This window comes from Paraglaciecola sp. 2405UD69-4 (assembly GCF_047525415.1).
Lineage (GTDB): Bacteria > Pseudomonadota > Gammaproteobacteria > Enterobacterales > Alteromonadaceae > Paraglaciecola.
Genome location: NZ_JBLIXM010000001.1, coordinates 1,391,420 through 1,473,144, shown reverse-complemented (window position 1 = coordinate 1,473,144; position 81,725 = coordinate 1,391,420). Strand labels below are relative to the sequence as shown.

The window sequence follows — 81,725 nt, the reverse complement described above, 5'->3', positions numbered from 1 at the left end:
CCCTCTTAAGCGGGAGGCGTATAATACGCCGTTAAATTTTGATGTCAACGTTTTAATTTAAATTATTTTCAAATTAAATCTCGCTACATCCCGCTTCAAATATACCTCTTAAGTATATGCAACTAACCAATCAAATTGACCCTGTTGCCGGTGACCTAAGTTGTTGTAACCGGTCTCCCTTGAAGCGAGGGCGCATTATAGAGATAACACATCCCTATGCAACACTTTATTTCATTTTTCATTTCAACCGCTTGTTTTTTATACACAACAATAAAAAACGTTGAATTTTTCAACATTTAGAACGAAAAAGGCATTCATCGAAGTGAATGCCTTTTAAATTAGGTATCTAAATAAGAGTGAATTACTCATTCATTCTTATTTGACTCATCAGATTCGCCGCTTTCTGAATCGGTTGTACTTGTATCTATTTCTTCGGCATCACCAACCACATCCTCTAACCTTACCTTATCAACCATTCTGAATGTGTTTATTGGCCCTGCTAGTGCGTACAGAAGGAAAACAATAAATAGAACCAAAGCGGGTTCGGTTGCGACCACTACAAAAACTAACAGTATTAGTAACAGCACCACAAAAGGGACCTTACCGTGCCAATTTAACTCTTTAAAGGAATTATATTTAAAGTTACTTACCATTAGTAAACCAGATATCCCTGTTACTAAGGCTACTACAACGCCATAGTCTTGGCCGTCGACTTTATATTCAACACCTACCCATATAAGCCCTGCAACTAAAGCTGCAGCAGCAGGGCTAGCTAGCCCTTGAAAAAAGCGGCTATCAGCGATGCCAATTTGCGTATTAAAACGGGCTAACCTTAGAGCCGCCCCTGCTACATATATAAACGCAGCTAACCAACCAATTTTCCCCAAGCCGGCTAGCCCCCAATTATATGCAACTAGAGCTGGCGCTACACCAAACGAAACCATATCAGCCATTGAATCATACTCTGCCCCGAATTCACTTTGAGTATTAGTGATTCTAGCCACTCGTCCATCTAGCCCATCAAAAATCATAGCAACAAATATTGCTACAGCCGCCGCTTCAAAACGACCGTTCATTGAGGATACTACAGCAAAGAAACCAGAAAATAGCCCAGCCGTTGTTAATAAATTAGGTAAAAGGTAAATCCCCCTACGCTTCTGTTCTGGCATTATATTGTCTCACACCTATTAAATTACAAATATAGTACTAAGCTTATCGCGTTTGTATGGTTAGAGTATATAAAGATTAACTTAGATTTTGAATCAATAGACATCAAAGTTAGAAAGCTAAGTTTTTAATTACTGTATGCAGCTCTTAATTGTCAGTTTTTTTTACAACAACATAAAAAAAGCCACCAAAAAACACCACAAGCAACTGATAAATAACAACAAAAAATAAATGGCCCAATATATGCTTATTGGCTGACATAGTAATTCTAGTATATATCTTGGTGAAAAAATGAACAAAGTGCGTAGTTTTTTAGTATCGACATTATCCGTGATTTCATTATCGCAAGCCCACGCCGGTGTAACAGTTATTGATTTTGACACTGACAGTAATGGCAATGCCATTACAAATGGTCAAATTGTTGATGATGAATACGCAAGTGCAGGTGTAAGTATCACCAGTGTTAATGTAAACAATACAACAAGCAAAACTAGTGATGATATTGAAGGTATACAAGTAGCCTTTGACACTAATTTATCTGGAACTGAAGACCCAGACCTAGAATACAATAGAAACCGTAACGATTATAACGGAACTGGACAGTATTCTTACACAGCGCTAAACATTGATGGTATTCAATTCGCTGATACACCTGACAACGTATTAATAATGCAAAATGCTGACTTTATTAACGATTCAGCAAACGGTAATACATGTGACGCATTTTCATGTACAACCCCAAATGACGAAAATGGAACTAACCCTGCAGGATATTTTGAGTTCACCTTCGATACCCTAGTTGACATCATTAGCTTAGATACATTTGACATTGAAGATAATGGCGAATTTGTCATTCAGTTTTTCGCTAATGACAACTTAGTTGCGACTCGCGTTGAAACAGATAAGGCTGTTGGTGATACTGTTTCGATATTCGATAGCGCTGATTATACAGTTCAAGCAGGTGATGACACGTTATTGACTATGGGCGATGGGCAGTTTGTAAGACAACTACTTAATATTACTGGTATAGACCGCTTAAGAGTTCAAATCCCAGGTTCAGGAGCGATTGATAACCTTGCATTTAGAACAGCTGAAGTTCCGGCTCCAGCAACGTTAAGCTTATTAGCATTTGCAATGTTGTTAATTGCCAGACGAGTTAGGAAATAACTCTTAACCCCACCTAAATTAACAAAAGCGGCTTTGGCCGCTTTTTTATTGTTTTATATTTTTTTCAGCGATTGTTACTATTCACCAGAAATCACTCACAGATAGACATTAACCTATGCAGAAGCAATTAATTTTATTTGTTTTTTTATCTATATATTGTTTGCAACCATCAGCACAAACTACTTCAAACTACGAAAAAGCGCTAACAGCGTATTCTAGCAATAAGTTTGATGAAGCCTATATACATATAAAGAACGCTTTACAAGAAAACCCGTCAGATTTAGCCGCCAAAATATTGATGGGTGAAATATTACTAATCAATGGCTATTTTGATAGTGCAATCACTGAGTTTGAAGAAGCTTTAAACTTCGGTGCAGATCCAAATTTGATATTAAAAGGATACGGAAAAGCTTTAATTCTAACGCAACAGTTTGACAAAATATTATTACTTGACCTAAGCAGTTTGAACAGCACAAACACTTTTGAACTACTCATGTTAAAAGCTACCGCATTTGCGAACTTAAATGACACCAATAATGCAGAAAGAACCTACTTGCAAGCTGTGCAATTACAACCCCAAAGCATACGGGCCCTCAATGCACTAGTACCTTTATATCTAAAGCTAGGTAAGATTGAACAAGCCGAAAAGTATTTAGAGAAATCGTTACTTTCGAATAACAAAGTAGCGAGCACCTGGAGGCTCAAAGGACTACTAGAAAAACAAAAACAACTCACTTCACAAGCACTTAATTCTTTTGAGACAGCATATAATTTAAACCCAAATGATCCCTTTGTACTTAGAGCTTACGCTGACGGACTGTGGGCAGCTAAAAAAGTAGAAGAAGCTAAGAAAATACTTAATATAATCTTGATTCAAACACCAGATGATCCATATGCCATTCTATTACAAAGCCAGATATTATCCGCTACAGGTAATACAGAAGAGGCACAAAACCTACTTAGTCAATTATCTCAAGAATTAAGCTTAGTTACTGGGCAAAGTGTTACTTCAAACCTGTCACTGCGTTTTGCAAGCGGCATGACCGCTTATTTAACAAGTAATTATGAGCGAGCACTATCAGATATTACTTATTACGTTAACAACTCTATTTTGGATGTTAATACGATAGCTATATTGACAGATACATACCTGAAATTGGGAAAGGAAAGAAATGCCCTAAAGCTTTTAACTGCTAATGAAAACTTAGTTGTTCAAAATCTAAATTTGTCATTACTATTATGCGATCTTTACTTAAAAGCAAACCGCGCGTTTAAATGTGAAAATTTAACTAGCCAACTTGCTGAGCAGTACCCGAACAACCCTAAGGTTGATTTTATAAAAGCCAAAACCTATGTCGCTAGAAATAAAATAGAAGATGCGTTAACTACTTTAAATAATATATCTGACCCAGCTTACCTTGACCAAAGAGAGCTAGCGAAAGCACACCTGTTGTTTCAACAGGAAGACTATTCAAACGCTCATAAAATAGCTAAATCACTATTAGAAGCGTTGCCAGAAAACATAGACATATTAAACCTTAACGTAGCGTTGCTAATAAAAAAGGGAAGCTTAACTGAAGCAGGTACGTTAATCGAAAAAACACTAGCACTCAGACCCAACTATGTACCAGCAAAATATAATAAAGCTAACTTACTAGGGGCTCTAAAACAATACAACGAAGCAATCGACATCATGATTGACCTAGAGGAGAGCGACGTCCTCCAAGCAGAGTCATACCTATTGTTTGCAGACTTGTTATCATCATTGGAGCGTTATGAACAAGCAATAGAAAAGTTACGCTATGCTTCAAAACTAAATGGCCAGTCTCTACCAATATCCGAAAAATTAATAGAGTTGTATATACAAACCAAGAAATATAAAGAAGCGCTTTGGGAAATAGAAACTTATAATAAAAACGCTTTATCCAGTGATAAATATCAATTGAGCAAGGCTGAGCTTCTATATAAAAGCGGGAAATCTGATGAATCAATTGAGTTGCAGGCCAATTTATTTGAAAAATGGAAAACACAACCGGATAACCTAATTGCACTTAGCAAAACTCAGTATAAAACCAAAAATTTTGATGGCGTTGAAAAAACATTATTAACCATTTTAGAGGAACGCGATAACAAATATCTACCTGCGTTACTGCAACTAAACAATCTATATAGCAATACTAACAGGTACCCCAAAGCCCAAAAATATCTAACCATTGCAAATAACCTGTACCCTAACCAAATAGAAGTCATGGTAGCTCAGGCCAAGCTTAGTATTAAACAAAATGATTTAGACTCAGCATACGAAATACTATGGAAGGCTCAGAAGTTGGACCCTACTTCGCTCTCAATCTATGGGCAGTTATATCAATTAGCTAACCTTGGAAAAGGTACAGAGAAATTCAAAGAGCATCTAGAAGGCTTACTAAAATCCACACCTAATAAACATGTGCTTCGTAACCTTTTGGCTGACACTTACTTACAGAGCAATGAAACAGCTCAGGCCTTAAGTCATTACAAAAAATTACAGAACCTAGAAAACTACACCAACAAGCCTGCAGTGTTAAATAATTTAGCGTTTATAGCCTTGGATAATGATTTAGCGCTTGCACTAGACTTAATAAATCAAGGACTAGAATTAGCACCTCAGTCAGCAGACCTTATTGACTCTAAAGGTTGGGTATTAGCAAAACTAGGGCAATACGACGAGGCATTAGTACTATTAAGACAAGCATACGCTATGAATTCCAATGCGCCTTCCACGCTATATCACTTAGGCTTCACTTTACAAAAGTTAGGCAGAAGTGACGAGGCAGAAAAAGAACTCAAATCAGCTTTTGAACTAGGCGTACCTTTTTTAGAGTCTTCGGAAGCACAACAACTATTAAACAGTATTTAGTCTAACAGATACGATTTAAAGCAAAATTTCACTATAAAACTAGAAGCAATGGAAGGCCCTCCATTACTTCTAGCTTCTTTTGAAATACCAGTTTAGTATCATGACAGATATAAGCCGGTCCACTGCATGGAATCGTAAGGGTTAACTAATAGTTAGCCCTTCTCCATCACTATCAATTTTTATCAAACCTGATCCAGCTAAATTCCCTGCAAGTATTTTCTGAGCTAACGGGTTCTCGATTTCAATTTGAATAGCGCGCTTTAAGGGCCGTGCACCAAAGACAGGATCGAACCCAGCTTCAGCCAATCTATCCAAAGCAGATAAGCTAAGTTCCAGCTTATACCCTTTATCAGCCAAACGATCCCTAAGAGCTCGTAACTGAATTTTTGCTATCGATTTAATTTGCTCTCTACCCAGAGGGTGGAACACAACTGTGTCATCGACTCTATTGATAAATTCTGGTCTAAAATGCTCTCCAACTACTCCCATGACTAGGTCTTTCATTTGTTGATAGTCTTTTTCAGCACTGACTTCTTGAATAATATCCGAACCTAAATTTGAGGTCATAATTATTACAGTATTTTTAAAGTCTACGGTTCTACCTTGCCCATCGGTCAAGCGGCCATCATCTAAGACTTGTAGTAAAATATTAAAAACATCTGGATGCGCTTTTTCTACTTCATCTAATAAAATCACCGAGTATGGCTTGCGCCTAACTGCTTCAGTTAAATATCCTCCTTCTTCATACCCCACATACCCTGGAGGGGCACCAACTAGACGAGACACTGAATGTTTTTCCATAAACTCAGACATATCAATACGCACCATGGCATCTTGGGTATCAAATAAGAAGTTAGCCAAGGTCTTACACAACTCTGTTTTACCTACACCTGTAGGCCCTAAAAACAAGAAAGAGCCAATTGGTTTATTTGGGTCTGACAAACCTGCTCTTGAACGCCTAATTGCATTTGAAACCGCTTCTACCGCCTCCTGTTGACCAACTACTCTATCCTTGAGGGCGTCTTCCATCGACAGTAATTTCGCTTTTTCACCTTCTAACATTTTAGATACTGGGATCCCAGTCCAGCGAGATAGTACATCTGCTATTTCAGTATCAGATACTTTATTTTTTAGTAACGTTGGCTCTTGTGTTTCAGACTCAGTAGCCAATTCTAGCTTCGCCTCTAGCTCTGGAATACGACCATACTGTAACTCAGACATACGGCTTAAATCAGAGGCTCTTCTGGCTATTTCTAAATCTAACTTAGCTTGTTCAAGTTCAGAGCGAATACTTTGAGTTCCTTGAACAGCTTGCTTCTCGGTAAGCCATACCTTTTCGAACTCAGAAAATTTATGTTCAGCCTGCTCTCGCTCTAACTCAATTAACTCCAAGCGCTTGTGACTCACTTCATCCTTTTCTTTAGCTAAAGCTTGTTCTTCCAACTTGAGCTGAATAATCCGCCGTTCTAGCTTGTCCATGTCCTCCGGTTTAGAGTCCATCTGCAGGCGAATACTAGAGGCTGCTTCATCAATTAAATCGATGGCTTTATCTGGCAATTGTCTGTCACTAATATATCGATGAGACAAAGTGGCAGCAGCCACAATTGCAGGATCGGTAATTTCTACCGAGTGATGCAGCTCATAACGCTCTTTCAGCCCTCGCAAAATAGCAATTGTGTCTTCAACACTGGGCTCATCAACTAAGACTTTTTGAAATCTACGTTCTAGGGCTGCATCTTTTTCTATGAACTGTCGGTATTCATTTAAGGTAGTGGCCCCAACACAGTGTAGTTCTCCTCTAGCAAGAGCAGGTTTGAGCATGTTGCCTGCATCCATTGCACCATCGCCTTTACCAGCTCCGACCATAGTATGCAATTCATCTATAAAGAGGATCACACGCCCTTCTTCTTTACTCAGTTCATTTAAAACAGCTTTTAAACGCTCTTCAAATTCACCTCGAAACTTAGCCCCAGCAATCAAAGCCCCCATGTCTAAAGACAGTACCCGTTTATTTTTTAAACCTTCTGGCACCTCGGCGTTAATAATACGCTGTGCAAGCCCTTCAGCGATTGCTGTTTTACCCACACCAGGCTCTCCGATTAACACTGGGTTATTTTTAGTACGGCGTTGTAATACTTGGATGGTACGGCGAATTTCATCATCACGACCAATAACAGGGTCAAGCTTTCCCTGTTCGGCTCGCTCTGTTAAATCAGTGGTAAACTTCTCTAATGCCTGACGGACATCTTCAGCATTTGGATCTGTCACTTTTTGCCCACCACGTATTTTCTCAATACTCTGCTCAATACTTTTTTCATCAGCCCCCGATTGCTTTAATATTTCTCCCAAGGCTCCCTTATCTTGTAAGGCCGCTAAAACAAATACTTCAGACGTTATATATTCATCTTTTCGTTTTTGAGAAATCTTATTACTCAGATTTAAAAGAATGACAGTATTTTTACTTAACTGAACATCACCACCTGAACCTTGTACTCGGGGCAATCTTTCAATTGCTTCAGCTAATGCAGAGCGAAGACTATTGACATTTATTCCTGCTTCATCGAGTAATGGACGCACTGAACCGCCCTGCTGATTTAGCAAAGACGTCATTAAATGAACAGGTTCAATATATTGATGATCACGACCGAGCGCTAAAGATTGAGCGTCAGAAAGTGCCGATTGAAATTTACTTGTAAAACTATCTAATTGCATAAAAGGTACTCCACCTCTAATTTCTATGAATCATTAATGGGTACAATTTATTGGCTAATCAAGTGTGTCTAACAATTAACCAATAGAGATTTTACGAAAATTGATTTAAGTCAAGCTATCGATAATAAACAACAAAATACTCAACTAATATAAATCGCACTCAACATTCTACCTGTTGTAGCGTGACTTGGCTTTCCCCCAGTGGCTATCATTTCATGGGTCGCTCTACGATGAGAAAAAAATAAATCTTTCTGCTCATATGTACAAAATTCGCCACCAAATATTTTACTAACTCCCAAAGATTGCAGCTTTAACCGTGCAATTAAATATAGGTCGGCCAAAAACTTATCGCTATCAGCTAAATTACTTGCAACAAATGCTTCAGGATAATTATCAAAAGCGTCTTTGACATCTCTACCTACTTCAAAGTTACTCTGACTTATAGCTGGGCCTAACCAAACCAACATTTCTGAAGGCTTAACGCCCATTGCTGTGAGTGTATTTTCAATTACTCCGGCAGCTAAGCCGCGCCAACCGGCGTGAATAGCACCTACCACAGTCCCTTTGGTATCACAAAGTAAAAGAGGCAGACAGTCTGCCGTCATAACAGCAGATACTTGATTTTTAATACAACTATAACTGGCATCAGCCTCTATTTTTGATGGCTGCTTTATATCCAAATTTATACAAGTGGTACTGTGGATTTGCGTCAACCAATTTATATTCTCATACATGGGCAACAAAGTGCGGTTTTTAGCAACCACAGCGGCATCATCATTTACATGTTGCGCCACATTCAAACTATCAAAGGGCGCTTGACTGAAACCTCCTCCCCTAGTGCTAACATAGGCTTTAATATGTTTAGGTGCAGGCCAATCAGGATAAATAAATGAAGGAAGAGTCAAGGCTATACCTCTCCACTTCCGTGTTCCTGCTTGTCTTCTCTTAATACATCTAAAAGCTCTACAAAATCATCAGGTAACGGAGCTTTCCATGACATCCATTCCCCAGTTATTGGATGAGCAAGCTCTAACTGAACGGCATGCAAGGCTTGACGCTTAAAGCTGCGTAACATATCTACCATTCTTTCATTACATGCTTTAGGTGGCTTAGGGCGACCGCCATATGCTTGGTCACCTACTAGTGGGTAGCGAAGGTGAGACATATGTACTCTAATCTGATGAGTACGACCTGATTCAAGCTTTAACCTCAAATACGTGTGTGCTCTAAATTTCTCTTTGACTCGGTAATGGGTCATAGCAGGTTTACCTGACTCGCGAACAGCCATATTTGTTCGCTTAGTAGGATGTCTCCCAATTGGCTCATCCACTGTGCCACCAGCCACCATAGTACCAATGACTACGGCTTCATACTCGCGACTTATTTCTCTAGCTTGAAGCTGCTCAACTAGATGGGTTTGTGCAGGAATAGTTTTCGCAACAACCATCAAACCAGTTGTATCTTTATCTAAACGGTGAACAATACCGGCTCGTGGCACATTCTCAATATTTGGCACATGGTTAAGCAGTGCATTTAAAATAGTACCATCCATATTACCTGCCCCTGGATGAACAACCAAGTTAGTGGGTTTGTTGATAACCAATATATCTTCATCTTCGTAAACAATATCTAAATCAATTGCTTGAGCATGATGTTGAACCTGTACTTCAAGCTCTACATCAATCTCAATTAGCTCTTCGCCAATCAGTTTTTCCCTTGGTTTATTAGATATTTCTCCATTAACAGTAACTTTATCACTCAAAATCCATTCTTTTATGCGAGATCTTGAATAATCAGGGAACATTTCGGCTAAAGCTTGATCTAAGCGTTTACCAAATAAATTGTCAGGCACGTGGGCCTGAAGTTGTATTTTTTCATGTGAGGTAGACATGCATTAAACATCCTGAAAGTGTTTCGTAACGATTTATGTGTGCATAGCCCAATTTGGTGGGGTAGAATGCGCTGCAGTTATCGATTAGGTAAACTACTATTCTAACGGATTTTTGTCCTTAATGAATCAAACATCACCAATCGAATAGTCAAATAAGAGCAAATAAGAGCGATATGATCAGTAAAGTCAATGTAAGAAATATACTCATAACCAGTACCTTAATGATGTTAGTGGCCTGTTCATCAGTGCCGGAAGACGAAGACATTGATTTGGTACTTAAAAATCGAAGTGCACAAAGTCTGTATCAAGAAGCAAAAGAAAAAATGATTTTGGGCAACTTTAATGCAGCCACCGAAACCCTAAAGGCATTAGATTCTCGCTTTCCATTCGGCCCGTTGTCACACCAAGTACAGTTGGACCTTATTTATGGGTACTACAAAACAGGACGAATTGACGAAGCGTTAGCTGCAATCGATCGCTTTACTCGGCTTAACCCAAATCATTCTGATGTAGAGTATGCTTATTACATGCGTGGCTTAGCTAACATGGAAGTAGATAATAACCTTTTCCAAGACCTAGCTGGAATCGACCGTTCTGACAGAGATCCAAGTAGCTCTCGTCAAGCCTTTAGCGACTTCAAACGACTAATAGAAAAATTCCCCAATAGTAAATATGCAGCAGATGCCCAAAAACGCATGTTACATATTAAAAGCCGTCTAGCTAAATATGAAATTGCGATTGCGCGATACTATATGCGTCGTGATGCATATATAGCAGCTGCAAACCGTGGTAAGTACGTCATAGAGCATTATCCTGATACTCAACATGTTCGCGAAGCACTAGAAATAATGGTTGAGTGTTATGACCAGCTAAAACTTGATAAGCTGAAAAACAACGTGATGAAAACCCTGAAGTTAAACTATCCTGACAGTAGCTTTATTAGTTAACTAATAAACTGACATTTTAAAACGCGCATTAAGCGCGTTTTTTTATGTGCAAAAATAAATCAGTATCTAGTTGCCAGCCTTCCACGCAATAAGCAAACTAACTTGTAGTAAGCCATTTCAAGCATAAAAATACTTTGATACTCCAATCACCCTGCAAGTTAAAAATTAGTAGCCAGTAAACTATTTCATAAGGTCAAACGTACTTAACCTACATTAGTTATTTTACTCTGAGCCTCAATGACCCATCTAAAATATAGAGTCAGCTATAAGCGTCACTTTGTGAGTTTTTATTGCTCACTTACTTTTCTGACATTGTTTTATTCACAACACACTTTCAGTAACCCTTTAACCAATTTAACTCAAGTTGGCGAAGCAAAACTGACAGTATTTTTCTGGGACATATATAACTCAAGCTTGTACAGTCAAAATGGAAAATATGCAGCGGATGAATTCCCTCAGGCATTAAAAATAACTTACCTACTTGATATAAGCGGGAAAGATTTAGTAAAACATACTAAGGAAGAATGGCTAAAATTACGCTTACCTGCAGAGCAAATTGAACAATGGCTTGGGGCGCTAAAAGATTTGTTTCCGGATATAAATAAAGGGGATACTCTGCTACTGATTGTTAATCAAGAAAAAAACAGTGAGTTTTTCTTAAACGATACCTCTATAGGAAAAATTTCTGATAAAAAGTTTGGAGAAAACTTTTTAAGAATATGGTTAGACGAAAACGCTAGTTATCCAAAAGTCCGTAATAAGCTTTTAGGAAAGTCAGATAACTAGGTAATCTTATAAAGGCAAATTATGATTGAATTAACGTATAGTAATCCTGAAAACCAACTAAAATATTAGTGGTAGCGATAGAGGAAAGTATTAACCCCATCACTCGGCTTATAACACTTGCCCCACTGCTACCAATCACTTTTGCAATAACTCCAGAAAGCAACATTAAAATATAAGTTAACAGTAAAACCGACAACATAACTAAGGCTGTTTGAGCTTGCTCCCAGACAGTATATACCGCATTTTTAGTCAACAGTATTGCAGCCAGCATGGCTCCAGGGCTAGCGATAGAAGGTACAGCCAGTGGGAAAATAGCCGTTTCTCTGTGGGAGCTTTCTAAAAGTTTCAACTCTTCTTCAGGTTTACTTTCACCAAAAATCATATTGAGTGCGAAAAGAAATAAAACGATACCACCAGATATTTGAAATGCAGGCAACGGAATAGATAAAGTATTCAAAATAACTTCCCCTACTCCCATAAAAAATAATAGTACGCATGCCGCCACAACAGTCGCTAACAATGCGACTCGACGTCTTGTTTTCGGCTCATACTGATCCGTAACAGCAATAAAAACAGGTAAGGTTCCAATAGGGTCAATAACAGCAAAAAAGACAATAAATACCGCCAAATAATCTATCATTAAACACTCCTCAATAAAGATTAAAAAAATATGGTTTTGGGGTTCAGCAAAGTATCTGAAGAAAAGTAATCTCATATAATAACATACGCATATCAAAGCTTATGAAGAGAAAAGTCTATATAGGGGATACTAAAGTAAAATTTTATATTAAAAACCAGTGTCCCAAAATAATGACTACTAGTAAGCAAGCTAAGCAATTAAAGTTGAAGATAAAATACTTACTTCCACTCCTAAAACTAGATACTCCTTTGAAACTCAATTTTTTTAACAACCATCTAACAGATATGATGCAATGACATTTAACCGTTAAGACTAAAGGTTAATTGTCAAAAATAGATTTGGTCTTTATAGTTCTTCACAACAAGGAGTGTATATGAAACTACCTAGTCAAAATCCAGATGCTACCGATGCTCTTCGCCGTAAGGCCATTAAAACGTTAGTTAAAACTGGGGTTACTGCAGGGGCAATAATTAAAGCCCCTTATGTTTTTGCCAAGAGTACTCCTACTCTCAGAGTGTTAGGTACCCATGTTACCTTGCAAGAAGAGTTGCGACAGCAGGCTATGCGTGACTTAGGCATTAATTTAGTGTTCGAAGCCAGAGGTAGTGCTTCTGTATTACAAAAAGCGTCCATATCCCCACAAAGTTTTGATTTATACGAACAATGGTCCAACAGTATTAATGTATTATGGCGCTCTCGTGCCATTCAAAGCATTGATAAAAAAAGAATAAAGTACTGGGATGAAATTAACCCACTTACCAAAACTGGGAAAGTCACTCCAAATGCAAATTATGGTGCAGGAGACGCACCATATAAAATACTTCATGTGCAGGCTGATGGTCAATTAGGGCAAGAGCATACCGAACATGTCAGCTTCTTACCTTACGTTCATAATGTTGACTCTTTTGGCTACAATACCGACATCATCACCAAGGGAACTCCCTATGAAACAGAAAGCTGGGGCTGGTTATTAGATGAGAGGTATTCTGGAAAAGTAGGCATAGTCAACGCCCCAACAATAGGATTATTTGATCTAGCCCTAGCAGCGCAAGCACAAGGTTTAGTCAGCTTTGCCAATATAGGCTCCATGACTAAATTAGAACTAGATGCCTTGTTCAAAATTTTAAATAACCTAAAAGCACAGGGCCACTTTAGCGGGTTCTGGACCTCTGTACCTGAATCCGTAGAGTTTATGCGTACAAAACGAGTAGTAATAGAAAGCATGTTCTCTCCAGCGGTAACACAGCTTAACGGGCAAAATATACCGGTAACCTTCGCAGCTCCTAAAGAAGGCTATCGAGGGTGGCACGGTGTGATGTGTTTATCATCGGCAACTTCAGGAAGGATCAAGGACGTTGCTTATGAATATATGAACTGGTGGCTTTCAGGTTGGCCAGGAGCATTTATTGCAAGACAAGGATATTATATTTCTAACCCTCAGCGTTCTAAACCTTTGCTAACAAAAGCTGAATGGGATTACTGGTATGATGGTAAACCAGCATCAACACCACTAATTGGTACGGATGGAAAAGTTTCTGTTTTACAGGGAGATATTCGCACCGGGGGTAGCTATGAAAAACGCTTTAGCAATGTAGCTGTATGGAATACCGTAATGCCGACTTACGAATATAGCTTGCAAAAATGGTACGAATTTATAAGTTCATAGATTCGAGTATTAAGGAATTCCATGTTTTCATCTCTTAAAGTTCAGGTCACAGCGGTTCTATCAATCTTAATTTTTCTATTAGTTTTACAAATTGTAACTACCCGAGGTAACCAAGCAACCTTAGTTAAAGGCTTAAACCTTTCACAGCAATCTTTACTGGATGTAAATACCGTCCGAGAACTAGAACGTGATGTGGCAAACCTACAACGTAATGTCTTAATCTATAAAGATACCGCCAGCCAGTCAGCCGCTTTACGTTTCAACCGCCTTATTAATGAGATTGAAGAGAAGTTAAAAGTTCTCGAGCATTCAGTTTTACCAGAAATACATGAAGAAAAAGGATTAAAACTACTAAGCAGAATGCGCCAACACTTAGCCGATTATTCAGATAACTTTAATGATGTTAAAGATGGTCGAACTCGGCGGGAAGCACTTTTTGAAAATGGTTTACTGATAGAGATTGACACTTTAGTTGAGCTACTTGAAAGCCGCTCTAGCGTCAATAAATTACAATCTTTCCCCGTTGCGCGAATTGAGTTTCATTTAGCGCGAGCTGAAAATGACGCATTCAACTATGTACTAAAACCTGATTTAGCCCATATTGAGCAATTTGAGTCTCAGATGGCTAAGATTAGAAGTCTATTTGAGCAATTCCCTACTATCTTGGAGCAAAACCCTGAAATAAGCCCCTCACTTAATAAAATTGAACAGAATTTCCTGCAATTAACTCAAATCACTAGAGGTTACCTTTACTTAGTCAATGTAGTCATGACTGGCTCGGCTAATGAGTTTTTATATTTAACCGGCCAATTAAGTGAAAATGTTGCCCATTTATCTGATCAAACAAATACGGTTGTAATGAAAAATGTTGCACAGTCTAAAACACGAAATGATATTACTTCACTTATAGGTATTATTTTTGCCTTAGCCACAGCTCTATTTTTGGGGTTACGAATAATAGTTCCTATTAACGCAATAACAGATGTATTTGAGCGATTGGTAAGTGGGAAAAAAATAGATTCGATCCCTGGGTTAGACCGAAAAGATGACATAGGAAAGCTATCAAAAGCTGCTGATGTTTTTCGCCTAAATAACCTGCGCACTACTGAGTTATTGAATGAGTCAAGAACTCTCATTGAGCGACAAGAACAACTCAATCAAGAGTTAAACAATGCTAAAGCTATTGCCGAAAAAGCCACCCAGTCAAAAAGTGTTTTCTTGGCTAATATGAGCCACGAAATTCGCACCCCAATGAACGGTATTATAGGCTTAGTTGAATTGGGCTTAAATGAAGACATGTCTGAAAAGCTCCGAGAGTACTTAATCAAAGTAAGTAACTCCAGCCAAGTATTGATGACCGTAATCAATGATATTTTAGACTTCTCTAAAATAGAAGCGGGTAAATTAGATATCGAACGAACTGATTTCTCATTAGATTCATTATTTGACAATATACTTGCTAGTACAGCTATGCGAGCAAGAGAAAAAAACTTAAATGTTCGCTTTTATGCCGATCCAATGTTACCCAAAAAGCTGGTTGGCGACCCACAGCGTATTAGTCAAATCATGCTAAACCTTTGTAGTAACGCTATAAAGTTTACTCGAAACGGCACAGTGTTTATTAGATTTTGGGGTAAAAGCACAGGTAGTGCAGGAAAATTCACCCTGTTTGCGGAAGTAAAAGACACTGGTATTGGTATGTCTGCCTCGCAGCTTAAAAGAATATTCAGTCCCTTCACACAAGCAGATGGAACGACAAGTAGAGAGTTTGGAGGGACGGGGCTTGGACTATCAATAGTAAAGCAACTTGTTAATCTAATGAATGGTGAAATTACCGTCACCTCTACTCAAAACAAGGGTAGTGTATTCAACTTAAAACTTGAGTTAAGAGCATTTAAAGGGCAAGCAGCCATTATTAGTAATACTAACCCTTCACCCAAAGCTATTTTTTATGTGCCTGAGTCTAATTTACTGTGCAATAACTATCTAAACGCCATCACTAACGATTGTCATATTGAAACCTTGAGTTCTATTCTTGAAACAAACATAGCTAACCCAGAATATCCAGCAATCGCAATTTTTGATGTTAAGTGCCAGGAGTATGTAAGTTTATTAAAGCCAGCGCTACAGTTTTGCGCAGATAATGCTATTAAGTTCGGTTTTATTACAGACACTCAGCCCCAGCAGTTAGCACCTGAGCTTATAAAAAGCTGGCATACTAAGGTGTTAACTCACCCATTTTCACCAAGAGAGTTTAATATGTTTATTGATGAACTCAATGGAATATCAACCAGTCCACTTACCCAATTAAGTAACCCAAAAGACTTGGTTGAGCCGAGCTTAAAAGGCCATGTTTTACTGGTGGAAGACAATAGCATCAACCAAGCCGTAGCTGGTGAAATGCTAACCTCACTGGGGGTTACCTATGATATTGCAGAAGATGGGCAACAAGCTGTGACTAAAATCACTAACTCTCCCTACTACGATGTGATTTTAATGGACATACAAATGCCTGTAATGGACGGTTACGCCGCTACAAAATTATTACGAGAAAGAGGGTTTACTAAACTACCAATATGCGGATTATCAGCAAATGCTATGCAACAAGACTACAACAAAGCCAGTGAATCAGGGATGAACAAATATATAACTAAGCCACTTAAAAGAGAGGTGTTAGCAAATACTCTAGCGCAATGGTTGGAACATAAAGCCACTTAACCAAGTTAATAAGTGAGCTAAATTAAAGCTAGGTCGTTATACTTTATCAGACATGAGCATCAGAAAAAATCATCTATATCTACTAAAAACTACACATCATTCAAAGTAATTTGAAAGTATTGATAGCTTTACTTTGACCATATTTGGTAGAAGTGATGTTATTTACTAAGTTCTAAATTGATATATCTATAGCAATCATGAAGAAAGACTTAAGTAATCCAAGTGGCCCTGTTCAACTAAATTTTATTAATAATGTAGCCACTGTCACCCTAAACCGGCCTAATGACCTGAACACGCTTACCGGTGATGTCATTGATAGTTTAACCGAGGCCTTTAGCGTGATAGCTACAGATGCAAATATTAAAGTTGCGGTGCTAACTGGCAATGGCCGAGCCTTTAGCGCAGGGTTAGACTTAAAAATGCTCAGTAATGAAAGCGATGTATTTCAAAAACATAATAAAGGGCAGCAAACCGAATTTATCGAGAAAATAGCCAAATGCCCAAAACCTGTTATTGGTGCAATAAATGGCGTGGCAGTAGCAGGAGGCTTAGAGCTAGCCTTATGTTGTGACTTTTTATATGCAAGTGATACTGCCAAATTTGCAGATACTCATGCCTTTGTTGGCGTATTGCCAGGCTGGGGCTTATCACAAAAACTTCCCCGTATAGTAGGAATAAATCGAGCAAAAGAGTTAAGCTTTTCAGGACGATTTTTTGATGCCTTTGAAGCTCAAAAGTGGGGCTTAGTTAATGAAGTATTTCCAAAAGAAACCTTAATGTCAGAAGTGCTAAATCTTGCAAAAAACATTGCCACAGCAGATATGCCAGCTTTGCTAAATATCAAATCTTTAATGGATCATGGGTGGAATATGAGCTTAGAAGATGGACTCAACTACGAGACTCAAATTGCAGTTCCGTACAGTAAATCCATAGATTTGAGCCAGATGACTAAACGGTTGGAGCAATTAAAAAATCGAAAAACTAATTAGGAGGCCGGAAAGTATCAAGCTCCTTAATTTTAAAACTTAAGTCTAAAAACATTTAAATAACCGTGCTGTGTTATAGCGCCACGTATTCTATATCAACAGCCCCTATTGTTAAGCCAACACCACCCAAACAGGTAACAAATTGCTTTTGGGATAATTGTGAAACTATCTATTACCCACTTTAGAAACATACGCTAGTTAACAGTATTTAAATATATCCTAATACTAAACGGCGTTAATATGACATTAAACCGGATCGTAGCCAGAATGGTTTATCTCTAAACCATAAAGTCATAATCCACTTTTCTCCGCTAGCCACTTCAGCACCGCGGTGAATACTATTTTTTATTGGCTTTCCTTGGCTAGCATTATCAAAAATTAGCATGTGATTTTTCTTTGGAGGTATAGACACATGAGGGGTTTTAAATTCTGTTTCTCCCCCAGTAAAGTCATCATTTAGGTAGTAAATGCCTGTTTTGATTCGCTGTCCAAACTGATTTATTTGCCTTTCGATATCCGCTGTATGAGGATATATATAATCATAATGCCAATGATAAAATTGGCCGGGTAAATACCTAAGAATAACAGGTGGTTCAGCATGTCTTATACTAATACCAGAGCTATTCGCTAACGCGCGCTCAACGAGCGCTAGCGATACATTATCGTTCGGAATCGAAGCAAAGTATTGGCTGTTATTTCGAATAGAAGAGTCTCGACTCCCCTGCCCTTGGCTACCAAATAGCGTTACTTTTTGAAGGTTTTGATCGAATTGCGTTTTGATATTTGTAAAAACATCAATATCAATCTGACTAGCTCCGAATCGAATGTCTTGGCTTAGGGCCTCTAAAACTGGACAGTAATGCACAAAAGCAAGTAGAGGTAAGGCGCTGCGTAACACCTTATCGCGATTTACACTAGGTAAATTCTTAACAACAAGATTCAGAGCTTCCTGATAAACATCTTCGGGCAGCGCCTCAAATGTTTGCCCAGAGAATATAAGATTCAACTGTTCCAGTATTGGCGAATTGTGTTTCAAACAATAAGCAACCGCCATAAAAAGTTCTTCAACACTGCTTTCACTTCTAAAAACGTGTATCAACCATTGCTGACAAAAGCTCTGGTTTGTTTCAGCTAAAGCAAAAATTTTTTCGTTCGTTAATCTATTAAAGTGTTTATCTTCAAGTAAACGCAAAAGGGACATAGTTTTTCGTAATCACTTTTTAGCAAGAGGTTAAAAACAGCAGCCATTTAAGGCCTAGCCAGTGATTGTATGCAACGGCAAACTTGATTACTAGTAAAGCGAGACAAACATTAGGAGTATTGTCAGTGAGCCTCTATATAAATGACTCACATCCATAGTAAAAAGGCAGTTTGCACAATTATTTTATGAAGTGTGTACAGCTGCGATTAGAAAACTCAAACCACAATCAAAGAAACCACTTACATTTACTTTTTTATGGTGTCGCTATTACTTTGAGCTTTGTTTATCTTATTATTTTTAACACTATGGCTAGCTAGTACATTTTTATAGCAAGCTTCATAGCTTGCCTTTGATTTAGCCCAGCAGTTTTCATTATCATCATTTAAACAATATTTTAATTTAGCGACAGCCAACTTTTTACAGGGTACGAATTCGTTAGAGGTTGGTGATGCACTAACCTGCCCTAAAAACATTCCTAAACTTAGAGCTAATAACTTAATTTTACTAATTGTCATGTTCCCTCTTACCGTCATGGTTATTTAGGCACAGTTGCAGGATTTAAAAACTGTTTGGTGTATGGCAAATATCACTGATTCATACCCCACTATTTTTTGAAAATCTTTTCAAACGCACTATACACAGCTAAATGCAGAGCATCTCCATGGTCTTGCTTTTTAAGATAATCAAAATAAAGCTCAGTGTTCTTGTTGTCTAAAGCCTGTAATTTGTCATATAGCTCTCTACCTGTTCTTTCAATATCCTCTGACTCTTTTCCAACAGCAATAAACACCGACTTTTTAGAAGAGAACAAAACTGGTGAGTATGTTAAAAGTGATTCATCATCCCACCATAAACTGGGACTAGTAATAATATAGTTATCAAATAAATCTGGCTTTTTAAATAAAATCTCAGTAGCCAAAAGACCACCAAGGGACTGCCCTATCAAGGTCTTAGTTGCAGCTGTTCTATATTTTTCATCTATAAAAGGCTGTAATTCAGTTTCTAGAAAACGAATAAAACTCTGGGACTGGCCCGTTGTGGGAAATTCCTTTTTATCATCCTCATTTTTAGTAGGAAAGGTAAAATCTCTTCGTCTATCCACATTAGCAATACCAACAACAATTGACTCAGGTATCATTTCAATCCAAGAAAACGATCCAAACTGCACCAATCCTGCTATATGAATAAAGTCTTCTTCAATAGAGCCGTCTAATAAATAAAGAACAGGGTATTTTTTTGATGAGCCTTTTGAATAACTAAGAGGCAGATAAACATTTAATACTCTATTTTCACCAAGCACATCAGACGGTAGGACAACCCTCTCACCTATTGACAGAGCAGTTACCTCTGCCTGCTTCTGCAAACCATCAGCCAAAACCTGATGGCAAAAAAGCACAGCTATGAATATAAAAATTGGTTTTATTATTCCCATGGGGGTCTTTTATTAAATTATGAATGGCTAGGTTATGACGTGTAATTTACTTAAGCAATAAAATACCAAGCTTTTATTGAGGTTGTGGTTAAAAAGGTATTACTGAAAACGCTCTTTTGCCGGTTACTACAGAGGTTTCTTACTGCAAGAGAGCAATCAAAAACGGAAGTTTGGAGAGAAAAACCGGCTTTCATATCCAATAATAGTTTATAAACCTTGAGCTTTTTACAAACCGCTAGGCTTTATTCTTACAACAGGTTCTCAGTCTCTGCGCCACATACGCCGGTCAATGCGAAATATGTGCGCGCAGCGAATATTTAAATAAGTAAAAATCTAAGAGCGCTTTTTATTTGCCTGCCTAACCCGGTGTTTCTTAACAGATCGTCGCATACGGCTTAACTTAACATGATCAAGTTTGTTATCTGCTTCTACTTTGATCAGGGTTTCCTTTTCTTCTGGTAGTTGCACGCTTTTACGTAAACCATTTAAATCCGATAAAGGTAATTCTACCCACCCACCTTGGGGTAAACGTTTTTTAAGCTCTAACTCACCATAACGTACGCGGATAAGGCGGCTAACTTGCAGTCCCTGTGACTCCCAAAGTCTGCGCACTTCACGATTACGCCCTTCAGATAGACTCACGTTATACCAGCTATTTTGACTTTCTTCATCGCCGGGCTTTTTAACTATTCGAGTAAACTTAGCTTCACCGTCTTCTAATTTTACTCCATCGGTGAGACGTTTAAGCATCATATCTTCCACTTCACCAAACACCCTCACTGAGTATTCACGTTCAACTTCGTGCTTAGGGTGCATTAAGCGGTTGGCTAGCTCACCGTCATTGGTAAACAACAGTAAACCACTGGTATTAATATCTAAACGGCCAACGGCTATCCAGCGACCATTTTTAATATTAGGTAGACGGTCAAACACAGTAGGACGCCCTTCGGGATCTTTACGACTACAAAGTTCACCCTCAGGTTTGTTGTACATTAGTACTCTACATATAGGCGATTCATTCACCGTGTTTACAGGGTTGCCATCCACGCGGATTTTGTCACTAGGCTCTACCCTATCACCTAAGGTAGCTAGCTTTCCGTTAACTGATGCTCGCCCTGCTTCAATCCAGCGTTCCATTTCTCGGCGTGAGCCTAGGCCAGCATTGGCTAGGACTTTCTGTAATTTTTCACTCATTAATGCAATTGCTCTGGTTGTTCTGAACCATCCAATAAATCGTTTGTTGGATCTTCAGTTGTTATTGATGGCAACTCTTGTACTTCAGACTCTTCGCTTAAAGTAAAAAGTTGATTGCGCTGTTCTTCGCTTTCAGGAGAAGTGATAAATTCATCACTACTAGGTAATTCACTTAAGCTTTTAAGTGAAAAATAATCCAAAAATTCTTTAGTGGTTGCATATAACGCTGGCCGGCCTGGTACTTCCTTACGGCCAACCACTTTAATCCATCCCCGTTCACTTAAGGTTTTCATAATTTGACTACTAACAGAAACCCCACGAACATCTTCAATTTCGCCTCTGGTAATGGGCTGACGATATGCAATTAGAGCCAAGGTTTCTAAACTAGCTCTAGAGTATCGTGGTGCTTGCTCTTGCCATAGCTTGCTTAACCATGGGCTTAAACTGTCCATGGACTGAAACCTATAACCAGAGGCAACTTCTACAAGCTGAATTCCCCTTGCTTGGTAATCTAGGGTTAGCTCAGCAAGTACATCTTTAAGCATTGTTTTAGTGACTTTCAGCCCTTCTAACACAGTTTGCTGGAGTCGCTCTTGCGTGAGCGGTTCATCAGCAACAAATATGGCAGACTCAACTAACTGTTTAAGTTGCTCTCGTGATATTTTAGCCATGTTCACCCTCTACAAATTGCGTTTTATTATCACTTACTTTTACATGGATATTGGCGTAAGGCTGGGCTTGTACTAAATCAATTAAACTTTCTTTGGCTAACTCCAATATAGCCAAAAATGTCACCACTACACCTGCTTTGCCTTCACTGGCATTAAATAACTCATCAAACCCTGTGTAATGTTCTGAAGACAATTTTTCTAAAATCATACTCATACGCTCCCGCGTCGAAAGGGTTTCTTTTTCTATTTGATGATGCTCAAATGCTTCTGAGCGTTGAATAGCGGTTTGAAAACCTAGTACCAACTCTTGCAAACTTACCTTAGGTAATATTTTCAAGGGTTTAACACTAGGTGCAGGCTGAGCTCCGGCTTTAAATAAGTCTCGCTCTTTACGGGGAATATTGTCTAATTCTTGTGCTGCTAGCTTTATTTTTTCGTATTCTTTTAGGCGTCGAATGAGCTCTGCCCTTGGATCGTCCTCATCCTCTTCAGCATCTGCTCTTTTAGGTAATAAAAGACGTGATTTCACCTCAGCCAAAATGGCTGCCATCAACAAATACTCTGCGGCCAGCTCTAACTTTAAGTCTTTCATCAGCTCAACATATTCCATGTATTGCTGAGTCACTTGATAGACAGGTAAATTAACGATATCGAATTTTTGTTTGCGTATTAAATACAACAACAAATCTAGTGGGCCTTCAAATGCTTCTAAAATAAGCTCTAGGGCATCTGGGGGTATGTATAAGTCTTCTGGCTTCTCAACTAAGGCCTCACCGTTAACAAAGGCAAGTGGCAGAGGCTGTTGGACAGGCTCGTTTGCGCCACTGTGCTTTGAAAATGATGAGTTATCAGCAGACATAAAATAAAAATCAACTTAAATAAAGGGTGTTAGATCGCCACTACCTTCACGGATAATAGTGGTTTCGTCTTCAGATAAGTCAATCACAGTGGTGGGTTGCTCCCCTAAAAAACCACCATGGATAATCAAACCAACTTGTTTTTCAAGCTCATCTCGAATGTCATCAGGGTTTGACTCTGCCACTAACCTATCAGGTAAAATCAAAGTGGTCGACATCATGGGCTCTCGTAATTCTTCTAACAAGGCCAAAGCAATTTTATTATCTGGCACCCTTATACCTATAGTGCGGCGTTTAGGATTTTGAAGTCTTTTGGGTACTTCTTTTGTGGCTTTCAAAATAAAAGTATAGGGCCCTGGAGTATTGTTTTTAATCATACGAAAGGCTGTATTATCCACCCTTGCGTATTCAGATAACTCAGACATATCTCGGCACATAAGTGTAAAGTTATGATCTTTTCCAATTTTACGAATTCGGCAAATTTGCTCAATGGCGGCTTTATCATTCATATGGCAACCAATGGAATACCCAGAATCCGTGGGGTACACCACCACAGCACCTTTGTGAATTAGCTCACAAGACTGCTTGATTAAGCGCGCTTGAGGGTTGTCGGGATGGATATAAAAAAACTGACTCATGGGTCTCTCCTATTCTACTATCACAGCAGTATTGCTTAACTGATTTACTCAGTAATTATTGTTTATTTAACGCCCAGTCATGCCATATTGGCACAAGTTGCTCTGGAAGCGAAAGGTTTTTACCTAACTCTGTCCAGCGGTTTGGATAATGAAAATCAGAACCACTGGATGCTTGTAGATTATGCTCTTGTGCAAGACTCGTTAACAGGGCTTTTTTATCTCGGGACAAATGGGAATGTGTCACTTCCATACCGTCACCACCTGCTAATGCAAACTCACTTACTAAACGCCTCAACCATTTAGATGTCATGTCGTAATGGCCAGGATGAGCAAGCACAGCTTTGCCTCCTGCATCTTGAATCCATTGTACTGCGTCTTCAATACTTATCCACTGGGGTTTTACATGGGCCTTTTTACCCTTTCCTAAATACTTTTTGAATACGGTATCAAAATCTTTAACCAACTTACGCTCAACCAATACACGAGCAAAGTGGGCCCGCGTGATTTGCCCAACCCCAGCTAATTTTTTTGCATCATCTATGACATTATCTATACCGACCTTAGCTAGCTTGTCGGACATTTTCTGAGCTCGCCTATCACGCTCTTGGCTTTGTAAGTCTAAACGCTCTAAAAATTGGGTATCAGTATGATCAACATTTAAGCCTAAAACATGAATATCAAAGTTATGCCAAGAGGTAGAAATCTCAACACCGGGTAAAATTTGCATGTCTCGTTTCTGTTGGGCTTGAAAATTTATAGCTTGGTTTATCCCATCAACAGTATCGTGATCGGTAATTGCCAAAACATTCACCTGCATAGTGTGAGCTCGCGTCACTAACTCTTCTGGTGAAAGGTGCCCATCAGAATAATGGGTATGGCTATGTAGATCGATTTTCATGTTGTAAGTTACTTTTTTTATATCAAAGAATCATTAGGGTGTTGACATAGAAGCCTTTTTGTTTTCTTCTATACCCGTCGAAAGATTATGATTATATTAACATTGATTCGACTTTGATTATCAGAAATAACGTTAAATATCGCAAAGAGAACTAAGATAAATGAAAAATATTCAAGCACAAATCATTTGGTGGTGGCACAACCTGAACTAACGGGCTGTGAGTGTTTGTATTTTTGCAAATAAATTTCTAAAAAAGCCCGTATAATATGCGGGCTTTTTACATCTGCTCGCCAAGAAAAATATCAATCGAGAATTAAAAAATGAGTTTAGCCCAATTAACAGAGCAGACAGGTAAAGTAGAAACCCTAGTCATTCAAGCAGATTATATTGCAGATCCTCTCCACGCTTATCAGTATTTATGTCAAGGTCAAACTAATAACCTGTTACTTGAATCAGCCGAAATTAACAGTAAAGACAACCTTAAAAGCCTACTTTTAGTAGATGCAGCGGTAAAACTTGAGTGTCATGGCTCCATAGTTACCTGTCGAGCATTAACAGATAACGGCCACGCTGTTCTACCTATGTTTGATGAGTATTGCCCTGAAGGTGTGAATCATCACTATGACCCAACAGCCGGCATAGTGACCCTAACCTTCCCCGAAGCTGACGCTGAATTAGATGAAGACAGCCGCCTCAAGGCCCCCGCTGTATTTGATGTACTTAGGCTCATCACCAACAAAATTACAGCTATTCGTAATCATCCTAATGCAGTATTTTTAGGGGGAGCTTTAGCCTATGATCTTTTAGCCAGTTTTGAAAAGTTACCCGATGTAAAAGATAGCGCCAATACTTGTCCAGATTTTGTATTTTACCTTGCCGAGAGTTTAGTAGTAATTGACCACCAAACTCAGCAAACAGATATCATTGGTAGCGTGTTTAGTGGAAAAAACATTGGTAATAACTTTTTTACTATCAGTCAAAGACTAGAACAAATTAAACATAAACTAAGTACTATTAAGCCCCTTGCAAGCGTCACCAAAACACCAATCGATAAATCAAGTTTACAAGTTAATAAATCAGACGAAGAATACAAGCAAGATGTAATACGTTTAAAAGAAGATATTTTAGCCGGTGACATTTTCCAAGTGGTTCCGTCTCGTACCTTTAGTTTACCCTGCCCTCATCCACATGACGCTTACCGAGAATTAAAAAAGCAGAATCCTAGTCCTTACATGTTCTTTTTACAGGATGATGACTTTAGTATTTTTGGTGCATCGCCTGAGTCAGCGTTGAAGTACACCAAGCAAACCAACCAAGTAGAAATTTATCCTATAGCAGGCACGCGCCCAAGGGGCAAACGTGCCGATGGAAGTATCGATTTAGATTTAGATTGCCGCTTGGAATTAAACCTACAAGAAGATCAAAAAGAGCGAGCCGAACATATTATGTTGGTGGACTTAGCCCGTAATGATGTGGCTAAGGTCTCAAAGCCTGGCACTCGGTACGTGACTGATTTACTTAAAGTTGACCGTTATTCACATGTCATGCATCTAGTTTCCCGAGTGGTTGGCCAATTACGGGACGATTTAGATGCCCTTAACGCTTATCAAGCTTGTATGAATATGGGTACCTTAGTGGGTGCGCCTAAAGTAAGTGCTGCAAGCTTAATACGAGAAGTCGAGCAAGAGCGCCGAGGTAGTTACGGCGGTGCTGTGGGATACTTAAATAACAATGGTGATATGGATACCTGTATTGTTATACGTTCCGCCTTTGTTAAAAATAACACTGCATATATTCAAGCAGGTGCAGGAGTGGTGTTTGATTCAGATCCCCAATCTGAAGCAGATGAAACCAGAGGCAAAGCACAAGCCGTTATTAGCGCTATTATCTCTAGCTCACAGACTCAAGGAGATGCGTAATGAATACAGCAACTTCACAAAAACCAATTTGCGTATTTTTATTAGATAACTTTGATTCATTTACCTACAACCTAGTGGATGAACTAAGAACCTTAGGCTTGGAATTGATCGTTTACCGTAACTCAGTGCCAGCACAACTTATCTTGCAAAAAATGCAACAAAAGGCTCTTGAAAAAGATCAACAGGGCAACACCAAACAAGTTATGTTAATGCTTTCTCCTGGGCCTGGTAATCCAGCCCAAGCCGGTTCAATGCTGACCTTACTTAATTTAGTAAAAGGTCAATTTCCAGTGCTAGGGATTTGCCTAGGGCATCAAGCAATTGTTGAAGCTTATGGCGGTAAAATTATTCGTGCCAATAAAGTTATGCACGGCAAGTCTTCTTTTATAGAACACTGCGGTGATAAAATGTTTGCAGATATGCCGCAACCATTGCCTGTAGCTCGTTATCATTCATTAATGGCCAGCGAAATGCCAGCAGAGCTTACCCTATTAGCAAATTATGAAGAGATCCCTATGGCAGTGGCGCACTTACAAGATAGAATGCTTGGGTTTCAGTTTCACCCTGAATCAATTCTGACCTCCCATGGCAGTCAACTACTTATGCAAAGTATACAATTTTTAACTCAAGAAAAGGCTTAAAACAGATGATCCACACTATTCTTGAACAACTATATAAAGGCCAAGATATAAAGCAAGATGACGTTACCCAAGTGTTTTCAGAGGTAGTCACAGGCCAAGTGGACGATATTGTTTTATCTTCTTTGCTTACCGCCCTAAAAATAAAGGGTGAACAACCTTGCGAAATCGCTGGTGCTGCTAATGCCTTAATCGCAAATGCTGGAGCTTTTCCTCGTCCAGATTATGACTTTGCCGACATAGTTGGCACAGGCGGTGATGGTCATAACACCATTAATATTTCGTCAGCCTCTGCAATTGTTGCTGCAAGTTGTGGCTTACCTGTAGCAAAGCATGGTAATCGTAGTGTATCGAGCAAATCTGGCTCTGCCGATTTATTCAAAGCCTTTAATGTAGAACTCACCATGTCAGCAGATACTGCACGCAAATGCCTTGATGAATCAAACTTGTGCTTTTTGTTTGCACCCAATTATCACTCTGGTATTCGTCATGCCATGCCTGTTCGCACCTCACTTAAAACTCGCACCTTATTTAACTTACTAGGGCCTTTAGTAAACCCAGCTAGGCCAAGCCATATAATAATTGGGGTTTACGCTCCGGAATTATTGAAGCCCTTTGCGCAAACCCTACAATTACTGGGTTACCAAAAAGCCCTTGTTGTCCATGGTAGCGGTTTAGATGAATTTGCTTTGCATGGCGATACTCAGGTGGTAGAAGTAAACGGAGTAGAATTATCTGAATATTCATTATCACCAGCAGATTTTGGTCTTGAAAACTACCCACTTGAAGCCATTAAAGGTGGAGACCCAGAAGAAAACAAAACCTTAATCGAAAACGTTTTAATCGGTAAAGGGCAGCCAGCACATCAAGCCGCCGTAGCTATGAATACCGGTGCGCTACTTAAACTTTGCGGTAAAGCAGACTCCTTTGCCCTAGGTGCACAAATGGCCATAACTGCCATGGAGCAAAAGTTACCATTGGCCACCATTAAACAATCTGCTGATATCAGCCAAAATTTGTAAGGGGATACTTAAGTAGATGGCAAACGTATTAGAAAAAATCGTTTTAGACAAACAACAAGAAATTGCACAACGTAAACTAGATTTACCTCTAGAAACCTTTATTGATGATTTAACCCCATCAGATAGAAGCTTTTATGATGCCCTAGCCCAGCCCAATGCTGGTTTTATATTAGAGTGTAAAAAAGCATCTCCTTCAAAGGGATTAATCCGCAAAGACTTTAATTTAGATGAAATTATCCAGGCTTACAGTCCTTATGCGGCCTGTATCTCAGTACTAACAGATGAGAAATATTTTCAAGGTAAGTTTAAGTACTTAGAATATGTCCGTGCTAACGTCACTCAACCTGTTATTAACAAAGATTTTTTCATTGAGCCCTATCAAATTTATTTAGCTCGTCATCATAATGCCGATGCAGTTTTATTGATGTTATCCGTGTTAAGCGATGAAGATTACACCAGCCTAGCAACCCTAGCTGAGCGTTACCAACTAGACGTGTTAACAGAGGTCAGTAACGAAGAGGAAGTACTAAGAGCCTGCCAACTAAAAGCCAAAATCATCGGTATTAATAACCGTGACTTACGAGATTTAAGTACAGATTTAGCAACCACAGAACGCTTAGTTCCACTTATCAAAGAACATGCAAAGCATGATCATGTGATCATTTCAGAGTCTGGAATTTACACTCATCAAGACGTATTGAGACTTGCTCCTATCGCTGATGGCTTTTTAGTGGGTAGCTCATTAATGGCAGAAGCCGATGTAAAGCTGGCTACTAAACAGTTGATTTATGGCAAAGTAAAAATTTGCGGTACCACCAGCTTGTCGGGTGCAAAAATGGTAAAAGACAGCCCAGCAAGCTATGCCGGTTTAATATTTGCTGAAAAATCTAAGCGCTACGTCACCTTAGAGCAGGCCAGACAAATCACTTACGCAGTGCCGTTTAATTACGTAGGTGTGTTTGTAGATGCACCAATAGAAAAAGTAGTGCGTTATTCCAAGGAATTTAACTTAGCAGCCGTGCAGTTACACGGTAAAGAAGACCAAAAGTATATTGATCAATTAGGCGTTCAATTAAATCCTAATTGCCAAATATGGCTAGCTAAAGGTGTAAAAGATAGCTTGCCAGACATGCATGAAAAAAGCGTCGACTATTTCTTGTTAGATTGTCAGGTTGGGGAGCAGTCTGGCGGCACTGGCGAAGCATTTAGTTGGCAATTGTTAGATGGGATCACCGACAAAACAAAATTAATCTTAGCCGGTGGCATCAATCCAAACAACATAAAACAAGCAGTCAAACACGGGCTTGCCATACTGGATGTAAACTCTGGTGTAGAAAGCGCCCCCGGTATTAAAGAGCAAAGCAAAATCAACCAAGCTTTTAGCGAACTAAGAGCATATTAAGCATATCTTGGCCCCGTTAGCTGTAAGCAAAGGTCTTAAGAATTACAAAATTTGAAGTGAGTAATAAATGAATCATTTAGACAGTAAATTTGGGGAATACGGTGGTATGTATGTGCCCGAGTTGCTTATTCCTGCATTGGACCAACTTGAACAAGCATTTATTGATGCGCAAAAAGATCCTGAATTTCAAGAAGAATTTATGGGATTATTAAAAGACTATGCAGGCCGCCCAACTGCTATGACGCTTACCCGTAACCTAGTCAGTAACCCTAAAGTAAAACTTTATCTTAAACGAGAAGACTTACTCCATGGTGGAGCCCACAAAACCAATCAGGTATTGGGCCAAGCCTTATTAACAAAGCGTATGGGGAAAACCGAAGTAATTGCTGAAACCGGGGCTGGGCAACACGGTGTAGCCACTGCTTTAGCCTGTGCCTTAATGGGCCTAAAAGCTCGAATTTACATGGGTGCGAAAGATGTTGAACGTCAAGCCCCTAATGTATTTAGAATGCGCTTAATGGGTGCTGAAGTTATTCCCGTCACTGCGGGTTCTGGCACATTAAAAGATGCTGTAAATGAAGCAATGCGAGATTGGTCAGCTAATTATGACAAAGCTCATTACCTATTAGGTACTGCTGCCGGTCCACACCCGTTCCCCACTATAGTCCGCGAATTTCACCGCATGATAGGTGAAGAAACCCGTGCGCAAATTTTAGAAAAAGAAGGTCGCCTACCTGATGCAGTAGTGGCATGCGTAGGGGGAGGCTCAAACGCTATTGGTATGTTTGCTGATTTTATAGACGAGCCAAGTGTAAAGTTAATTGGCGTAGAGCCTGCAGGTAAAGGTATACATACCAAAGAGCATGGTGCAGCCTTAGGCAAAGGTACAACCGGAATTTTACATGGTGCTTATAGCTATATTATGCAAGACGAAGACGGCCAAATTGAAGAGTCTTATTCAGTATCTGCGGGCTTAGATTACCCAGCAGTAGGTCCTCAGCACGCTTATTTGTCTGATATCGGCCGCTCTGAATATGTATCAGTAACCGACGATGAAGCCCTCAACGCCTTTCAAATTTTATCCCGTAAAGAAGGTATTATCCCAGCCCTTGAGTCTTCGCACGCCTTAGCCCATGGCTTAAACATGGCAGATGAAGCAGAAGACGACACCATAATAGTGGTCAACTTATCAGGAAGAGGCGACAAAGATTTAGCCCATGTTCACAGTATCTTGGGCGATGCTTTTACGGGAGGAGCAGATAATGACTAATACAATCGATCGCTACAGCAATGTGTTTAAAAAGTTAGACCAAGATAAGCAAGGTGCCTTTGTTCCTTTCGTAATGGTAGGTGATCCTGATGCAGATACCTCAGTCGATATTATTAACGCCTTAATCGAAGGTGGAGCAGATGCCTTAGAGCTAGGTTTCCCCTACTCAGATCCCATTGCAGATGGCCCAACCATTCAAAATGCTGCTATCCGTGCCTTGAGTCACAAAATCAAAACCACAGAATGTTTTGAGGTGATTAAAAAAGTGCGAGAAGCCAATAACGAGATCCCAATTGGTTTGCTTTTATACAGTAACCTAGTACTCAAGCGTGGCATCGAGAAGTTCTATCAAGATGCTGCTGATGCGGGTGTTGACTCCATTTTAATTGCCGATGTACCGCTAAGAGAAGCTGACCGTTTTATTGCCGTTGCAGAACAAACTGGTATTAAACAAATATTAATTGCACCGCCTAATGCCAGCGATGAAACCCTAGCTGAAATTGGTAAAAAATCACAAGGTTACACCTATTTACTAGGACGAGCTGGGGTGACAGGCGCTGAAACCGCAGTGAGTATTCCTGCCAGTGACCTCATCAATAAGCTAGCCCAGTACAAGGTTGCCCCCCCATTACTTGGGTTTGGTATTTCAACACCAGAGCAAGTAGCAGATGCCATAAAATCTGGCGCAGCAGGTGCAATTTCTGGCTCAGCAACGGTAAATATTATTGCAGAAAACTTAGGGCAACCTGAAGTGATGTTAGAAAAGCTCAAAACCTTTGTTTCAAATATGAAAGCAGCAACAAATAAATAATCAATCTCGCCCTTAAGGATATAAAACCTTCAAGGGCATACACTAAGGAAATATTATGTGGTACGTCATATATTCTGAAGATGTAGAAAACAGTCTACCTCTACGTAAAAAAACACGAGCTGCCCACCTAGAGCGTATTCAAGTATTAGCGGACCAGGGAAGAGTTCTTGTGGCTGGTCCATGTCCAGCAATAGATAGCGAAGATCCCGGCGAAGCTGGTTTTACAGGCTCTGTAGTTATAGTCGACTTCCCAAGTTTAGAAGAAGCTAAAGCATGGGCTGACACTGACCCTTATGCCCTAGCTGGTGTCTATGAAAAAGTCGTAGTTAAGCCTTATAAAGTAGTTTTACCCTAAGGAAATCAGATCTCACTTGAAAGATACAGTAGCCATGGCTAACAACAATTGCGCCTCTAATACATTTTTATGGTTAGAGTTAGCCTGGTTATTTGTTTGTTTACCAGCCTCATTATTATTACCAATATCCCCTTGGTTAAAACTAAGCTTAGTACTCAGTGGCATTTTTTATTGTATTTATCAAAGTAAAAATATGGGGTTATTAAAAGGGCAACATTTGTTGCACTTTGAGCATTACTCAGGCTCCTTGATGATTTGGTTACGTTTTTTAATATTCGTCATCGTTTCATTGATTTTAGTCACGATAACTATGCCTGAGTCTTTATTTTCTGTGGTAATAGGAAATCCTTTACTATGGCTTGGGATCTGTATTTTTTACGCTGTATTTTCTGTTTACCCACAAGAGTTTTTATACCGAGTATTCTTTTTCAAGCGTTATAACGGCTTAGTAGCAAATAACCGAATATTCATCACATTAAATGCAATACTATTTTGCATGGCTCACTTAGTTTTCTTAAACAGCTTGGTCTTTTTACTAACATTTATTGGCGGAGTATTATTCGCATTAACCTATCAAAAAAGCCGCTCTTTGCTATTAACCAGCTTAGAACATTCAGCTTACGGCTTATGGTTGTTTACTTTAGGTTTAGGTGAAATGCTCGCCTTTCCAGGAGCCTAACTATGTATATTCCCAACCTAGAGCATCTATCCGCTGCTATTGACCTAAATGCCATGCGGGCACAAGGGGCAGGAGGTCAGAATGTAAATAAGGTGTCTAGTGCCATTCATCTAAGGTTTGATATCAAACAGGCCCCAATTCCAGAATACGTAAAACAAAAACTTTTATCTGGTAATGATAAACGTATTACTCAAGATGGCATATTGATAGTCAAAGCTCAAAACCATCGCACTCAGGAAATGAATAAACAAGATGCCCTAGATAGACTTTCAGAAATACTAATTGAAGCAGGAAAACTACAAAAAGCTCGCAGGCCCACCAAGCCCACCAAAAGCTCTCAAAGAAAACGCGTCGACAGCAAAGTGAAATCAGGTAAAACCAAAGCCTTACGACGTAAAGTTGATTACTAATTTACTAAAGACCAAAAAATATAAAGTTAAGAAAGACCTTTAACTTACTTCTATAAATGTCAGCTATTTTTACACTTCAATATCAAATCCAACTAGTGTTTCAATAAAAGCTATAAGAAACAAAAATTTACCAATTGGGTATAATTATTGCTTATGGTTTCCCATAACAATGTCATGGATTTTCCTAGGGATATTTTAATGAAGCGTAATATTTTACTCGCCACTTTGACGTTAATGGGTCTACTTTCCAGTCAAGTACACGCAACTAACATTAATGTAGGGACTTACAACCTTATATTAAAAGACGACCTAAGTACCTCAAGTGATATTGAAGGCCGACTATTAGTAGGTGGAAACATCAATATGAGCGGTAAATCTCTAGATGTGGGTAGTCATTTAGCCACAGACTCTTCGGTAGATGCTGTTGTAGTTGTTGGTGATATAACGGCCAATGATGTAAAAGCTCAAACAGGTAACATAGTTTATGGAGGCTCTGCAGGCTCAACTAACCTAATTACTAATAGCGCTACAGGTATTGTCGAACAAAAAGATCAAGCTGTACTTCAAGCAGAGTTTGATAATATTTGGAATTCAGTAGAAGCTGATAGCGCTTATTTTGCAAGTCTAGAAGCAAATGCAAATTTTGATTCATCAGGTATGAACCAAAAATATCTAGAAGCAAGTTCAGCAACTGAGTTAACAGTTTACAATGTTAGTACTGATGAGATTTTATCAGGAGATGTTTACTTTAGTGAATCCCCTAGCGTACCTGTAGTTATAAATGTTGATATAACAGGATTAACAGAATTGACCCTGAACTCAAAGGCACAATTTACCAACGAAACAGACAGAACTATGGTGCTTTGGAATTTCTTCAGCACAGATCAAACAGTAACTGATATTAGTTTCAATGGCGACGGCTGGCGTGGTTCGGTATTAGCTCCTTACGCTAATATTAGTAGCTCAACTGGTGCTCTTGAAGGTGGCGTTGCGGCACTTTCTTATTCAGGCTCAGTTGAATTACACAACGACTTATATAGTTATACTCCTCCAACATCTACAACTACACCGGCTACTGAGGTACCAGCACCTGCTGGCTTAGCACTTATGGGATTAGGGTTACTATTTATTACCCGTCGTAAGTTAAAAAAGTGATGTTTGATTTCAGTTAGATTTACATAACTGATATGATGAAAAAGACGGATTTATCCGTCTTTTTTATTTTCTAAGGTCAAATAAATGCACATCACAAAAAGAAAATTCCTGTCTCCAACTTGGCAACGAACAATATTTTTATTTATCTGCTTGTTCACATCTTCATTAGTATTTTCTGACTCTCAATTGCATTATGAAAGTGCACTTTCGGCCTATAAAGCTGAACGATTTGATGAGTCTATGATCCATCTGAAAAATGCCCTGCACGAAAGTCCCAACAATCTACCCTCTAAAGTATTAATGGGTCAGCTATTGACTAAACAGGGGCAATATAAAACCGCAGAGATAGAGTTTTCAGAGGCAATACGTCAAGGTGCTGACGTTAGTTTGTTTTCAACCTCTTGGGGGTTAGCTTTAATAAAACTCAAAGAATTTGAAAAAGTTATCGAATACACAGGTTTTAAGTCATTTCCAAGCATACAACTAAAAGACTGGCTAAGGTTGAGAGCTGATGCATGTATGCAAGCAAAAAACTACGAGTGTGCCACAGAAAGTTATGCTTACTTAGGGCGTATTTCTAAAGATAGAGCTGAAGAATTAAACGGCTTAGCTAATGTCGCTCTGACTTTAAAAAATTACCCAGAAGCTTTGAGTTTTTTAACTCAAGCAGGTGAAATAGATCCAAAAAACTCAGTAACCTGGCAGTTAAAAGGCTTAGTAGCAAGACAACAGAATGATCTTACAAATGCCCTTACTTATTTGGAAAAAGCTTTTCAACTAAACCCAGATGATCCCTATATTTTAAGACATCTAGCAGATGTTTACTTAGCATCGAGTAATCAAGAGGCTGCCAAAAAAACAGTTAATACTATACTCACAGCCTCTCCAAATGATCCATTTGCTATTTTAGTGAACAGTTGGTTACAACAAGGTACATCTTTGGCCCCTGATGCTGAAGAAAAGTTTAACGAGTTGGCAGCGAAAATCAAAAACTACCCCAGCCAATTAGTCGAGCAAGACCAACCTCTACTATTTTTGCGGGCCTTAATTCAATTTAGAGAAAAAAATTACGATTTTGCAATCCGAGACTTTACAGCCCTAAGAAGATTTGATCGAAGTGATTTATCCCCCATCATCTATTTAGCTAAAAGTTACATCGCCCTAAACAAAGAAAAAAAAGCGATGGCACTACTTGAAGAAAACCAAGCTATGCTAGAGGCTCTTCCAGATACCTTAATTATGCTAGGTGACTTATACATAAATAATGACAAAAACTTTAAAGCATTATCACTAATAGAAACCCTAAAAGAGAAATACGCAGATAACATTCAGGTACAACTCCTAGAAACTAAATTGCTTATTGCTCGAGGAAAAACTCAAGAAGGTCTAGAGAGTCTAGATAACCTAACTGCCCAAGCGCCAGACAATCAAGCTATTTTACTGGTTCATAGTATCTTAAACTTACAAGCAAACCGCTTTGCCAAAGCTAATGCTAGCATCAGCCAGCTATTATCATTTAAGCCAAATGATCCTGTTTCTTTAAATATCAAAGGTGCAATTTTAATCAAGTTAAACCAAGTAACTGAAGCGCAGAGTTACTTGAATAAAGCCCTTACTATTAACCCCAACTTTACGTCAGCAAACTACAATCTTGCAACTACTTGGTATTTGCTTGGCGACCTCACTAAAGCAGAACAACTCGTTGCGAATATATTAGCTAAATCCCCTAACTACCCTGCCGCCCTGTTGTTACTGGCTAAAATGCAACTGAAACAAAATGATGCAGACCAAGCTTTACAAAATTATCGCAAAGTACTGCTGAGTGACAAAAATAATGTAGCTGCACTAGAAGGCTTAACCACTATTTATGTATCCAGAAAGGAATATAAAAGTGCACTACTACAATTAAATCGATTAACTAGTAGAGACCAAGAAAACCCTAAATATGTCATTCAAAAAGCACAAATTTATATCGCTCAAAACGATACCCTAAGCAGCAAAAGGACCCTGCAAGAATTGCAAAGACTTGCTAGTAATAACGCAGCCCTAATGATTGCCCTACACAAGTTACAAATGTTAGTAGGCGATGTAGAAGCTGCAACGCATTCTCTTGTTAGCGCTCAAAAATTACAACCAGACAGCCTAAAGCTAGCGCTGCAATTATCGGAGTTTTTACTCAATGAACATAAGACAGATGCGGCTGAAAGCCAGCTAAATCAGCTTAGCAGCAAATATCCTCAACAAGCTGAAGTGTCTTTTTTACTAGGTAGGTTAGCTGAGCAACAAGGCAAGCTAACCAAAGCGAATCAACTTTACCTTACAACCTTAGATTTAGATGATAGCTATGAGTTGGCACTAGCCAAGCTTTACGCATTAACGACGAAAGGCATAGCTTCTGCCCCCTTTAAAGATAAACTAGACCAGATAGTTGCTAATAACCCAGAGCGCTTTTTCCCTCGTAACCTACTCGCACAATACCTTTTTTACCAAAAAAATTACGAACAAGCGGCACAGGAATATGAGCAACTACTACAACATGCAGAATTAAATGAGCCTCAAGGAATTCTAAATCGATTAGCTTATATATACATGACCTCGGATTTGGATAAAAGTCTTGAGTATGCATTACAATCCTATGCTCTGGACGATAAAAACCCTAAAACACTAACCATATACGGATGGCTACTGACTCAAAAAAGCCAGCCTAAAGAAGGGCTAGAGTTGCTAAGAAGAGCTTACTCTCGAGATCAGCAAAACCCAGCATTACATTACTACATAGCAGTAAGTTTAAATATGCTAGGTTTGGTGAATGAAGCTAAGTCAGAATTAGCAGCGCTTTTTGATAAAAATCAAAACTTTGAAGAAAAAGCCGCAGCAGAAGCTCTGTACGCAAAATTGATTAAGCAATAACTCTGGTTCAAAATCAGTTCAGCTAAAATTCAGGCACAGAATATTAGTATGGTAATCACTTTCAAAACGGAGTGATAACATGAAAATTTTATTAAGCACCACACTATTATTATTGGCTCTTTCACCTTTAGCTAATGCCAAGAACCACCAAGCGGTTAAGGTAGTTAAAACCTCACCAGCTCACAAATACCAGGTTGTAAAGCAACCTAAATATGTGAAAACAAAAACAGTTATTGTTTCTAAAACCAAGCCTAAAACAGGGGTTATAATTGGCGGCCTAGTAGGAGGTATAATTGGGCATAATGCTAGTTCTGATTCTAATAAAGTACTAGGCACTGTTACTGGAGTCATCATTGGCAGTACTATAGGTAATCAAGTTGATTACCTAACAAATTCACATAATACTAATGTGTATAAAAAAAGAGCTCACAATAGGTACCGTCATTAATGAGCTTTGTAACTTATTGACAGCCTACAGATACCCTAAATTATCGTTTACATTTAATCATGAATTGACCAGAGCAATAGCTTTTACCTTGATTCATGATTAAGGTAAACTGACTTTATAAATATTTTGAGAGTAACATTTTGAAGTTAAAAACCAACTCTATATTACTAGCCGGTTGCTTTATCCTCTTGGTGTTAAGTGGCACACCTGCCCTTGCAGATGACGATAAAAACTCGGCAAAAAGTAAATCTGAGGCTGCTCAAAAAGCTCAGAAGCGAGTTAGTGGACGTGTCCTTAAAGTCGATCAAAATAAAAATAAGTATCGCGTTAAAGTACTACAAAAATCAGGCAGAGTTGTGTCAGTGGATATCAATAAAAAGTCCACAAAATCCAGTAATAAGAAAGTAAATAATTAGGGATCTGTAAGCCAACCATGCGTATTTTAATTGTTGAAGATGATAGCCGCTTGCTTACACAACTAGATGTGTTGCTCCAAAATAATGGTTACAGTGTTGACTTAGCTGATGACGGAGCGAAAGCTTTGTTTCTGCTGCAAGAGCACTCCTATGATTTAGCCATTATCGATATTGGCTTACCGGTTGTTGATGGGTTTGAAGTAATTCAAAAAGCCCGCAAGAATGACGTTTCCTGTCCAATTTTAATCTTAACTGCTAGAGATAGATGGCAAGAGAAAGTAGAAGGACTAGATGCCGGAGCGGATGATTACTTAACTAAACCTTTTCATGATGAAGAGCTACTGGCGCGAATTAATGCATTAATTCGCCGCGCCGCGGGTAAAGCCCACCCCGTTATTGAAAAAGGACCTATTAGCCTTGATACCTTAAGTGAAGAAGTCACGGTAAATGGTGAGTATGTAGAACTTACCGCATACGAATTTAAAGTGCTTGAATATCTATTATTAAACCCACAGAAAATCATCTCAAAAACAGAACTAACTGAGCATATCTATGACCAAGACTTTGATCTAGATAGCAATGTGATTGAAGTTTTTGTAGGCAGGTTACGTAAAAAAATAGACCCAAAAGGCGAGCTCAATCCAATAGATACCCTTCGTGGCAGAGGGTATAGGATTAGCCGTGATCTATAACCCCACCTTTTATTGATGCGTAACCTTTCTTTACGATTAAGAAGTTTTGCTGCTGCAGTTCTAGCATTACTGATTTTCATCCCTTTAACCGCTGTCACCCTCGAAAAAGCTTTTAACAGTAGCCTAAGTCAGTCTATGTTAGAGCAACTTCGAGTACAAAGCTTAACGTTAATTTCTGAATTTGAATTAGACGAAAGCAGCAGTTATGCGCTGATGCCAGAGCAACTATATAACGATGAGTTTAATATGCCTGGTTCGGGTTTGTACGCATTTATCCAGTCTAACAATGCAACACTTTGGCAATCCTTATCGACTTTAAATTGGCAATTAGAACCTAGTTTTTCAGCCCCTAAAATTGGCGCAGAAGCTTTCATTGAAGACTTCTCCATGCAAAACAGCTACTTCTTGTATGCATATACCGCTGAATTTGAAACATCTTTAGGTTACCAACCTATAAGCTTTTATATTCTCAGAGATAAACAAACCTTTAATACAGAAAAACAAAAGTTTGCGACAACCTTATGGAATTGGCTTGGGTTAATCGCGCTTCTGCTACTCATACTGTTATTGGTGAGCCTTAATGCAGCATTACTCCCTATCAGCCGACTAAACAAGCAAATACGCCAAGCAGAGAGCGGACAATTAAAGCGCATAGACCAGAATTATCCCCCAGAGCTAGAAAAGCTAAAAAGTAGCATTAACAATCTATTAGATACCGAGCAACAGCAACGTAGTCGCTACAAAAACAGCCTAAGTGATTTAGCCCATAGCCTTAAAACACCACTGGCCGTGCTATCAGGTACAGAAGGCCTCCCCCACCAAGCGAAAGAACCAATCAACCAAATTAACCTGCAAATACAAAGGCAGTTAAAAAGAGCAGTTGCAGGCACCACCAGTTCCTTTGAGCAAGCTACCCCTATAAAGCCAGTTGTTGAAAAACTGCTCAACGCTATGGCCAAAGTTTATGCTGATAAGCAATTATCATTTAGTACAAGCATCGACCCTCAAGATATTGGCTTTCATGGGGACGTAACCGATCTGATGGAGATACTTGGAAACGTACTAGATAACGGCTGTAAAGCAGCCACAAGTCAAGTGAAGCTAACCGCCATAGCAAGCCAAAAAGGTTTAACGTTAAGCGTTGAAGATGATGGACCTGGTATCCCTGCAGACAAACGAGAACACCTATTACAAAGAGGTACGCGTTTAGACAGTTACAAAGAGGGTCAAGGAATAGGTATGGCAGTAGTAGCCGACTTAGTCGCAGCCTATCAGGGTAGCCTTGAAATAAATAAGGGCGAGTTGGGCGGCGCAAAACTTATATTTACCTTCCCATTAAAGAGTGAAAACCACTAATTATTGGTTAATTTTTCATATCTATGAGTTGCTACAAAACCCAAACTATTGATTTCAATTAAGTTTTAGTCTGGCATGGTATCTGCTTTTTAATTACATATCTAAACAAACATCAATAAGGAAAAAGCATGGCTGTAAAATTAGAAGATAGACCTATCGAACAGGTAAGAGAAGAGGTCATTGATAAGCTTATTTTTAACTACAGTCATGGCGTGATTTCCAATGAAGCCTTTGAAAGAAGGTTAGATGCGGCAATGGCAAGTAAAAATCATCAAGAATTAGTTGATTTGGTTGCAGATTTGCAGCACAACACTAGCGAAGAGTTTACCTCTCAAAAAGAGCAAAGATTCAACATTAATTATTCTGCCGAGAACAGTGTTGAAACAGAAAGCATTGTCAATATTTTTGGGGGCTCTAACCGCAGTGGACAATGGTCAGTACCTAAAGAGATAAGAATTTTAACCCTATTTGGAGGGGCTGACATCGACTTTACCGATGCAATATTTTCAAGCCCAGATGTCACTGTAAAAGTACTATGTATATTTGGTGGTGATAATATCTACATACCAGAGAACATAAACGTCATCTCAAAAGCCTTCTGTATTTTTGGCGGAGTAGATAATAAAGCGCCATCAATAGCCTCTCGCCAAGCCCCAACCTTAACCATAGAAGGCTTAGTTTTATTTGGCGGATTAGACATAAAAATAAAACGTACAATAAAAGAAAAGTTTGTGGCCTTTGCTAATCAAATGAAAACTCTTTTCAATAACAAAGTCTGAACTAGGCAGAATTTTTAAATATGTCCTATTAGCCCTTTTTAAATTAATTAAAAAGGGCAATGTAAGATTTATTCGTTAGCCTGCTTCACATCTTCACTTGCTAGTAATAATGCAAACCAGTGTGTATCAGGGTTCGACTCTAAGGCTATCTTGACTATCATAGTCAACGGAACCGACAACAACATACCAACAGTACCCAGTAACCATCCCCAAAAAATTAACGATAGAAACACCACCAAGGTAGACAAACCAAGTCCACGGCCCATGTACTTTGGCTCTACCACATTTCCCATCACCATATTTGAAACCACAAACCCTAATGCAGTTAACCCAGCGGTCGTTGGACCTAACTGCACAAAAGCCAGTAACACAGCGGGAATAGCCGCAATAATGGAGCCAATATTGGGTACATAATTTAATAAAAACGCAAGTACAGACCAAAGTAAAAAATGATCAACACCTAATACATACAACCAAACACCAATTATCAAACCTGTACCTAAACTCACTAGAGTTTTAATGACTAGGTAGTTTTTGACTGACGTTAAAAACTTATCAATTTGCTGCATTTTCATATCGGGATCTGACAAAGCAATATGTATTTTTTTAGGAAATGACTCTGCTTCAAACAGCATAAACACCACAATTAACAATATCAGTAAAAAATTCGTTAGCACGCCCCCTAGGCTCGACAATAGGTTAGTGGCCATATTCATAGCTGCGCCTGGGTCAAGATAAGAAATAAGGGTATCTTTATTAATTGAAATGTTAACTTTATCTAGCTGCCCTATTACCCAACCAAACTCCTGTACCAACTGCTCCCGATATTTTGGAACGTTCTGACTAAACTCATTCATAGACTGCCCTACTAGACCAGCCAAAACTAATCCAAAAATAACAATCAAGAGTATGACTATAATGACTGCCAGTGCTCTAGGTAATTTATATTGGTTTGCCCATGTAATAATGGGGCTGCAAGCCATCGCAATAAAAATAGACAATAAAAAAGGTACGACAATGGCACTAGCTGCTTTTACGCCCGCTAAAATAACCACAATACTTGCCAGTACTATTAAAATTTTAACGGGTCTTTGGTGATTGATTTGCATAAAATGATTCTTGATAAATACCTTGAGAGCAAACTAGCAGATCTATGTGGTATTTTGTAGCAAAGTAATAAAAGAAATAACTTAACCTTTGGAATACTATGAAGTTAAATCCAGCAACAATAAGAATTAAGAACTTAAGATTACGTACCTACATAGGCATTAACGATGATGAAATAGCCAATATGCAAGATGTAGTCATCAACATTAAAATTAATTACCACGCTGACCAGGCAACAGATTCAGATAAAATGGACGATGCCCTCAATTACAAAATAGTCACAAAGCGCATTATCAACCTAGTAGAAAACAACCGTTTTTCACTTCTTGAGAAATTGACAGCTGATGTTCTAGCTATTGCAGCAGAACATGCTTGGGTCACCTATGCAGAGGTAGAAGTTGATAAACCCCACGCCTTACGTTTTTCTGATTCAGTGTCTCTTTGCTTATCATGCAATAAAAACTAAGGCTCCAAACATACATTTGAGGTAGTAATGAAGATATTAATTACAGGCGGTACTGGATTAATTGGCTCCAACCTAGTGCCAATTTTATCCCCAAATGAAATCACTGTACTTACACGAAATGTGGCCATGGCTGAACAAGTACTTGGTCATAAAATCCAATTTCTATCTAGTTTAGAGCACCTAAAAAACCTCGATGAATTTGATGTAGTAATAAACCTAGCCGGTGAGCCCATAGTTGCTAAAAAATGGACGCCTAAGCAAAAGCAGGTTATAGAACAAAGTCGTTGGAGCATTACTGAAAGGCTCGTCAGTCTAATAAAAAATAGTAACCAGCCACCAAAGTTATTCATTAGTGGCTCAGCTATTGGCTATTACGGAAAACAAAACGATAAGATTATTGATGAAGATTTCAGCCAGCCTAATGACGAATTTAGTCATCGCCTATGCGCTCGCTGGGAGTCTCTGGCTTTGGAAGCTAGCTCAGATGAAACCAGGGTATGTATTATTCGAACAGGTATAGTCTTGAGCATTAGAGGAGGAGCCCTGACAAAAATGTTACTGCCTTTCAAATTAGGGCTAGGAGGGCCGATAGGTGACGGCAATCAATATATGTCGTGGATCCACCTAGAAGACATGTTACAGGGTATTGCGCACCTCATAAAACACGAAAGCTGCCAAGGAATTTATAACTTTACCGCTCCAACCCCTGTGACCAATCTAGAATTTAGCCGCACCCTCGCAAAGTCTTTACATCGGCCTTGTGTGTTTAAAGTGCCTGCCTTTGTTTTAAGAGGGTTAATGGGAGAAATGGCAGACCTTGTGATCTATGGGCAAAGGGTAAATCCTACTCGCCTACTAGAAAGTGGATATCAATTTGCCTACCCCGAATTAACGACAGCTTTTGAATGCTTAAAGTAGCTATTTTAAGCAGAGCTTAAAAAGCTCTGCTTAATTAAATATTAATTTACACCATTTTACGCAGTAAGTGGCTGGTGTTTAACGACAGTAAACGCCAACACCCTAGAGCACCTAGACATCCTACAACCAAAGCTCCAGCAAGAGGTGCTATGGCCCAATATTCTATGTGTAAACCAGCAGGCATTTGAAACACTTGAGTTTGCAGTAAATACAAACTGAATTCATTTGATGCCGCCGCCATTACACCCGCCACCAAGCCAATAATCACAAACTCATAAATTACACTCAAACGAATTAGCCACCCTTTAGCGCCTAAGGTTCGTAAAATCGCTAACTCCTCTTGACGCTCATCCATACTTGCCTGAACTTGAGCAATAAGTACTAAGGCCCCTGCTGCAAGCACTAGAACTAAAATAAACTCAACAGCCACAGATACCTGATCAACAATATTACGCAATTGGTTAATTCTGGCATCTACATCAATCAAGGTTACGTTAGCAAAAGGTTTCATTAAGGCAGTAATATCTGATTTACGGTCACTAGGTAAGTTAAAACTAGAGATATAAGTAGGAATATAATTTTGAAGTGCTCTAGGCTCAATGACAAAGAAAAAGTTTGGTTGCATAGACTGCCAGTTCACATCTCGAACACTGGTTACTTTAACATTGACTATTTCACTACCAATATTAAAGGTAAGCATATCCCCTAACTCAAGACGCAAACGCTCTGCTATACCTTGCTCAATCGAAACCTCATAGGGGCGCTCCTGTTCGCTTAACTGCAAACCTTCTTCAAACCAGCGTCCTTCTACTATTTTTGAGCCTGTTTGTAATTCATTACTCCAGGTTAGATTCGCCTCTCTACCTAACCCATTGCGACCGCTGTCTCTTTCATCAGGATCTTCTTTAGAAATAGCGGTACGCACTTTTTCGTCATTTACAGCTACAAAGCGCCCTCTAACCACAGGGTAAAATTTCTCTATATTGACATTTCCTTCCAAAAAGTGAGCTTGCAAATTTGGTTGCTGACTATGACTGATATTAACTAGGAAGTAATTTGGCGTCCCTTCGGGAAGCTGATCTTGCCATTGTTGCACCATATCATTACGCATCACTAGTACCACTAGCAGCAACATAATGGTCACAGCAAAACTTATTAACTGCACACTATTGTCCATAGCCCGGCGACTTATTCTAGCCCAAGCTAATTGCCAAGGTCCCATTTTCCCTTGAGCAAACTTACGACCAGCTCTGATTAAACCAAAGGTAACTATCATCAAACTAGTGACCAGAGCTATGCCTGATACAAACAAAATGGCACTAATTTTTAAATTTTGGCTATAGGCCCACATCAATAAGAAAATCGCACCGCCAGAGGCCACAAATTGCAGCAGTCTTGAGCTTAAACTTGCTCCTAAATCTCTGCGTAAAACCCTAAGTGGTGATACTGAAAATAACTTCATTAAGGGATACAGAGAAAACAAGATGGCACAAACTGAACCGGTGAATATAGCAATAATCAGAGGCTTCCAATGCCAAGCATCAATCGACACATCGACTCTATCGGCAACAGCCATGACGACAACTTGCTGAATTGCATACCCTATTGCCGTACCAATTAAAATCCCCAACCCTGCGATAAACACAATTTGCAGCAGATAGATTTTTTGCACCATTGACTTAGGGGCGCCTAAGGTTTTCATAATAGCCACGGGGTCGTAATGTCTTTGGCTATAACGCTGTGCAGCCACTGCAATGGACACCGCAGCAAGCACTATGGCAAGTAAACTAGCTAACAGAAAATATTGCCCAGCTCTACCCACAGAGCGCCCAATTGCTGACTCGTCATCTTCAATCGAATCCCAGTCGTGAATTTCTCTGTCTAATTGTGGCTCTAACCAATCGTAATAGCGCTCTAGGTCATCTCTATCCCCAGTAAAAAAATAACTGTATTCAATGCGGCTTCCTGGTCCTTCTACATTTGTTGCTGCAAGGTCAGCTTTACCAATTAAAACTTTCGGGTCACCACCAAACACGCTAAAGCCAGCGTCAGGCACTTCAGTTAATACCTTAGTCACTGCAAAGTTTTCATCGCCAACTTCAATGGTATCGCCTATAGCAACTCCCAAAGTTTGAAACAGTTGGGACTCAATCCAAGCTTCGCCCTTTTTTGGCAAACCGTCGGTAGGCTCACCATTTTCGAAAGGTTTATCAGCTGTTTTAACTGTACCTTTTAGTGGATATCCTTGGTCAGCAGCACGTAAAGACACCAAATCCATGTTTTCATTAGCGAATACCATAGATCTAGCATAAGTTTGATGAGCCGTATTGAGCCCCATTTCCTGTGCTTTTTCAATCCAAGCTAAATCAATTGGTTTATCAGATTCAAGTACCCTATCTGCTGCAATAAACTCAGCACTTTTTTCAGTTAAAGCCGACTCTAAACGCTCACTGAATAATGAAAGAGATAACACAGATGCGACTGATAAAATAATAGCCAGCAATATAATCGTTAATTCACCACGCTTGGTTTCATGACGAAATAAACGCCAGGCTAAGCTAAACGCTTGCTTATTCATCTACCCTACCTTTTCCGAACTTGCCTGAGAAAATACTTCAGTTAACTCCCCTGCCTGCATGTGGAGCTGACGCTGACATTGATCTGCTAATCCCTGATCATGGGTCACTAATACAAGGGTTGTATTGGAATTTTGGTTAAGTTCAAACAAAAGCTTTTCTATTTTTTCACTGTTAGCGGCGTCTAAATTTCCAGTTGGCTCATCAGCAAATAAAATTTTAGGCTCGCTAATAAAAGCTCTAGCAATCGCCACACGTTGTTGCTCACCACCCGACAACTGATTAGGGTAATGGGTAGCTCTGTGCTGCAGGCCTACCTGCTCTAGAATTTTTTCAGCTCTTTGCCTTGCGTCTGAATGGCCTGCGATTTCAGCAGGTAACATAATATTCTCGATGGCAGTTAAACTCTGAACCAGCATAAAACTTTGAAAAATAAACCCAACTTTAGCCCCTCTTAATTGGGCTCGCTGCTCTTCGTCCATCACTTCCATAGCTTCGCCATCAAGTGAGATTTCCCCCTCGCTTACTTCATCTAACCCAGCGAGTAAGCTAAGCAGAGTAGACTTACCGGAGCCGGACGCACCAATAATAGCAACCGACTCACCGGCCTTGACTTCGAAACTAATAGGCTTGAGGATCTGTAAATCACCTTGAGACGTATTAACTGTTTTACTGATTTTATTTGTCTTAATCATTACTTTAGGAGTCATAGTGGTTTTTCTTAATACCAAATCGTTGCGAAATAAAATTTATAAAATACTAATTCTTATACCTTTGCTACTGATTTCGGATCAGCTACTAGCAAAAGAAGCTAAGTTACTTATTCTTGGAGATAGCCTAAGCGCAGCTTATGGCCTAAAGCAAGAAGAAGGATGGGTTAGTTTGTTACAAGATGCGTGGCAAGACAAACCTATCACCATTGTTAATGCTGCAATAAGTGGTGAAACCACAGATGGTGGCTTAGCAAGACTACCTCGCCTACTGACGTCACATCAGCCAACACATGTATTTATTGAATTGGGTGGAAATGATGGATTACAAGGGCACCCTATTCCAAAAATGCGAGATAATTTACAAGAGATTATCGATTTGAGCCTAGCGAGTGGTAGTAAAGTATTCTTGCAACAAATGCAGATACCTACCAACTATGGTAGGCGCTACACTGATATGTTCATTAATAGTTACGTGAGCTTAGCTGAGAAAAACAATATTCCGCTTCTGCCATTTTTCCTAGAGGACATAGCACTTAACGATAACCTAATGCAAAGAGATGGTATTCATCCAACGGCTGAAGCACAGGTGTTGATTGCAAAAGGTATGCAACAAACACTTGAGGTATTAATCTTCCCCTAGCAGAATCGTAAGTAAGCCACTACACTAGTATGTATACGATAATATTTAATTAGAGGAGCAAATAATGGATGTAGGATCAGCTGGAGCGGGCTCAATATCTCAAAATATTCCCACACAAACAGGCTCTCAGCAGCAAGTTGTTAGGGCTGAACAGCAAGAAACCGCTGACATCAATGCAGTGCAAGCCACAGAAAGTGCACCACCTCAAAGTAACGAACGTGTGGGTAGCATTATAAATACCACAGCCTAATCCCAAAAGACGAGTCGACTGACTCGTTTTTTATTGCGTCTTGATAAAGTTTTCTAGTGCAATACCTAAGTAGCTAGTTCTAAAAAACTTAAAAATACTGATATAACAAAACGCTTTATCCCTGATCCACACTACTCTTTAATGTGTTTTAAAATATCTTCAGAGTGTTGCAGTGCTCTAATTTTCGTAAATAAAGTGTCAGCTTGAGTATATTGGCGTTTTAGATATCCTAACCACTGCTTTACGCGGTTAGGATAATATTTACCTTTATCACCATATAATTCGTAACCTGAGTATTGGATCAACAAGTTACGAACCTGCTCCCAAGGCATCTCTTGATGCTTATTTTTAATCACTTGGGCCAAGTTGGGCATAGCTAAAGCTCCGCGGCCTAACATAATATTTTCACAATCAGATTGCTGCTGACAGGCCACTGCATCCTGGCCGTTCCAAATCTCGCCATTTGCAATTAGAGGAATATCAACTTGTTGCTTTATCTTTGCAATCCAATCCCAATACGCTGGGGGCTTATAGCCATCGACCTTGGTACGAGCATGCACTACTAAGGAATCTGCACCTGCACTGGCAATAGCCTGAGCATTTTCAATGGCCAGCGAACTGTCTTCAAAACCTAAGCGCATTTTAGCAGAAACTACATGCTCAGCAGGAACTGCATTACGCACAGCAGACACTATTTGATAGAGGGTTTCTGGCTCTTTCAAAAGTACAGCGCCGCCTTTACTTTTATTCACGGTTTTTGCGGGACAGCCAAAATTAAGATCTACCCCATGGGAGCCTAGCTCAACGGCCCTAACTGCATTTTCAGCTAACCACTGTGGATGTTGCCCTAATAACTGGACTTTAACAGGCACTCCACTTGGTGTGAAACCTCCATGTTTCAACTCAGGACTTAGGCGATAAAACACCTTTTTAGGTAAGAGTAACTCAACCACTCGTACGAACTCAGTGACACATAAATCAAAGCCTCCCACTTGGGTCAGCATGTCACGCATAAGGTGATCAACCACCCCTTCCATCGGGGCCAAAGTAATTTGCATTTAATAAAGCACTATAGGTTATAGGTAAGAAACGCGCGCATTGTAATAGTAATTAGTTTTCAGCACTAGGGCCGTTTACTATTCATAATAAGGGTAAGGTTAGAATTTTAAGGGGTTAAGTGCTTTCTTTTTTCACACAAGTGCAAAATATCTGTCTTTTGTTGGTTACTTGCCTGGCCCCAAATAAGTATTTCATCTATTAGCCTAAAACACCCAACACACATATCTTGCTTATCTAGACAGCAATTTCTGACACAGGGAGAAGCCACACTCCCTTCTGTTTTATCTTTCATCAATCTATACAGCTCTCTTTGGCAAACACAATAATAGCTAATTATAACCAAGGCCGTTCTTAAAAACGGAGCACCGAAGGTGCCCCATCTTGAGACTTTATTGTTATTAATACAAATCTTAGTAAAAATTGGAATTGATTTAGTAACTAAGTTTGGCGCCCTATGAACTTGGAAATTCAAAAACGTTATCTTGAATTTCGTCACCAATATTAGTATTTGCGCGAATAACGTCTGCTAACGTTGCTCCTTCTACTCGCTCTAACTCATCTTCTGTTAAATCATTTTCATACCAAAAGCGATCTCCGTCTCTGAAGGCTGAAAACTGCACAATATTCATTAAACGAAACAGTTCTCCCATTTGAGAGCCTACTTCTGATAGCGCATCTTCTGCCAAACCACCTACCCACAGATCTATTTCATCAACATCACCATAGGTTGTTTCTAACGCCTGCTGCAGCGCAGTATCTGATGTAATTTCTGAAAATGAAGTTTTACGCTCCAAACCAAATACCTCTCGCATATCATTATAAGAAGGTATTCCATGATCTCGTCCCCTCTGAATGTTAAGGGAAACCAAATCAAGACCGCCTGCTCCGGGCTCTCCAAATAAAAAATTACGAATATCAGCCACAACTTTAGTATCTAATTTTTGACTCAACTGGTGTGCAAAACCCCGTAAAATAGGATCAAGGCTATCTTCTTCTGTTAATATTTGAGGACCAGTAAAAAACGCTCCTCTAAGTGGCACATGTCCTTCATCTATTTCATTTAAGTCTACATCTAGGCGGGTAATAAACTCATTCAATAACGAATGGCCATAACGATATGCCGCCACACTAAACTCATTGTATAGTCCTGGATGTACTGTAGCATCGTACCCTTCGTATTCTGGTATGGCATTTTCACCAAGCAATGCTGGCAGATATTCTTCATAGGTAATAATTTGGATCTTTGCGATCACTAATCTTCTAGCAGCTTGAAAGATTTCTTCACCCGTTGAGTTGGGTGACTCTTCCTCCAAAATAGCAGCAATCCTGTTGTGCTCTCGAACCCACAAAGTGTGCATAGTGGTAAGACCGAGTTGCTCATTAGCACGGATGTCTCCACCTAAAAATAAGGCTTCAGCTGGCACACCAAAAGCATTCGCATTGGTTTGACCGCTAGTGTTAAAGGGTAATAGATTTCCATCACTTGTAGCTAAATAAGGGCTGTTTTCACTAACACGTAAAGCCGCAGCTCTAATGTCGTCCGAGCCATAAATCATGCTGCCATCAAGCCAAACGGTTAATTCGTTTTCTTGCTCCCTAGGGTTTGAAATACTTGTTCCCGTTTCATGGTCAAATAAAGCACGGCTAAACAGAATAGTTGCATTACCTGTATTGTTTGGGTCGAAATATATATCTCCCTTAGGAACAATAATATCTGCAGTCTCTTCGGCACCATCAGTAACACCGATATCATGATCGATAAACTGACCCCATTGCCACAAATAATCAGTGGTATTAAAGGTATTAGGAATAACCACGCCCACATCTTGGTTGGCTACATTGTTAGACACCAGCCTAGCACTTGGCCGTGACGCCCCAGCCATAGAAGAAATACCGTCCTCGTAAGCTACATCGGCCCACCTTTGAAGATGGCTAAAGGATGTTCCCCATAGCGGGTTTTCAATGTTGTTATTCGAGCCATCAAAAGTTCTGACCTCACGGTTATCCACTGTAGGCCCATCACCATCATCATCCCTATTTGCATTTGCACGATTACGCCTTTCACCAGCATTATCATTGATACCTTGAGAAGAAGCGGTACGGTCGGTAACTAACACTTCCACATCATCAGAAACAGACTCACCAGCTTCATCAGTAACTGTGAGGCGAAACACTAGGGTCTCATTCTGCCGTGTTGACGGTGTTCTAAATTGAGGCGTTAACGTATCTGCCTCTTCTATATCAACAGATGTACCGGATACCTGAGTCCAAATAGCGGTAACTTCGCCCTCTGCATCCTGAGCTGTGCCAGAAAGTCCAACATTTGAACGTTCATCAACACGTTGATTCTCCCCAGCACTTACAACAGGTAGGGTATTTTCATCTTGTGATTCGCTATTATTGCAAGCGGCTATCATCATCACCGAAGAAAACAATATTGATTTTTTAAAGTACTTCATCTTAATTTTTTCCAAAGCATTAATTATTTAAGGATTCAATGCCTAAGATGTAAAGTTTCGTAACAAGTTCTCAGAAAATGTTAAATAAATGTTTAATTTAATTTGAACTTTTCAGAAAAAGCTTGCTACAGAGCAAATATAGAACGAGGGATTAATAGACACTTTGTATAAATATGCAGCAATAAAAACACAAATTGAACAAAATACATCCTTGTATTTGTTGGGTAAAAAGAGGAGTTACTCTAGTACCGATATAGGCTCGGATATTTTAGGTTTGCCTTGGTTAATTGCTATTTCAACACGGCGATTACTACGTCTACTTTGGGCATCGTCAGTCTCTGAAAGTGGCGCAGTATCAGCTTTACCCACAACAGACATGCGACTCTCATCGAATCCTTGGGCACGCCTTAGCTCCTCTGCTACGGCAACAGCTCGTTGCGAAGAAAGATCCCAATTCGAACGATACAACTCATTTGAAATCTGCTGACTGTCACTATGACCCGAAACTTCAACATCTCCCGGCATATCAGCTAATAATGTGCCTATCTTTCGCAATATTGGTACAAACTGTGGTTGTAAAAATGCTGAGCCAGCTGAAAACGATCCATTCTCTCTTATCCGAATTGTAATTTGTTGACCTAAAGACTCCACTTCAATGGCCCCATCTACAATTTCTTTTTCAAGCCTTTCAGCCACTTTGCGCATACGTTCTGCCACTTCCTGATCGCTCGCAGCGGTGCTAGAGGTACTTTGCTCTGAAGCTGTTTGTTGTGCTGCCCCACCTTTTTGCTCTCCCCTTTGCTTTTGGCGCCCACCAGCTGAGTCTTCGTTCCCTGCTTGGAACTCCAGCATTTCTTGGGTCATATCGGTAGTTTGTTGCTGTATGGTGTCGATAGGAGTGGGCTCGGGCTTACCGGGTCGAAACTCCATAGCAATGACACTAGTACCCTTGGGAATGTCTTTTACTTCAATTTTGTTTTGCACACCAAAGGCAAACTTCATTGAGCCTGCAATTTGTTTAAACTTCAATACATCCATTTCAGAGAAGGACAGCAGCAACACGAAAAAGCACATCAACAAAGACATCAAATCTGCGAATGTTCCCATCCAAGCGGGTAGCCCTTCAGGAGGGCACTTAGGGCATTGGTCTTCCATCGCTATTCCGCGTCTTCAGATGAGCCACGTTTACTGGCGGCTAAATAATTTTTCAAAATCCCCTCGATAACTCTTGGGTTTTGACCATCTGCGATACCAATAATACCGTCCAGTACTAAGCTTTGGTTTAGCTTTTCTTCTTCACAGCGGTTACCTAATTTAACAGCAATAGGTAAACATAATAAGTTTGCTAGCATGGCCCCATATAGTGTAGTCAAAAGTGCAACCGCCATTGCAGGTCCGATAGATTTTGGATCATCCATGTTAGATAACATGGCTACCAAGCCAACTAGGGTTCCAATCATTCCCATTGCAGGAGCAACATCACCTAAACCTTTAAAAATAGTGGCACCAAACTCATGACGCTCAGCACTCATAGCTATATCTTTACCTAAGGTTGCTCTAACAACATCCACATCGTGGCCATCCACTAACATGTCCACACCTTTTTGCATAAAAGGATTATCAATCTCAGCTTCTTCTAAAGCTAAAAATCCACCTTTACGGGCAGCATCGGCCATTTCTACTATTTTTTCTATTTGCGACTCAGGTGAATCCAGTTTGAACATAAAGGCCTTTCCAGCCACTTTACCTGCACCAAAAAATTGTCCGAGAGTGTATTGGGATAACACTACGAATAAACTACCGCAAAATACTATCAAAATAGAAGGTACGTTAATGAACATGGCGATATCGCCACCTTGGATCATCGCCATGACAACAAAACCTATGGCACCAAGAATCCCGATTATGGTTGCTAAATCCACACTGTGCTCCAAAAAATAGTGGTTAAACCTTTATAACTAAGCGTTTAGATTAATGTCTGTAATACCGACATACAACATAATTTAATCGCCTACTATCCAATAATATCGACTATATCCATTTTTTCTAAAGTCAGCATCAAGTATAAATTTCATATAAAAATTAATCAGAAAATTTAGCAACTATATACTTGTGCCACTTGGTATCTATAAAAGTGTTTGACCCTATTTTTTTGCTCAGGTATGGTGCGTGGCTCCCAGCATTCGCCATGGTTGATATAAAGAATATTATGACAACTCGTAAAAAAGCAGACACTCAAACGTTTGAACAATCAATGCAAGAGTTAGAGAACCTTGTTAGCCAGATGGAACAGGGGGATTTACCCTTAGAAGAAGCCCTTAAAAGTTTTGAAAGAGGCATTGAGTTGGTCAGAAATAGTCAACAAAAATTAAAAGATGCTGAACAGAAAATACAGATACTTACCACTCAAAATGGGCAACAAACCCTTGATGTATTTGAAACAAACAATTAAGTTCGCTAAATGAGTTTACATTCCTACAGACAAGCGGTTAGTGAAAGAACCAACAATGCCTTGAGTCAAACTATACAAGCATTGCCAGACCACGCACAAACCTTGAAACAAGCAATGGAATACGCCTTGTTGATTGGCGGTAAACGAATGCGCCCTTTCTTACTTCATGCTACTGGCGAAATGCTCGGCGTCACAGCAACTGATTTAGATTGTCCTGCCATTGCCATTGAAGCAGTGCATGCTTATTCGTTAATCCATGATGATTTACCTGCAATGGACGATGATGACCTTCGCCGCGGCCACGCAACCTGTCATATAAAATTTGATGAGGCCACTGCCATTTTAGCTGGTGATGCGCTGCAAACCTTAGCGTTTGAAATATTATGTCAACATCCACTAAGCGCTTCTAATGATCTTAAAAGAATTAAGCTAGTAAATATTTTAAGTAAAGCATCTGGCTATTTAGGTATGTGCGGTGGCCAGGCTATGGACTTAGCCGCAACTGATACACTTATTAACCAAGCTCAACTGGAAGCATTGCATCATAAGAAAACAGGGGCCTTATTGTCTGCATGTGTAGAAATGGCAATTGTTCTTGCAGACGATGTAACCCAAGATAGCTGCAATACTCTGAGAGAATACGCCAAAATTATTGGTTTGGCGTTTCAAGTACAAGACGATATTTTAGATGTTGTTGGGGACTCAGAAGTACTGGGTAAGCCCCAAGGTTCAGACCAAGCGCAAAACAAAAGTACCTATCCGGCCATGATGGGATTAGAGCAAGCACAAGCTTATCTTGAAAATCTACACAAACAAGCACTTCAAGCTTTGCAGACTTTGCCTTACAATACCCAGATCTTGGCCGAATTTACCAATTTTGTTATTCATCGCGCCTATTAAAGAGTTGATACCCACTTAATGACTTTAGATATAACCCACTACCCTACTCTTGCTGAAGCTAACACGCCTGAGCAATTGAGAGACTTACCAAAAGAAAAACTAAAACAGCTATCCAAAGAGTTACGAGAGTACTTATTGTCTAGTGTAAGCAAAAGTAGTGGGCATTTTGCCTCAGGGCTAGGCACAGTAGAATTAACCGTAGCCTTGCACTATGTCTACAACACCCCCTTTGACCGTTTATTATGGGATGTAGGCCATCAAGCTTATCCCCATAAAATTCTTACGGGCCGCCGCTCACGGATGCAAACTATTCGTAAAAAAGATGGATTACATCCTTTTCCTTGGCCTCCCGAAAGCGAATACGATACCTTTGCAGTTGGCCACTCATCCACCTCTATAAGTGCAGCCTTAGGTATGGCCGTTGCTGCAGAAAAGGAAGCCTTAGGCCGCAAAGTGGTAGCAGTTATTGGTGATGGTGCTATGACAGCAGGTATGGCATTCGAAGCATTAAATCACGGTGGCGATATCAATAAAGATCTTGTTGTCATTTTAAATGACAACGAAATGTCTATTTCTGAAAACGTCGGCGCCCTTAATAGCCACCTTGCAAGGCTTTTAACAGGTAACGTTTTCAACTCCATAAGAGATGGCGGTAAAAAGTTACTGAGTAACGTACCTCCAATCAAGGAATTTGCCAGCCGTGCAGAAGAGCACATCAAAGGCATGGTTGTACCTGGTACTATTTTTGAAGAGCTTGGTTTTAAATACATTGGCCCAATTGATGGTCATGATGTAAACGGCGTAGTAGATACACTTCGAAATATGCGTGGTATTAAAGGCCCGCAAATTTTGCACGTGGTAACCAAAAAAGGAAAGGGGTTCGAACTCGCCGAACAAGATCCGATAAAGTTTCATGCAGTTCCAAAATTTAACCCTAAGGATCAAGGCTTACCTAAAGCACCGCCTAGCGACCCTACCTTTTCGGCCATATTTGGGGATTGGCTTTGTGACATGGCAGCACAAGATCCTAACTTAATGGCTGTGACTCCAGCCATGCGAGAAGGTTCTGGTATGGTGAAATTTTCCCAGCAGTATCCATCTCAATATTTTGATGTTGCTATCGCCGAACAACACTCTGTAACCTTTGCTGCTGGCCTTGCAAAAGAAGGCTTAAACGCAGTAGTTGCGATTTACTCTACATTTTTACAAAGAGCTTACGATCAACTCATTCACGATGTAGCTTTGCAGAATTTACCTGTATTGTTTGCCATAGACCGAGCAGGAATAGTGGGAGCCGATGGCCCAACCCATCAAGGTGCATTCGACATTCCATTTTTACGTTGTATCCCCAACATGGTGATCATGACTCCTTCTGATGAAAACGAATGTCGCCAGATGTTATATACAGGCCATAAGTTACAAAAGCCTGCATCTGTCAGATACCCAAGAGGGTCTGCTACTGGGGTAAAACCTGAGCCTACCATGCAAGCGTTAACAATAGGCAAAAGCCGTGTTATCCGTGAAGGGCAAAAGATTGCAATTCTTAATTTTGGTGTATTACTCGCCCACGCCCAACAAGCTGCAGAACAAATTAACGCTACTGTGATTGATATGCGTTTTGTTAAACCTCTGGATACTCAAGTTATTGAAACCTTAGTAGCTGACCATGAGTTATTTGTCACCTTGGAAGATGGCGCAATAGTCGGTGGTGCTGGCAGCGCAGTCGCAGAATACCTGATGGCGAGTCAGCATAGTGTTAAGCTACTACAACTTGGCCTACCCGATGAGTTTATTATGCAAGGTACTCAGCAAGAAATGTATGCGGAGCTTCAGCTAGATAGCCAAGGCATATTAGCAAAAATCGAAAATTTTTACGGTTAGAAAAACCTTGTTCAACAGCTATTGGTTTGACTTAACCATATACAAGCAATTTTCTAGTGGCATTTGCTCTGGGTAACTAGCCAGCGCAAATCCAAACTTTTGATAGGCTTTAATGCCACTAGTATTGTGAGCCAGCACAAATAACGACAACTCAGTGGTACCGATTTCTCCCAGACCTTTGCTACACAGTGCCTTTATTAGCACAGCTGCCATCCCCGTACCGCGTTTGTCTGGGCTTATGACTAAACGCCCCAAGTGACATCTATTTAATCTTTTATAGTACTGACCAAACCCCAGCAAGTCATTGTCATCCGACAGCAACACATATGAACTCAGCGTTTCAAGCTGCAAATCAGCTGTAAATGAAGCTAAATCATAGGGAAACCTGACACCTGGCCCTGCCCAATCAGACACTTGCTGAGCATCTGCAAACCAATCCATCATGGTCAATAAATGACTTTGTAGTGGTGGCGTTAATCTCATAGGTACAAGTTACACTCTCTTGTTTGGTAAGGTTAAGAAGATAAAGCGGTGATTATCTACTCTATCATAGCTGCCATCCCTTGAGGATAGATTAAGGTTCACGTAGAGTGTCGCGCAGTTGGTTACCACACCAATTAATTTTTAATCTAATTTATAGGAAGTCCTTATGCCTACAGCTAGTGCTCGTCATATTTTGGTAGAAACAGAAGAAAAGTGTTTAGCATTGAAACAAGAAATAGAAAATGGAGCAAAGTTCGAAGAGCTTGCTAGTCAATCTTCGTGCCCTTCTGGTGCGCAAGGTGGTAATTTAGGCCGATTTAGTCAAGGCCAAATGGTACCCGAGTTTGATAAAGTAGTATTTAATGACGAATTGAATGTTGTCCATGGCCCAATTAAAACCCAATTTGGCTACCACTTACTAGAAATTACAGAGCGTTCTGACTAAGTAAGAATACTTTTGGGATTAGGCTTTCAGTACCAGCGCCCCAAAAAATACACATGCCACTGAGGTAGTTACTTACTTTGTTAAGTCACTTTAGTGTCATGTTTCCACTGACGTTTCTACCTTCCCTTAAATCAAATGGCCTCATAATGCATCGCTTTGAATATTGTAATGGTAAAACCTGCGCTGAAGAAATGCTCGCGTTAGGCCAGATAAATATGAAAATGTGGTATTTGTTTTCATGGCTATCAAAGCACGAAAAATTACAACATGGCACTCAAGCCGAAGTGATCAAACTCTATGTCAACCAAGAGCTAGTTGCCTATAGTGTTTTAGAAAACTACCAAGGGCGAACCGATAAAGAAACCTTGTTTCAAGGTAGGCTATATCAGGATTTAGGCGTAGTTCACTTTGTTACCCTGCCCCAATATCGCAACAAAGGTTATGCTAGTTTACTTGCCAATAAAATGTACCAAGATGTCATTCAGCCTTTACTATCTCGCCACAACAGCTCTTCTAAATATGTTTACGTTACTGCCACCAAACGTGCAGTGCCTCTCATGGAGCGCACCGGTATTTCTGATTTAAACCTAGTCACTGAGTTTTATTCTGATACTAGTTTTGAAAAAGTTGTGGCAAGTAAAATAACACCTAGCAAACACTAAACACATATAGGCTTTAATCACTTAATGGGATTAAAGCGTAGTCGTATAGAACTCAGAAATATAACTGCCACCTTTAATATTAAGTACCAACCTCATTTTATAGCTTTGCCCAGGGCTACCGGCTAATGCTCTTAAATTAGTTTCTGTGTGCCAGTAATAAGGGCTTTGTATCATGCCCAATGGATAAGGGGTTGCTTGATCGTTTTCATCAACCAAAAAAAGTGTCGCACTGTCTAATGGAAAGGTTGAGTTAACCGTTGTTAGTTTGTTTTTATCAAACACATTTACTTCAAAATCTCCTGATTTCAAAATACATGTTTGGTTAATTACGTCACAGCTTTCATAGGGCAGCAACTCCACCACTTTTGCTTCTTCGGCTTGGTCTTCAACATAATAATCAGCGGCTATATAGCCAATCACAGCTAAAATTGGAGCCACCATAAATGCGATTTTTGTATGTTTATTCATTATTTACTCTTTTTAAAAACTCGCGTTAATTAGGTTAGGTAAAACGTTTTACAAACCTAGAATACACCTAAAATATGTAGCTAATGCTAACCCATATTTCATAAAGCCTTATAGAAAAATAAAGGCTAAAGAGGTTATCTTTAGCCTTTAATGTTAACCACATAATTAAAGCTTCATCATGTGGGCAAACTTTCTATTGGCTGTTAGCCTTTAGTGATCGCTAATTGCACCTTCGCCACCTGGGCTACGCATGTTTTCAACGAGATCTTGAATTTCATCAGGAGCAGGCCCTGTAAACCTCAAGACGATAAAGGCAACGGCAAAGTTCACAACCGCACCGACAACACCAAATGCATTAGGTGAAATACCAAAGAACCAGTTTGGTGCCATGTCCCCTAAGAATGATGTACCTGGGATAAACATAATGCCTTTATGTTGGAATACATAAAGCATGGTAATGCCAATACCTGAACACATTCCTGCAACCGCTGCTGTACCACTCATTTTCTTAGAGAAGATCCCCATCATTAGTGCTGGGAAAATGGATGAAGCAGCTAAACCAAAGGCTAGTGCCACCGTACCTGCGGCGAACCCAGGCGGATGCAGCCCCAAGTAACCGGAGACTAAAATAGCAAGTGTCATGACTATCCTACCGGCCAACAGCTCGTTCTTCTCTGACAAGTCAGGGGTCAGTACTCCTTTCATTAAATCATGGGATATGGAGGAAGATATGGCTAATAATAATCCAGCAGCCGTTGACAATGCCGCAGCTAAACCACCCGCAGCCACTAATGCAATTACCCAGTTAGGTAAATTCGCAATAGCTGGGTTCGCTAGCACCATAATGTCGTTGTCTACTTTAACCATTTCGTTAGTTTCAGCATCTGCAGAGTATTGAATTTTGCCGTCACCGTTTTTATCTTCAAACTCTAATAAACCTGTTTGTTCCCAGTCTTTAAACCACTGCGGACGCTTTTCATACTCTAAGTGCTGACCTGCCGTAGGCTCAATGGTATTCATCAAGTTAAGACGAGCCATGGCACCAACAGCTGGGGCTACCGTATAAAGCAATGCAATGAATACCAAAGCGTAACCTGCAGAAGAACGCGCAGCTTGTGCTGTAGGTACAGTAAAGAAGCGCATAATTACATGAGGTAGCCCTGCAGTACCTATCATCAATGACATAGTGTATGCGAACATATCTAAGGAACCATTCATATTACTTGTGGTGTACTCTTTAAAGCCCAACTCAGTTACCACCAAATCAAGTTTATCTAGTAAATATACACCGCTACCATCAGCAAGAGTTGAACCTAACCCAAGCTGTGGAATTGGGTTACCGGTAAGTTGGAAAGAGATGAAAATGGCAGGAATGGTATACGCAAAAATCAATACACAGTATTGGGCGATTTGAGTGTATGTGATGCCCTTCATGCCGCCTAAAACAGCATAAAACCACACAACAGCCATACCTATGCCTAAACCTAAGCCGTAATCCACTTCTAAGAAGCGCGAAAACGCCACCCCTACCCCTTTCATTTGACCAATGATATAGGTAAGCGAAGCAAGTATTAAACAGACAACTGCTACAATACGCGCCGTCTTAGAATAATAACGGTCGGATATAAATTCAGGAACGGTAAACTTGCCATGCTTACGCATGTAAGGGGCGAGTAACATAGCCAGTAATACATAACCGCCTGTCCACCCCATTAAGAATACAGAGCCTCCATATCCTAAAAAGGCAATTAACCCTGCCATAGAGATAAAAGAAGCGGCACTCATCCAGTCGGCACCAATGGCCATACCATTTTGCATTGGCGTTACACCACCACTGGCAACGTAAAAGTCGCTAGTAGAAGCAGCGCGCGCCCACCAGGCAATAGCAAAATATAAAGTAAAAGAGCCAAAGACTGCTATGTAGGTATAAAGTTTTAACTCATCCATTATGATTTATCCTCAGCTTGATATTTTTTGTCAAGTTTGTTCATTTTGAAGCCATACCAAAAAATCAAACCAACAAAAACATAGATAGAACCCTGTTGAGCAAACCAGAATCCAAGTTTATAACCACCGAGACGAAACTCGTTAAGTGGTTCTACTAATAACAAGCCAAAGCCAAATGATACGACGAACCAAATGACTAGACATATTGTTATCAAGCGCAGGTTTTCCTGCCAATATGTTGTCTTCTTTTCCACATTATTCTCCTAGCACTGATGCCATTTTATTTATTACATTTTGTATTTTTGTAATAAGGGTATGTTTTGAGAAAAAGTCTGAGTAGTGAAATGTTGCCAAGACATCAGGTAACTGGCTTGTTAATTAATTAACATTTCATAAACAACTTTAACTATCGGCAACACTACCAAGCTTTGTTTTTCTCAGATATACCACCTTGGTCTTATACCCTCATTTAACCGTTGACTTAATGTCTGAGCGGTCTCAAATTAACGCATCAAATGTTACCTAAGGTGTTGGAATGGATAATGAACTAGCCGAAATCAGCGTGTTTGTAGGAGGGATACCTCCCTTTGATTTATTGCCTGATAACCTTGTAGATAGGCTAGTCAAAGAAATTAGCATCAGTTATTTACGTGAGCAGGAACGCCTAATACCCGACAATGTGGCAGAGCCTCAATTGTATATTTTACGCAAAGGTGCACTACGCCACGAAGGCACAAACAAGGAGCTGCTAGGGAAATATGCTGAGGGCGATATATGTGCTGTTTTTTGTCAGGAGAAGCCTAATTTACATGCTAGTCTCATTGTAGAAGAAGACACCTTAATCTACAGCTTAGACTACCCCAACTTAAAAACCTTACTTGCAGATACTCCCGAAGTACTCGAATTTTTAGAACTCTCGTCAGAGCAAAGACTTCATAATCAACAGAACAAACTCAACGATGACGCCATTTTAGCTTCATCTATTAGTAATACTTCGGTGGAAGACTTTTACCATCATTCTGTTGCGACAGTTTCTCCCGAAGTGTCGATACAAGACGCAGCGATAAAAATGACAGAGCTTGGGTTTTCTTGTTTAGTGGTAGTAGATGAAAAGCATCCCAATAAAAACATCACCGACCTAAAATTGGGCATAATAACCGACAAAGACATCAGGCGACGATGCGTAGCCGTTGGCCTACCCACATCTAACCCAGTTAGCGATATCATGACAAAAGATGTTGCCACCATAGACATAAAACGCAATGCCTATGATGCGCTAATCGCCATGACCAGCAAACATATTCATCACCTCCCAGTTACTAAACTAGGTAAGTTGATTGGTATGGTCAGCGTGACAGATTTAGTTAATAACGAAGAACACAATGCAGTCAACATCACCAGCATAATTCACAAAGCAAGTTCGATTGCAGAATTAGTTACCACCAGCAAACTAATACATAAACTACAAATTAAGCTCACCAAACTTGGCTCTAATGCCGACCACATAGGCAAAAATATTAGTGCGATTACTATGGCTTTTACCATTCGCCTAATAGAAATGGCGGAGCAAACCTTAGGGCCAGCTCCAGTGCCCTATGCATGGTTAGCGGCAGGCTCTCAAGCCAGACAAGAGCAACTTGCCCACTCAGATCAAGACAACGCACTAATCATTAGTAATGCAATGAAACCAGAGGATGAACAATGGTTTAAAGCGCTCGCACATTTTGTGTGTGATGGGCTGGCCGAATGTGGATTTATGTACTGCCCCGGAAACATAATGGCAACAAACGAAAAATGGCGACAACCCCAAAACGTTTGGCAGCAGTATTTTGATAAATGGGTAGATACCCCAAGCCCTAAGGCCCTATTAAACAGCAGTGTATTTTTTGATTTAAGTACAATTCATGGTGATGTCACCTTACTTGAAACCGTACGTCAAAACATGCTCCAAAAAACCAAAGCCAACACCCTATTTATTGCGCATATGTCTGCCAACGCATTAAGATCTAAACCTCCAATTGGTTTTTTCAGAGGCTTTGTACTGATCCAAGACGGTGAACATACTTCCACCCTTGATTTAAAGCACAGTGGCATTGCGCTAATTGTTGACCTAGCTAGAATTTACGCCCTAAGTGAAGGTGTTGCAGCGGTCAATACAATAGAACGACTAAAGCTGTGCTCGGGTACCCAATCACTAACCAAACCATCGGCAGAAAACCTAATTGATGCCTATGAGTTTTTAACCTCGGTACGCCTTGAACATCAAGGAAAGCTTTTATGTAAACACCTCCCTGTAAACAACTACATAGACCCTAAAACCATTTCTAAGCTAGAAAGAGAACATTTAAAAGATGCCTTTAAAGTTATTAAATCGATGCAAGATTACAGACAATCGGCTGTTATCTAGGAGCGGCTATGCTATTTAATTGTTTATTTGGCTACGAGGCACAAAGAAAAAGACTCTTAAAAAAAGTCCCGAAAGGTGCCTTGCACGATTTTTTATCTGTGCCCTTTCCTGACGAGCATACCCGTCTATCAGAATTACCTATTTTGTCAGTAGATTTTGAAACCACAGGGTTAAATGCCTTAACCGACAAACTACTCAGCGTTGGCTTTGTAAGCATAGATAAGCAAAAGATAAAGTTAGGCAGTAGCTATCACCAAATCATTAATACAAAACAAAATCTTGAAGCCGACAATGTGGTTATTCATCAAATAACCGACCAGCAAAAATCCGCCGGTAAACCATTACAAGAAGTCATTGAGGCTTTGTTGCAAGCGCTTGCCGGAAGGGTAATGTTGGTACATTTTGCTCGTATAGAAAAACAATTTTTAAAGCAAGCCTGTATAGAGTTATACGGAGTATCGCCACCTTTTATGATGCTAGATACCCTAGCCTTGGCCAAGCGTAAACTTGATCAACGGGATATAGCTTACGATCCCCAAGAATTGCGCTTATCTGCCCTCAGAAAAAAACACGGTTTACCTAACCATTTTGCCCACAACGCCTTAAACGACGCCATAGCCACGGCCGAACTCCTGTTAGCGCAGCAAAAATACGGAGAGAAAAAACTTAAAGAACTAATGTGAATTTGACTTAATTTTTTGGCCCACAAAAACTAAACAGCCGCTAGATTTACTATACAAGTAGGTAGTAAGTCACCAGCTAACAAGCTGATGACATTACCTTAGACTCTACTAGAAACGATATTCAACACCTATGCTGGCTTGCTTAAAATCAGTGTCAAAGTTTTCATCATCTACATCATCAAATTCTAGGCTAGTATCATAAACACTGTAGGTAGCATTCAGAGCAAAATTTGGAGAAAGATTAACTGTTACACCACCACCTAAAAATACACTGGTGTCATCAACTTCTCGGGTAAGATCAAGGGCGTTATAATCAGTTTCAGACCAAAGCTGCCCCGCTTTAACAAACAAAGCGACCCTATTAGTAATGGGTAAACTACCTTTTATAGCAGCAGTGTAACCATCAACGTCTGCCCTAGCGAACTCGGTACCATAATTACCGAAATCAATATAACTCCCCTCTAGGGCAATATATTGATTAAACCGATAACCAATTATCCCTTCATAAACATCTTTATCATCATCAAAGTCATCGTCACCTTCAACCCGCAGATAACCATAATTACCACCTACGTAAAATCCACTGCCGTTGAGATCCTCGCTTGAATTACTTTGTGCATGCAGATTAAAAGACGCAGCAAACGCAATGGCAGTAAGGCTAGTTAGAATTTTAGTTTTGTGTTTCATTTAGATTACCTCTTAGTAAATTAAAGTGAAGTGAATACTGAGTTAACAGCATTGAATTCAAATAACTAAGAGCAAACCCCATGCCCACACCCGAGATGAACAAAAACCAACCAAAAACAGCATTGGAGCCCAACTTTTGGCTATTTAACAAGCAAACATAGTAAAAATCAGGGTTTGAGGAGTGAAAAACCAAAGAGGCTGTGCAGACAGTTTTTCACTCAATATGTAATTTTTACATAGGTGAGTTGCATTTAAATTGACAGAAATAAACAACATTGTCAGCAATAACTAAAGCAGACTATAAACATACAAAAACTGCATAAAAAGGCAAAACTTGAGCACATAGTGAATTCCCAATAGTGACAAGCAAAAAAGCCTCGATTTTTCATTATGCTTGATGAAACACCTCACCTTATAAAAAAGAACACACTCCCCATACCTAAGCCAAAGCTAAGCAGCGAACTTAAGGTCACTATCAAGTAGAGGTTTCTAATTTTTTCGGGGCTATCTTGTTTTAGGTGATTAGTGTCATCTAATTTAATTAATTCACCCTGGCGAACCTCAAAAACCGCACTTAAGCTCATGGTTGTCTCTTTAGACGCCACTCCTTCCTTTTCAACTCTTTGGATTGTACGCAAACTCACATCGCATGCGTCAGCTAGGTGTTGCTGTGTCCAGTTATGTTTTTGTCTCAGCGCTTTTATCGCATTAGGATTTAGTTGCATATGCTTAACCTCCTAATTTTGCGATTGCCGCTACAATAGTAAAGATGCCATAACCACTCAAGGCCCCAAATAAAAAACAACCACCTATAAATAACACGGCATTTTTGGGAGAACTGACTAAAGGATAAGGATAGTGCTTTTGCTCTTCTATCAATTTACTATTTTTTGATAGAGAACATACTAGAGTCCCTATTAGAATATTCTGCACATTAAAAACAACTTGATAAGTACTGCCTTCAAACTCAAATTTATGGCTACTGCTAATGCCTAAACTACGTTTACTACTTACCAATTCGTCATTTACATAAACCTCTTCCTTCCCTGTAAAGTAACTACCAAAACATGCTATTTGATTATCACCATCTCGAAAATAAATTTTATAGCCCAATTTTTTACTATTCAATATGTCGCTTTTCATCATCGTTATCCTTATTAAGTTGATGATGCTAATGTAGTATTTATTCGCAAGTATTACGCCGCCAGTAATATGCCAGCTTGCATTTTGTCATACGACAGCTTAGCTGTCACATTATGTTACCGACTGATTTATAACGATTTATTAACTCTCCATAAAAGTAAAGCATTTGGGTTAACTGTCATATCAATCAGGCGTTCATTAAAGTGGCTTTATCAAAACTTAACAGATTCACTATGTAAAAAAGACAGCGTATTTGAAGGAGAGAACAGCAGCCCCTCTTTTCTATTAAGACACCCAAGATAAAATACTTACATAAATGCGTCCATATAAGTGCCAATAAATGGGTTGATTCTTTGGCTCTGTATTGAGCCCTTACCTAGATATTCTGAACACCTATGTTTAGTTGATAAAATTGGTCTATTTACCTGAATTGCAGCCGAGCGAAGACTTAATGGTAGATTTGTTTGAACGGTGTTTGTTTAAGTATTAAAGCTATGCGCGTTTGAGTAAGGTCTTAGCCTTACCTATCCCTCGTATGCGTGTGTGACGGGTGTGCCTCGCAAATACTCGCATCATATGCTCACTGCCTGCAGCATAGTAAAAGTGCTGTTCGAACTCTGTGGTAAGGGTTATCCATTGTTCGCTGTCTAGTCCTAATCTTCGCAAAATAGGGCTATGATGATGGTCTATGTACCCTGCTTTGTCTTTTCTGATAATTCGCCCTGTTGTATCCACTAATTCACAGTAATCTTTTAACGAAAAAGCGATGCCCTTGGGCATGTTTTCTCTGGGGTGGCCAACAAAAGGCATCAGTTGGTGGGGTTGGCTATTATCTTCTTTAATGGCTTGGGTGCGCTTTTTAATACTGGTGTGGTGAGATGTTTCAGGTGTGTTTGCCATCCTAGCTCTAATGGGGTTTAAGTCGACATAAGCCATACAAGCCAGTACCGCTGATTCATCTAAAAGGGCTTGTGATTTAAAACGTCCTTCCCAAAAGCGGCCAGTACAATCATCTTCTTTGTTCGCCTCTCTGGCTATAAACTCATTAAGGTTGCGCATAAACCAACTTATATCATGCAAGCGCTCTCGATACCTTGCAATAGTTTCGCTCAAGGTTATCCATTCGCCTTGTGTAAATGCCTCATCTTGCATGAACTTTTGAGTGAGTAAGGTGCCTCTATAAAGACTATGCCACAGGGTGACCACGTCTTTATCACTCCAACAAAGAGCCTTATCTAAATCAACGTGTAACACCACATGCACATGATTACTCATCACGGCATAAGCACACACATCTATGGCAAAGACAGAGCTTAAAAACAACAACCTATCTTCAACCCACCCTCTTCTATGCTCATAACTTTGGCCTGAATAATTATCCACGCCACACAAAAACGAACGACGTACACAACGACTCACACAATGATAATAAGGGGTATCTGACAAACTAACTTGAGATTTACGAGACTGGGGCATCATTGAATCCTTTCAAATAATTAACCCTAAAAGCCTAGTTCAACTATCAAAAACACCCAAATTTATCTTGGGTGTCCATTTTAGATTTTTAGATTTTTAGATTTTTGGGCAAGGATAATTTGGGTAGTCATGGCTAAAGAAGTTGAATTCGACGTTAAAAAAGCGTGTGCATAATAGGCACAAGATTGTTTAAACACAGCACCACCAAACGGTAACGAGCATTGATGATTTAAACGGTTATGTCTTATTTGGAACCTCAGCTGGACAGCTGCCTTCGAGGCAATATGGGTGCATAGGCTTATAAGACTTCAATTGAAACTCATGAGGGCACGGCGAACAGAAAGTCGCCATAAAAGATGCCGGATATATGTCACAAGACCGTATTTTATCGTATGCCAACACTGTTTGTGTGAGGAAGAGACTTGATATGACAACGTAACCTTAGAACGTATGAAAAGAAAAAACCTGTTGATCAAACGGGATTGACCATATATGTCCATTCTAGATTATCGTTAAATGACTAAAGGGTTTTAACTCGATACGCAAAAGTATTAACCTAGCATCAAGTTCTAGTATTTCATCTTCTATCAACACATTATGCCCGTTTTGCTTTAACGCTATCATCTTAAAGTACTTTAAAAGAGATGAATCAGAATAATCTATTTCATGATGTTTTAGATATCTTAATTCTAAATCAATAATAGGATTAAACAGCTTATCAATATTTTCTTTAAGCTTGACTTTATCTATCTGGTCTATGTTGGATGAGCATTCTAAATGACACACTTTTTGAATGCACGTATACAACCTAACATGTAAGTCTGGGTGAGTATTCTTGTCAAGACTACCTATGTACTCATTATTTTCTGTTAAAAGTCTGATTGGCCAAAAAAGTCCAATTAATATGAGTTCTTTAAGTTGATACTCATCTAAAACACTTCCAAATCTCTGTTTAGCAAAATAGTAAACAGCCATAACGCTAAGGTTATCAGCATCATATTCTAGAGGTTCAAATTCAGGCTCAACCCCATTAGATCTTTTATCTTTTATATACTTCAAATGCCCAGCCAAAGCATGGAAGAGTTCGTGTCCATAAATAAAGCATACAAATATTATTGCAATAGTTTCGAAACTAAATACTGTATCGCCTACTCTTATAGGATGCTCTACATCATAATATTCATCTATAATAGACAATCCCAAATTAACAATCCCCCTATTAATTTGAATATTGTAGACTCCATCATTCGATAATTTGCAACTAGCATTAGCCGTTTCTAACCATGAAAAGTTGAAGCATATATTGACATCTTTAATATTGTATAAATTGAAAATTGAGTTGTGAAGATTTAATAAAATCGCTTCTAAGTCTCTATAAAATTTTTTTTCATAATCAGATTCAAGATCAATTTCAAAATCTAAGATTGTATTATTCATTGAAAGAGGACAACTCCATTTTTAGACTTATTATAAGAGTGTAAGAAATATAAAATTTTATTGTTCTATACAGTAATTCAGGATGCTTTTATTAAGGAATTTTAATCATACTTCACAGGCTACAGGTCACCATTAGCAGTACGAAACCTAGCTAAGTTATAATAGCGCATATACGTTGTAACATCATTTTCCATTTGTTCACAAGTTGGTAGTGGTATTTTCAATAGACAGGTGGATTTTACCATTAAACAACTGCATTAGCCGAATAAGCATGTTAATTCATTACTAAACAACCGAAAAACTTCTGTCGCGTAACGATGCTTTTGATTTTCCGCGACTACAAATTCCCCATAGAATGATTGGCCTGTCTAGTGGCCGAGCAAGGACGCTCGGACAAGGCAATCTTTTATAGCGGGATGAAGGCTGACTCTATAGGAGCGGCAGCTCCGCCAGCCTGAACAGCTCAACAAGCGACCAACATGGATGTAGGAAGCTAGAATAAAGCAGGAGCACTTATCGAGATGTTTAGATTGGGTAAGTTTGCGCAGCGAGACTTAATAAGCATCGCTACGCTAAAAGTAATCCCACTAGCTAGGCTTGCAACTTAATGACTGGCTCTACCCATTTACGGTTTACGCCACTAATTAGTGCTTTAACCGCACTATGCATTATGTTGCTGTCTTGGGCCACGCCAAAGCTTGCTGCTTGCCCTGCGACCTTCATCTCGATATAACAAACTGCTGCTACACCTGAGCCACTGCCTATAGAGTGTTCGTGATAATCTACCACTTCTAATGGTTGGTAAGTTAAGCTTCGAATGGCTTCTACCGCCGCATCTATTGGGCCATTACCTGTGCCATGAATATGCTGTTTAACTCCCTTATACTTGACTTCAATGTCGATTCTTTGCTGTCCATCGGCTGCACTAGACATAGTAGAGTTCACCAACTCTAGCGGTGCACTTTGTTGCAAGTATTCTTGCGTAAACAAGTCTACAATTGCCTCAGAGTCTGACTCTTTACCTGTTTTGTCATTCATTTGTTGCACAATACGTGAGAACTCTATTTGTAACTTACGAGGTAGTTGAAGCCCTGCCGCCCTTTCCAATAAAAAGCTGACGCCGCCTTTGCCTGATTGACTATTTACCCTAACCACTTCATCGTAGTTACGGCCTAAATCAGCGGGATCAATAGGTAAGTAAGGGACTTTCCACAATTCATCTTTTTTCTGTACCGCTAGGCCTTTTTTAATGGCATCTTGATGGGAGCCAGAAAACGCCGTAAATACTAATTCGCCTACGTAAGGGTGCCTAGGATGCACAGGTAACTGATTACACTCTTCAACCAACTTACGGGTTTGATCAATATTAGAAAAATCCAAGTTAGGGTGAATACCTTGGGTGTACATATTCAAGGCTAGTGTCACTAAGTCGACATTACCAGTACGCTCTCCATTGCCAAACAAACAGCCTTCAACACGGTCAGCGCCGGCCATTAAAGCAAGCTCTGCAGCAGCGACAGCTGTGCCTCTGTCGTTATGGGGGTGCACACTTAAAATAATATGTTGGCGCTGTTTTAGATGGGTATGCATCCACTCAATTTGATCTGCGTAGGTATTGGGAGTATTCATCTCTATGGTGGCAGGCAAATTGATAATCATTTTGTTATCTGCACTTGGATCCCAAATTTTAACAACGGCATCGCATACTTCTTTGGCAAAGCGTAACTCTGTACTTGAAAATACCTCAGGAGAATATTGATATGTCCAATTAACCTCAGGGGCAGTCGCTGTTAACTCTTTCACCCATTGAGTACCTTGAGTCGCAATATTCTTAACCCCTGCTTTATCGGTTTTGTAGACAATTTCGCGAAATGCCGGAGCCAAAGGGTTGTACATATGTAAAATGGCTTGCTTGGCGCCTCTCAAGCTCTCAACTGTTTTTTCAATTAAGTCATAACGGGCCTGTACCAAGACTTCTATGGTTACATCATCCGGTATATGGTTACCTTCTATCAATAAGCGAACAAAATTAAAATCAGTCTCTGAGGCAGAAGGAAAGCCTACTTCAATTTCTTTAAAGCCTGTGGCTACTAAGGCTTTAAAAAACCGTAACTTGGTTTCTATAGACATAGGATCAATCAAGGCTTGATTACCATCACGTAGGTCGGTACTCATCCATATTGGCGCTTTTTCAATTCGCTTACTTGGCCATTGTCGATTTTTTAAATCAATGCCATAAAAAGGCTGATATTTTGTGTTTGGATGGTTAATCATTTTTAAGTCCGAATATCTATGAATGAGTCTGTCACTATAATAGCTAACTTACTATCGAATAAGATTGCGAAAAACACCCAAAAAACACTACCCAAGCAACTTTATTGCTATAAAATAAATATTTATAAAATAAATTGCCACCATTACGGATTTACATGAAATTTGACAAGTACGATCGTTTAATCCTTGAAATAATTCAGCAGCAAGGCCGCATCTCTAATCAAGAGTTAGCAGAAGCCATTAACTTGTCGCCTTCGCCCTGCTTGCGGCGAGTCAAGCAGTTAGAAGAAGCTGGATTTATAGACGGTTATGTGGCCTTACTTGATGCCAAAAAATTAGGCTTGTCTTTAGTGTCATTCATGCAAGTGAGTATGGATAAACACACGCCAGAGCGCTTTAATCATTTTGAGGCAGAAATTGCCAAATGTAATGAGGTATTAGAGTGCCATTTAGTGACAGGGCAAACCGCTGATTATCTACTTAAAGTCATTATAAAAGACATGGATGGATTTCAGCACTTTTTATTAAACAAGCTTACCCCAATAGATGGCGTAAGCGGCGTGCAGTCGTCTTTTGTGTTGAAGTCTCCTGTGAACACAAGAGCCTTGCCTATATTATAAACCCGTAGCCAAGGCGGACACTTTTCAAACGCTTTATAACTGTTAATTGCTCTCTTCTGCGACTTTTTTATCTTTAATCGATTGAGCGATAGCACGGAATTCGTAAGTGGGATAGATATCCGTTTCAAAAATCCCCCAAGCAGATTTTTCAATGGCTAAGTTCAAAGTACGTAGGTCTTTAGGGTGTATCTTTACAGTAATAACCTGCCCTAGCCCCATCATCACATACCATGAATCTATTTCTACCCCTTTGGGCGGGAAGGATTGCCAAAAACGGTTTTCATCCATCTTTTGCTGAAGCTCAGTTAAGCTTTTATCTTGTTGATGTTTAAGCACTACTGACACCAAGATTTTATCGCTATCAATGCTGGTGTCTTCTTGTGCAGTTGCCCCTTGCATGAAACCCAAAAGCACTAGAAATGGGATAAGTGTAAGCCTGATAATATGAACCATAAATATAACCCTTATTTGATGTTTTAAAGAAAACCGCACAATGAATATACACTCAAATGATTAGGACCTAAAACCGTCTTTAAGGAATAATTTAAGGCTAATATCTAGCTCATCTTGAGGATTATGAGCTTTGGTGGGATTGAATAGATCACAAAACATAGATGCTTCGCAATCTACTCCTTTAATTTGATTTATTGACCGTAAATAGCCACTGTAACTTTACCCTTGGTATCAATACTGGCGCGGTACATTCCCTCAGAATTAAAGGGCATGGCTATCTTGCCTTTGCTATCCATAATGATCACCCCACCAGAGCCTGCTTCTGGTGATAACACCCCATGGATCACATCATCACCCGCTTCTTGAATGGTTTTACCTGCATATTTAACTCGGCTACAAATATCTGCTGCCACATGATTACGAATAAAGTACTCACCGTGTCCAGTGGCAGAAACCGCACAACTTTCATTGTCGGCCCATGTCCCTGCGCCAATAATGGGTGAGTCTCCAATTCTGCCCCAGCGCTTTGCTGTCATACCACCGGTAGAAGTCGCTGCAGCTAGATTTCCGTGTTTATCTAAAGCAACCGCTCCCACAGTTCCAAATTTGTAATCCACCACTTCGGGGTCAATATTCATGGCGTGATCATTTTTTAAAATGTTTTGCTTCACTTTTTCAAGGGCTTTTTGGCGCCTTTCGGTATCAAAGCTAGTGTTAGTGGTCATCTCAAGGCCATTAGCCTCTGCAAACTGGTCAGCACCTTCACCACTTAACATAACGTGTACTGATTTGTTCATTACCAACTGGGCTGCAGCAATTGGGCTTTTTGTTCTTTTTACACCTGCTACAGCGCCTGCTTGTTTGTCTTGGCCGCGCATAATAGATGCGTCTAGTTCATGCTCGCCATCCCATGTAAATACCGCGCCAATACCTGCGTTGAATAACGGAGATGCTTCCATCACTTGTATAGCTTTAATCACCGCATCTTCGCTTGTACCACCTTTGACTAGAACGGCATACCCCGCCTTTACCGACTCGGCAAGCTTAGCCCTGTACTGTGCCTCTCTCTCATCAGAGAGGTTAGCTTTGGTAATCGTCCCTGCGCCGCCATGTATTGCTAAAGCTATGGGAGGATCTGTTTTGGCATAAGAATTAATAGTAAATATGGTAAGTGCAAAAAGAAGGTAATGTTTCATTGAGGGTTCCAGTTATTTTTCACTACAGCTAATCAAAAGAGTACCGCTATTGTCAATAAAACAACGACCATCAGTAAACTTTTGCGATAAGTAGTGACTAGCTGCACATCACACTTTCACTTTAAAAACTTATGAATACCAATGTGCGAAGTACATAAATGAAGGAAGTTATAAGCCCTGATGCGACCGACATGAATGTCGAAAGATAAACTAACGCAGTTACCGAGATTGTATTGAAGGCTGTGAATAATCTTAGTGAGCTAAGTACATACTTAAGCCTAAGTGTTAACCTAACCACCCTAAATACAGCACAAACTGCATACAAGCTAAAGCGAATACCCCAGCCAATATATCGTCTACCATAATGCCAAAACCACCATGGACGTGTTTATCTAAGTAGCTAATAGGCCAAGGTTTGAGTATGTCGAATATTCTAAACAACACAAAACCCAGTAATAGGGTTTGCCAACTCAGGGGGACAGCTATCATAGTAATGAGCATACCTGCCACCTCATCCCATACTATGGAAGAGTCATCATGAACCTGCATATCATTAGCTGTAATACCGCAAATCCATATACCCGCTAGGCTAGCAACTAGACTAACAGCAATATAAACAGGTAGTGAGGTGTATAGGGTCAGCACAATAACCAGAGGTAAGGCCGCTAAGGTACCAAAGGTACCTGGTGCTTTGGGGGCTAAGCCACTACCAAACCCCAAGGCCAAAAAGTGCACTGGATTTAGCATGCTAACGCGCTGGCGAATTTGTTTGTCCAAAGCTAAGCGTTCCTTATCAGGCGGTTGGGCTTAAAAGTGTTCGTAGCCTAAGTGGGTGAACTCATAAGCTTGATCATTTTGACGTAGTTCTAGTTTCTCTGCGACACCAGTTAACTGTCCTATGCACGTAGCTTTAATGTTAGCACTGGCTAGGTTGGTCTCAAGTAGTCCCTTTTGCTCTTCACTTACCGTAAATAGCAGCTCGTAATCATCACCAGCACTTAATGCAAAACCTATGGCTTCATCTGCCGTAACTGATTCTATCATTGCCTGTGACAAGGGTAATTTATCAACATGGATAACGGCGCCACATTGAGAAGCTCTAAGGATATGCTGAATATCAGACACCAAGCCATCAGACAAATCGATACAACTGTTAGCAATTCGCCTTAAACTTGTGCCTACCAATAGTCTTGGTGTGGGGTAATCCAATCGATTAACCAAAAAGTTGTGATGCTCTGGATTATCGATTTTACGCTTAAGCTGCGCCAATTGTAGCCCAACCCCTGCATCACCTAAGGTACCTGTGGCATAGATGAAATCACCGGGCTTGGCTTGGCTGCGGGTTAAAGCTTGATCAAAGGGAACAAAACCTTGTGCAGTAATAGTGACAGCTAGAGGGCCATGTACGGTATCACCGCCAATTAGTTGCACAGAATAGTAGTCAGCATGCTCTCTTATACCTCTAGAGAACTCTTCTAACCAAACTTGGTCAACTTCTGGCAAGCTAAGGGACAAGCTGATCCAAGCAGGCTCAGCCCCCATGGCAGCTAGATCACTTAGATTAACGGCAATCGCCTTTTGAGCAATAGCATGAGGGTTAGTAGAAGGTAAAAAGTGCACACCACTTAACAAGGTGTCTGTGGTTGTCACAAGTGCTTGGCCTTCTGGAATGTGAGTAACCGCTCCATCATCCCCAATACCAATCACTACGTCTTTACGTTGTACACTTTGCTGCTTAAAAAAATCTTCAATAACTTTAAATTCTTTCACAATCACACTACTTCTAGTTGAACTGCATTTAGTGACAAGTCTTGTATCGCTGTTATTTAACTAAGAGCGCTCGTCTTTACGCAGAGTCTTGATGGCTTTATCAAGCACACCATTAATAAATTTATGGCTATCTTCTGCACCAAATGATTTTGCAAGCTCAATCGCTTCATTGATTACCACCTTGTAAGGTACATCAATTCGCGCAACTAGTTCGTAGGTTGCGATTCGCAAAATGGCAAACTCTACTGGGTCTAGCTCTTCAGGTAATCGACCTAAATAAGGCTTCATTTTTTTATCTAGCTCAGCACAATCTTTAACTACATTGCGCAATAACTCTAAAAAGTACTCAGTATCTACTTTTTGCATGTTATTGCTAGTGACTGTGCTCAGCTCAATTTGTTCTACTGGGTTCTTGGTCATTTGCCACGAATAAATAGCTTGTAACGCTAATTCACGGGAAAGACGACGTGCTTGAGGTTTCACCTATTTTGCCTCTTCAATATTGGCCAATACATTAACCATTTCAAGGGCACCAACAGCGGCTTCTGCACCTTTATTACCTGCCTTAGTACCAGAACGCTCAATAGCTTGCTCAATACTGTCAGTGGTAATCACACCAAAAGAAACCGGAACGCCATATTCTAAAGAAACCTGTGCAAGTCCTTTATTACATTCACCTGCAACAAATTCAAAGTGTGGTGTACCACCACGAATAACGGCACCAAGGGCGATAATTGCATCGTACTTATTTTGTTCAGCAAGTTTTTTAGCTGCAATCGGCAGCTCATATGCGCCAGGCACACGCACTAGCGTAATGTCTTGATCGTTAACTTCACCTTGTCTTTCAAGGGCATCAAGCGCACCATCAACTAAACTTTCAACGACAAAGCTGTTAAAACGCGAAACAACCAGAGCAAATTTTTTGCCTGTCGCACGCATGTTACCTTCAATAATGTTCATCTAAAAAACCTTACTAGAAAAATCGGCGCGCAGTTTAGCACACCTAACATGGGAAATATTGATAAATTTTGTACGATTTTTGTTTCTTAAACAGAAACGTACTCCACCACCTCAAGACCATAGCCAGACAAGGCATGATACTTTTTAGGCTTACTCAGCAAACGCATTTTTTTAACACCTAAGCTGGCTAAAATTTGACTGCCCACACCAACAGTTCTAGATGAGCCTGTCCAAGGCGCAGTTTCTGGCACTTCACCATTATCTTCAGCTTGAAATTGTTTTACTTGGGTTAACAAATCTTCATCTTTACCCAGTAGCACTAACACTCCGCCGTTTTCGGCAATGGTTTTAATGGCTTCGGGCAAGCCCATACTACGATTTATCGCCCGCTCAGATCCTAATAAATCGCTTAGGCTATTTAGCAGATGCACTCGGACCAGAGTTGGCGTATCACCATTAATGTCCCCTTTGCACATGGCAAAGTGAACTTGGTTATCAATTACATCTTTGTAGGTCACTAAATCAAACTCACCGAATTCTGTAGGCAACTTACACTTAGCCACTTGTTCAATTGTGGTTTCGTTTAAATTGCGGTACTCAATTAGGTCGGCAATGGTACCAATTTTCAAATCGTGCTTTTTAGCGAAAACTTCTAGCTCTGGACGTCTTGCCATGGAGCCATCTTCGTTTAATATTTCTACAATCACAGACGCTGGCTCACACCCTGCTAAACGTGCTAAATCAACACCAGCTTCAGTATGTCCAGCTCGATTCAATACTCCGCCTTCTTTACTGATAAGAGGAAAAATATGACCTGGTTGCACTATATCTTGCGCAACGGCATCTTTAGCAACCGCTGCAAGTATGGTTCTGGCACGGTCTGCTGCCGAAATGCCAGTAGTCACCCCTTTTGCCGCTTCTATCGACACTGTGAAATTAGTGGAAAACTGCGCTTCGTTATTATCTACCATTAGAGGTAAGTTAAGGGTTTTACAGCGCTCAGCTGTCATTGGCAGGCACACTAAACCTCTAGCGTGGGTAACCATAAAATTAATGGCTTCAGGAGTAACGTGCTGCGCCGCCATAATTAGGTCGCCTTCGTTCTCTCTGTCTTCATCATCCATCAAGATAACCATTTTACCTTGACGAATATCTTCAATAATCTCTTCACTGCTGTTAAATGACATATGTTTACTATCTTCTTTCATGGTGCAGAGCCAAGGCCCATACACTTAAATTACTTCAAGTAGCCGTTTTCTGCTAAAAACGCCATGCTTATATCTTTTTTACTCGTGTCCGAACTCGACTGCGCAGCCTTGTCCCCTAGCATAAGGCGCTCTAAATACCGAGCAATGACGTCTACTTCTAAATTTACCTTGGTACCAACTTGATACAAACCTATTATGGTTTCTTGTAGGCTATGGGGAATAAGGGTCAGTAAAAATTTAGCACCATCTACTTGATTGACAGTTAAACTTACGCCATCAACAGTTATCGAGCCTTTTTCAGCTAAATATTTAGCTAGTTCATCAGGTGCTTGCACCCATATTTCTACGTATCGGCCAACCTTAGAAATTGACAATACTTCACCTAAGCCATCTACATGACCACTGACAATGTGGCCACCTAAACGACCATTGGCCTGCATGGCTTTTTCTAAGTTGACTTTGCTGCCAGCCTGATAGGATGCAAAACCTGTACGCTTTATGGTTTCGTGAGATACATCAGCACTAAAGCCATGTTTTGATAACGCAACCACAGTTAAGCACACACCGTTGTTGGCTATACTGTCGCCAAGCTTAACGTCACTCATATCGAGCTTTTGTACTTTTATCGACAAACGAATGTCTTCACCGCTTGGGGTTAGGCTTTCGATAACTCCCACATCTTCAATAATTCCTGTAAACATAATCTCTCAGTTACTCTTTTTGGGATAACCGGTTATTCATTTACGAATAAAATGTGCGGTCATCTTTAGGTCTTTACCCACTTGCCTAACATCAGTTAGACACAAGTCGTGTACTTCATCCATAGATTCAATGGGCAAAGTATCAAACAAGTTCTGCCCGCTGCCCCCTATAAGTTTGGGCGCTTGGTATAAAATCAATTCATCTATCAAGTTATTTTGCAATAAGGCTCCTGCTAGCTTAGCCCCTGCTTCAACCCATATATCATTTATTTGCCGATTTGCCAGCTCTTCCATCACAGCTTTAAGATCTAACTTGTTTCCATTAAACGGCCCTTGCCATTGATTTACATGGCCTGCAAACCTGTGAGCGCTTTTTTTGCCATTAATAAGTAATACTTCACCGGCCTGTTGCGAACTGCCTTGCTGCAAAAGGTTTAAATTAGGTGGCAACTGGTTGCGGCCATCTAAAATAACCCTAAGTGGTTGTCGCAAATTTTCTAGCGCTAACTCATCAGAGCTCAGGCCCAGCTCCGCATAGCGCACATTTAGTGATGGGTTATCAGCTATGACTGTACCGGAGCCACTTAAAATCGCGCAACTTTTTGCCCTGTAGCGCTGCACATCTTGGCGTGCCTCTGCACCTGTAATCCACTGACTCAGACCGTTTTTAAGGGCGGTTTTACCATCTAAACTTGCTGCGAGTTTCACAGTAACTCTAGGCAAACCTTCAGACATGCGCTTAATAAACCCTAGGTTTAACTGCTCAGCAGCACTTTGTAATAACCCAGTATCAACGACTATGCCTGCTTGCTTTAGTATCTTTATGCCATTACCTGACACCACAGGATTTGGGTCTTGCATGGCTATAACGACTCGGCGCACCCCAGCTTTAACTAATGCCTCTGCACAAGGTGGTGTACGTCCAAAATGGCTACATGGTTCTAAAGTGACATATGCGGTAGCACCTAGTGCTAATTTCCCAGCTTGATTTAATGCATGGACCTCAGCATGGGGAGTACCGGCTTTTTGATGCCAGCCTTGACCAATAATTTCGCCAGATGGGTGCGTAATAACGCACCCCACATTAGGATTGGGAGAAGTCGTATATTGACCACGTTTTGCCAGCTGAATAGCTAACGCCATCATTTGATGATCGAGTACGGAAAATTCAGACACTATCTGTAACACCTAAGAGTCAAAAGGTAATATGTGGAGGGTAAGGCTAGTCGCCAAGTCGAGCGATTTCTTCACCAAACTCACGAATATCTTCAAACGAACGGTAAACAGACGCAAACCTTACATAAGCTACTTTGTCTAGCTCTTTTAAGGATGTCATAATGAGATTACCTAAAAATTCACTGCTCACTTCTCGTTCACCTGTAGCCCTTAATGAAGACTTAAGGCGACTGATACACTGCTCAACTTCTTCAGTACTAACAGGGCGTTTTTCTAACGCTCGCTGCAATCCTGCTCGCAACTTGTCTTCATTGAAAGGTTCGCGAGACCCATCTCGCTTTACAATACGGGGCATCACTAGCTCTGCCATTTCAAAGGTGGTAAAGCGCTCTTTACACACAGTACATTCTCGACGACGTCGTACATGGCTGCCATCCGACACCAAGCGAGAGTCGATAACTTTAGTTTCTTGTACAGAACAAAATGGGCAATGCATGTTGATTTCTATGTGGACAATTTCAATCTGAGTAAACTAACAAAATTCCACCCTTAGGCATATATCTTGGATACAAAAAAGCCAACTTTCGTTGGCTTTTTATTGTTAATTGTTTGTTTTTAACCCATTAACCATAAACAGGGAACTGCTCACATAGGGTAACCACTTCACTTTTCACTTTCGCAATTACTGCTTGGTCATCAATGTTGTCTAGTACATCACAGATCCAATTAGCAACTTGCTTAGCTTGCTCTTCTTTAAATCCACGGCGAGTAATTGCTGGTGAACCAATACGTAGACCACTGGTTACAAACGGAGAGCGTGGGTCATTAGGTACTGAGTTTTTATTAACAGTGATGTTAGCGTTACCAAGGGCTGCGTCTGCGTCTTTACCTGTGTATTCTTTACCGATTAGGTCTAATAAGAACAAATGGTTATCAGTACCGCCTGATACAACTTTATGACCACGCTCTTGGATAACCGCAACCATAGCTTTAGCGTTAGCCACTACTTGCTCTTGGTAGGCTTTGAATTCTGGTTGTAATGCTTCTTTAAAAGCAACCGCTTTAGCTGCAATCACGTGGCACAAAGGACCACCTTGACCACCCGGGAAAACCGCACTATTTAGCTTTTTGTAGATAGCTTCGTCACCACAAGAAGATAAAATTAACCCGCCACGAGGGCCTGCTAGTGTTTTGTGAGTTGTTGTTGTTACAACGTGAGCATGAGCCATTGGGCTAGGATATACGCCTGCTGCAACTAAACCTGCAACGTGAGCCATGTCTACTAACAAGTAAGCACCAACTTTATCTGCGATTTCACGGAATTTTTGCCAATCAACAATACCCGAATAAGCAGAGAATCCACCTATGATCATTTTAGGTTTGTGCTCTAGCGCTAATGCTTCAACTTGAGCCATGTCGATTTCACCTGTTTCAGGGTGTAATCCGTATTGAACCGCATTGTATGTTTTACCAGAAAAGCTCACTGACGCACCATGAGTTAAGTGACCGCCGTGTGCCAAACTCATACCTAAAACCGTATCGCCTGCTTCTAGCAAGGCCATAAATACAGCAGAGTTAGCTTGTGAACCAGCATGTGGTTGCACGTTAGCGTAATCACAACCAAATAATTGCTTAGCTCTTTCTATGGCTAAGTCTTCTGCAATATCAACATACTCACAGCCACCGTAGTAACGCTTGTGAGGGTAACCTTCTGCATATTTATTTGTAAGCTGTGATCCCTGTGCTTCTAGTACACGTGGGCTGCAATAGTTTTCAGAAGCGATCAGTTCGATATGATGCTCCTGACGTTGGTTTTCATCTTGAATCGCTTGGTACAATTCTGGGTCGAAATCAGCAATATTCATATCACGTGTTAGCATCACATATCCTCAACATAAACGGGGTTTAATACGGTAAACAATTTTGCGCATAGTTTAGTGATTTTAAACGATTTGTATAGTGGCTTTGTGGCATGAGAAACAACCAAAAGTTGTAACGATTTATGCAGACTTCAATTTCATCTAGCCTGAGTGATAGATTCTGGGTATTGCACACCTAATTGAGCGCGGATTTCATCCATGATTTTGAGCACACCGATACTATCTTGGTGAGACATTAGGTCACTGCACAATTTACCTTGCTCAATACAATCCATCACTTCTGCAATTTCGTATTCAAAGCCATTGGCTGCGTGAGGGATCTCTATAGCTTGTATACATTCATCATGCTTGTAAAAATACGCTGCGTCTGCATCCCAAAAGCAATGAGGCAAAACTAAGTAGCCTTGGCTACCCACTATATGCATGCTATTGCTGGCGTGTGCTGCCATCGAACTTGAAAACTGGGCATAGACTCCTGATGCATAGCTAAGTGTAACCATCTCCTGCTCATCTACCCCTTGCTCTGTTAGCTTGCCGGCACTTTGAATAGTTCTTGGATGCTCACCTAAAAAATACTGACTTAGGCTAATACTGTAAATCCCCAAGTCAAGTAAGGCGCCACCAGCAAGTTCAGGTTTAGCTAAGCGCTCTTTAGGTTGCTCTCTATTTTGAAACGCGAATCCAATATTTGACTGAATATATTGAATATCGCCAATAATACCTTGTTCAATACTTTTTTTAGCTTGGCTTAGCACAGGCATAAACCTGCTCCACACACCTTCTTGCAGTAACACTTTATTTGCTTTGGCCAAATCCACTAAGTACTGCATTTGCGCAGCGGTTACTGTGCATGGTTTCTCTACCAGCACATGCTTGCCAGCCTGAAGACACTGTTTTGCTTGTTCAAAATGAAAACTATGGGGCGTGGCAATGTAAATAACATCAATGCTAGGGTCATTTAAAAGCGCTTCATAATTTGTGTAGATGTTATCAATGTCATATTGTTTGGCAAAAGCCTCGGCTCGCTCTTGGCTGCGACTTGCCACTGCAGTTATTTTCCCCTTAGGAGAGACTTTCATAGCGGTAGCAAATGTGTTGGCTATAGAGCCAGGACCTAATACGCCCCAGTTGATCATTCTCATTTTGAACCTCGTTGTCGGCTTTTAAAGTGAAAATTCTACGCCAGCAATATTTAAAGCGCACGATTTATTCACTATCCCTTTTACCCTAGCCTCTTGGTGAATTAGAATATTGCTCATACATAGCAACAAAAGTAACTTAATATTATGGCGCAGTACGTTTACAGCATGTTGCGGGTTGGAAAAGTCGTTCCTCCTAGCAAACATATTTTAAAAAATATTTCTCTTAGTTTCTTTCCTGGAGCCAAAATTGGCGTGTTAGGTTTGAACGGTTCGGGTAAATCCACCTTATTAAAAATTATGGCTGGTCTTGATAAAGACATTGAGGGAGAAGCTATTCCTCAAGCAGGACTGAAAATT

79 protein-coding genes (1 of these 79 cut by a window edge) are annotated in these 81,725 nt (G+C 40.0%); 36 read left to right on the top strand and 43 right to left on the bottom strand.

From position 1 onward, the window contains the following. Positions 1–365: 365 nt before the first annotated feature. Entirely contained in the window at positions 366–1,169 is an 804-nt protein-coding gene (pssA, locus tag ACMUMK_RS06525; RefSeq protein WP_414700302.1) for a CDP-diacylglycerol--serine O-phosphatidyltransferase, read from the bottom strand. A 289-nt stretch (positions 1,170–1,458) separates the two neighbouring features. Here pssA and ACMUMK_RS06520 point away from each other — a divergent pair, with 289 nt between their 5' ends. After that, positions 1,459–2,334 carry a hypothetical protein gene (locus tag ACMUMK_RS06520; protein ID WP_414700301.1) on the top strand — a complete coding sequence of 292 codons (876 nt, stop codon included), beginning with the start codon at positions 1,459–1,461 and terminating at the stop codon, positions 2,332–2,334. 115 nt (positions 2,335–2,449) lie between these two features. Then, positions 2,450–5,230, top strand: coding sequence for an XrtA/PEP-CTERM system TPR-repeat protein PrsT (gene prsT, locus ACMUMK_RS06515; protein ID WP_414700300.1), 2,781 nt, complete (start codon positions 2,450–2,452; stop codon positions 5,228–5,230). A gap of 141 nt (positions 5,231–5,371) precedes the next feature. On the opposite strand, the gene clpB is transcribed toward prsT (ACMUMK_RS06515), so the two are convergent. The 3 genes from clpB to rluD all read right to left on the bottom strand — a co-directional run bounded on the left by clpB (position 5,372) and on the right by rluD (position 9,833). After that, positions 5,372–7,942 carry an ATP-dependent chaperone ClpB gene (gene clpB, locus ACMUMK_RS06510; protein ID WP_414700299.1) on the bottom strand — a complete coding sequence of 857 codons (2,571 nt, stop codon included), beginning with the start codon at positions 7,940–7,942 and terminating at the stop codon, positions 5,372–5,374. 140 nt (positions 7,943–8,082) lie between these two features. Beyond that, a complete protein-coding gene (gene pgeF, locus ACMUMK_RS06505; protein WP_414700298.1) occupies positions 8,083–8,847 on the bottom strand; it encodes a peptidoglycan editing factor PgeF in 765 nt (254 codons plus the stop codon). A 2-nt stretch (positions 8,848–8,849) separates the two neighbouring features. Next, on the bottom strand, positions 8,850–9,833 hold the full coding sequence (gene rluD, locus ACMUMK_RS06500) for a 23S rRNA pseudouridine(1911/1915/1917) synthase RluD (RefSeq protein WP_414700297.1): 984 nt from the start codon (positions 9,831–9,833) through the stop codon (positions 8,850–8,852). Positions 9,834–10,006: 173 nt separating this feature from the next. Between rluD and ACMUMK_RS06495 the strand changes: the two genes are divergently transcribed. Next, a complete protein-coding gene (locus ACMUMK_RS06495; protein WP_414700296.1) occupies positions 10,007–10,780 on the top strand; it encodes an outer membrane protein assembly factor BamD in 774 nt (257 codons plus the stop codon). Positions 10,781–11,017: 237 nt separating this feature from the next. Then, positions 11,018–11,566, top strand: a complete 549-nt coding sequence (locus ACMUMK_RS06490; RefSeq protein WP_414700295.1) for a chalcone isomerase family protein — start codon at positions 11,018–11,020, stop codon at positions 11,564–11,566. 19 nt (positions 11,567–11,585) lie between these two features. Here ACMUMK_RS06490 and ACMUMK_RS06485 read toward each other — a convergent pair whose 3' ends face one another. Further along, positions 11,586–12,206: a MarC family protein gene (locus ACMUMK_RS06485; protein ID WP_414700294.1), complete on the bottom strand. Its 621-nt coding sequence runs from the start codon at positions 12,204–12,206 to the stop codon at positions 11,586–11,588. Positions 12,207–12,579: 373 nt separating this feature from the next. Between ACMUMK_RS06485 and ACMUMK_RS06480 the strand changes: the two genes are divergently transcribed. The 3 genes from ACMUMK_RS06480 to ACMUMK_RS06470 all read left to right on the top strand — a co-directional run bounded on the left by ACMUMK_RS06480 (position 12,580) and on the right by ACMUMK_RS06470 (position 17,579). Beyond that, positions 12,580–13,872: an ABC transporter substrate-binding protein gene (locus tag ACMUMK_RS06480; protein WP_414700293.1), complete on the top strand. Its 1,293-nt coding sequence runs from the start codon at positions 12,580–12,582 to the stop codon at positions 13,870–13,872. 21 nt (positions 13,873–13,893) lie between these two features. Further along, complete coding sequence (locus tag ACMUMK_RS06475; RefSeq protein WP_414700292.1) at positions 13,894–16,590, top strand: ATP-binding protein; 2,697 nt, start codon at positions 13,894–13,896, stop codon at positions 16,588–16,590. A gap of 197 nt (positions 16,591–16,787) precedes the next feature. After that, positions 16,788–17,579, top strand: a complete 792-nt coding sequence (locus tag ACMUMK_RS06470; protein ID WP_414700291.1) for an enoyl-CoA hydratase — start codon at positions 16,788–16,790, stop codon at positions 17,577–17,579. Positions 17,580–17,811: 232 nt separating this feature from the next. Here ACMUMK_RS06470 and ACMUMK_RS06465 read toward each other — a convergent pair whose 3' ends face one another. The 8 genes from ACMUMK_RS06465 to ACMUMK_RS06430 form a co-directional block, all read right to left on the bottom strand. Beyond that, complete coding sequence (locus ACMUMK_RS06465) at positions 17,812–18,777, bottom strand: prolyl hydroxylase family protein (RefSeq protein WP_414700290.1); 966 nt, start codon at positions 18,775–18,777, stop codon at positions 17,812–17,814. Between the two features lie 245 nt (positions 18,778–19,022). After that, the gene (locus ACMUMK_RS06460; RefSeq protein ID WP_414700289.1) at positions 19,023–19,292 is read right to left on the bottom strand and encodes a hypothetical protein; all 270 of its coding nucleotides are present in this window, start codon (positions 19,290–19,292) and stop codon (positions 19,023–19,025) included. 89 nt (positions 19,293–19,381) lie between these two features. Further along, the gene (locus tag ACMUMK_RS06455) at positions 19,382–20,209 is read right to left on the bottom strand and encodes an alpha/beta hydrolase (RefSeq protein ID WP_414700288.1); all 828 of its coding nucleotides are present in this window, start codon (positions 20,207–20,209) and stop codon (positions 19,382–19,384) included. A gap of 333 nt (positions 20,210–20,542) precedes the next feature. Next, positions 20,543–21,403, bottom strand: coding sequence for a 23S rRNA pseudouridine(2605) synthase RluB (gene rluB / locus ACMUMK_RS06450; RefSeq protein ID WP_414700287.1), 861 nt, complete (start codon positions 21,401–21,403; stop codon positions 20,543–20,545). Next, positions 21,403–22,074 (bottom strand): SMC-Scp complex subunit ScpB, encoded by a 672-nt coding sequence (scpB, locus tag ACMUMK_RS06445; protein WP_414700286.1) that lies wholly within the window; start codon positions 22,072–22,074, stop codon positions 21,403–21,405. The genes rluB and scpB overlap by 1 nt, the downstream gene beginning before the upstream one ends. Next, a complete protein-coding gene (locus ACMUMK_RS06440; protein ID WP_414700285.1) occupies positions 22,067–22,933 on the bottom strand; it encodes a segregation and condensation protein A in 867 nt (288 codons plus the stop codon). Before ACMUMK_RS06440 ends, scpB begins: the two co-directional genes overlap by 8 nt. Positions 22,934–22,948: 15 nt before the next feature. After that, entirely contained in the window at positions 22,949–23,569 is a 621-nt protein-coding gene (locus tag ACMUMK_RS06435) for an L-threonylcarbamoyladenylate synthase (RefSeq protein WP_414700284.1), read from the bottom strand. Positions 23,570–23,624: 55 nt separating this feature from the next. Beyond that, complete coding sequence (locus tag ACMUMK_RS06430; protein ID WP_414700283.1) at positions 23,625–24,467, bottom strand: PHP domain-containing protein; 843 nt, start codon at positions 24,465–24,467, stop codon at positions 23,625–23,627. Between the two features lie 320 nt (positions 24,468–24,787). On the opposite strand from ACMUMK_RS06430, the gene ACMUMK_RS06425 reads away from it, so the two are divergent. The 16 genes from ACMUMK_RS06425 to ACMUMK_RS06350 all read left to right on the top strand — a co-directional run bounded on the left by ACMUMK_RS06425 (position 24,788) and on the right by ACMUMK_RS06350 (position 40,729). Further along, positions 24,788–26,386 (top strand): anthranilate synthase component 1, encoded by a 1,599-nt coding sequence (locus tag ACMUMK_RS06425; protein ID WP_414700282.1) that lies wholly within the window; start codon positions 24,788–24,790, stop codon positions 26,384–26,386. After that, positions 26,386–27,027 carry an aminodeoxychorismate/anthranilate synthase component II gene (locus ACMUMK_RS06420; RefSeq protein ID WP_414700281.1) on the top strand — a complete coding sequence of 214 codons (642 nt, stop codon included), beginning with the start codon at positions 26,386–26,388 and terminating at the stop codon, positions 27,025–27,027. The genes ACMUMK_RS06425 and ACMUMK_RS06420 overlap by 1 nt, the downstream gene beginning before the upstream one ends. Before the next feature lie 5 nt (positions 27,028–27,032). Further along, positions 27,033–28,046 carry an anthranilate phosphoribosyltransferase gene (gene trpD / locus ACMUMK_RS06415; protein WP_414700280.1) on the top strand — a complete coding sequence of 338 codons (1,014 nt, stop codon included), beginning with the start codon at positions 27,033–27,035 and terminating at the stop codon, positions 28,044–28,046. A 16-nt stretch (positions 28,047–28,062) separates the two neighbouring features. Then, on the top strand, positions 28,063–29,448 hold the full coding sequence (gene trpCF / locus ACMUMK_RS06410) for a bifunctional indole-3-glycerol-phosphate synthase TrpC/phosphoribosylanthranilate isomerase TrpF (protein WP_414700279.1): 1,386 nt from the start codon (positions 28,063–28,065) through the stop codon (positions 29,446–29,448). Positions 29,449–29,515: 67 nt separating this feature from the next. Next, a complete protein-coding gene (gene trpB / locus ACMUMK_RS06405) occupies positions 29,516–30,718 on the top strand; it encodes a tryptophan synthase subunit beta (protein ID WP_414700278.1) in 1,203 nt (400 codons plus the stop codon). Further along, entirely contained in the window at positions 30,711–31,529 is an 819-nt protein-coding gene (trpA, locus tag ACMUMK_RS06400) for a tryptophan synthase subunit alpha (RefSeq protein WP_414700277.1), read from the top strand. The genes trpB and trpA overlap by 8 nt, the downstream gene beginning before the upstream one ends. Before the next feature lie 55 nt (positions 31,530–31,584). Further along, positions 31,585–31,884: a YciI family protein gene (locus ACMUMK_RS06395; RefSeq protein WP_414700276.1), complete on the top strand. Its 300-nt coding sequence runs from the start codon at positions 31,585–31,587 to the stop codon at positions 31,882–31,884. 16 nt (positions 31,885–31,900) lie between these two features. After that, on the top strand, positions 31,901–32,563 hold the full coding sequence (locus ACMUMK_RS06390; protein ID WP_414700275.1) for a CPBP family intramembrane glutamic endopeptidase: 663 nt from the start codon (positions 31,901–31,903) through the stop codon (positions 32,561–32,563). A 2-nt stretch (positions 32,564–32,565) separates the two neighbouring features. Continuing rightward, the gene (arfB, locus tag ACMUMK_RS06385) at positions 32,566–32,973 is read left to right on the top strand and encodes an alternative ribosome rescue aminoacyl-tRNA hydrolase ArfB (RefSeq protein ID WP_414700274.1); all 408 of its coding nucleotides are present in this window, start codon (positions 32,566–32,568) and stop codon (positions 32,971–32,973) included. Between the two features lie 198 nt (positions 32,974–33,171). Then, a complete protein-coding gene (locus ACMUMK_RS06380) occupies positions 33,172–34,128 on the top strand; it encodes a choice-of-anchor A family protein (protein WP_414700273.1) in 957 nt (318 codons plus the stop codon). 84 nt (positions 34,129–34,212) lie between these two features. After that, on the top strand, positions 34,213–37,038 hold the full coding sequence (gene prsT, locus ACMUMK_RS06375; protein WP_414700272.1) for an XrtA/PEP-CTERM system TPR-repeat protein PrsT: 2,826 nt from the start codon (positions 34,213–34,215) through the stop codon (positions 37,036–37,038). A 79-nt stretch (positions 37,039–37,117) separates the two neighbouring features. Then, positions 37,118–37,486 carry a glycine zipper 2TM domain-containing protein gene (locus ACMUMK_RS06370; protein WP_414700271.1) on the top strand — a complete coding sequence of 123 codons (369 nt, stop codon included), beginning with the start codon at positions 37,118–37,120 and terminating at the stop codon, positions 37,484–37,486. A 182-nt stretch (positions 37,487–37,668) separates the two neighbouring features. After that, on the top strand, positions 37,669–37,902 hold the full coding sequence (locus ACMUMK_RS06365) for a PepSY domain-containing protein (RefSeq protein WP_414700337.1): 234 nt from the start codon (positions 37,669–37,671) through the stop codon (positions 37,900–37,902). Between the two features lie 17 nt (positions 37,903–37,919). Beyond that, the gene (locus ACMUMK_RS06360) at positions 37,920–38,594 is read left to right on the top strand and encodes a response regulator transcription factor (protein WP_414700270.1); all 675 of its coding nucleotides are present in this window, start codon (positions 37,920–37,922) and stop codon (positions 38,592–38,594) included. 15 nt (positions 38,595–38,609) lie between these two features. Beyond that, positions 38,610–39,950 carry an ATP-binding protein gene (locus ACMUMK_RS06355; protein WP_414700269.1) on the top strand — a complete coding sequence of 447 codons (1,341 nt, stop codon included), beginning with the start codon at positions 38,610–38,612 and terminating at the stop codon, positions 39,948–39,950. Positions 39,951–40,078: 128 nt separating this feature from the next. Continuing rightward, the gene (locus ACMUMK_RS06350) at positions 40,079–40,729 is read left to right on the top strand and encodes a DUF1707 SHOCT-like domain-containing protein (protein ID WP_414700268.1); all 651 of its coding nucleotides are present in this window, start codon (positions 40,079–40,081) and stop codon (positions 40,727–40,729) included. Between the two features lie 68 nt (positions 40,730–40,797). On the opposite strand, the gene ACMUMK_RS06345 is transcribed toward ACMUMK_RS06350, so the two are convergent. After that, positions 40,798–41,838 carry an AI-2E family transporter gene (locus ACMUMK_RS06345; protein ID WP_414700267.1) on the bottom strand — a complete coding sequence of 347 codons (1,041 nt, stop codon included), beginning with the start codon at positions 41,836–41,838 and terminating at the stop codon, positions 40,798–40,800. A 98-nt stretch (positions 41,839–41,936) separates the two neighbouring features. Between ACMUMK_RS06345 and folX the strand changes: the two genes are divergently transcribed. Further along, positions 41,937–42,302, top strand: coding sequence for a dihydroneopterin triphosphate 2'-epimerase (gene folX / locus ACMUMK_RS06340; RefSeq protein ID WP_414700266.1), 366 nt, complete (start codon positions 41,937–41,939; stop codon positions 42,300–42,302). A 27-nt stretch (positions 42,303–42,329) separates the two neighbouring features. Further along, positions 42,330–43,220 carry a TIGR01777 family oxidoreductase gene (locus ACMUMK_RS06335; protein ID WP_414700265.1) on the top strand — a complete coding sequence of 297 codons (891 nt, stop codon included), beginning with the start codon at positions 42,330–42,332 and terminating at the stop codon, positions 43,218–43,220. Positions 43,221–43,266: 46 nt separating this feature from the next. Here ACMUMK_RS06335 and ACMUMK_RS06330 read toward each other — a convergent pair whose 3' ends face one another. After that, entirely contained in the window at positions 43,267–45,798 is a 2,532-nt protein-coding gene (locus tag ACMUMK_RS06330) for an ABC transporter permease (protein ID WP_414700264.1), read from the bottom strand. Continuing rightward, complete coding sequence (locus ACMUMK_RS06325; protein ID WP_414700336.1) at positions 45,799–46,491, bottom strand: ABC transporter ATP-binding protein; 693 nt, start codon at positions 46,489–46,491, stop codon at positions 45,799–45,801. 16 nt (positions 46,492–46,507) lie between these two features. On the opposite strand from ACMUMK_RS06325, the gene ACMUMK_RS06320 reads away from it, so the two are divergent. Then, entirely contained in the window at positions 46,508–47,149 is a 642-nt protein-coding gene (locus ACMUMK_RS06320) for an arylesterase (protein WP_414700263.1), read from the top strand. Between the two features lie 64 nt (positions 47,150–47,213). Then, entirely contained in the window at positions 47,214–47,399 is a 186-nt protein-coding gene (locus ACMUMK_RS06315) for a hypothetical protein (protein WP_414700262.1), read from the top strand. Between the two features lie 131 nt (positions 47,400–47,530). On the opposite strand, the gene dusC is transcribed toward ACMUMK_RS06315, so the two are convergent. The 5 genes from dusC to pomA form a co-directional block, all read right to left on the bottom strand. Next, positions 47,531–48,457 carry a tRNA dihydrouridine(16) synthase DusC gene (dusC, locus tag ACMUMK_RS06310; protein ID WP_414700261.1) on the bottom strand — a complete coding sequence of 309 codons (927 nt, stop codon included), beginning with the start codon at positions 48,455–48,457 and terminating at the stop codon, positions 47,531–47,533. 107 nt (positions 48,458–48,564) lie between these two features. Continuing rightward, positions 48,565–48,750, bottom strand: a complete 186-nt coding sequence (locus tag ACMUMK_RS06305) for a DUF1289 domain-containing protein (RefSeq protein ID WP_414700260.1) — start codon at positions 48,748–48,750, stop codon at positions 48,565–48,567. A gap of 160 nt (positions 48,751–48,910) precedes the next feature. Continuing rightward, positions 48,911–50,917 (bottom strand): peroxidase family protein, encoded by a 2,007-nt coding sequence (locus ACMUMK_RS06300; RefSeq protein ID WP_414700259.1) that lies wholly within the window; start codon positions 50,915–50,917, stop codon positions 48,911–48,913. A gap of 237 nt (positions 50,918–51,154) precedes the next feature. After that, entirely contained in the window at positions 51,155–52,072 is a 918-nt protein-coding gene (locus tag ACMUMK_RS06295; RefSeq protein ID WP_414700258.1) for a flagellar motor protein MotB, read from the bottom strand. Positions 52,073–52,074: 2 nt separating this feature from the next. Beyond that, the gene (pomA, locus tag ACMUMK_RS06290) at positions 52,075–52,839 is read right to left on the bottom strand and encodes a flagellar motor protein PomA (RefSeq protein WP_414700257.1); all 765 of its coding nucleotides are present in this window, start codon (positions 52,837–52,839) and stop codon (positions 52,075–52,077) included. A gap of 287 nt (positions 52,840–53,126) precedes the next feature. Here pomA and xseB point away from each other — a divergent pair, with 287 nt between their 5' ends. Genes xseB through dxs form a run of 3 tightly spaced genes read left to right on the top strand, consistent with a single transcriptional unit; the run spans position 53,127 to position 56,150 of the window. After that, positions 53,127–53,369: an exodeoxyribonuclease VII small subunit gene (gene xseB, locus ACMUMK_RS06285; protein ID WP_414700256.1), complete on the top strand. Its 243-nt coding sequence runs from the start codon at positions 53,127–53,129 to the stop codon at positions 53,367–53,369. 9 nt (positions 53,370–53,378) lie between these two features. Continuing rightward, complete coding sequence (ispA, locus tag ACMUMK_RS06280) at positions 53,379–54,269, top strand: (2E,6E)-farnesyl diphosphate synthase (protein ID WP_414700255.1); 891 nt, start codon at positions 53,379–53,381, stop codon at positions 54,267–54,269. A gap of 18 nt (positions 54,270–54,287) precedes the next feature. Then, positions 54,288–56,150: a 1-deoxy-D-xylulose-5-phosphate synthase gene (dxs, locus tag ACMUMK_RS06275; RefSeq protein WP_414700254.1), complete on the top strand. Its 1,863-nt coding sequence runs from the start codon at positions 54,288–54,290 to the stop codon at positions 56,148–56,150. An 18-nt stretch (positions 56,151–56,168) separates the two neighbouring features. Here the strand turns inward: dxs and ACMUMK_RS06270 are convergent, their stop codons facing one another. Further along, positions 56,169–56,633, bottom strand: a complete 465-nt coding sequence (locus tag ACMUMK_RS06270; protein WP_414700253.1) for a GNAT family N-acetyltransferase — start codon at positions 56,631–56,633, stop codon at positions 56,169–56,171. A gap of 166 nt (positions 56,634–56,799) precedes the next feature. On the opposite strand from ACMUMK_RS06270, the gene ACMUMK_RS06265 reads away from it, so the two are divergent. Next, positions 56,800–57,078, top strand: a complete 279-nt coding sequence (locus ACMUMK_RS06265; RefSeq protein ID WP_414700252.1) for a peptidylprolyl isomerase — start codon at positions 56,800–56,802, stop codon at positions 57,076–57,078. Between the two features lie 146 nt (positions 57,079–57,224). Beyond that, positions 57,225–57,740 carry a GNAT family N-acetyltransferase gene (locus ACMUMK_RS06260; RefSeq protein WP_414700251.1) on the top strand — a complete coding sequence of 172 codons (516 nt, stop codon included), beginning with the start codon at positions 57,225–57,227 and terminating at the stop codon, positions 57,738–57,740. A 30-nt stretch (positions 57,741–57,770) separates the two neighbouring features. On the opposite strand, the gene ACMUMK_RS06255 is transcribed toward ACMUMK_RS06260, so the two are convergent. From ACMUMK_RS06255 to ACMUMK_RS06245, 3 genes are all read right to left on the bottom strand, one after another. After that, on the bottom strand, positions 57,771–58,208 hold the full coding sequence (locus ACMUMK_RS06255) for a hypothetical protein (RefSeq protein WP_414700250.1): 438 nt from the start codon (positions 58,206–58,208) through the stop codon (positions 57,771–57,773). A 210-nt stretch (positions 58,209–58,418) separates the two neighbouring features. Next, positions 58,419–60,155: a sodium:solute symporter family protein gene (locus tag ACMUMK_RS06250; RefSeq protein ID WP_414700249.1), complete on the bottom strand. Its 1,737-nt coding sequence runs from the start codon at positions 60,153–60,155 to the stop codon at positions 58,419–58,421. After that, positions 60,155–60,409: a DUF4212 domain-containing protein gene (locus ACMUMK_RS06245; protein WP_414700248.1), complete on the bottom strand. Its 255-nt coding sequence runs from the start codon at positions 60,407–60,409 to the stop codon at positions 60,155–60,157. The genes ACMUMK_RS06250 and ACMUMK_RS06245 overlap by 1 nt, the downstream gene beginning before the upstream one ends. A gap of 281 nt (positions 60,410–60,690) precedes the next feature. On the opposite strand from ACMUMK_RS06245, the gene ACMUMK_RS06240 reads away from it, so the two are divergent. After that, on the top strand, positions 60,691–62,562 hold the full coding sequence (locus tag ACMUMK_RS06240; RefSeq protein WP_414700247.1) for a DUF294 nucleotidyltransferase-like domain-containing protein: 1,872 nt from the start codon (positions 60,691–60,693) through the stop codon (positions 62,560–62,562). 8 nt (positions 62,563–62,570) lie between these two features. Continuing rightward, on the top strand, positions 62,571–63,245 hold the full coding sequence (locus tag ACMUMK_RS06235; RefSeq protein WP_414700246.1) for an exonuclease domain-containing protein: 675 nt from the start codon (positions 62,571–62,573) through the stop codon (positions 63,243–63,245). 108 nt (positions 63,246–63,353) lie between these two features. On the opposite strand, the gene ACMUMK_RS06230 is transcribed toward ACMUMK_RS06235, so the two are convergent. The 6 genes from ACMUMK_RS06230 to leuA all read right to left on the bottom strand — a co-directional run bounded on the left by ACMUMK_RS06230 (position 63,354) and on the right by leuA (position 70,262). Then, positions 63,354–63,932: a porin family protein gene (locus ACMUMK_RS06230; RefSeq protein WP_414700245.1), complete on the bottom strand. Its 579-nt coding sequence runs from the start codon at positions 63,930–63,932 to the stop codon at positions 63,354–63,356. Between the two features lie 407 nt (positions 63,933–64,339). Further along, positions 64,340–64,657, bottom strand: coding sequence for a helix-turn-helix transcriptional regulator (locus ACMUMK_RS06225; protein WP_414700244.1), 318 nt, complete (start codon positions 64,655–64,657; stop codon positions 64,340–64,342). Between the two features lie 4 nt (positions 64,658–64,661). Beyond that, positions 64,662–65,078, bottom strand: coding sequence for a hypothetical protein (locus ACMUMK_RS06220; protein ID WP_414700243.1), 417 nt, complete (start codon positions 65,076–65,078; stop codon positions 64,662–64,664). A 489-nt stretch (positions 65,079–65,567) separates the two neighbouring features. Further along, positions 65,568–66,551, bottom strand: coding sequence for a transposase (locus ACMUMK_RS06215; protein WP_414700335.1), 984 nt, complete (start codon positions 66,549–66,551; stop codon positions 65,568–65,570). A gap of 501 nt (positions 66,552–67,052) precedes the next feature. Further along, positions 67,053–67,988, bottom strand: coding sequence for a hypothetical protein (locus ACMUMK_RS06210; RefSeq protein WP_414700242.1), 936 nt, complete (start codon positions 67,986–67,988; stop codon positions 67,053–67,055). Between the two features lie 591 nt (positions 67,989–68,579). After that, complete coding sequence (leuA, locus tag ACMUMK_RS06205; RefSeq protein WP_414700241.1) at positions 68,580–70,262, bottom strand: 2-isopropylmalate synthase; 1,683 nt, start codon at positions 70,260–70,262, stop codon at positions 68,580–68,582. A 155-nt stretch (positions 70,263–70,417) separates the two neighbouring features. Here leuA and ACMUMK_RS06200 point away from each other — a divergent pair, with 155 nt between their 5' ends. Next, complete coding sequence (locus ACMUMK_RS06200) at positions 70,418–70,882, top strand: Lrp/AsnC family transcriptional regulator (protein WP_414700240.1); 465 nt, start codon at positions 70,418–70,420, stop codon at positions 70,880–70,882. A 42-nt stretch (positions 70,883–70,924) separates the two neighbouring features. On the opposite strand, the gene ACMUMK_RS06195 is transcribed toward ACMUMK_RS06200, so the two are convergent. The 12 genes from ACMUMK_RS06195 to ACMUMK_RS06140 all read right to left on the bottom strand — a co-directional run bounded on the left by ACMUMK_RS06195 (position 70,925) and on the right by ACMUMK_RS06140 (position 81,368). Continuing rightward, a complete protein-coding gene (locus tag ACMUMK_RS06195; protein WP_414700334.1) occupies positions 70,925–71,281 on the bottom strand; it encodes a hypothetical protein in 357 nt (118 codons plus the stop codon). Between the two features lie 245 nt (positions 71,282–71,526). Continuing rightward, a complete protein-coding gene (locus ACMUMK_RS06190; RefSeq protein WP_414700239.1) occupies positions 71,527–72,531 on the bottom strand; it encodes an isoaspartyl peptidase/L-asparaginase family protein in 1,005 nt (334 codons plus the stop codon). 285 nt (positions 72,532–72,816) lie between these two features. Then, the gene (locus ACMUMK_RS06185; protein ID WP_414700238.1) at positions 72,817–73,308 is read right to left on the bottom strand and encodes a phosphatidylglycerophosphatase A; all 492 of its coding nucleotides are present in this window, start codon (positions 73,306–73,308) and stop codon (positions 72,817–72,819) included. Positions 73,309–73,338: 30 nt separating this feature from the next. Next, the gene (gene thiL, locus ACMUMK_RS06180; RefSeq protein WP_414700237.1) at positions 73,339–74,301 is read right to left on the bottom strand and encodes a thiamine-phosphate kinase; all 963 of its coding nucleotides are present in this window, start codon (positions 74,299–74,301) and stop codon (positions 73,339–73,341) included. A gap of 60 nt (positions 74,302–74,361) precedes the next feature. Next, positions 74,362–74,784, bottom strand: a complete 423-nt coding sequence (nusB, locus tag ACMUMK_RS06175; RefSeq protein ID WP_414700236.1) for a transcription antitermination factor NusB — start codon at positions 74,782–74,784, stop codon at positions 74,362–74,364. Next, positions 74,785–75,261 (bottom strand): 6,7-dimethyl-8-ribityllumazine synthase, encoded by a 477-nt coding sequence (gene ribE / locus ACMUMK_RS06170; RefSeq protein WP_348167356.1) that lies wholly within the window; start codon positions 75,259–75,261, stop codon positions 74,785–74,787. It abuts the gene before it with no gap. A gap of 86 nt (positions 75,262–75,347) precedes the next feature. Beyond that, positions 75,348–76,448: a bifunctional 3,4-dihydroxy-2-butanone-4-phosphate synthase/GTP cyclohydrolase II gene (gene ribBA, locus ACMUMK_RS06165; protein WP_414700333.1), complete on the bottom strand. Its 1,101-nt coding sequence runs from the start codon at positions 76,446–76,448 to the stop codon at positions 75,348–75,350. Between the two features lie 50 nt (positions 76,449–76,498). After that, on the bottom strand, positions 76,499–77,170 hold the full coding sequence (locus tag ACMUMK_RS06160; RefSeq protein WP_414700235.1) for a riboflavin synthase: 672 nt from the start codon (positions 77,168–77,170) through the stop codon (positions 76,499–76,501). 36 nt (positions 77,171–77,206) lie between these two features. Beyond that, positions 77,207–78,346 (bottom strand): bifunctional diaminohydroxyphosphoribosylaminopyrimidine deaminase/5-amino-6-(5-phosphoribosylamino)uracil reductase RibD, encoded by a 1,140-nt coding sequence (gene ribD, locus ACMUMK_RS06155; RefSeq protein ID WP_414700234.1) that lies wholly within the window; start codon positions 78,344–78,346, stop codon positions 77,207–77,209. Positions 78,347–78,392: 46 nt separating this feature from the next. Continuing rightward, a complete protein-coding gene (nrdR, locus tag ACMUMK_RS06150) occupies positions 78,393–78,842 on the bottom strand; it encodes a transcriptional regulator NrdR (RefSeq protein ID WP_348111123.1) in 450 nt (149 codons plus the stop codon). A gap of 127 nt (positions 78,843–78,969) precedes the next feature. Then, a complete protein-coding gene (gene glyA / locus ACMUMK_RS06145; protein WP_414700233.1) occupies positions 78,970–80,226 on the bottom strand; it encodes a serine hydroxymethyltransferase in 1,257 nt (418 codons plus the stop codon). Between the two features lie 137 nt (positions 80,227–80,363). Further along, on the bottom strand, positions 80,364–81,368 hold the full coding sequence (locus ACMUMK_RS06140) for a Gfo/Idh/MocA family protein (protein ID WP_414700232.1): 1,005 nt from the start codon (positions 81,366–81,368) through the stop codon (positions 80,364–80,366). Positions 81,369–81,512: 144 nt separating this feature from the next. On the opposite strand from ACMUMK_RS06140, the gene ettA reads away from it, so the two are divergent. Then, positions 81,513–81,725 carry the 5' portion of an energy-dependent translational throttle protein EttA gene (gene ettA / locus ACMUMK_RS06135; protein WP_414700231.1) on the top strand. Its footprint extends 1,455 nt past the window's final position, so 213 of the gene's 1,668 nt are visible here — the first part of the coding sequence; it begins with the start codon at positions 81,513–81,515; its stop codon lies off the right edge, out of view.

What these genes read in the sequence shown, in the direction of transcription:
- pssA (WP_414700302.1), bottom strand. Translation starts at nt 1,169, where the DNA reads ATGCCAGAACAGAAGCGTAGGGGGATTTACCTTTTACCTAATTTATTA.
- ACMUMK_RS06520 (WP_414700301.1), top strand. Translation starts at nt 1,459, where the DNA reads ATGAACAAAGTGCGTAGTTTTTTAGTATCGACATTATCCGTGATTTCA.
- prsT (WP_414700300.1), top strand. Translation starts at nt 2,450, where the DNA reads ATGCAGAAGCAATTAATTTTATTTGTTTTTTTATCTATATATTGTTTG.
- clpB (WP_414700299.1), bottom strand. Translation starts at nt 7,942, where the DNA reads ATGCAATTAGATAGTTTTACAAGTAAATTTCAATCGGCACTTTCTGAC.
- rluD (WP_414700297.1), bottom strand. Translation starts at nt 9,833, where the DNA reads ATGTCTACCTCACATGAAAAAATACAACTTCAGGCCCACGTGCCTGAC.
- ACMUMK_RS06495 (WP_414700296.1), top strand. Translation starts at nt 10,007, where the DNA reads ATGATCAGTAAAGTCAATGTAAGAAATATACTCATAACCAGTACCTTA.
- ACMUMK_RS06490 (WP_414700295.1), top strand. Translation starts at nt 11,018, where the DNA reads ATGACCCATCTAAAATATAGAGTCAGCTATAAGCGTCACTTTGTGAGT.
- ACMUMK_RS06485 (WP_414700294.1), bottom strand. Translation starts at nt 12,206, where the DNA reads ATGATAGATTATTTGGCGGTATTTATTGTCTTTTTTGCTGTTATTGAC.
- ACMUMK_RS06480 (WP_414700293.1), top strand. Translation starts at nt 12,580, where the DNA reads ATGAAACTACCTAGTCAAAATCCAGATGCTACCGATGCTCTTCGCCGT.
- ACMUMK_RS06475 (WP_414700292.1), top strand. Translation starts at nt 13,894, where the DNA reads ATGTTTTCATCTCTTAAAGTTCAGGTCACAGCGGTTCTATCAATCTTA.
- ACMUMK_RS06470 (WP_414700291.1), top strand. Translation starts at nt 16,788, where the DNA reads ATGAAGAAAGACTTAAGTAATCCAAGTGGCCCTGTTCAACTAAATTTT.
- ACMUMK_RS06465 (WP_414700290.1), bottom strand. Translation starts at nt 18,777, where the DNA reads ATGTCCCTTTTGCGTTTACTTGAAGATAAACACTTTAATAGATTAACG.
- ACMUMK_RS06460 (WP_414700289.1), bottom strand. Translation starts at nt 19,292, where the DNA reads ATGACAATTAGTAAAATTAAGTTATTAGCTCTAAGTTTAGGAATGTTT.
- ACMUMK_RS06455 (WP_414700288.1), bottom strand. Translation starts at nt 20,209, where the DNA reads ATGGGAATAATAAAACCAATTTTTATATTCATAGCTGTGCTTTTTTGC.
- rluB (WP_414700287.1), bottom strand. Translation starts at nt 21,403, where the DNA reads ATGAGTGAAAAATTACAGAAAGTCCTAGCCAATGCTGGCCTAGGCTCA.
- scpB (WP_414700286.1), bottom strand. Translation starts at nt 22,074, where the DNA reads ATGGCTAAAATATCACGAGAGCAACTTAAACAGTTAGTTGAGTCTGCC.
- ACMUMK_RS06440 (WP_414700285.1), bottom strand. Translation starts at nt 22,933, where the DNA reads ATGTCTGCTGATAACTCATCATTTTCAAAGCACAGTGGCGCAAACGAG.
- ACMUMK_RS06435 (WP_414700284.1), bottom strand. Translation starts at nt 23,569, where the DNA reads ATGAGTCAGTTTTTTTATATCCATCCCGACAACCCTCAAGCGCGCTTA.
- ACMUMK_RS06430 (WP_414700283.1), bottom strand. Translation starts at nt 24,467, where the DNA reads ATGAAAATCGATCTACATAGCCATACCCATTATTCTGATGGGCACCTT.
- ACMUMK_RS06425 (WP_414700282.1), top strand. Translation starts at nt 24,788, where the DNA reads ATGAGTTTAGCCCAATTAACAGAGCAGACAGGTAAAGTAGAAACCCTA.
- ACMUMK_RS06420 (WP_414700281.1), top strand. Translation starts at nt 26,386, where the DNA reads ATGAATACAGCAACTTCACAAAAACCAATTTGCGTATTTTTATTAGAT.
- trpD (WP_414700280.1), top strand. Translation starts at nt 27,033, where the DNA reads ATGATCCACACTATTCTTGAACAACTATATAAAGGCCAAGATATAAAG.
- trpCF (WP_414700279.1), top strand. Translation starts at nt 28,063, where the DNA reads ATGGCAAACGTATTAGAAAAAATCGTTTTAGACAAACAACAAGAAATT.
- trpB (WP_414700278.1), top strand. Translation starts at nt 29,516, where the DNA reads ATGAATCATTTAGACAGTAAATTTGGGGAATACGGTGGTATGTATGTG.
- trpA (WP_414700277.1), top strand. Translation starts at nt 30,711, where the DNA reads ATGACTAATACAATCGATCGCTACAGCAATGTGTTTAAAAAGTTAGAC.
- ACMUMK_RS06395 (WP_414700276.1), top strand. Translation starts at nt 31,585, where the DNA reads ATGTGGTACGTCATATATTCTGAAGATGTAGAAAACAGTCTACCTCTA.
- arfB (WP_414700274.1), top strand. Translation starts at nt 32,566, where the DNA reads ATGTATATTCCCAACCTAGAGCATCTATCCGCTGCTATTGACCTAAAT.
- ACMUMK_RS06380 (WP_414700273.1), top strand. Translation starts at nt 33,172, where the DNA reads ATGAAGCGTAATATTTTACTCGCCACTTTGACGTTAATGGGTCTACTT.
- prsT (WP_414700272.1), top strand. Translation starts at nt 34,213, where the DNA reads ATGCACATCACAAAAAGAAAATTCCTGTCTCCAACTTGGCAACGAACA.
- ACMUMK_RS06370 (WP_414700271.1), top strand. Translation starts at nt 37,118, where the DNA reads ATGAAAATTTTATTAAGCACCACACTATTATTATTGGCTCTTTCACCT.
- ACMUMK_RS06360 (WP_414700270.1), top strand. Translation starts at nt 37,920, where the DNA reads ATGCGTATTTTAATTGTTGAAGATGATAGCCGCTTGCTTACACAACTA.
- ACMUMK_RS06355 (WP_414700269.1), top strand. Translation starts at nt 38,610, where the DNA reads ATGCGTAACCTTTCTTTACGATTAAGAAGTTTTGCTGCTGCAGTTCTA.
- ACMUMK_RS06350 (WP_414700268.1), top strand. Translation starts at nt 40,079, where the DNA reads ATGGCTGTAAAATTAGAAGATAGACCTATCGAACAGGTAAGAGAAGAG.
- ACMUMK_RS06345 (WP_414700267.1), bottom strand. Translation starts at nt 41,838, where the DNA reads ATGCAAATCAATCACCAAAGACCCGTTAAAATTTTAATAGTACTGGCA.
- folX (WP_414700266.1), top strand. Translation starts at nt 41,937, where the DNA reads ATGAAGTTAAATCCAGCAACAATAAGAATTAAGAACTTAAGATTACGT.
- ACMUMK_RS06335 (WP_414700265.1), top strand. Translation starts at nt 42,330, where the DNA reads ATGAAGATATTAATTACAGGCGGTACTGGATTAATTGGCTCCAACCTA.
- ACMUMK_RS06330 (WP_414700264.1), bottom strand. Translation starts at nt 45,798, where the DNA reads ATGAATAAGCAAGCGTTTAGCTTAGCCTGGCGTTTATTTCGTCATGAA.
- ACMUMK_RS06325 (WP_414700336.1), bottom strand. Translation starts at nt 46,491, where the DNA reads ATGATTAAGACAAATAAAATCAGTAAAACAGTTAATACGTCTCAAGGT.
- ACMUMK_RS06315 (WP_414700262.1), top strand. Translation starts at nt 47,214, where the DNA reads ATGGATGTAGGATCAGCTGGAGCGGGCTCAATATCTCAAAATATTCCC.
- dusC (WP_414700261.1), bottom strand. Translation starts at nt 48,457, where the DNA reads ATGCAAATTACTTTGGCCCCGATGGAAGGGGTGGTTGATCACCTTATG.
- ACMUMK_RS06305 (WP_414700260.1), bottom strand. Translation starts at nt 48,750, where the DNA reads ATGAAAGATAAAACAGAAGGGAGTGTGGCTTCTCCCTGTGTCAGAAAT.
- ACMUMK_RS06300 (WP_414700259.1), bottom strand. Translation starts at nt 50,917, where the DNA reads ATGAAGTACTTTAAAAAATCAATATTGTTTTCTTCGGTGATGATGATA.
- ACMUMK_RS06295 (WP_414700258.1), bottom strand. Translation starts at nt 52,072, where the DNA reads ATGGAAGACCAATGCCCTAAGTGCCCTCCTGAAGGGCTACCCGCTTGG.
- xseB (WP_414700256.1), top strand. Translation starts at nt 53,127, where the DNA reads ATGACAACTCGTAAAAAAGCAGACACTCAAACGTTTGAACAATCAATG.
- ispA (WP_414700255.1), top strand. Translation starts at nt 53,379, where the DNA reads ATGAGTTTACATTCCTACAGACAAGCGGTTAGTGAAAGAACCAACAAT.
- dxs (WP_414700254.1), top strand. Translation starts at nt 54,288, where the DNA reads ATGACTTTAGATATAACCCACTACCCTACTCTTGCTGAAGCTAACACG.
- ACMUMK_RS06270 (WP_414700253.1), bottom strand. Translation starts at nt 56,633, where the DNA reads ATGAGATTAACGCCACCACTACAAAGTCATTTATTGACCATGATGGAT.
- ACMUMK_RS06265 (WP_414700252.1), top strand. Translation starts at nt 56,800, where the DNA reads ATGCCTACAGCTAGTGCTCGTCATATTTTGGTAGAAACAGAAGAAAAG.
- ACMUMK_RS06260 (WP_414700251.1), top strand. Translation starts at nt 57,225, where the DNA reads ATGCATCGCTTTGAATATTGTAATGGTAAAACCTGCGCTGAAGAAATG.
- ACMUMK_RS06255 (WP_414700250.1), bottom strand. Translation starts at nt 58,208, where the DNA reads ATGAATAAACATACAAAAATCGCATTTATGGTGGCTCCAATTTTAGCT.
- ACMUMK_RS06250 (WP_414700249.1), bottom strand. Translation starts at nt 60,155, where the DNA reads ATGGATGAGTTAAAACTTTATACCTACATAGCAGTCTTTGGCTCTTTT.
- ACMUMK_RS06240 (WP_414700247.1), top strand. Translation starts at nt 60,691, where the DNA reads ATGGATAATGAACTAGCCGAAATCAGCGTGTTTGTAGGAGGGATACCT.
- ACMUMK_RS06235 (WP_414700246.1), top strand. Translation starts at nt 62,571, where the DNA reads ATGCTATTTAATTGTTTATTTGGCTACGAGGCACAAAGAAAAAGACTC.
- ACMUMK_RS06230 (WP_414700245.1), bottom strand. Translation starts at nt 63,932, where the DNA reads ATGAAACACAAAACTAAAATTCTAACTAGCCTTACTGCCATTGCGTTT.
- ACMUMK_RS06225 (WP_414700244.1), bottom strand. Translation starts at nt 64,657, where the DNA reads ATGCAACTAAATCCTAATGCGATAAAAGCGCTGAGACAAAAACATAAC.
- ACMUMK_RS06220 (WP_414700243.1), bottom strand. Translation starts at nt 65,078, where the DNA reads ATGATGAAAAGCGACATATTGAATAGTAAAAAATTGGGCTATAAAATT.
- ACMUMK_RS06215 (WP_414700335.1), bottom strand. Translation starts at nt 66,551, where the DNA reads ATGCCCCAGTCTCGTAAATCTCAAGTTAGTTTGTCAGATACCCCTTAT.
- ACMUMK_RS06210 (WP_414700242.1), bottom strand. Translation starts at nt 67,988, where the DNA reads ATGAATAATACAATCTTAGATTTTGAAATTGATCTTGAATCTGATTAT.
- leuA (WP_414700241.1), bottom strand. Translation starts at nt 70,262, where the DNA reads ATGATTAACCATCCAAACACAAAATATCAGCCTTTTTATGGCATTGAT.
- ACMUMK_RS06200 (WP_414700240.1), top strand. Translation starts at nt 70,418, where the DNA reads ATGAAATTTGACAAGTACGATCGTTTAATCCTTGAAATAATTCAGCAG.
- ACMUMK_RS06195 (WP_414700334.1), bottom strand. Translation starts at nt 71,281, where the DNA reads ATGCAAGGGGCAACTGCACAAGAAGACACCAGCATTGATAGCGATAAA.
- ACMUMK_RS06190 (WP_414700239.1), bottom strand. Translation starts at nt 72,531, where the DNA reads ATGAAACATTACCTTCTTTTTGCACTTACCATATTTACTATTAATTCT.
- ribE (WP_348167356.1), bottom strand. Translation starts at nt 75,261, where the DNA reads ATGAACATTATTGAAGGTAACATGCGTGCGACAGGCAAAAAATTTGCT.
- ribBA (WP_414700333.1), bottom strand. Translation starts at nt 76,448, where the DNA reads ATGTCATTTAACAGCAGTGAAGAGATTATTGAAGATATTCGTCAAGGT.
- ACMUMK_RS06160 (WP_414700235.1), bottom strand. Translation starts at nt 77,170, where the DNA reads ATGTTTACAGGAATTATTGAAGATGTGGGAGTTATCGAAAGCCTAACC.
- nrdR (WP_348111123.1), bottom strand. Translation starts at nt 78,842, where the DNA reads ATGCATTGCCCATTTTGTTCTGTACAAGAAACTAAAGTTATCGACTCT.
- glyA (WP_414700233.1), bottom strand. Translation starts at nt 80,226, where the DNA reads ATGCTAACACGTGATATGAATATTGCTGATTTCGACCCAGAATTGTAC.
- ACMUMK_RS06140 (WP_414700232.1), bottom strand. Translation starts at nt 81,368, where the DNA reads ATGAGAATGATCAACTGGGGCGTATTAGGTCCTGGCTCTATAGCCAAC.